General features: G+C 71.1%; 94 protein-coding genes (1 of these 94 running past the window's edge). 44 read left to right on the top strand and 50 right to left on the bottom strand.

Going from position 1 to position 115,343, the window contains the following annotated elements; translation table 11 throughout:
* The 4 genes from K8612_RS28950 to dnaA form a co-directional block, all read left to right on the top strand.
* A protein-coding gene (locus tag K8612_RS28950; protein WP_223764645.1) for a DUF6310 domain-containing protein crosses the window boundary here: on the top strand, window positions 1-779 show its 3' portion. 139 nt of this gene lie to the left of the window's left edge; the window shows 779 of its 918 coding nt (coding positions 140-918); its start codon lies off the left edge, out of view; the stop codon is at window positions 777-779.
* Entirely contained in the window at window positions 776-1,531 is a 756-nt protein-coding gene (locus K8612_RS28945; protein WP_223764644.1) for a DUF5953 family protein, read from the top strand. Before K8612_RS28950 ends, K8612_RS28945 begins: the two co-directional genes overlap by 4 nt.
* 47 nt (window positions 1,532-1,578) lie before the next feature.
* Complete coding sequence (locus K8612_RS28940) at window positions 1,579-2,013, top strand: GNAT family N-acetyltransferase (protein WP_223764643.1); 435 nt, start codon at window positions 1,579-1,581, stop codon at window positions 2,011-2,013.
* A 153-nt stretch (window positions 2,014-2,166) separates the two neighbouring features.
* On the top strand, window positions 2,167-3,522 hold the full coding sequence (gene dnaA / locus K8612_RS28935) for a chromosomal replication initiator protein DnaA (RefSeq protein WP_223764642.1): 1,356 nt from the start codon (window positions 2,167-2,169) through the stop codon (window positions 3,520-3,522).
* 6 nt (window positions 3,523-3,528) lie between these two features.
* Here the strand turns inward: dnaA and K8612_RS28930 are convergent, their stop codons facing one another.
* Window positions 3,529-3,969 (bottom strand): CBS domain-containing protein, encoded by a 441-nt coding sequence (locus tag K8612_RS28930; RefSeq protein ID WP_223744375.1) that lies wholly within the window; start codon window positions 3,967-3,969, stop codon window positions 3,529-3,531.
* A 186-nt stretch (window positions 3,970-4,155) separates the two neighbouring features.
* Here K8612_RS28930 and K8612_RS28925 point away from each other — a divergent pair, with 186 nt between their 5' ends.
* Window positions 4,156-4,968, top strand: coding sequence for a hypothetical protein (locus K8612_RS28925; protein WP_223764641.1), 813 nt, complete (start codon window positions 4,156-4,158; stop codon window positions 4,966-4,968).
* A 9-nt stretch (window positions 4,969-4,977) separates the two neighbouring features.
* Here the strand turns inward: K8612_RS28925 and K8612_RS28920 are convergent, their stop codons facing one another.
* Window positions 4,978-5,799 carry a hypothetical protein gene (locus tag K8612_RS28920; RefSeq protein WP_223764640.1) on the bottom strand — a complete coding sequence of 274 codons (822 nt, stop codon included), beginning with the start codon at window positions 5,797-5,799 and terminating at the stop codon, window positions 4,978-4,980.
* A gap of 132 nt (window positions 5,800-5,931) precedes the next feature.
* Here K8612_RS28920 and K8612_RS28915 point away from each other — a divergent pair, with 132 nt between their 5' ends.
* Together K8612_RS28915 and K8612_RS28910 are read left to right on the top strand one after the other, a co-directional pair.
* The gene (locus K8612_RS28915; RefSeq protein ID WP_223764669.1) at window positions 5,932-7,338 is read left to right on the top strand and encodes a pitrilysin family protein; all 1,407 of its coding nucleotides are present in this window, start codon (window positions 5,932-5,934) and stop codon (window positions 7,336-7,338) included.
* A 2-nt stretch (window positions 7,339-7,340) separates the two neighbouring features.
* Complete coding sequence (locus tag K8612_RS28910; protein WP_223764639.1) at window positions 7,341-8,849, top strand: pitrilysin family protein; 1,509 nt, start codon at window positions 7,341-7,343, stop codon at window positions 8,847-8,849.
* Between the two features lie 66 nt (window positions 8,850-8,915).
* Here K8612_RS28910 and K8612_RS28905 read toward each other — a convergent pair whose 3' ends face one another.
* The gene (locus tag K8612_RS28905; RefSeq protein ID WP_223744379.1) at window positions 8,916-9,200 is read right to left on the bottom strand and encodes a hypothetical protein; all 285 of its coding nucleotides are present in this window, start codon (window positions 9,198-9,200) and stop codon (window positions 8,916-8,918) included.
* A 461-nt stretch (window positions 9,201-9,661) separates the two neighbouring features.
* Between K8612_RS28905 and thrA the strand changes: the two genes are divergently transcribed.
* Genes thrA through K8612_RS28890 form a run of 3 tightly spaced genes read left to right on the top strand, consistent with a single transcriptional unit; the run spans window position 9,662 to window position 13,548 of the window.
* Window positions 9,662-12,118, top strand: a complete 2,457-nt coding sequence (thrA, locus tag K8612_RS28900; protein ID WP_223764638.1) for a bifunctional aspartate kinase/homoserine dehydrogenase I — start codon at window positions 9,662-9,664, stop codon at window positions 12,116-12,118.
* A 24-nt stretch (window positions 12,119-12,142) separates the two neighbouring features.
* Window positions 12,143-12,793 (top strand): TIGR02269 family lipoprotein, encoded by a 651-nt coding sequence (locus K8612_RS28895; RefSeq protein ID WP_223764637.1) that lies wholly within the window; start codon window positions 12,143-12,145, stop codon window positions 12,791-12,793.
* Window positions 12,794-12,822: 29 nt separating this feature from the next.
* Complete coding sequence (locus K8612_RS28890) at window positions 12,823-13,548, top strand: double-CXXCG motif protein (protein ID WP_223764636.1); 726 nt, start codon at window positions 12,823-12,825, stop codon at window positions 13,546-13,548.
* 5 nt (window positions 13,549-13,553) lie between these two features.
* Here the strand turns inward: K8612_RS28890 and K8612_RS28885 are convergent, their stop codons facing one another.
* The 13 genes from K8612_RS28885 to K8612_RS28825 all read right to left on the bottom strand — a co-directional run bounded on the left by K8612_RS28885 (window position 13,554) and on the right by K8612_RS28825 (window position 26,808).
* Window positions 13,554-15,347: an alkaline phosphatase D family protein gene (locus K8612_RS28885; protein ID WP_223764635.1), complete on the bottom strand. Its 1,794-nt coding sequence runs from the start codon at window positions 15,345-15,347 to the stop codon at window positions 13,554-13,556.
* 45 nt (window positions 15,348-15,392) lie between these two features.
* A complete protein-coding gene (locus K8612_RS28880) occupies window positions 15,393-15,809 on the bottom strand; it encodes a VOC family protein (protein ID WP_223744387.1) in 417 nt (138 codons plus the stop codon).
* 65 nt (window positions 15,810-15,874) lie between these two features.
* Entirely contained in the window at window positions 15,875-16,732 is an 858-nt protein-coding gene (locus tag K8612_RS28875) for a helix-turn-helix domain-containing protein (RefSeq protein ID WP_223764634.1), read from the bottom strand.
* 11 nt (window positions 16,733-16,743) lie between these two features.
* Entirely contained in the window at window positions 16,744-17,763 is a 1,020-nt protein-coding gene (locus K8612_RS28870; RefSeq protein ID WP_223764633.1) for an alpha/beta fold hydrolase, read from the bottom strand.
* 69 nt (window positions 17,764-17,832) lie between these two features.
* Complete coding sequence (locus K8612_RS28865) at window positions 17,833-18,270, bottom strand: SRPBCC domain-containing protein (protein WP_223764632.1); 438 nt, start codon at window positions 18,268-18,270, stop codon at window positions 17,833-17,835.
* A gap of 149 nt (window positions 18,271-18,419) precedes the next feature.
* Window positions 18,420-19,694 carry an MFS transporter gene (locus K8612_RS28860; RefSeq protein ID WP_223764631.1) on the bottom strand — a complete coding sequence of 425 codons (1,275 nt, stop codon included), beginning with the start codon at window positions 19,692-19,694 and terminating at the stop codon, window positions 18,420-18,422.
* 192 nt (window positions 19,695-19,886) lie between these two features.
* On the bottom strand, window positions 19,887-21,632 hold the full coding sequence (locus K8612_RS28855; RefSeq protein WP_223764630.1) for a CapA family protein: 1,746 nt from the start codon (window positions 21,630-21,632) through the stop codon (window positions 19,887-19,889).
* 105 nt (window positions 21,633-21,737) lie between these two features.
* Complete coding sequence (locus K8612_RS28850; protein WP_223764629.1) at window positions 21,738-22,244, bottom strand: DoxX family protein; 507 nt, start codon at window positions 22,242-22,244, stop codon at window positions 21,738-21,740.
* Between the two features lie 115 nt (window positions 22,245-22,359).
* Complete coding sequence (locus K8612_RS28845) at window positions 22,360-23,127, bottom strand: tRNA1(Val) (adenine(37)-N6)-methyltransferase (protein ID WP_223764668.1); 768 nt, start codon at window positions 23,125-23,127, stop codon at window positions 22,360-22,362.
* Between the two features lie 20 nt (window positions 23,128-23,147).
* On the bottom strand, window positions 23,148-24,101 hold the full coding sequence (gene gshB / locus K8612_RS28840) for a glutathione synthase (protein ID WP_223764628.1): 954 nt from the start codon (window positions 24,099-24,101) through the stop codon (window positions 23,148-23,150).
* A gap of 80 nt (window positions 24,102-24,181) precedes the next feature.
* Window positions 24,182-25,909 carry a serine/threonine-protein kinase gene (locus K8612_RS28835; protein WP_223764627.1) on the bottom strand — a complete coding sequence of 576 codons (1,728 nt, stop codon included), beginning with the start codon at window positions 25,907-25,909 and terminating at the stop codon, window positions 24,182-24,184.
* Window positions 25,910-26,218: 309 nt separating this feature from the next.
* Window positions 26,219-26,545, bottom strand: coding sequence for a hypothetical protein (locus K8612_RS28830; protein WP_223764626.1), 327 nt, complete (start codon window positions 26,543-26,545; stop codon window positions 26,219-26,221).
* 8 nt (window positions 26,546-26,553) lie between these two features.
* Window positions 26,554-26,808: a hypothetical protein gene (locus K8612_RS28825; RefSeq protein ID WP_223744397.1), complete on the bottom strand. Its 255-nt coding sequence runs from the start codon at window positions 26,806-26,808 to the stop codon at window positions 26,554-26,556.
* Window positions 26,809-27,031: 223 nt separating this feature from the next.
* On the opposite strand from K8612_RS28825, the gene K8612_RS28820 reads away from it, so the two are divergent.
* Together K8612_RS28820 and K8612_RS28815 are read left to right on the top strand one after the other, a co-directional pair.
* Window positions 27,032-29,203, top strand: coding sequence for a tenascin-X (locus K8612_RS28820; protein ID WP_223764625.1), 2,172 nt, complete (start codon window positions 27,032-27,034; stop codon window positions 29,201-29,203).
* A gap of 240 nt (window positions 29,204-29,443) precedes the next feature.
* Entirely contained in the window at window positions 29,444-30,718 is a 1,275-nt protein-coding gene (locus K8612_RS28815; RefSeq protein ID WP_223764624.1) for a hypothetical protein, read from the top strand.
* A gap of 3 nt (window positions 30,719-30,721) precedes the next feature.
* Here K8612_RS28815 and K8612_RS28810 read toward each other — a convergent pair whose 3' ends face one another.
* A complete protein-coding gene (locus K8612_RS28810) occupies window positions 30,722-31,435 on the bottom strand; it encodes a DUF429 domain-containing protein (protein ID WP_223764623.1) in 714 nt (237 codons plus the stop codon).
* Between the two features lie 78 nt (window positions 31,436-31,513).
* Here K8612_RS28810 and K8612_RS28805 point away from each other — a divergent pair, with 78 nt between their 5' ends.
* Window positions 31,514-32,533, top strand: a complete 1,020-nt coding sequence (locus K8612_RS28805; protein ID WP_223764622.1) for an aldo/keto reductase — start codon at window positions 31,514-31,516, stop codon at window positions 32,531-32,533.
* 431 nt (window positions 32,534-32,964) lie between these two features.
* On the opposite strand, the gene K8612_RS28800 is transcribed toward K8612_RS28805, so the two are convergent.
* From K8612_RS28800 to K8612_RS28780, 4 genes are all read right to left on the bottom strand, one after another.
* A complete protein-coding gene (locus K8612_RS28800) occupies window positions 32,965-33,687 on the bottom strand; it encodes a head GIN domain-containing protein (RefSeq protein WP_223764621.1) in 723 nt (240 codons plus the stop codon).
* Window positions 33,688-33,808: 121 nt separating this feature from the next.
* Window positions 33,809-36,952: a protein kinase gene (locus K8612_RS39020; RefSeq protein ID WP_255672329.1), complete on the bottom strand. Its 3,144-nt coding sequence runs from the start codon at window positions 36,950-36,952 to the stop codon at window positions 33,809-33,811.
* Window positions 36,953-37,090: 138 nt separating this feature from the next.
* Window positions 37,091-37,660, bottom strand: coding sequence for a PIN domain-containing protein (locus K8612_RS28785; RefSeq protein ID WP_223764619.1), 570 nt, complete (start codon window positions 37,658-37,660; stop codon window positions 37,091-37,093).
* 23 nt (window positions 37,661-37,683) lie between these two features.
* The gene (locus tag K8612_RS28780; RefSeq protein WP_223764618.1) at window positions 37,684-38,175 is read right to left on the bottom strand and encodes a helix-turn-helix domain-containing protein; all 492 of its coding nucleotides are present in this window, start codon (window positions 38,173-38,175) and stop codon (window positions 37,684-37,686) included.
* A gap of 165 nt (window positions 38,176-38,340) precedes the next feature.
* Here K8612_RS28780 and K8612_RS28775 point away from each other — a divergent pair, with 165 nt between their 5' ends.
* Entirely contained in the window at window positions 38,341-40,239 is a 1,899-nt protein-coding gene (locus tag K8612_RS28775) for a ribonuclease R family protein (RefSeq protein ID WP_223764667.1), read from the top strand.
* Between the two features lie 64 nt (window positions 40,240-40,303).
* On the opposite strand, the gene K8612_RS28770 is transcribed toward K8612_RS28775, so the two are convergent.
* Window positions 40,304-41,041 (bottom strand): hypothetical protein, encoded by a 738-nt coding sequence (locus K8612_RS28770; protein WP_223764617.1) that lies wholly within the window; start codon window positions 41,039-41,041, stop codon window positions 40,304-40,306.
* Between the two features lie 39 nt (window positions 41,042-41,080).
* Window positions 41,081-41,572 carry a YkgJ family cysteine cluster protein gene (locus K8612_RS28765; RefSeq protein WP_223764616.1) on the bottom strand — a complete coding sequence of 164 codons (492 nt, stop codon included), beginning with the start codon at window positions 41,570-41,572 and terminating at the stop codon, window positions 41,081-41,083.
* A gap of 421 nt (window positions 41,573-41,993) precedes the next feature.
* Between K8612_RS28765 and K8612_RS28760 the strand changes: the two genes are divergently transcribed.
* A complete protein-coding gene (locus K8612_RS28760; protein ID WP_223764615.1) occupies window positions 41,994-44,036 on the top strand; it encodes a PilZ domain-containing protein in 2,043 nt (680 codons plus the stop codon).
* Between the two features lie 35 nt (window positions 44,037-44,071).
* Here the strand turns inward: K8612_RS28760 and K8612_RS28755 are convergent, their stop codons facing one another.
* Window positions 44,072-45,070 carry an NYN domain-containing protein gene (locus K8612_RS28755; protein ID WP_223744705.1) on the bottom strand — a complete coding sequence of 333 codons (999 nt, stop codon included), beginning with the start codon at window positions 45,068-45,070 and terminating at the stop codon, window positions 44,072-44,074.
* A 203-nt stretch (window positions 45,071-45,273) separates the two neighbouring features.
* Between K8612_RS28755 and K8612_RS28750 the strand changes: the two genes are divergently transcribed.
* Entirely contained in the window at window positions 45,274-45,705 is a 432-nt protein-coding gene (locus tag K8612_RS28750; RefSeq protein WP_223744706.1) for a hypothetical protein, read from the top strand.
* Here the strand turns inward: K8612_RS28750 and K8612_RS28745 are convergent.
* The 4 genes from K8612_RS28745 to K8612_RS28730 all read right to left on the bottom strand — a co-directional run bounded on the left by K8612_RS28745 (window position 45,702) and on the right by K8612_RS28730 (window position 49,158).
* Window positions 45,702-46,718, bottom strand: a complete 1,017-nt coding sequence (locus K8612_RS28745; RefSeq protein ID WP_223744707.1) for an ABC transporter substrate-binding protein — start codon at window positions 46,716-46,718, stop codon at window positions 45,702-45,704. The genes K8612_RS28750 and K8612_RS28745 overlap by 4 nt on opposite strands.
* A 67-nt stretch (window positions 46,719-46,785) precedes the next feature.
* Window positions 46,786-47,547 (bottom strand): ABC transporter permease, encoded by a 762-nt coding sequence (locus K8612_RS28740; protein WP_223744708.1) that lies wholly within the window; start codon window positions 47,545-47,547, stop codon window positions 46,786-46,788.
* 13 nt (window positions 47,548-47,560) lie between these two features.
* Window positions 47,561-48,478, bottom strand: a complete 918-nt coding sequence (locus K8612_RS28735; RefSeq protein ID WP_223764614.1) for an ABC transporter ATP-binding protein — start codon at window positions 48,476-48,478, stop codon at window positions 47,561-47,563.
* Between the two features lie 134 nt (window positions 48,479-48,612).
* Window positions 48,613-49,158, bottom strand: a complete 546-nt coding sequence (locus K8612_RS28730; RefSeq protein WP_223764613.1) for a hypothetical protein — start codon at window positions 49,156-49,158, stop codon at window positions 48,613-48,615.
* 208 nt (window positions 49,159-49,366) lie between these two features.
* On the opposite strand from K8612_RS28730, the gene K8612_RS28725 reads away from it, so the two are divergent.
* Genes K8612_RS28725 through K8612_RS28715 form a run of 3 tightly spaced genes read left to right on the top strand, consistent with a single transcriptional unit; the run spans window position 49,367 to window position 53,485 of the window.
* Complete coding sequence (locus tag K8612_RS28725; RefSeq protein WP_223764612.1) at window positions 49,367-50,461, top strand: glucose 1-dehydrogenase; 1,095 nt, start codon at window positions 49,367-49,369, stop codon at window positions 50,459-50,461.
* On the top strand, window positions 50,458-52,311 hold the full coding sequence (locus tag K8612_RS28720; protein ID WP_223744712.1) for a glycoside hydrolase family 15 protein: 1,854 nt from the start codon (window positions 50,458-50,460) through the stop codon (window positions 52,309-52,311). The genes K8612_RS28725 and K8612_RS28720 overlap by 4 nt, the downstream gene beginning before the upstream one ends.
* Before the next feature lie 31 nt (window positions 52,312-52,342).
* Window positions 52,343-53,485 carry an App1 family protein gene (locus K8612_RS28715; protein WP_223744713.1) on the top strand — a complete coding sequence of 381 codons (1,143 nt, stop codon included), beginning with the start codon at window positions 52,343-52,345 and terminating at the stop codon, window positions 53,483-53,485.
* Window positions 53,486-53,513: 28 nt separating this feature from the next.
* On the opposite strand, the gene ppk1 is transcribed toward K8612_RS28715, so the two are convergent.
* Window positions 53,514-55,679, bottom strand: coding sequence for a polyphosphate kinase 1 (gene ppk1, locus K8612_RS28710; protein WP_223764611.1), 2,166 nt, complete (start codon window positions 55,677-55,679; stop codon window positions 53,514-53,516).
* Window positions 55,680-55,891: 212 nt separating this feature from the next.
* Between ppk1 and K8612_RS28705 the strand changes: the two genes are divergently transcribed.
* Window positions 55,892-56,392 (top strand): hypothetical protein, encoded by a 501-nt coding sequence (locus K8612_RS28705; protein ID WP_223764610.1) that lies wholly within the window; start codon window positions 55,892-55,894, stop codon window positions 56,390-56,392.
* Between the two features lie 9 nt (window positions 56,393-56,401).
* Here the strand turns inward: K8612_RS28705 and K8612_RS28700 are convergent, their stop codons facing one another.
* The 3 genes from K8612_RS28700 to K8612_RS28690 form a co-directional block, all read right to left on the bottom strand.
* Window positions 56,402-57,610, bottom strand: coding sequence for a peptidylprolyl isomerase (locus tag K8612_RS28700; protein WP_223764609.1), 1,209 nt, complete (start codon window positions 57,608-57,610; stop codon window positions 56,402-56,404).
* 150 nt (window positions 57,611-57,760) lie between these two features.
* Window positions 57,761-58,774 (bottom strand): hypothetical protein, encoded by a 1,014-nt coding sequence (locus K8612_RS28695; protein ID WP_223764608.1) that lies wholly within the window; start codon window positions 58,772-58,774, stop codon window positions 57,761-57,763.
* Window positions 58,775-58,921: 147 nt separating this feature from the next.
* Window positions 58,922-61,156, bottom strand: coding sequence for a tryptophan synthase alpha chain (locus K8612_RS28690; protein ID WP_223764607.1), 2,235 nt, complete (start codon window positions 61,154-61,156; stop codon window positions 58,922-58,924).
* Between the two features lie 268 nt (window positions 61,157-61,424).
* Between K8612_RS28690 and K8612_RS28685 the strand changes: the two genes are divergently transcribed.
* On the top strand, window positions 61,425-63,695 hold the full coding sequence (locus K8612_RS28685; RefSeq protein WP_255672322.1) for an ATP-binding protein: 2,271 nt from the start codon (window positions 61,425-61,427) through the stop codon (window positions 63,693-63,695).
* Between the two features lie 6 nt (window positions 63,696-63,701).
* On the opposite strand, the gene K8612_RS28675 is transcribed toward K8612_RS28685, so the two are convergent.
* The 5 genes from K8612_RS28675 to K8612_RS28655 all read right to left on the bottom strand — a co-directional run bounded on the left by K8612_RS28675 (window position 63,702) and on the right by K8612_RS28655 (window position 69,530).
* The gene (locus tag K8612_RS28675; protein WP_223744719.1) at window positions 63,702-64,601 is read right to left on the bottom strand and encodes an MBL fold metallo-hydrolase; all 900 of its coding nucleotides are present in this window, start codon (window positions 64,599-64,601) and stop codon (window positions 63,702-63,704) included.
* 171 nt (window positions 64,602-64,772) lie between these two features.
* The gene (locus K8612_RS28670) at window positions 64,773-65,207 is read right to left on the bottom strand and encodes a cupin domain-containing protein (protein WP_223764606.1); all 435 of its coding nucleotides are present in this window, start codon (window positions 65,205-65,207) and stop codon (window positions 64,773-64,775) included.
* 346 nt (window positions 65,208-65,553) lie between these two features.
* Window positions 65,554-66,990: a metallophosphoesterase gene (locus K8612_RS28665; RefSeq protein WP_223764605.1), complete on the bottom strand. Its 1,437-nt coding sequence runs from the start codon at window positions 66,988-66,990 to the stop codon at window positions 65,554-65,556.
* A gap of 184 nt (window positions 66,991-67,174) precedes the next feature.
* On the bottom strand, window positions 67,175-68,107 hold the full coding sequence (locus K8612_RS28660) for a TIGR02266 family protein (RefSeq protein ID WP_223764604.1): 933 nt from the start codon (window positions 68,105-68,107) through the stop codon (window positions 67,175-67,177).
* A gap of 64 nt (window positions 68,108-68,171) precedes the next feature.
* Window positions 68,172-69,530, bottom strand: coding sequence for an RtcB family protein (locus K8612_RS28655; protein WP_223744723.1), 1,359 nt, complete (start codon window positions 69,528-69,530; stop codon window positions 68,172-68,174).
* Window positions 69,531-69,765: 235 nt separating this feature from the next.
* Between K8612_RS28655 and K8612_RS28650 the strand changes: the two genes are divergently transcribed.
* Complete coding sequence (locus K8612_RS28650) at window positions 69,766-70,047, top strand: hypothetical protein (RefSeq protein WP_223764603.1); 282 nt, start codon at window positions 69,766-69,768, stop codon at window positions 70,045-70,047.
* Between the two features lie 7 nt (window positions 70,048-70,054).
* Here the strand turns inward: K8612_RS28650 and K8612_RS28645 are convergent, their stop codons facing one another.
* The 3 genes from K8612_RS28645 to K8612_RS28635 form a co-directional block, all read right to left on the bottom strand.
* Window positions 70,055-70,405 (bottom strand): DUF2019 domain-containing protein, encoded by a 351-nt coding sequence (locus K8612_RS28645; RefSeq protein ID WP_223764602.1) that lies wholly within the window; start codon window positions 70,403-70,405, stop codon window positions 70,055-70,057.
* The gene (locus K8612_RS28640) at window positions 70,405-70,944 is read right to left on the bottom strand and encodes a hypothetical protein (RefSeq protein WP_223764601.1); all 540 of its coding nucleotides are present in this window, start codon (window positions 70,942-70,944) and stop codon (window positions 70,405-70,407) included. Before K8612_RS28640 ends, K8612_RS28645 begins: the two co-directional genes overlap by 1 nt.
* Before the next feature lie 103 nt (window positions 70,945-71,047).
* Complete coding sequence (locus K8612_RS28635) at window positions 71,048-72,235, bottom strand: BTAD domain-containing putative transcriptional regulator (RefSeq protein WP_223764600.1); 1,188 nt, start codon at window positions 72,233-72,235, stop codon at window positions 71,048-71,050.
* Between the two features lie 245 nt (window positions 72,236-72,480).
* On the opposite strand from K8612_RS28635, the gene K8612_RS28630 reads away from it, so the two are divergent.
* Window positions 72,481-72,807 (top strand): pilus assembly protein N-terminal domain-containing protein, encoded by a 327-nt coding sequence (locus tag K8612_RS28630; protein ID WP_223744727.1) that lies wholly within the window; start codon window positions 72,481-72,483, stop codon window positions 72,805-72,807.
* Window positions 72,808-72,829: 22 nt separating this feature from the next.
* On the opposite strand, the gene K8612_RS28625 is transcribed toward K8612_RS28630, so the two are convergent.
* The gene (locus K8612_RS28625; RefSeq protein WP_223744728.1) at window positions 72,830-73,282 is read right to left on the bottom strand and encodes a PaaI family thioesterase; all 453 of its coding nucleotides are present in this window, start codon (window positions 73,280-73,282) and stop codon (window positions 72,830-72,832) included.
* Window positions 73,282-73,710 (bottom strand): PaaI family thioesterase, encoded by a 429-nt coding sequence (locus K8612_RS28620; RefSeq protein ID WP_223744729.1) that lies wholly within the window; start codon window positions 73,708-73,710, stop codon window positions 73,282-73,284. The genes K8612_RS28625 and K8612_RS28620 overlap by 1 nt, the downstream gene beginning before the upstream one ends.
* A 181-nt stretch (window positions 73,711-73,891) precedes the next feature.
* Between K8612_RS28620 and K8612_RS28615 the strand changes: the two genes are divergently transcribed.
* A complete protein-coding gene (locus tag K8612_RS28615) occupies window positions 73,892-77,335 on the top strand; it encodes an amidohydrolase family protein (protein WP_223764599.1) in 3,444 nt (1,147 codons plus the stop codon).
* Window positions 77,336-77,999: 664 nt separating this feature from the next.
* Complete coding sequence (locus K8612_RS28610; RefSeq protein ID WP_223764598.1) at window positions 78,000-78,212, top strand: hypothetical protein; 213 nt, start codon at window positions 78,000-78,002, stop codon at window positions 78,210-78,212.
* A gap of 4 nt (window positions 78,213-78,216) precedes the next feature.
* Here the strand turns inward: K8612_RS28610 and K8612_RS28605 are convergent, their stop codons facing one another.
* Window positions 78,217-81,261, bottom strand: coding sequence for a response regulator (locus K8612_RS28605; protein ID WP_223764597.1), 3,045 nt, complete (start codon window positions 81,259-81,261; stop codon window positions 78,217-78,219).
* 627 nt (window positions 81,262-81,888) lie between these two features.
* Here K8612_RS28605 and K8612_RS28600 point away from each other — a divergent pair.
* On the top strand, window positions 81,889-83,400 hold the full coding sequence (locus K8612_RS28600) for a M20/M25/M40 family metallo-hydrolase (RefSeq protein ID WP_223744733.1): 1,512 nt from the start codon (window positions 81,889-81,891) through the stop codon (window positions 83,398-83,400).
* 8 nt (window positions 83,401-83,408) lie between these two features.
* On the opposite strand, the gene K8612_RS28595 is transcribed toward K8612_RS28600, so the two are convergent.
* Complete coding sequence (locus K8612_RS28595) at window positions 83,409-85,169, bottom strand: MDR family MFS transporter (protein ID WP_223764596.1); 1,761 nt, start codon at window positions 85,167-85,169, stop codon at window positions 83,409-83,411.
* A 235-nt stretch (window positions 85,170-85,404) separates the two neighbouring features.
* Between K8612_RS28595 and K8612_RS28590 the strand changes: the two genes are divergently transcribed.
* The 4 genes from K8612_RS28590 to K8612_RS28575 all read left to right on the top strand — a co-directional run bounded on the left by K8612_RS28590 (window position 85,405) and on the right by K8612_RS28575 (window position 92,144).
* Entirely contained in the window at window positions 85,405-87,390 is a 1,986-nt protein-coding gene (locus tag K8612_RS28590; RefSeq protein ID WP_223764595.1) for a lysyl oxidase family protein, read from the top strand.
* 105 nt (window positions 87,391-87,495) lie between these two features.
* Window positions 87,496-89,517, top strand: coding sequence for a lysyl oxidase family protein (locus K8612_RS28585; protein WP_223764594.1), 2,022 nt, complete (start codon window positions 87,496-87,498; stop codon window positions 89,515-89,517).
* Between the two features lie 152 nt (window positions 89,518-89,669).
* A complete protein-coding gene (locus tag K8612_RS28580) occupies window positions 89,670-90,896 on the top strand; it encodes an ABC transporter permease (protein ID WP_223764593.1) in 1,227 nt (408 codons plus the stop codon).
* Between the two features lie 21 nt (window positions 90,897-90,917).
* Window positions 90,918-92,144, top strand: a complete 1,227-nt coding sequence (locus tag K8612_RS28575; protein ID WP_223764592.1) for an ABC transporter permease — start codon at window positions 90,918-90,920, stop codon at window positions 92,142-92,144.
* 89 nt (window positions 92,145-92,233) lie between these two features.
* Here K8612_RS28575 and K8612_RS28570 read toward each other — a convergent pair whose 3' ends face one another.
* Window positions 92,234-92,407, bottom strand: coding sequence for a hypothetical protein (locus K8612_RS28570; protein ID WP_223744738.1), 174 nt, complete (start codon window positions 92,405-92,407; stop codon window positions 92,234-92,236).
* Window positions 92,408-92,574: 167 nt separating this feature from the next.
* Window positions 92,575-93,135, bottom strand: a complete 561-nt coding sequence (locus K8612_RS28565) for a hypothetical protein (protein WP_223764591.1) — start codon at window positions 93,133-93,135, stop codon at window positions 92,575-92,577.
* Window positions 93,136-93,594: 459 nt separating this feature from the next.
* Between K8612_RS28565 and K8612_RS28560 the strand changes: the two genes are divergently transcribed.
* Window positions 93,595-94,839, top strand: coding sequence for a phospholipase D-like domain-containing protein (locus K8612_RS28560; RefSeq protein WP_223764590.1), 1,245 nt, complete (start codon window positions 93,595-93,597; stop codon window positions 94,837-94,839).
* Here the strand turns inward: K8612_RS28560 and K8612_RS28555 are convergent.
* Window positions 94,820-95,356 carry a hypothetical protein gene (locus tag K8612_RS28555; RefSeq protein WP_223764589.1) on the bottom strand — a complete coding sequence of 179 codons (537 nt, stop codon included), beginning with the start codon at window positions 95,354-95,356 and terminating at the stop codon, window positions 94,820-94,822. The genes K8612_RS28560 and K8612_RS28555 overlap by 20 nt on opposite strands.
* A gap of 132 nt (window positions 95,357-95,488) precedes the next feature.
* Between K8612_RS28555 and K8612_RS28550 the strand changes: the two genes are divergently transcribed.
* The 3 genes from K8612_RS28550 to K8612_RS28540 all read left to right on the top strand — a co-directional run bounded on the left by K8612_RS28550 (window position 95,489) and on the right by K8612_RS28540 (window position 99,621).
* On the top strand, window positions 95,489-97,456 hold the full coding sequence (locus K8612_RS28550; protein WP_223764588.1) for a DUF4091 domain-containing protein: 1,968 nt from the start codon (window positions 95,489-95,491) through the stop codon (window positions 97,454-97,456).
* A gap of 234 nt (window positions 97,457-97,690) precedes the next feature.
* A complete protein-coding gene (locus K8612_RS28545; protein ID WP_223745023.1) occupies window positions 97,691-98,215 on the top strand; it encodes a GNAT family N-acetyltransferase in 525 nt (174 codons plus the stop codon).
* A gap of 179 nt (window positions 98,216-98,394) precedes the next feature.
* The gene (locus K8612_RS28540; RefSeq protein WP_223764587.1) at window positions 98,395-99,621 is read left to right on the top strand and encodes an AAA family ATPase; all 1,227 of its coding nucleotides are present in this window, start codon (window positions 98,395-98,397) and stop codon (window positions 99,619-99,621) included.
* Between the two features lie 6 nt (window positions 99,622-99,627).
* Here the strand turns inward: K8612_RS28540 and K8612_RS28535 are convergent, their stop codons facing one another.
* Both K8612_RS28535 and K8612_RS28530 read right to left on the bottom strand, forming a co-directional pair.
* Window positions 99,628-100,374, bottom strand: a complete 747-nt coding sequence (locus K8612_RS28535; protein ID WP_223764586.1) for a hypothetical protein — start codon at window positions 100,372-100,374, stop codon at window positions 99,628-99,630.
* Window positions 100,371-102,110, bottom strand: a complete 1,740-nt coding sequence (locus K8612_RS28530) for a PilZ domain-containing protein (protein ID WP_223764585.1) — start codon at window positions 102,108-102,110, stop codon at window positions 100,371-100,373. The genes K8612_RS28535 and K8612_RS28530 overlap by 4 nt, the downstream gene beginning before the upstream one ends.
* Before the next feature lie 271 nt (window positions 102,111-102,381).
* Between K8612_RS28530 and K8612_RS28525 the strand changes: the two genes are divergently transcribed.
* The 9 genes from K8612_RS28525 (at window position 102,382) to K8612_RS39645 (ending at window position 112,256) form a co-directional block, all read left to right on the top strand.
* Entirely contained in the window at window positions 102,382-102,822 is a 441-nt protein-coding gene (locus tag K8612_RS28525; RefSeq protein WP_223764584.1) for a hypothetical protein, read from the top strand.
* 180 nt (window positions 102,823-103,002) lie between these two features.
* On the top strand, window positions 103,003-104,487 hold the full coding sequence (gene mmsA, locus K8612_RS28520; RefSeq protein ID WP_223764583.1) for a CoA-acylating methylmalonate-semialdehyde dehydrogenase: 1,485 nt from the start codon (window positions 103,003-103,005) through the stop codon (window positions 104,485-104,487).
* A gap of 69 nt (window positions 104,488-104,556) precedes the next feature.
* Window positions 104,557-105,810, top strand: coding sequence for a GTP cyclohydrolase II (locus K8612_RS28515; RefSeq protein WP_223764582.1), 1,254 nt, complete (start codon window positions 104,557-104,559; stop codon window positions 105,808-105,810).
* Window positions 105,803-107,011, top strand: coding sequence for a URC4/urg3 family protein (locus tag K8612_RS28510; RefSeq protein ID WP_223764581.1), 1,209 nt, complete (start codon window positions 105,803-105,805; stop codon window positions 107,009-107,011). Before K8612_RS28515 ends, K8612_RS28510 begins: the two co-directional genes overlap by 8 nt.
* A 27-nt stretch (window positions 107,012-107,038) precedes the next feature.
* Window positions 107,039-107,683 carry a uracil phosphoribosyltransferase gene (upp, locus tag K8612_RS28505; RefSeq protein ID WP_223745032.1) on the top strand — a complete coding sequence of 215 codons (645 nt, stop codon included), beginning with the start codon at window positions 107,039-107,041 and terminating at the stop codon, window positions 107,681-107,683.
* A gap of 170 nt (window positions 107,684-107,853) precedes the next feature.
* The gene (locus K8612_RS28500) at window positions 107,854-109,260 is read left to right on the top strand and encodes a hypothetical protein (RefSeq protein WP_223764580.1); all 1,407 of its coding nucleotides are present in this window, start codon (window positions 107,854-107,856) and stop codon (window positions 109,258-109,260) included.
* A gap of 63 nt (window positions 109,261-109,323) precedes the next feature.
* Window positions 109,324-110,082 (top strand): trans-aconitate 2-methyltransferase, encoded by a 759-nt coding sequence (locus K8612_RS28495; RefSeq protein WP_223764579.1) that lies wholly within the window; start codon window positions 109,324-109,326, stop codon window positions 110,080-110,082.
* Window positions 110,082-111,356 carry a CapA family protein gene (locus K8612_RS28490; RefSeq protein WP_223764578.1) on the top strand — a complete coding sequence of 425 codons (1,275 nt, stop codon included), beginning with the start codon at window positions 110,082-110,084 and terminating at the stop codon, window positions 111,354-111,356. The genes K8612_RS28495 and K8612_RS28490 overlap by 1 nt, the downstream gene beginning before the upstream one ends.
* 363 nt (window positions 111,357-111,719) lie before the next feature.
* Window positions 111,720-112,256: a dickkopf-related protein gene (locus tag K8612_RS39645; protein WP_373692146.1), complete on the top strand. Its 537-nt coding sequence runs from the start codon at window positions 111,720-111,722 to the stop codon at window positions 112,254-112,256.
* A 7-nt stretch (window positions 112,257-112,263) separates the two neighbouring features.
* Here K8612_RS39645 and K8612_RS28480 read toward each other — a convergent pair whose 3' ends face one another.
* On the bottom strand, window positions 112,264-113,550 hold the full coding sequence (locus K8612_RS28480; RefSeq protein ID WP_223764577.1) for a chloride channel protein: 1,287 nt from the start codon (window positions 113,548-113,550) through the stop codon (window positions 112,264-112,266).
* 227 nt (window positions 113,551-113,777) lie between these two features.
* Here K8612_RS28480 and K8612_RS28475 point away from each other — a divergent pair, with 227 nt between their 5' ends.
* Window positions 113,778-114,863, top strand: coding sequence for an SGNH/GDSL hydrolase family protein (locus K8612_RS28475; protein WP_223745037.1), 1,086 nt, complete (start codon window positions 113,778-113,780; stop codon window positions 114,861-114,863).
* Window positions 114,864-115,343: the final 480 nt, after the last annotated feature.

Here is a 115,343-nt window from a genome sequence, read left to right as displayed (position 1 = left end):
GGGGACGGTGCGTTGTCCAGGAGGCTTCCGAGCCCTGGGCAGTGGTGGTGGAGCGCTGCTTCGGGGCGCTGGACCACGACCGGATCCGGTTTCACGATCCGACGGGGCGATGCACGGTCGCCTCCGCTGAAGCGGCCGTCCTGGGACTTGGCGTTTGCGTCCTTGCCGCTCCTGAGATTGTCGCAGGCGCAGTCATCATCACCGGCGTTGTCGTGGTGGCGGTCGCCATCCATGAAGCACTGGAGGCCCACGAGCTACGTCAGCTCTATCCCGAGGAAGCCGGAGCCGTGCACGGCACGAAAGCCGTTCCCCGGGAGGCCGTGGCGAAACGGAAGCCCCAGCTTGAGCCCGATCCTGTTGGGAAGGACTGGCAGCCCCCGATGCCTCCCGAACCCCTTGACCGGACGCGCCATTCCAGGTGCGAACCCATTCCGGTCAAGCACCGCGGAGGAGACGACGCGCACAATCGGTGCGCCGACAGGATTCCACCGAACCGTTACCCCGGCCACGACGTGCTCGTGAACGGCAAGCACTTCGATGCGTTGCAAGTCGGTGTGCGCGTGCTGTGGGAGATCAAGACCGACCAGTTCGACACCTACAGCGACTTCCTTCAGGCGCAGGTGGTCAGGGACCAGGTGGCCGAACTGTTGGAGGAGCGAGACATCGCGGCGGCATGTGGCTGCGCCTTCGTGGTGGGCGTGAGCAGCGAGGCGCATAAAGCCGCGGTGAGGGAGATTGCCGACGAGTTGGATATCGTCGTCACGGGGTGCGAACGATGACGACGCGCGACCGCCTCATCCTGAATGTCCATGCGCCGGCCCTGTCGATGGACGACGGCCGTACGCTCGCTGTCGTTGAAGGCATGGAACGGGCGATGCCCGGCATGCGTCTGGCGTGGGAGATCTCCAAGGAAGGAAAGCCCGTCGCTCTATCTCAGCGAGACGCGTGGCTCGCGGCCTCTGCGGCACGAGGAGAGTTTCCGCTCATATGCAACGGAGATGAGGACCACCCCGTGACGATCTCCGGACTGCGCAGATCCGCCAGTTCGAGTCCGGGCAGTCAGCCTCAACTCCAGGTCCATGCGAAGCTGCCTCAGGACGCAGCCAGCATCGCGGCGGCAGCGGATGTGCTGGAGCACGTCGCGGAGGGTGTCCGCGCATATTGGGGGATCCTGGCGCCCTCATTCGTGATGCAGGTCATCGCGGATCAGACCGGCCCGAAGCGGCATGGGCCCGAAAAGCCCCCCTTGGGCCTGCCCGCCCTCAAGCTGCCAGAGGCGATCTCCGCTCCCGAGCTTCCACGTCACCTGGGATGGCTGAACTACTGGTCTGCCGAGGCCGCGAAGGCCATCGGGTTCCCGGACCCTTCTCGTGATGCCGGGTTGCTGTCACGCGCCCGGCGCACGGCCACTGGGGGATGGGTGGTCCGGCTCACGGATACTCCGCTCGACCTGGGAGACCGTGAGCACCTGGCGGTACTCCTGTGGGCCTACGAGCGCTTTCCGGAAATCGGTGGCCGTTCAGCGCCTTGACCGGGCAGCACCGTCACCCTTCCGGTACTTCGAGTAGCCTCTCCAGGATGATCCTCCGCGACGTCAAGGATGAGGACCTCCCCCTGTTCTTCGAACACCAGCGCGACCCCGAAGCGGCGCGCATGGCCGGATTTCCATCGCGGGAGCGCGATGCGTTCATGACCCACTGGCGCACGAACGTCCTGCGCCCCGGGAACGTCAACCGCACCATCGTGATGGACGGCGGGGTGGTGGGGAACATCGGCAGTTGGGAGCAGGAGGGCCAGCGCCTTGTTGGCTACTGGATTGGCCGCGAGCATTGGGGCCGGGGCCTCGCCACCCGGGCGCTCTCCGAGTTCCTCCGGCTCGTGCCCACCCGGCCGCTGCACGCGTGGGTCGCCGCCCACAACCTCGCGTCGATCCGCGTCCTGGAGAAGTGTGGCTTCCACACCGTTCCCCACGAGGATCCGGGCGAAGTCCTCATGAGGCTGGATCCAACGTAGGAGTGGGGGAGGACTTACGCGCTCCGCCCCCACCCGCCGGGGCGTCGCGCTGATCCGTGCTACAGGCCGGTTCCTTGATCAGCCGGAGAGCGGGTGTTAGCACCGCCGGACGTCCGCGGGTTGCCTCCTTCCGCGCCGTCCCTGAGCCTCCAAGTGAACGCCCTCGCCCAAGCCCCTTCGCCTTCGCTTCCCAGTGCCGGCGTCATCTGGACCCGCACGCTGGAAGCCATCCGTCAGGAGGGCCTGCACTACGCCCTCACCTGGCTGGAGCGGATGCGCCCCATGGAGGTGCGCGAGAACGCCCTGGTCCTGGGCGTGCCGGACCGCTTCTTCCGCGACTGGGTGGATGACCACTACCGCTCCATGCTGGAGACGCACCTGGCCCGGCTGGAGCCGTCCCTGGGCCGCGTCGCCTATGAGGTCGTCGTCGGCCCGCCGCCGACCGCGGACCTGCCGCCCACGCCCACCGTCAAGGTGAACTCGATGCGGCCCGCGCGGCTCAACCCGCGCTTCACCTTCGACACCTACGTCGTCGCGGACAGCAACCAGCTCCCCGCCGCCGCCGCGCAGGCCGTGGCCCACCGGCCGGGCCACAACTACAACCCGCTCTACATCTACGGCGGCACCGGCCTGGGCAAGACGCACCTGCTCCAGGCCGTGGGAAACCACATCTGGGAGAAGGACCCCACCCAGCGCATCGTCTACCTCTCCAGCGAGCAGTTCACGAACGAGTACGTGGAGAGCGTGCGCGAGCACCGCATGACGGACTTCCGCCGGAAGTTCCGCGAGGAGTGCGACGTGCTCCTCATCGACGACATCCAGTTCCTGGGCAAGCGCGAGGAGACGCAGAAGGAGTTCTTCTACACCTTCGAGACGCTCTTCGGCCTCAACAAGGCCATCGTGCTCACCAGCGACATGGTGCCCGCGGAGGTCCCCGGCATGGAGGACCGCCTGCGCAGCCGCTTCGCCATGGGCCTGATGGCGGACATCCGCGAGCCCACCTACGAGACGCGCGTCGCCATCCTCCAGAAGAAGGCCGAGCAGGAGGGCCTCAACCTGCCGGACCCCGTGGCGCACTTCATCGCGAAGCACGTGCAGAAGAACGTGCGCGAGCTGGAAGGCGCGCTCGTGAAGCTGTCCGCGATGCACAGCCTCACCAAGCAGCCGGTGACGGAGGAGTTCGCGTCCCAGGTGCTGCGCGACATCCTGCCCGCGCAGCGCACCGTGGACGTGGAGGCCATCCAGCGGGAGGTGGCCCGCTTCTACAAGGTGACGGTCGAGGCGCTGAAGGAGGACCGGCGCCACAAGGCGCTCGCGCACGCGCGCCAGGTGGCCATGTACCTGAGCCGCAAGCTGACCAAGAGCTCCTTCCCGGAGATCGCCTCGCGCTTCAACAAGGACCACTCCACCGTCATCTCCGCCGTGCGCAAGGTCGAAGGCCTGCGCGAGACGGACGCGGCCGTGCACCGCGACCTGTCGGAGCTGGAGACGAAGCTCGGCGGCATGTAGCCCGCGTCAGGGCGCGGCCGGCTGTGACGGGGCGGAGACCTCCTCCAGCGTCCTGCCGCTCTCCTGGTCGCTGAGCTCCGCGGAGATGTCTCCCAAGGAGAGGATGCCCACCAGCCGCTTCGCCCGGTTCAACACCAGGATGCGGCGGATCTGCGAGGCCCTCATCTTCTGGGCCGCCTGGGTGAGGTCATCGTCGTCGTAGACGAACTCCACGCCCCGGGTCATCGCCTGGGCCACCTGGGTGCGCTCGGCGTCCAGCCCCTGCGCCACGGCGCGGATGACGATGTCCCGGTCCGTGACGATGCCCACCAGCTCGTCGCCGTCACACACGGGGATGGGGCCCACGTTCAGCAGGCGCATCTTCTCCGCGGCCAGCCTCAGGGAGTCAGACGGACGGACGACCTCCACGTCGGATGTCATCACGTCGCTCACTCGTTGCGTTGCCATGGCGTCTCTCCTGTGAGGGGTTCCTCCTTCAGCGTGGGCACCCGCCTGTCCACGGGCATGCGCCGCCACCGCGCGCGTCTATCCATTTCCCCGGGCCTCGGGCATGCTGGGGCTTCGCGGGCCCTCCGGGGTCCTCGCATCGGGACACCCGGCCGGAGGTGCTCCCCCTCGCGTAGTGCTTCCGACATGCCCTCCATCCCCTGGTTGCGTGCTTCCGGCCTTGCTGTCGCCGTGCTGTGTCTGTCTGCCTGTGACAGCGGCTCGGACACCACCGAGCTGCGCTTCGGCATCAACCCCTCGACCTACACGCGGCCGCTGACGGCGGAGTCCTCCTCCCGGCGGACGGCGATGGAGTCTCCGCTACCGCCCCCCTCCTTCCGCTCGGATGACGGCCTCGTGTTCACGGTGGAGTCCGCCAAAGCCACGCTGTTCGACGTGCGTCTGTATCTGCCTCCCGGGCGCGAGTGCTCGGACTACGAGGGCCAGTTGGATCCGTTGATCACCTGCACCGACGCGGTGGACGGCAAGCCCGGGATGCTGAGCGCGCGCGAGCCCCTGGAGGTGGATTGGATGAACGCCACCGTCCTTCCGGACTGGCCGCTCCGCATCCCCCCGGGAATCTATGGCTCCGTCGAGGCCCGCCTGGGCCAGAGCGCGCCCGCGCTCCCCAGCTTCAGCATGAACGCGAGCTTCACCTGGAAGGACCAGCGCCATGTCCTGGAAGTGGCCTTCCCCTCCACCGCGCCCCTGCGCTTCGAGGCACGAGATCCCCTGGACATCCTCAGCGGGGGCGAAAGCGCGCTCGTGGTGGGCAGCCTGGAGTTGACCACGTGGCTCGACTTCATCCCCGTGGAGGCCTGTCTGGCTTCAGGGGACCTGACCCTGGACGGCACCACGCTGCGCCTGGAGACCGGGAAGGGTGCGTGCGCGGACGCCGCCGTGCGAATGCAAGACCAGATCGAAACCAGCGCCAAGGTGCTCCGCGCTTCCCACCGCTGACCGCCGCGGTCAGGAGTGGAGCCGGTCGGACAGCCACGGCAGCACGGCGACCCCCCACAGCAGCGGACCGAGGAGCCCCAGGACCAGGCCCGCGAGGGCCTGCCCCCCGCGGCCGATGGGCGGGGTGGCCGCCGGGTCCACGCGCCGGAGCGCCACCGCGCCGCAGATCACCGCGAAGGGCGCGAGCAGGGGCATGATCAGCGAGCTGTACCCCAACCGCAGGGCCTGACGGGCCATCGGGTTGTTGTAGCGCTGGTCCCACAGCGCCTTCAGCGCCCCGGGCGACACCGGCAGCCGGAAGAAGAGCTGGTTGCGCACGTCCCGGTGGACGTGCAGCCCGGTGAGCACGCCGGGGATGGCGCACAGGAAGTAGAGGAAGCGCCCGTCCGGCACCAGGGCATCCGCCACCACCGCCATCACCAGCGGCGTCACCAGCAGGGCGTGCCGCGCCCAGCGCTGGCCCAGGAAGAAGGCCACGCCCACCGGAACGGGCACCAGCGGCAGGAGCGTGAAGAGCGACCCCCTCGTCGCGCGCAGCCCCCACTGCGCCAGGGCGGCGGCCGTGGCCACGCAGAGCAGCACCGTCACGCCCCCCACCACCCACGCCCACTCATCGCGCCGGCCCAGGTAGCGCTGACGCAGGGCCTCCAGGTAGTTCACGTCCGGGCGCGCCGCGCACGCCTGGCAGTACAGCCGTGCCTCCAGCCCCGCCACGGACGTGGCGCAGTCCGCGCAGATGAAGCTCCCGCAGCGGAAACACGTGCCGCCCGCGGGCAGGTCCGGGTGGACCGCGCAGCGGCCCTGCGGGGACGAGGGCACCTCCAGGCTCATGGCCGCAGTGTCGCACGGCGAGCAACACCCGGCACCCCCGAGCCCACCCCGCCGCCTTCCGGCTTACAGCGCCCGGAGTGCGTGCTAAGCGCGCGACAGACCGTCCTGAACCGTGGAGGAACCTTGTCCCGATTGAAGGCCCTCGCCGCAGCGGCCCTGTTCGTGGGGCTTCCGGCGCTCGCGCAGACCCCCGAGGCGAAGCCGCTGGAGCCCGGCCGCGAAAACCTGGCCATCCCGTATGAGAAGTACACGCTGCCCAACGGCATGGAGGTCATCCTCTCCGTGGACCGCAAGCTGCCCGTGGTGGCCGTCAACGTCTGGTACCACGTGGGCGCCTACGACGAGACACCGGGCCGCACCGGCTTCGCGCACCTCTTCGAGCACATGATGTTCCAGGGCTCCAAGCACGTGCCGGACGACGTGCACATCGGCCTGCTGGAGCAGGCGGGCGCCACGGACCTCAACGGCACCACCAGCTTCGACCGCACCAACTACTACGAGACCGTGCCCAGCAACCTGCTGGAGACGGCGCTGTGGTTGGAGAGCGACCGCATGGGCTTCCTGCTGGACTCGCTCACGGAGAAGAAGCTCCAGACGCAGAAGGAGGTCGTGAAGAACGAGCGCCGCCAGGGCGTGGAGACGGCCCCCTACGGTGAAGCGCAGGAGAAGGCGTGGCAGGCGCTGTTCCCCGCGCCGCACCCGTACTCCGGCAACGTGATCGGGTCCATGAAGGACCTGGACGCGGCCACGGTGGACGACGTGAAGGCGTTCTTCCGCAAGTGGTACGCGCCCTCCAACGCGACGCTCGCCATCGTGGGCGACTTCGACCCCGCGAAGGCCAAGGCGCTGGTGGAGAAGTACTTCGCCACGCTGCCCTCCGGGCCCAAGCCCCAGCGTCCGGACGTGAAGCCCGTGAAGGTCACGCGCGAGACGACCCTCCGCCACGAAGAGAAGGTGGCCACGCTGCCCCTGCTCACCATGTCCTGGCTCACCGCCCCGTACCTGAAGCCCGGGGACGCGACGGCGGACGTGCTCGCCACCGCGCTGGGCACCGGCCGCGCGAGCCGCCTGTACCGCCGGCTGGTGCTGGACAAGCAACTGGCGCAGAGCGTGGAGGCCGTGCAGCAGAGCCAGGGCGCGCAGTCCGTCTTCTCCATCGAGGCGGTGGCCCGGCCCGGCGTCACCACGGACACGCTGAAGAAGGAGATCGACGCGGTGCTGGACGAGGTCCGCGAGGAAGGCGTCACGCAGGAGGAGATCGTCCGCGCGCGCACCCGCTATGACACGCGCCAGCTCGCGGGCCTGCAGGCGGTGGGCGGCAGCGGCAGCAAGTCCGACACGCTCCAGAGCTACAACCAGTTCGTGGGCGAGCCCAGCTACGTCGCGCAGGACCTGGCGCGCTACCAGGAGGTCACCCCCGACGCGGTGAAGCAGTTCGCCAACGACGTGCTGCGCCCCGACGCGCGCGTCGTGCTCCACGCCGTGCCGTCCGCCGGCAGGGCCGCGCCGTCTTCCGCCCCGGGCAAGGAGGCCCGCTAGTCATGCACCGCCGAATCCTCACTGCCCTCCTCACGCTGTCCATCGCCGGCTGCGCCACCACGAAGCCCGCGGAGACGCCGGCTGAAACGGCGCCGGCCGCGCAGCCGCAACCCCAGACACCGGCTCCGGACGCGGAGGCGTTCCGCGACCAGCCGCCCGCGCCCGGCAAGCCGCCGGAGCTGGTGCTGCCCACCTTCGAGCAGGCGAAGCTGGACAACGGCCTCACCGTCATCGTCAGCACGCGCAAGGAATTGCCGCTGGTGTTCGTGGGCATCGCCTTCGCCGCGGGCGTGTCGCAAGAGCCCGCCGCGAAGCTGGGCATCGCGGACCTGTCCTACCGCATGCTGCTGGAGGGCGCGGGCAAGCGCGACACGGTGGCGCTGGACAACGCGTTCGCGGACCTGGGCGTGTCGCCCGCCATGTCGGTGGACCCGGACGGCGCCTTCGTGGGCGCGCGCGTGCTCACCACCAACGTGGACGCGGCGATGAGCCTGCTGTCGGACGTCGTCCTGCGGCCCACCTTCGACGCGAAGGCCTTCGAGCGCCGCAAGAAGCAGCAGTTGGGCGAGCTGGTGCGCCGCATGGGCGACCCGAACTTCCTGGCGCAGCAGGCCTACTACCAGGCGGTGTTCGGCGCGGACCACCCGTATGGCCACACGTCCGGCGGGACGCCGAAGACGGTGGAGGCGCTCACGCTGGCGGACGCGAAGAACTTCTACACGAAGAACACGGGCCCTCGCGCCGCGGCGCTCATCATGGCCGGTGACGTGACGCTCCAGCAGGCGGTGGAGTGGGGGAAGAAGTACTTCGGCGGGTGGAAGGGCGGGGCCGTGGCGCCCAAGCCGCCGCCCGCGCCGCCCGCGCCGCCGCGCCAGCAGGTGCGCGTGGTGCCCAAGCCGGGCCTGGAGCAGACGGTGGTGCTGGTGGGCCGCCCCGGCCTCTCCGCGGGCCACCCGGACGAGTACCCGCTGGAGCTGGCCACCACGGTGTTCGGCGGCTTCTTCGGCAGCCGGCTCAACATGAACATCCGCGAGGACAAGGGCTACAGCTACGGCGCCAACGCGCACCTGGGCACGCGCCTGGGCGTGGGACCGCTCACCGCGTACGCGGCCGTGCGGCAGGACGTGACGGGCCCGGCGCTCCACGAGTTCATCCAGGAGCTGGCCGGCATCAAGTCCAGGCCCATCACGGAGAAGGAGCTGGCCGCCGCGCGCGAAGGCCTCATCCGCGGCTTCCCGGGCGCCTTCGAGACGGTGGAGGGCCTGGGCGGCAGCGCCGCGCAGCTCTACTTCCACCGCCGCCCCATGGACGACTTCAAGCGCGCCGTGGAGGGCCTGGAGAACGCCAGCGCCGCGGAGGTGCAGCGCGTGGCCGAGTCCTACCTGGACCCGGCCAACATGCAGGTGGTGCTCGTGGGCGACCCGCTGGTCATCCAGGAGCAGGTGACGCCGCTCCACCTGGGCAAGCTCACGCTGGTGGAGACGCCGGCGTCAAAGCCTGCCTCCAAGTAGCGGAGCGCCTCACCTCAAGGTGCGGAGGCCGGGGTCCCGACGCGGGTGTCGGGGCCCCGGTTTTTTTCATTCCCGGGTGGGCTCGTTCTCCTCCTGCTGGCGGGCCTCGGCCTTGAGGCGGCCGCGCTCCTCGCGCTCCTCGTCGTCGATGTCGTCCATGACGCTCTGGGGGTTGTTGCGGGGGCCGCCGACGGGGCCGTCGCTGTCGAGGGCGAACTTCTGCTCCTCGGTGGAGTGCTTGGCATCGTCCGCGTACAGGGGCTTGGTGTCGTCCGCCTCCAGCCCGCCCTCCACGCGGTCCTTGGCGAAGCCAGGCTTGTGGGCGGTGTCGCTCTTCTTGCGGGTGGCCATGGGGTGCTCCGGAAGGGGGTGGGACAGCTCACACACTCACAATGTCGGCAGCCCTGGCCGCGAGCACCACGGTGGGGACCGTGGGGCAGGGGATTGGTTGCCCGCCCCCTGACCCTGGCGCGCGGAAAGCGGCTAGGATGGGGACTCCATGGCCGGACGCAGCGGGAACAGCCAGCGGCACGAGGGGACGACGTCCCCCGTGGGCGCGCGCGCGCGGACCGTGCTGACCGAGACTTGCACTCGCACCGGCCTGACTCCTCGCGGAGCGCGGACCGCCTGACTTCCGAAGTGGACCTCCTGGAGGTCCCTCCTTCCGAACCCGGCCCCGCGCTCCTCCCGAGCGCGGGGCTTTTTCGTTGCCCCCACACCCGTCAGCAGCCACCCCCGAGGACCCGTATGACGCCGCTCCCGATGTGCCGCCCCAGCCCCCGAGTCCCGCCGTTCCAGAAGGAGGCCGTGTCATGCGCGTGATGAAATTCGGTGGCACCAGTGTCGGGGATGCGGAACGGATGCGCGGCGTGGTGGCGCTGGTGGAGGAGGCGCGCAAGGCCGAGCGGGTGATGGTGGTGGCGTCCGCGGTGTCGGGCATCACGAACCTCCTGGTGGAGGCGGCGAGGGTGGCGGAGGAGGGCGCGTCCGTGCAGGAGGCCTGCGCCCGGTTCGACGACACGCACTCCGTCATCGCGAAGGCGCTGAGCGTGGACCTGAAGCCCGCGCAGACGCGGCCGCTCGCGGAGGGGTTGGTGGCGTTGGGGGTGGAGCTGCGCGGGCTGTTGCAGGGCGTGGGGTTGCTGCGGGAGTGCTCGCCGTCCGTGCTGGCGCACCTGTCGGGGCTGGGGGAGCGGGCGTCGTGCCTGCTGCTCACGGCGCTGATGGAGGCGCGGGGGCTTGCGCCCGTGAGCGTGGACCCGAGGCAGGTGCTGGTGTGCTCGGGAGATCCGCTGCAGGCGACGCCCCGGCTGGAGGAGATCCGCGCGCGGTTCGCGCCGCTGCGCGAGGACGGGCCGGGGCTGATGTTGATGCCGGGCTTCTTCGGTGGGGATGCGCGCGGCAAGACGATGTCGCTGGGGCGGGGAGGGTCGGACTACTCGGCGGCGCTGGCGGCGGCGGCGCTGGACGCGCGGCTGCTGGAGATCTGGACGGACGTGGACGGCATCTTCAGCGCGGACCCGCGGCTGGTGCCGGAGGCGTTCGCGCTGGAGGAGGTGAGCTTCGAGGAGGCGATGGAGCTGGCCTACTTCGGCGCGAAGGTGCTGCATCCGAAGACGATTGCCCCCGCGAGGGAGCGGGGCATCCCGGTGCGGGTGTGCAACAGCTTCCGGCCGGAGCACCCGGGCACGCGGGTGACGGCCACGGCGCCGGCTTCGCGGCACCCGGTGCGGGGGTTGTCGTTCCTGCCGGACATCGCGCTCATCAACATCGCGGGCGCGGGGTTGAAGGGCGTGCCGGGCACGGCCGCGCGCGTCTTCGAGGCGATGGCGATGGCGTCCATCTCCGTGGTGCTGATCACGCAGGGCTCCAGCGAGTCCTCCATCAGCTTCTGCGTGGGGGAGGCGGAGGCCCGGCGGGCGGTGCTGGCGCTGGAGGACGCGTTCGAGGTGGAGCGCGAGGCGGGGAAGGTGGACCCCATCGAGCACCAGCCGGGGCTCGCGGTGCTGAGCATCGTGGGAGACGGGATGCGGCACCGGGTGGGCGTGGCGGGGACGTTCTTCAGCGCGCTGGCGGACGTGGATTGCAGCATCGCGGCCATCGCGCAGGGGTCGAGCGAGCGGAGCATCTCCGCGGTGATTTCGCGCGAGGACGGGCCGCGTGCGATGGCGCACGTGCACCGCAAGGCCTTTGGCACCACGGAGGTGGTGGAGCTGCTGGTGGCGGGCGTGGGCACGGTGGGCGGGGAGCTGCTGCGGCAGATCCACCAGCAGGCGCCGAAGCTGCGGGCGCACGGGTTGGATTTGCGGGTGTGTGCCATTGCCAACAGCAGACACAGCCTGGTGGCGCCGGAGGGGGTGGCGCTGGAGGGGTGGAAGGCGCGGCTGGAGGCGAGCGAGTCCGGGTTCACGCTGGACACGTTCCAGGCGTGGGCGAAGGCGAGGCGGCCGGGCCGGCCCATCTTCGTGGACTGCACGAGCAGCCAGGACGTGGCGTTGGGCTACCCCGCGTTGATGGCGTCCGGGCTGCATGTGGTGACGGCGAACAAGAAGGCCAATGCGGGGCGGCAGGAGCACTGGAGGGCGCTGCGGGAGACGGCGGCGCGGCACCAGCGGAGGTTCCTCTACGAGACGAACGTGGGGGCGGGGCTGCCGGTCATCGACACGTTGAAGAACATGCTGCGCACGGGAGACACGGTGCACCGGGTGGAGGGCATCCTGTCCGGTTCGCTGTCGTTCATCCTGGGGCTGACGGAAGCCGGGGTGCCGCTGTCGAAGGCGGTGGGCACGGCGATGGAGAAGGGCTTCACGGAGCCGGACCCGCGAGACGACCTGGAGGGCACGGACGTGGCGCGCAAGGTGCTCATCCTGGCGCGAGAGCTGGGGCGGTCGCTGGAGTTGGAGGAGGTGGCGCTGGCGTCGCTGTTGCCGGAGGAGTTCGACGCGAAGGGACCGCTGCCGGAGTTCCTGGCGCGGCTGCCGCAGGCGGATGAGATCTTCCAGAAGCGGGTGGACGCGCACCGGAAGGAAGGCAAGGTGCTGCGCTACGTGGGCAGCGTGGGGCCGGAGGGCGTGCGCGTGGGCCTGGTGCCGGTGCCGCTGGAGCATCCGCTGGCGGCGGTGAAGGGAGGCGAGAACGCGCTGAGCTTCCTGTCGGAGCGGTACAGCCCCACGCCGCTGGTGATTCGAGGCTACGGCGCGGGCGCGGCGGTGACGGCGGCGGGGGTGCTCGCGGATGTGTTGCGATTGGTGGAGGGGCCGTTGCCCTGAGCACGGATGTTAGGCTTTTCCGCCATGGGGAAGAGCCTGACGTTCTGTGCGCTGGTGCTGTGGATGGCGGCGTGCGCGTCCAGCACGCCGCTCCAGCAGCGCTGGGATGAAGCCGAAGCGGAGTGCGGTGACGCAAGCAGCGACGCCTGTGTGACCCTCGTGTGTGGGGACACGGCCTGCGGCTTCTTCCGGTGCGAGGACGTGCCCGGAGAGGTGGTGCTGGCACGGGGCCCGCCGCCCCGTCCGCCACCCGTGGCCGTGGCCCCCGCGCCGGGAAGCGGGCCCCGGCGCAACTGGGGCGGCGCCATGGGGCTGCCAGGTGATGTGGAACCGGTGATGGTGTTCCCCTGGTACGGGAACCCCAAGCCCGTGCCTCCTCAGCGGCAGTTGCCGGCGGGGAAGTTCGAGAAGCACCACATCTTCCCGCAGGCCCGGGACCTGGCTGAGTGGTTCACGAGAAAGGGGATCGACATCCACCAGTACACGATCCCCATTCCCGTACACGTCCACCGGCGCATTCACAGTGGAGGATCCAGCGGTGGCTTGTGGAACAAGGCCTGGCGCGAGTTCAAGAACGAGAACGACCTCGCTCCACCTCAAGAAATCTTCAAGCATGCCGGGGAACTGATCTATCGCTTCCAGCTCCTGGGTGGCCCCATCCAGCAGTACAACTGAGCCTTCATCCATCCGAGGCCTGACGGTCCATGCCCCCCTTCTTCTGGCTCCGCGACGACGAAGCAGCCACATCCCGTTTCAGCGGAGACTTCGATGCCGCACATAGATGGGGACTTCCTGGCCTCAAAGATTGTCCGGGGTGCGGCCTGACGTGGAGCCAATCAGGGCGTCAGTACCCAGTCGTGGACCTTTCACTCATCCCCGAGCATCGGGAATTTGAAGAGCCCCGGCCCGAGCCGTTTCATGAATTCGTCCGTCTCCGCGAGCTGGTGCGCCCGCTGGTGCCACCGAGTGCATCGCTTTCTCCCGGGACAAGCTTCGGTCCGCTCACGGGCACTGCGTCCGGTCAGTTCGGGCCGTTCACCTGGCAGGGGACCTCGCTGATGCTCATCCGCCGCGACGCACTCGACGGTCTCCAGGCCGCGGGCGTTCGTGGGCTGCTGGGTTGCAAGACGGAGCTGCGGTTCCGGCAGAAGACGCCCCCAGACATCCTCGAGATTCAGATCGAACCGCGCGGCCTGCTGCACCGCGACTGCCTTCCTCCCGACCTGGAGCCGCCCTGTCCCACCTGCGGACGACAGGGTTTCCGCCGTCCGGACGACCCCATCCTCGACGGTGCTTCGTTGCCCACGGACAGGGACCTGTTCCGCTTGGACAACTTCAGCACCATGATCATCGGCACGGAGCGCTTCAAGGACGCGGTGGAGCAGGGTGGTTGGACGGGCATCTCCTTCCGGGAGCTCCCGGTCCGCTGACGCTCTCAGCCCACGGTGGGGAAGGGCGGTGGCTCCACCACCACCTCCATGGGCAGGTTCTCCTTCTCCGCGATCCACTTCACCCACAACTTCGGACGCGCGATCGTGTCCCGGTGCTTGGGCCGCTCCAGCCGGATGGACAGCCAGTTGCGGTCCCGCAGGTACAGCTCCTTGCCCACTGGCAACAGCTCCGTCTGCAGGAACCCCGGCAGGTCCTCCCTCGAATCCTGCGACAACGCCAACATCCCCTTGAACGCGAGCCACCCCGGCGGCGGATGCACGATGGGCGAGGACGTCGCCTGTTCGATGAACACCTCGCCCACTGTCCCCAACGCGGGCACCAGGTGGTCCGGGTTGCGTGAACGCACGCGCGCCCTCGCTCCCACGTGCACGTCCCCGGACAACACCGTCACCGCGCAGTAGGACTTCTTCGCCAGCGAGAACAGGTTCATCAACAACCGCGTCCGCTCGCCCCGGTGCACCGAGGACTCCCACTGGTCCAACAGGTCGTCGCGCAGCTCGACCCCGCCTCCGCTCATCCGCTCCATCGCCGGACCGAACCGCAGGTGCACCAGCGGCACCGACGACACCACCAACACGTGCCGCGCCTTCTTGCCGTTCTCCGGCCGCTGGCGGTGCTCCTCGCGCCACGCGTCGAAGGCGTCCCACTGGGACCGGCTCATCACCGTGAACTCGGTCTGCGGATGCGCGTTTCCGGTGTCCAACACCCGGCTGGTCCGGCCGCTCCTCAAGTCCAACAACACCACGTCCAGGTCGCAGTCCGCCGTGGAGAAACAGAACGTCTGGAAATAGTGCCGCGCGGGCTCCACCACGCCCCGGTCGTCCGGCTCGCGCGCCTTCGCCGGCTGCTCCAACCAGCCCCGCTGGAAGGCCTCGAACGCCCGCGCCGCCGCGCTGTAGATGGCGCGATACCAGGGCGCCTGCTGGAGGTCCTCGTGCGAACCCCAGCCGTCGAAGATGTCGTGGTCGTCCCACATGAACAGCCCCGGCACCCGCCGCAGCAACGGCGCGATGCCCTGGCTGCCACCCCACCGCTCCCGGTACAGCCAGACGTACTCCGCGAACAACCGCTCCGAGAACCCGTCCGGCACCTGCAGCTTCAACCGCTCCGACCGGGGCAGCTTCATGAACGCGTTCAACACATCCAGCGTGTTGTGCAGCGAGTCCGCGTAGAGCTGATCCCCACCCCCGAGCAACAACTGGAAGCCCGGCGTCTTCGCCGGGTCCGTGGGCTCCCGCTGGTGCTGCTGCAGCATCCGCTCCCAGAGCGCGAAGGGCTGCGCCAGGTTGCTCCAATCGCTCGCACGGCTGGCGCCGTTGCAGGAGAAGAACGCGATGTTGGGCGACACGCCCTTCGCCGGGACGACCACGTCGGACACCACCAGCGGCTCCGGCGGGATGACCTTCGTGGACCACGGCCGGTCGTCTCGCGGCGGCGGACGCTCGAAGGTCACCGGCACGCCCGGCGTGTCTGGCGATTCGAAGTGATAGGACAACCGCCGGGCCTCGTCCGTGCGCGGAAGGACGACCTCCCAGCGCCACACCACGCCCCGGGTGTCCTTGGGCAGGGCGGTGAGGTCCGCGGCGGCCTTCACCTCGTCGAAGACGGCGACCTGGTGGCCCTTCGCGTCCCGGAAGCACAGCCTCAACGCCGGGGGCTTCTTCGCCGACGTGCTGTCCAGGAACACGTTGACGAAGAAGCTCCACACGTCATGGGACTTCGGGTCCGGCGTGGCCTGCGCCCGGGCGTACAGGAGGGGCCCCAACAAGAGCTTCATGGGGAAAGCCTTGCATGGACGCCCCGCCCCGTCGACGAAGGCGCCTCACCCCTTCGGCGGAGGCACCGCGAGCGGCTGGTACGTGCCGAAGCTCCAGACGTTCCCCTCGGGGTCCAGCGCGCTGAAGTCCCGCGAGCCGTAGTCCGTGTCGTGCAGCTCCATCGCGATGGTCGCGCCCGCCGCCTTCGCCCGCGCGTACAGCGCATCCGGGTCCGTCACCACCACGTAGATGCCCAGGTTCTTCAGGGGCACGTCCTTCGACGCCGCCATCTTCAGCCGGCCGCCCTCCGCGCCGCCGAACATCACCAGCCCATGGCCCAGCGTCAGCTCGACATGGGCGATGGCGCCGTCAGGCTTGCGGTAGACGACCCGCTCCTCGCAGCCGAAGGCCTGCTTCAGGAAGCGCAGGGCGGCTTCGGGGTCGGCGTAGTGGATGAAGGGATACAGGCTGGGCAGGGACATGGTGTGTCTTCCTTTCACCGCGCATCCTGCCCATCCGCCCGCGGACCTTCTTGGACGGATTTTACCTACGCGCCGGATTCGAACCCGCCCGCGTCCGGCAGTGCACGGCGCAGGAGGGCGGACGGTGGCCCGCCGGTGAACTGGCGGAAGTCCCGGTTCAGGTGCGCCTGGTCGAAGTAGCCCAGCTCCAGCGCGAGCTCCGCCCAGCGCACCGGGCCCCCGGACTTGATCCGCTCCACCGCCCGGTCGAAGCGCAGCAGGCGCGCCAGCCTGCGCGGAGGCAGCCCCACCTGCTCGTGGAACTGGTGGATGAGGTGCTTGTGGCTGTGGCCCAGCTCGGTCGCGAGCGTGGCGATGTCCACCTGGCCTCCCGTCCGCTGGATGCGCTCCACCGCCCACGTCACCCCCGCGTCCACCGCCGGCCCCCGCTCCGCGCGCCTCAAGAGGAACGCGTCCGCGAGCGCGAACCGCGCCGCCCAGTCCCGCGCCTCCGCCAAGGCCTCCACCAGCCGCCGCGCCTCGGCGCCCCAGAGGTCCTCCAGGCCCGTCACCCGGTGGGACAGCTCGTGCATGGGCAGGCCGAAGAGGCGCCGGGCCCCCAGCGGCGTGAGGTTCACCTGGAGCCCGTGGGACTCGCCGTTGTGCTCGGTGGTGCTCCAGCGCTCGTCCAGCCCCGCGACGAAGCCGGAGCGGTGCCGCGTCACCGCGCCCGCGTCGTCCAGGTGCTTCAGCAGCGGGCCGAACTCCAGGATGAGCACCACCTGCACCCCGGGCAGCTCCTGCCGGCGCATGGGCTGGGGCATGGCCTCGCGGAAGCCGCAGTAGTCCCGGATGAGCGGCGCCAGCGCCGGGGGCGGCGTGGCCAGCGCCATCTCCCAGCCGCCCCGCTCGGACGCGTGGCGTACCACGCGGATGCGATGCATGCGGCGGGAGACTACTTCGAAACCTTGCTCAGGAAGCCCAGCAGGGCCGCGTGCCACTTCTCCGGCGATTCGAAGTGGGGGATGTGGCCCACGTTGGGGAGCTCCACCAGCGTGGCGCCCGGGATGGCCGCGGCGGTCTTCTTGCCCAGCGCCGGGTACTGCCCCAGCTTCGGCAGCAGCGCGGGCGGCACGCTGCCCTTGCCCACCACCGTGCGGTCCTCCTGGCCAATCACCACCAGCGTGGGGACCTTCACCCGCGGGAACTCGTGCACCACCGGCTGCTCGTAGATCATCGTCTGCGTGGCGGCGGACACCCAGGCCAGGCGCGGGTACTCACCGCTCAGCGTCTGGCGGTAGAGCACCTGGACGTATTCGTCGTACTCGGGCTTCCACTTCACGTAGTAGCCGCGCTGGTACTTGCGCAGCCCCTCCTCCGTGGCCTTGAGGTTCTCCTGGTAGAGGTCCTCGGTGGACTTCCAGGGGACGGACTCGCGGTAGTCCTCCAGGCCGATGGGGTTCTCCAGCACCAACTGCGTCGTCACCTCCGGGTACATCAGCGCGAAGCGCGTCGCGAGCATGCCGCCCATGCTGTGCCCCACCACCGCGGCCTGCTTCACCCCCAGCTCCTCCAGCACCTGCCGCGTCAGCGACGCGAGCGTGTGGAAGCTGTACGCGATGGCCGGCTTGGACGACTTGCCGAAGCCGATCTGATCCGGCACCACGACGCGGTAGCCCGCGCCGGAGAGGACGCGGATCGTGTCCTTCCAGTACGCGCCGAAGAAGTTCTTGCCGTGCAGCAGCACCACCGTGCGCCCGTTGGCGTTGCCCGTGGGCTTCACGTCCATGTACGCCATGCGCAGGTCCTGGCCCTCCAGCTTGACGGACAGGAACTGCACGGGGGCAGGGTAGGCGTAGCCCTCCATGCCCAGGCCCAGCGCCTCCGGGGCGCGTTTCGCTTCCTGCGCGTTCGCGGCGGGCGCGGAGAGCAGCAGGGCGGAGAGCAGCAGGGCGGGGACGCGGACGGACGGCATGGGGCTCCTTCGGCGACGGGACGCGAGGGAACGGCAGTCTGGCCGCGACATTCCCCCGCGTCGCGGTTTTCAGAACGCCCCGCCCTCCCGAAGGTTGATGCCGAACTCCAAGGAGCCCTTGAGGCAGAGCATCATGTGCATCCAGCCGCCCGCGTTGTCGTAGGACGCCTTGATGCCCTGCGCATCCGGCTTCCATCCGGACTCGCTGATCTTCACCAGCGTGTTGCCCGCGTCCAGCGGCACGAAGTTCATCTCCACGCGCGTGTTGTAGCCGCCGTCCGCGGGCCACTCGAAGACGATGCGCTCGTGGGGAGTCACCTCGCGCGTGATGACGTCGAACTCGCCCGGCGCCTCCGCGAAGCTCCACTTCACCGTGGTGCCCGCCGCCAGCGGACCGCTGCTCGTCTTCACGAAGTAGCCGCTCAGCTTCGCGGGGTTCACCACCGCCTCGAACACCTGCGCCACCGGCTTGCGGATCTTCAACTGCACCTGGAACTTCGGCTCCATGGGGCACCCCTTGCCGGGGACACTACCTCAACGCGGCGCCCATCCAGGACATCCACGCGCGGTGGATCAGCTCCTACGCCACGCACGCGGTGAAGCTGCTGACGAAGCTGAAGCGGGACCTGGAGGAGGAGGACTGACGGCGCGCGCGCTCAGTGCGCGCTGTCGGAGAACGGCTGGACGTCCGCCTGGACCAGCGGCTCGTTCTCGAAGCGGGCGGGCTTGAGCAGGCGCGTGGTGAGCACCAGCGCGAGGAAGATGGCGCTGCACGCGATGGTCACGAAGCGCAGGTTCATGCGGTCCGCCAGCGCGCCCTGGAACCAGACGCCCAGCGAATAGCCCGCGCCCAACACCATGCTGTAGAGGCTGCCCATGCGCGCCTGCAATTCACGCGGCACGCGGCCCTGGCAGGACGCGCTCAGGCTGCTCATCAGGACCAGGTAGTTGGCGCCCAGGAAGAAGATGCACACCGCCGCCACCTGGAGCGTGGGCGCCAGCCAGTACACGCCCGCCAGCACCGCGATGGTCGTGGCCGAGTAGCCGCGCAGCTTGCGCTGCCCGAAGAGCTCCGCGAGCGTGCCCACGCACAGCGCCGCCGTCACCGCGCCCGCGCCCTGACACGTCACCAGCAGCGACGTGGCCGCCGCGCCCTGGCCCAGCTCGCGGATGGCGAACACCGGCACCAGGCCGATGAAGGGCGCCACCAGCGCGGCCACGAAGAAGGTGGCCACCAGCACCAGCGAGATGTCCTCGTCGTCCCGCGCCACGGTGATGCCGCGGCGGATGCCGTCCCACAGCGGCTCGCGCTTCGCGGCCTTGTCCCGCGCCGGCGGCACCACGCGCCACAGCGCCACCAGCACCGCGAAGAAGGACAGCGTGTTCGCGAGCAGCGCCCACGCGGGCCCGCCCGCCTGCAACACCACCGCGGCCAGCGTGGGCCCCATGATGCGGCCCAGGTTGAACTGCGCGGAGTTGAGGCTGGTGGACAGGTGCAGGTCCTCCGGCGGCACCAATTCCGCCAGCAGCGCGGAGAAGGCCGGATAGGTGAGCGTGCTCACGCACCCGTTGAGGAACGAGATGACGCCGATGATGGACACCGACAACTGCCCGCGGAACGCCAGCACCGTCAGCACCGCCGCGAGCGCCGCCTGGAGCAGCGCGCCCAGCCCCGCGTACGCGCGCCGGTCGAAGCGGTCCGCCAGCGCGCCGCCCACCGGCGCCAGCACCACCGCGGGCAGGAAGGACAGCGCGACGATGGCGCCCGTCCACTCCGCGCGGCCCGTGGTCTGCGTGACGTACACGCCCATCGCCACCGTCTCCATCCAGGTGCCGATGTTGGAGATGAGCGCGCCCAACCACACGGCGAAGTAGCCGGGGTATTCGAACGGGCGAAGCGAAGTCAGTCTGGGCAGTCGATGAGCAGGCACGTCGGAGCCTGTCTTAGCGCACGCCGCACGCGCATGCCTTGCACGGCGCGGCACGCTTGGAGGCGCAATGAAGCGCACGGCAGCCCAGGCAGCAGCCCGGCTTCAACGAAGCGCGATGCGTGACATACAAAACACCCACGGAGGCCGAGGCGTCCGTGGGTGCGGGTGCGGCGTTGTCGTGAAGGCTCGGCGCTACGGCGCGGCGCTGGAGGCCGTGACAGGCGACTTGCGCGGAGAGACGCGGCCGTCGTCCGCGATGCGGGCGCCCGTGTCGGGGAAGTCCTCCGTGGTGAGCTTGCGCACCAGCGAGACGACGTTGGCGGCCGGGTCCGGCTGGGTGATGCCTTCACCAATCTGTTTGGTGGGGAGGATGCGGCCGTTGGAGAAGCGGCCGTTGGCGTCCAGCTCCACCTCCAGGATCATGCCCAGGCCCTGCGGACCCTTGAGGTTGAAGCGGCCGTAGGTGGCGAAGTTGCCCATGGAGTAGGCGATGAGGCGGCCCTGGTAGAACTCCATGGCGCGCGCGACGTGCGGGCCGTGGCCGAGCACCAGGTGCGCGCCCGCGTCCACCACCGCGTGGGTGAAGGCGCGCAGGTCGCCGCGGTCCTCGCCGAAGAACATCTCCCTGCCGGCCGGGACGTGCAGGGCCTTGCCGCCCTCCGCGCCGCCGTGGAAGGAGACGATGACGATGTCGTGCGTGGCGGCGGTCTGCTTCACCAGCGCCGTGGCGGTGGGCAGGTTGTTCAGGTGGTTGCAGCCCGCGGACGTGTGGAAGGCCACCAGCCCAATCTTCAGGCCGTTGCGCTCCACGGTGGCCACGCTGCCCGGCGGGCCGCTCCAGGCGATGCCCAGCGCGTCCAGGGTGGACTCGGTGGCGCGGCGGCACTCCTCGCCGAAGTCGCCGGAGTGGTTGTTCGCGGTGGAGACCACGTCCACGCCGGCCTCCTTGAGGTAGTCACCGAAGGACGTGGGGGAGCGGAACGCGTAGCAGTTCGCGGGCGAGCGGCACTTGGTGGTTTTACCGGTGTCGCAGAGCGGCCCTTCCAGGTTCACGAAGGTGAGGTCCGCGTCCTCCAGCAGGGGGCGCACGGCCGCGATGACGCTGCCGCCGCCCTCCGGGGGCAGGTAGCCCTCCGGCACGGTGGTGCCGAGCATCAGGTCACCCGCGGCGCGGATGCGCAGCTTCGCGCCCGGCGGCGGGGGAGGGCGGGGCGCGCTGTCCACGGGCTGCGCGAGCTTCGCCTGGAGCGCGGCCTGGTTGCGGGCCTGCGTGAGCGCGCCCTCCAGGTCCGGCTGGCTGGGATTGAGCGCGCGCACCTGCGTCCACTGCGTGAGGGAGTCCGCCCAGCGGCCTTCCACGGAGTACGCCCAGCCGAGCTCCCAGCGGCAGTCCGCGCGGGACGGCGCGGCCTGCACGCACGCGGACAGCTCCGCGATGGCGGTGCGCGAGTCCTTGGACTGGAGGGCGGCGACGCCCCGGGCGTAGTGCTCGTCCGGGTTGCCCACGGTGGCCAGGCCGGACGCGCCGGCCTTGCCGTGCATCGCCATGGCCGCGGCGCGCAGGGCCCCGACGCTGGCCTCCACGGCGATGCGGCCGGCTTCTGAGAGGGATTCTGTCTGGCTTTGCGCGGCGCCCGTGGCCGGCACCGTGGCCGGCTCGCGGGGCGGCGTCGGGATGGACTCGGCGAAGCCCGCGGGCATCCGCACCGCGGCGGGCGTCTCGGAATCACTGGCACGGGTCCGCGTGGCGGCCGTCACGGACGCGAGGCCCGCGACTTCGAGCCGCCCGGCGCTCGTATCCCGGATGACGGAGCGCACGGAGGCCAGGCCCGCTTCCGTGAGGCGCGCGGTGCTGGAGGGCTCGGCTGTGGAGAAGTTGGGGACAGACGCGGCGGGCGCGGCGAGCGCCAGCATCAGCAGGACGGACGGGGGGGCCATGGCCCGCGCATCTTACGGGATGAAGCGGAGGCAGGGGCGCCACCGGCGGGCCCGGTTCGCTGGCAGCCGGGCAGGCGACACCCCCACACCCCTCCAAGGCCCCGGCTACCCCAGCGCGTCGAGCAGCATGGAGCCCCGGCGCTGACGGGGCAGCAGCCGGAAGTGCCTCAGCTCCCGGCGCTTCACCCGCCGCTCCAGCGCGCTGTGCAGGGACAGCCGCCCCGGCCCGCGCATCAGCGTCCCGAGCGCGATGGCGATGAGCGCCACGTTGAACTCGTAGCCGCCCTTGGTGATGTCGAAGCCGTTCTTCCTGTGCACCTTCGCGATGGCCATCGCCTGCGTGACGATGACCGACACCGCCGTGAAGCGCGTCGCGATGCCCAGGATGGAGCTCACCCCGGCCACCAGCTCCGTGATGCCCGTGGCCAGCAGCCACTGCTTGCCGGGCTTGATGCCCAGTTGCTCGAACATGCCCGCCTGCTGCTCGATGCTCTCCTTCTTCAGCTTCTCCAGGCCGTGGTGGATCATCGTCGCGCCCAGGGACAGGCGCGGGGGCAGCAGCGCGGCCGACTTCAGCAGCGACGGTTGTTCGTTGAGCATCGTCACGTTCATGGGGCTCTCCTCTTCGGGACGCGGACGTCCGGTGGGTGAAGTGCCCCTTACGTTGTGATGCATCCCCCCATCCGGCCCCGACGCTCGCAGGGCCCCACGTCCGGCGGCCGGGCGCTCAACCCCCGCTCCGCTCCGCCAGCGGCACGTCCATCAGCGCCGCCACCTCCGCGCCGTACCCACCGGCTCCGTCACCATGCACGATGAGCGGCGGACGCACGGACAGGCCCCGGTCCTGGTCCCGCAGCGCCTGCACCAGGAAGCGCGTGGCGGGCGCGTCCACCCGCGCGTGCACGGCGCGCAGCACCCGGGGGAACAACCGCGCGCCCGCGAGCACCCCCAGCACCTCCGCCAGCCGCGCCGCCGGATACACCAGGCTCACGCCGCCCCCGGGCCGCAGGGCATGCCGCGCCGCCGCGACCACGGACGGCGCGTCACACGCCACCTCCGACTTGGACATGGCCCGCTCCGCGTCCGGGCTCACCACGCCCGCCTCGGCCCGGCGGAACGGCGGGTTGGACACCACCTGCCCGTACGCCCCGGGCGTGAACAGCGACCGCGCCTGCCGCAGGTCCCCGAGCACCGGCCGCACCCGGCCCTCGCACCCGTTGAGCGCCACCGCGCGCGTCAGCCGTTCGTGCACCGCGGGCTGGAGCTCCAGCGCGTCCACCGGGCCCGCGACGCCGAACTGCTTCACCAGGAGCAGCGACACCACGCCGCTGCCCGCGCCCAGCTCCAGCACCGGCCCGGGCAGGTCCTGCCCCTCCGTGGCCGCGAAGTGCGCCAGCAGCACCGCGTCCAACGTGAAGCGGTAGCCCGCGCGGCGCTGGAACACGCGCACGTCCGCGGTGCCAATGGAGTCCAGCGTCTCGCCGTCCTCCGGCATCCTGTCGGGAGCGGCCACGTTCAGCGCGCGCCGTGCATCCGCTCGGCCACGTCCAGCACGCGCGCCTCGCAGGAGACGCCGTCCAGGTGGCTGGCCTCCACCAGGCCCGTGGGGCTGGTGACGTTCACCTCCGTGAGGTAGTCGCCCAGCACGTCGATGCCCACCAGCGTCAGCCCCTTCTCCTGGAGCGACGGCTTGAGGCGCTTGCAGATGTAGAGGTCGCGCTCGGTGATGTCCGCCTTCATGGGCGTGCCGCCCGCGGCCATGTTGCCCCGGTGGTCCGCGTCCGACGGCACGCGCAGCACCGCGCCCACCGGGTCTCCGTCCACCAGGATGATGCGCTTGTCGCCCAGGCGGCTCTCCGGCACGTACGCCTGCGCGAGGATGGGCTCCTTGAAGCCCTGCGTGAGCAGCTCCACCATGGAGCGCGCGTTGCGGTCCCCCGGCGCGAGGAAGAGGATGCCCTTGCCGCCGAAGCCATCAATGGGCTTCAGGATGGTGCCCTGCGCGTTCTTCGCCGCGAACTCCAGCACCACGGACAGCTCGCGCGTCACGCGCGTCTCCGGCATCAGGTCCGGGAAGTTCAGCGTGAAGAGCTTCTCGTTCGCGTCGCGGATGCCGGACGGGTTGTTGATGAAGATGGGCGCGCGGTCCGGACACAGCTCCACCAACTGCGTGGCGTGCAGATAGTCCGCGTCCACCGGCGGGTCCTTGCGCAGGAAGAGCACGTCCAGCTTCGACAGGGGCCGCACGTCCTCGTCCAGCACGTCGAAGTGCTGCCCTGGCTCCCGCCGCACCCGGACCCGGCGCATGCGCGCCTCCGAGCACCGGCCGTTGAAGCGCAGCCAGCCCTGTTCGAAGTAGTAGACGTCGTGCCCCCGCCGCTGGGCTTCCAGCATCAGCGAGAACGTCGTGTCGTGGTCCACCCGCACGCTCTCGAGCGGGTCCATCAGGAAGCCTAGGGAGAGGGCCATGTGGGGGCGGAAGATAGCGGACGCCCTCCGCCCGTGCCGCTCCTTCGCGCAGGTCCGTCCACGCCGGAACGGACAGGGCCCTAGCGGCCCGGCAGCTCCCTCAGCTTGAGGTTGAGGCGCACGGGCTTGCCCGCCTCCACCGGCACGGCGAGCACGCGGCGCTTCTTGTCCTCGCCCACCAGGATCAGCTCCGCCTGCCCCACCGGCAGGGACTTCTTCACCAGCGGCGCCTGCCCCAGGGACTTGTTGTTGAGGAAGACCTCCGCGGGCTCGTCCAGGAAGAGCGTCACCTCGCCCTTGCCCTTGCCCTTGCGGCTGCTCCGGTTGGCGGTGGACTCGTCCCGGTCGTTGTCCCGGTCCTTCGGCGTCCGCTCGCGGTCCTTGTCCTTGTCCGCGACGGCCGCGTCCGCGTCGGGCGCGGGGGCGTCGGGCGGACGGATGGGGACCATCGCGCCCAGGCCCATGGGCGGGGGAGGGGGTGCCGTCTCCTCGGCCTCCAGCAGTTGGGTGAGCCGGAACGCGCCGTAGGCCAGGCCCAGGAACAGCGACAGCGACAGGAGCGCCCACACCGCGCCCAGCTTCGAGCGCTTCACCGGGGGCGCGGTCTCGTCGCTGCCGGGGCTCTCCGCGCGAAGCTTCGCGATCTCCGCCTTCTTGCGCGCCTCCACGACGCTGAGCGCGGTGGCCTTGCGCTCCGGCAGGTAGGGGCCGTCATCCTTCTGGAGCGCGCGCTTCGCCGACGCCAGCACCTGGCTGCTCGTGGTGACGTCCGCGCTCTCCAGCAGGGACCGCGTGGCCGCCATGCGCTCCGCGAACAGGCCCTTCATGAGGGCGGCGCGCTGCTCGGCGTCCATCAGCTTGCCGCCGGCCGCCTTCTCGATGGCGCGCGCCATGTCCCGCCCGGACGGGTAGCGGCGGTCCACGTTGCGCTCCAGCGCGCGCATCACCACGCGGGAGATGTCCTCGGAGATGTGCGGCAGCAGCACGGACGGCCACGGGATGGCGTCCTCGAGGATCTTCACCATCTCGTCGCGCTCGGTCTTGCCCGCGAAGAGCCGCTCGCCGGTGATGAGCTCGTGCATCACCACGCCCACGGAGAACAGGTCGCTCCTGCCGTCCAGCGGATCGCCGCGCACCTGCTCCGGGGACATGTAGCCGGTGGTGCCCTTCACCGTGCCCACGCTGGTGCGCTCCAGGCTGTTCTTCGCCTTGGCGATGCCGAAGTCGAGCAGCTTCACGGTGCCGTCGTACGTCACCATGATGTTCTTCTGCGCCACGTCGCGGTGGATGACGGGGCTCGCCTCGCCGCCGGGGGTCGTGAAGGTGTGCGCGTAGTGCAGCGCCAGGCACACGTCGCGGGCCACGGACAGGGTGAAGGCCAGCGGCACCGGCTGGCGCTTCTTCAGGCACGCGCTCGTGACCTGGTTGAGGTTCTGCCCGCCGATGAACTCCATGGCCAGGTAGAGCCCGTCGTCCTCCTCCCCCAGGTCGAACACCTGCGCGATGTTCGGGTGGTTGAAGGCCGCGGTGATGCGCGCCTCGTCCAGGAACATGCGGACGAACTGATCATTGGAGCGCGCGTCCGGGAGGATGCGCTTGATGACCACGTACTTGCGGAAGCCGCCCGGGCCCGACGTGTAGCCCAGGAACAGCTCCGCCATGCCGCCCACGGTCAACTGCGTGAGCACCTCGTACTTCCCGATGCGCTCGCCCCGATGGAAGTCGATGAGCTCATCCTCCAGCGCCTTGGGAAAATGGCGCCCGCGTCGTGAAGAAAGCAGGGCCGGACCATAACAGGGCTGTTGCATCCGGGGTCCTTCCTTGCCGGTGTCACGCCCCCCTGATCCCTGTGGATCACCTGTGGATGGTGTGGGCGGCCCTGTGGACAACCGGGGGCTCAAGGGCCCGCCTGTGGATGCCCGGGGGAAACCGGCAACTTGCCCACATGTAGCAGATCGCCGATTCGTGAATGAATCCGGAAGCTTGCTGACTTGTCCCCAACTCGGCTTCCCCTACTGCTTCCACCAGTTGATCAACACTCCAATTAGACTGGTGAAAAGAAGCGGGGCCCGTGCACAAGTCGGAGACCGACAGGCATCCGGCCAGGGGACACGCTGCTACAGGAGCGTGGCGCGAAGCCGCTCCAGCAGGCCGGGCAGCTCCTGGAGCAGTTGCCGGTCCAGGTCCTCCAGCGCGGCGCGGTGCATGACCAGGTCCTCCGGCTCCCGGTCCGCGGCCATCATGCGCTGCAGGCCCCGCAGGCGCTGGTTGCGCTGGACCAGGCGGGCCAGGGTGTCGTCCAGCTCCTCCGCGAGCGCCGGGTCCAGGTGCAGCTCCTGGCCCACCAGCTCCCGGAGCTGCTCCACGCGGTAGGTGAGCTCCCAGCTCTCCTCGTAGCCCGCGCGCCGGGGCAGCATCTGCCCATACGTCCACCGCTCGCTCACCCGGGCCTCTAGTGCGGCCGGGGCCGGGTGAGGCCTGTCAGCGACAGCCGGGTGCGCGTCGGGTCCAGCTCCACGTGCATCCGGCAGTCCGCCACGTCCAGGCGCAGGGTGTAGGGAGGACAGGCGGCCTGCCCCGAGTGGGCCTCGCAGGCGCGAGCGCCCATGCGGAACAGCTCGGCCAGCACCGCCCGCCGGACCTCCGCCGACAGCCCGTTCACCGTGGACTGCACGCCCCGGGCGATGAGCACCGTGAATGCCTGCAATCCCGGAGAGTCGTGTGGCGGGCCAGCCAGGGTCATCCCCGCGCCCGTTGCTAGAACCATACCCTGCGACAGGCCTGTCGTTCCGGGGGGTTGGAAGGACCCAGGGCCCTGGGGGCTGAAAAAAACTCAGGCAGGGAAGTGCCCAATCCTGAAGCCCCGGGGGGTGGGGTGCCGTGGGACACGGGGATGGAGAGGGGTGTAAAGGCAGGGGACGGAGGGGTCGATGGCGCGCACGCGGACGGTGGGCAGTGGGGGCCGGACGGCCCTGGCAATGGCCCTGGCGGCCCTGGTGGCCTTCGGAAGCGCCTGCCGGGACGAGCCCCCGCTGACGGGCGCCCGGAGCCTCCTACGGGTCTCCCAGGAGGCCGTGGCGTTCCCGGCCAGCTACCCCGGGGTGGAGCGCGGGGTGGAGCTCCGGGTGGTGAACGCGGGCCGGACGACGCTGGACGTGGAGTGGACGGCGCTGGCCGCCCCCTTCTCGGCGGACGGGCTGCCCACGCGGATGGGGCCGGGGGAGGTCCCGGTCCGGCTGTCCTACCGGCCGGAGGCCACGGGCGTGCTGACGGCCACGCTGGTGGGCCGGGCGCCGGGGGGCGGCGAGGTGCGGGTGGAGCTGCGCGGGGAGGCGAACCCGTACCCGGACTGCCCCACGCCGGTGGCCTGCCACACCTCCACGTTCGACGTGGCGACGGAGCAGTGTGTGGAGACGCAGGAGCCGGACGGCACCGCGTGCGACCCGGGCAACGCGTGCATCCAGGGCGCCACGTGCACGGCCGGGCGGTGCAGGGGGACGGAGCGCGTCTGCGACGACGGCGACGCGTGCACCACGGACGTGTGCAGCCCGCTGGACGGCTGCACGTCGGTGCCGGCGCCGCCGTGTCCGGGGGACGGGAAGTGCCAGGTGGGCGCGTGCGACCCGAAGGTGGGGTGCACGCTGGCGAAGGCGCCGGACGGGACGTTCTGCGGCCCGGAGCGCGGCTGTGACGCGGCGGACGTGTGCCTGGACGGGGCGTGCCAGCGCCGCGACCCGCCGGACAACTTCACCTGCGCGCCGTCCAGCCCCTGCCAGGGGCCGGGGAGGTGCAGGGGCTCCGTCTGCGAGCGCCCCGCCGCCACGGCGCTGGCGCCGGACTGGACCTACGACGCGGCCTCCAACGGGGAGTCGCTGCACGACCTGCTGGTGGGGCCCACGGGGGACGTGACGCTGGTGGGCTTCTTCGTGCCCGCGCTGCTGGACGCGGCGGGCCCGGTGCCGGTGCGCGCGAGCACGTCCGGGCGCCGGTGCATGCTGTGGAACGACCGGCTGTTGTGCATGGACCTGCCGCTGTCCGGGCAGGTGTCGCTGCTGGACCGGGTGACGGGTTCGCCGCGGTGGACGTTCGACCTGGCGACGGCGCGGCCGGACTTCACGCAGGGGCTGACGACGGTGTTCATGGCGCGGCTGGGGGTGATGCAGCCGGACCGGCTGGCGGCCCTCTTCGAGGCGTACCCGGCGGGCACGTCGCGCGACACGCTGTGCCGGCAGTACTTCCTGGTGGTGTTGGATGCCTTTGGCGGCATGGTGTCCGCGCAGGCGCTGCGGGACCCGCTGCTCGCGGAGTGCAACCACCCGCATCCGTATGGCGTCGCGTCCGACGCGGCGGGGGATTTGTACGTGGCGTTCGGCCCCACGCAGAACGTGGGGGCGCCGCTGTACCCGGGAGCGCCGACGTTGTTGATGGCGTTCTCGCAGGACGGGGTGCCGCGCTGGCGCAAGACGGAGGCCTTCGCCGCGGGGGAGCTGGCCATCGTGAACGGGCTGCTGCTCAACGAGCGCTCCACCCAGGCGCTGCGCACGCAGGACGGGCAGGCGGTGGGTTCACGGTCCTTCCCCCAGGGGCTGGGCCGCGCGCTGGCGACGTCCTCGCACGTCATCCCCTCGGCCTCCGAGGACGCCGCGGGCGGGTGGACGCTGGAGGGCTACGCGTTGCCGGAGCTCACGCCGTCCTGGACGCACGGGTTCCAGGGGTGGCCAGGGCCGGTGGCGCCGGAGGCGCGGCTGGCGAGCTGGGAGACCTGGCCGGGCCAGCCGCCGGAGACGGTGGTGCTGGGCACGGGCATGAGCGCGGCGGGGCCGGTGCTGTTCGCGGTGAGCGCGAAGGACGGCGCCGAGGTGTTCCAGTGCCCGGTGTCGAACGCGTCCACGCCCGCGCAGTTCCTGGAGCTGGGGCCGGACAGCGTGGTGATGATGGACGGGGCCACGTCCTGCGGCGATTGCGATCCGCCGTATGCCTACAGCCAGGCGCGCTTCCGGCGCTTTCCGGTCCCCGGCCTGAAGCCCGCGGAGGAACCCTGGCCCGGGACGTTCGGCGGGCCAGGGCATGACCATCACGAGGACCCGGTGCGCGGGCGCTGAAAGGAATTGAATCAGGACAGGTCACGCCCAAAGACTTTCAACACCTGACATTCCCAAAGTCAGAAGGGATCCCGCCCTGGCGTTCCACCGGATGCGTCTCCACCTGCACTTGCAGTGCAGGTGGCCCGAGTGGAACGGAGTGACGGTATGGCGGTGCGCAGGGGGCGGTGGTCCATCCCGGTGGGAATCCTCATCGGTGCGTTGGGTGCGGGTTGCGGAGGGGCGGTTTCCGGAGGCGGTGTGGAAGCGCCCTTCGTGCAGCCGGACGAGGCCGGGGATGGGCCTTCGAACGGAGGAGGCACCGCGACGGAGGACCCGGCGCCGGAGCCCGGGCTGGACGGTGGAAGCGTGGACCCGGGCACGGTCGACGCGGGGAGCCCTGATGCGGGCACGGTCGACGCGGGACCGCTGCCCGAGGCGCCCCCTCCTCTCGACCCGGAGTGCGCCGCGATGCCGCCGGTCATGCCGGAGGCGCCCGCGCAATGGAGGGAGCATTCGAGGTCCGGAGACAAGTACATGCAGTGCGGTCCGTCGGCTTCGGACGGCGTGGGCAGCGTCGTCTTCTCCCACTTCAGCACCGACCAGAGCTACGCCATGAACCTCCACATGTGGTTCTGGGGAGAGGGGTCGCCCGCGTCACTCGAGTCCCGCGGCGTCTTCCTGCCGACCGACCGTTTCCTGGCGTTCGGTCAGCCCCGGGGCTTCCTGAACTTCAACAGCGCCTACCACGACTCGGTCACGTACCTGGACAGCCGCACCGGTGAGGTCACCCACCATCCGCTCGATCAGGACGGCTACTTCGTGAGTGCGGCGGCGGACCCCAACGGCGGCGCGCGAGGCCTCCTGGATGACGGGACCCTCAAGGCCTACGGCCCGACCGGCGAGCTCCTCTGGAGCGCCTCCACCCCGATGAGGGGATACGTGCGGGCGATGGGGGTGGATGCCCGCGGCAACACCCTGATCATCGTGGCGGAGGGCTACGACGTCGGGGGGACGACGCAAGCCCAGGGCCTCTGGGTGGACGCCTCGGGACAGCCGGGCAACCCGTTCCTCGCGCTCGCGCAGGCGCCCATCGGCTGGTTCGCCTTCTATGAGCTCGTTCCGCAGGCGACGGAGGGCCTGTTCCTGGGCACCTCGAACCGGGATACGCCGAAGACGTGGACGGCCTTCGCGCCCCTGGAACCCCAGGGCCGCCCGGGCCCCGCCTGGCTCCAGAGCGATCCAGCGGAGACGGTGACGCTGTCGCGCCTGGAGAGCGGCAAGGGCTACATCCGGTGGCGCCGCACGTCCGCCTGCCAGAACGCGGCGGAGTTCCTCACGCCCTCGGGCAAGTCCTGCGGCACGACGCGCTTCCCCCCGCTGTACCCCGAGGCCCCGAACTTCTGCGGTACCCTGAGCCGGGGCCCCGACGGCACCGTCATCGAGACCTTCCCCGTCGTCAGCGAGCGCCCCCCGGAGTCCGACGTGTCCATCAAGACCTGCGCCTACCGCTGGTGGCCGGCCCTGTTGCCCTGAGCGTCATGGCGCGGTCCGGACACCGCGCTTCACGTCCAGGATTCGCCCCTCGCGCAAGGTTCCATCCGTGTCCTGCGCGAGGGGCAGGCCCACCGCGAAGACGTGCCCGGGCCGCGTGCGCGTGAGCCATCCCAGCCACGCGCAGAGCGCGGCATCCAGCTGGTCGTGCGTGCACGTCCGCGCGTCCTCGAAGCGCAGTCCGGACGCCTCCAGCAGGGCCTGTCTCCGGGCGCGTCCCTCCGGCGTGGACTTTGCCCCCAACTTCTCCACAGCCAGCGCGCGCCAGGTGGCGCCGGGGAAGGCCTCGAACAGGCGCGCGTGTGACAGCGACGGCGTGTCCAGGTCCAGCATCGGCACCCGGGCGTGGGCCCGCAGCGCGGCGAACAGCAGCACGCTGCCGCGCACGAAGCCCGCGAAGGGCGCACCGGGCAGGGGCAGCACGTCCGGGGTGCGGCCCGGGGCGCGCAGCCGCGCTTCCGCGTCCCGCACCTTCGCGCCGGGGTTGGCCAGCGCCTGCGGCCCGTCCACCACCACCACGTCACCGGGCCTGATGGAGAAGGCCTCCGCGAGCGCCTCCGGATCCAGCGTCACGGGCCACACGCGCTGGGAGAAGCTCACGCGGCCGTCACCATCCACGACGGCCTCGTCCACGGGGCGGGGCGAACGGGCGAAGGGGTCCGTCAGGTCCCAGCCCACGAAGCGGCGCGCGTCCGTCACCGCGTGCCTTCCTGCTGCGGGGCCATGCACCGGACGTTAAGAGGGGCCGCCTTCACTTCCACCCAAGGTGACACGCACATGCACTACCGTCCGCTGGGCCGCACCGGCCTGTTTGTCTCTGAACTGTGTTTCGGCGCGATGACCTTCGGCGGCGAGGGCATCTGGAAGAACATCGGGCAGCAGGGCCAGGCGGAGGCGGACGCGCTGGTGGGCCGGTGCCTGGACGCGGGCATCAACTTCTTCGACACCGCGAACGTGTATTCGAACGGGCAGTCGGAGGAGCTGCTCGGCAAGGCGTTGGCGCAGAAGCGCTCGCAGGTGGTGCTGGCCACCAAGGTGCGCGGCCGCATGGGCCCGGGCCAGAACGAGACCGGCCTGTCCCGCTACCACATCTTCGACTCCGTGCACGCGAGCCTCAAGCGCCTGGGCACGGACCACATCGACCTCCTGCAGATCCACGGCTACGACGTGGCCACGCCGCTGGAGGAGACGCTGCGCGCGCTGGACGACCTCGTGCGCCAGGGCAAGGTGCGCTACCTGGGCGCGTCCAACCTGGCCGCGTGGCAGTTGATGAAGGCGCTGGGCATCAGCGACCACCGCGGCCTGTCCCGCTTCGAATCGCTCCAGGCCTACTACTCCATCGCCGGCCGCGACCTGGAGCGCGAGCTGGTGCCGCTGATGAAGGACCAGCAGGTGGGCCTGATGGTGTGGAGCCCGCTCGCGGGCGGCTTCCTCTCCGGCAAATACCGCCGCGGCGCCGGTGGCCCCGAGGGCGCCCGCCGCACCACCTTCGACTTCCCGCCCGTGGACCGCGAGCGCGCGTACAACGCCATCGACGTGATGGATGAGGTCGCGAAGGAGACGGGCACCAGCGTGGCGCGCGTGGCGCTCGCGTGGCTGCTGCACCAGCCGCACGTCACCACCGTCATCCTCGGCGCGAAGACGCAGGCCCAACTGGAGGACAACCTGGCCGCGTCCGAGCTGCGCCTCGGCTCGGAGCAGCTCGCGAAGCTGGACGCCGTCTCCAAGCTGCCCCCCGAGTACCCGGGCTGGATGGTGGAGCGTCAGAACGCGGACCGCCTCCCCCCGGCCCGCTGAACCGGGTGCTCGCGGAGTCCCGCACGTCCGGACTTTTCCATCATCGCTGGATGGACCCGACCTGCCGCGTCTCAACGACGCACCGTGTGAAAGCGGTGCCTTCTTTTTTACAGTCCGTTGGGGACGGCAGGCGCGGTGGGAGGCGGGTTCCCCTGCGAGTCCTGCGGCGAAAGCGACGCTGGGTGTTTGGGATTGGGACGGAGTCCCGATATCTTGGGGACTGCGAAGCGTTCGGTCACTCGAGCGCGTTCCATGGGGCCCACGCGCCTGTCCGGCGGCACTGCGGTGCGACCGGCGGTCACGTGGAAGGTAGGACGGTCGCCCGGATGACCTTGGAGGTCCGGTGTGCGGCGTCCTCTTTTGCTTCGTGGGGGGCCTATCCGGGCCCCGGGAACTCCCCGGGGCCCGGCTAACCTTTCCCGGTCCCGCGGCTAGTTCGAGGCGTCGAGGCGCGAGCCGCCGCTGACGTCCACGTTGGTGTTCTGGGGCCGCTTCGACAGGCGGATGATGCTGCCGCCGGAGGCGTCACCGGAGACGCTGGAGGGGGCATCGGCCTCCACGATGGAGCCGCCGCTGGCCTCCACCTTCAGGTCGGTGACGCCCTGGAGCTTCTGGGCGTGCACCTGCGCGCCGCCGCTGGCCTCGGCCTCCAGTTGGGTCGCGCGGCCGGTCAGGGTGATTTCGGAGCCGCCGCTGGACTCGGCCTCCACCTTCTTGGCGTCCACGCCGCGCACGGTGAGGACGGAGCCGCCGCTGGCCTCGGCGTCGAGCTCGCCGGACGCGGTGACGTCCGCGTTCATGTGGCTGCCGCCGCTGGCCTCCACGTGGTCGATGCGGGGCGAGGACACGATGAGCTTCACCCTGCCGTTGAGGCCGCTCCAGCCCTTGCGCTCCACGCGCGTGGTGAGGATGCCGTCCTCCACCTCCAGCTTGATGCGGGCGAGGTTTTCAGGAGAGCCCTCCAGGCGGACGGACTTGGGGCCCACCTTCACCTCGGCGTGCATGCCGTGCCCCACGGAGACGCCGTGGAAGTCCTCCACCTGGCGCGTCTCACCGGAGCCCTGGGAGGACTTCACCGCGTCCTCCGCGTGGGCGGTGCAGGCGGTGGTGGCGAGGCAGCAGGCGGCGAGCAGGGACAGCGAGGACATCCTCATGGTCGGCTCCGGACGAGGCGCGAGGACGTGGGAGCACGTCCCGGCGGAATGCCTCGGGTACGGAGGACCCCGGCGGTTGATTGCGTGGTGCCGCGCGGACCGGTCCGCGCGCCGGACGGGGTCAGGGATTGGCCAGCATCTCCAGGGGGACCCGGACGGAGGTGATGTCGTCGGGTTTGATCTCCACGAGGAGCTTCAGGGGGCGGCCGGTGCCGTCCATGAGCTTCAGGGTGTGCCTGCCCACCGGGAGTGCGACCTTGGTGAGCGGGGTTTCTCCCAGGGAGCGGCCGGCCAGGGACACGCGGGCGGAGGGTTCGGTGACCAGGGTGAGGAAGCCCTGGGGCGCGGCGGCTTCGGTGGCGCTGTCATCCGGGGCGGGGAGGTCGGCTTCCGAGTCGTCGGCGGGCGTGGCGGTGCGGGGCTTGCCGCGGACCGGGGTGGCCGCCGGCTTGCGGACGGGGGTGCGCGTCTTCGCCTTCGGCGTCTGGGCGTCGTCGGTGGAGGAGTCGTCGCCGGGGGGCGTCGTTTCTTCCGTGGGCGCGGCGGGTTCGGCGGGAGGCGTGACCTGGGCGACCGCGGTGGAGGGTTCCGGCGCGGGGGGTTCGGTGGGGGTGGGCTTCGGGGCCTCGGGCTGGGGAGGAGGCGGTGGAGAAGTTGTGGATGAGTTCGTGTCCGGCTTGCGGGAGGGCGCGGAGCTCCACAGCGCGGAGACGCGGCCGCCGTCGAGTCCCAGGGCGACGGTGGTGCCGAGGCCCGCGATGGCGAGGAACACGATGCCGGCCGCGATGAGTCCGCCCCTGCCGCGGCGGGGAGCGGGGGACTCGGCGAGGAAGTCGTGCGGTTCGGTGGGGCGGTTGGAGGCGCGCGCCGGGGTGGAGCGGGAGGGAGGCGAGGACTGCTTGCGGTGAGAGGACGGCGAGCGGCGGACCGCGGGAGTCTTCTCGGGGACCTCTTCGGCGGGCAGGGACGGCACGCGGGAGATGGCCGTCTCGCTGTCGTTCAGCAGGGCCTGCGGCGGGGTGTGGGGCTGGGTGACGCGGAGGCTGTCCTGCGTGGAGGACCGTGAAGGGCGGGGACGGGAGTCCTCGGCGCTGGTGTTCGATGCGTCGCGAGCCGGGCGGGCACGTGCAGCGTCGGAGCTGTTCGCGCCATCGCGGCCCGACCGGGCACGTGCGTCGTCGGTGGATCCGTTCGAGGCATCGCGGCCCGACCGAACACGTGTGTCGTCGGTGGATGCGTTTGCGCCATCGCGACCCGACCGAGCACGTGTGTCGTCGGTGGATCCATTCACACCATCGCGACCCGACCGAGCACGTGTGTCGTCGGTGGATGCGTTTGCGCCATCGCGACCCGACCGAGCACGTGTGTCGTCGGTGGATCCGTTCACGCCATCACGACCCGACCGGGCGCGTGCATCGTCGGCGGAGCTGTTCGCGCCATCGCGAGGAGGACGGGGACGGGAATCCTCAGCGGACCCATTCGCGGCATCCCTCGCGGAGCGGGACCTCGCATCCTCACCGGATGGACTGAACGCCTCACGCGGCGGTCTGGGTCGAGCCTCCTCGGGTGACGCGTTGATGGCCTCACGCGGCGGACGGGGCCTCGAGTCCTCTGCGGATCCATGGGCCGCATCACGTCCGGCGCGCGAACGCGGATCCTCGGAGCCGTTGGCGGAGCGCTGCCGCGCATCGTCCGAGCCTCCATCCCGGCCGGACCGGGCACGGCCTTCCTCGGACTCCCGTCCACCCCGGGCGCGCGGCTCGTCGGACGGCGGCACGAAGGCCGGAGGCTCCTTCGCATGCCGTGCCTTCGGGTCCTCGGGAGGCTGGGTGCCCACGCGCGACAGCGGCGTGAGGATGGTCTCCCCCTCGGCGTAGCCGGGGGCCGCCGTCACGGGCGCCGTGATGCGCAGCGATGAATCCAGCATCACCGGAGGCAGGGCCGGCTGGGTGCGCACGCCCGGTTCGGAATCCTCGGGCTGCGCGGACAGCTCATTCGTGGGCGGAGGCGACACCCGACGCGAGGGAGACACCGCCGCGGGCTTGCGGACCGCCAGCTCCTCCGTCGTGTTGCGGCGGCCCCCCACTCCGGCGGCGGGAGCCGGCGACGCCTTCGCCGGAGCGGGAGCCTTGGCCGGCGCGGACGCGCGAGGCGGCAGCGCGGAGGAGATCTGCGGCATCGCCCCCGCGGGCGGGAGCGTGGCCGGCTCCGGGACGTCCCCGCCCCGGGCAATCACCTGCGCCACCTGCGTCTCGCTGGAGGTGCCGTCGCCGGTCGACTGCGCGCCCATGAGCAGCAGGCGGGTCTGGTCGCGGCGCTCGGCGAACAGGCGCAGCATCAATTCGCTGCTCTGTTCGGGGTGCCAGATGCGCTGCCCCACGGCGCGCTCGATGGCGCGCGCGAACTCCAGCGTGGTGCCGTAGCGGTCCTCGCGCCGCTTCGCGAGCGCCTTGAGGACGATGGCGTCCAACTCCGGAGGCACTTCCTTGTTCACGCGCGAGGGCGGAGGCACGTCGCCGCTCAGCACGGCGTTCATCATGGCCTCGGCGCTCTTGGCGTAGAAGAGGCGCATGCCGGTGAGGCACTCGTGCAGCACCACGCCCAGGCTGAACAGGTCGCTGCGGGCGTCCAGCGGGTCGCCCATGATCTGTTCCGGGGACATGTAGCCGCTGGTGCCCTTCACCATGCCCACGGCGGTGCGGCCCGCGCGCGCCAGGCTCTTGGCGATGCCGAAGTCGAGCAGCTTGGTGACGCCCTCGTACGTCACCATGATGTTCTTCTCGGCGACGTCGCGGTGGACGACGGGCGAGGGCCGGCCCAGCGGGTCGGTGAAGCTGTGCGCGTAGTTGAGCGCCACGGCCGTGTCGCGCACGGACATCAGGCTGAAGCCGATGGGGATGGGCTCGTGGGCGGAGCGGCACGCGCGGGCCACCTCCACCAGCGTGGCGCCCGGGACGAACTCCATGGCGAGGAACAGCTCACCGTCCGCCACGTCCAGGTCGTACACGTGGGCGATGTGCGGGTGGTTGAACGCGGCCGTGACCTTGGCCTCGTCCAGGAACATCCGGACGAACTCCTCCTCGCCGCGGATGTCGGGGAGGATCTGCTTCAGCACCACCATCTTGCGGAAGCCGGCCAGGCCCTTCTGGGCCGCGAGGAAAATCTCCGCCATCCCGCCTGTCGACAGGCGGCAGAGCACCTCGTACTTGCCCAGCACCCGGCCACGGAACCCGTCCGGGGTGAGCGTCAGCGTCGTCCCAGCCATTGAAGGGGTCCGACTCTACACCGGGGCAGGCACCGGCGCGAAAGGCCCGGACCCCCGTTTCTGACCGGATGCCAGGGTTTACCCGAAGGGCCGCCTCCGGGACCGAGGGACAGCGGAGCACGCCCAGCGATGGGGCAGTCAGATGAGGGAAGGGGGCAGAAGCTCGCGCACCTCGCGGGCGAAACCCGGCACGCTGCGCGCCAATCCGTCCACGAGCCTCATCAGGGAGATGGGGGGATTGCGCAGGGCTTCGGCCTGGGCCCGGAGCATCTCCAGCACGACGTCGGGCGCCTGGCTCAGCAGGTGTTGAAGGAAGGTGTCGGGTGCTTGCGCCTGGAGCGTCGCGGGCAGGTGTTGTTTCTCGAAGTCCCGCAGGTTGCTCGTGACGAGCGTCTGGGCCCCCACGTGGACCGCGGCGGCGAGGACGTGCCGATCCTTCTCCGAGTTGGTCATGGAGGCGATGAGTCCCTCATGGCCCGTCACCATGGCCTCGGGAAAGGCAGCCTTCATGGCGGCGACGCGCCGTGCGGCCTTCTCTTCCGAAAGGCCGATGGCCTTGACCAGGTTGCGGCGCGTCTCCTCGAGGATGAGCTCCGTCCAGTGAATCTGGATGAGCCCTTCATGCGCCGCGCTCAACAACGTGTCACAGACGGTGAGGGGAATCAGGACGTTCGCATCGAGGACGACAGGAAACGGAGCATGAATCACGGGGTAGGGCGTCCTCGCGCTCTTCAGTCGAGTTCGGGATAGCCCCCGGCGTCCTGGCTCTCGCGCATCATCGCGTCGAGCTGGGAGCGGCGGTCGGCCTTCTGCCGTGCGCGGTATTCGAGGACGTCCTTGCTGTAGACGCGACGATGGGTGCCTGTGCGGTGGAAGGGAATCCGGCCCTCGTCGAGGAGCTGCACCAGGTACTGCCGCGAGACATTGAGCAGGTTCGCGGCCTGCTGGGTCGTGAGCTCCTTGTGGACGGGGACCACGGTGACGGCGTCCCCGGACGCGAGGATGGCGAGCAACTGCTGCATCAGCGCGAGCACATCCGTAGGCAACGGTACGGATTCATGGTTCGGGCCGAGCAGCGAGAAGAGCGGGTGTCCGCCGCCTTTGTCGCTCAGTTCCCGGGTGATGAGCTGCGCGAGCTTCCGCACCTGATCCAGCGTCACGTCGCTAGCAGCGACGGGCTCCGACGTCCGGGGCGGAAGACCATCAGCGGTGGGTGAAGTCATGGGTTCCTCCTGGCGCGGATCCTCAAGAATCATGGGCATATCCGACGCAAACGCAAGTCACCCGGACAATCCAGGTCAGGATGTCACCCAGACAGTCGTCGTAGCCGCAACATGCATTCCAACATCTCCCCGCTTACCCGTGAGGTGGGCTACGACGGCACCGACATGGACACCTCCGCCTCCCCGCGCACCGTCACCGGCCGCGTCGACGTGCACCCCCGTGGCTTCGGCTTCCTCACCGTGCAGAAGCCCGGCACCCTGGAGGTGCTGTCCGCCTTCATCCCGCCCCCGGAGCTGAACCCCTTCTTCGCGGGCGACGTCGTCTCCGCCACCGTGACCGCCTCTGGCGAGGACCGGTGGACCGCGTCCGGCCTGTCGCTCGTGGAGCGCACCCGCACCGCCGTCTATGGCGAGGTCGTGTCGCGCAAGGGCGCCTTCTTCCTGCGCATCGACCGCGAGGTCTCCAACACCGACTGGCCCCTGGACCCGGGCACCACCCCCGTCCAGCACAACGACGCCGTCGTCGCCCGCATCGCGGACGGCAAGGTCGTCCTCCTCTACCGTCTGGAGTCCGGCGCCGACCGCTCCCTGGAGCGCGTCATCGCCCGCCACGGCCTCCACCGGGACTTCCCCGCGGAGGTCGTCCAGGAGGCCCTCCGCGCGAAGGAGACCCCCCACGCCCTGGGCGGCGCCCGGCGCGACCTGCGCTCCATCCCCACCGTCACCGTGGACGCGCCGTCCACCCGCGACATCGACGACGCCATCTCCGTGCTGCCCGCCGGCCCTGACGGTGCCCTGCGCCTGCTCGTGTCCATCGCGGACGTGAGCGAGTCCGTGAAGGAAGGCACCCCCCTGGACCTGGAGGCCCGCGCCCGCGCCACCAGCGTCTACCTGGCCGGCCGCGTGCTCCCCATGCTCCCGGAGGAGCTGTCCGCGCACTGGCTCAGCCTGGTGCCCAACGAGGAGCGCCACTGTCTCACCGTCGAATTGCGCATCGACCCCGACGGCCGCGTCACCTCCGCGGATGTCTATGAAAGCCTCATCCGCTCCTGGGCACGGCTGAACTACGACGAGGTCGCGGCCTTCCTCGATGACAACGCCATCTCCCCCGCCATGGAGCCCGTGCGCGACGCCATGCCCTGGTTCCGCCTGGCCTCCGCGCGGCTCGCCGTGTCGCGCGGGGCTCGCGGCGGCATGGCCATGTCCCGCGACGAGGCGCGCTTCACCTTCGACACGGCCACGGGCGCCGTGTCCGGGCTCGCCGGGGAGAAGGACACCTCCGCGCACAACATGATCGAGCGCTTCATGGTCGCGGCCAACGAGGCCATCGCCACCTGGATGATGACCCGTGGCGTGCCCACCGTGTACCGCGTGCATGAGCAGCCGGATCCGCAGCGCGTGGCGGACGTGAACGCGTTCGCGCTGCACTCGGGGTTCGCGGCGGGCTTCGGCGCGCACATCACTCCGCTGGCCCTGGCCGCGTTCGACCGGCAGATCTCCGGAGCGAAGGCGGAGGCCGCGCTGCGCTCGGTGCTGCGCCGCTCGCTGGGCCCGTCCCGCTACACGGTGAAGCCGGGCCCGCACTTCGGGCTCGCGGCGCCGCTGTACCTGCACTTCACGTCCCCCATCCGCCGGTACGCGGACCTGGCCGTGCACCGGCTCATCAAGGCGTACCTCCACGGCCGGCGCGACTTCGTGCACGAGGACCCGGAGATCGAGAAGCTCTCCCAGCACATCAACGTGCGCGCCCGCTCCGCCAACCGCGCGGAGGTGGACCGCCACCACGAGCTGGAGGCGCGCTTCATGTCCACCCGCATCGGGCAGCAGTTCCCCGCGCGCATCGTGCGCGTGAAGCCCTTCGGCCTCGTCACGCAACTGGATGGCATGTGGGTGGAGGGCATGGTCCCGGCGGAAGGGCTCGCGGGCGGCCCCTACCGCCCGGACGCGCGCGAGCTGTCCATGGTGGGCAAGACGCGGACCTTCACCGTGGGCATGCCCATCACCGTGAAGGTCGTCTCCACGGATGAGCAACTGGGCCGGGTGGAGTTCGCCCTGGTCGAGTAGGGCCGTCAGGCCTGGACATCCCAGACACGGATGTCCAAGCCTGAAACACAGACACGAAATCCTCTCACCCCGCCAGCGGCAACCCGTCCGTGGACTCCACCAGGACGTTGCCGGGCACCCAGCCCACCAGCCCGGTGGAGGACCTCACCAGGTACAGGACCTCGCCCTTCGCGGGGACGCTCGCGGCCAGCACCTTCACCTGGGTGCCCTGCGCCGTCGTGGCCACCACCGCGGAGCCCGTGCGGCCCTGCGTCAGCGGGAACGACTTCTTCACCGTGGCCGTGACCTCCTGGCCGGGCGCGTACGTCACCGCGTACAGCTCCTGCGGCACGTGCACCAGCTTCCACGCCTTGCGGTCCAGCGTGTACTTGTCCCGCTTCTGCCAGAAGCCCATCCAGCGATCGACCAGGACGATGCCGTTGCCCTTCGCCTCCGTCAGCGCGTGCATGTCCCCCAGCAGCTTCACCGCCTTGCCGTCGTAGCCGTAGACGAAATAGCGGTGACCGTCGTCCACCTCCCCCAGCGTCTGGACCCGCAGCTCCTTCCACCTGTCGCCCGTGTCCAGGTCCACCACCTGGAAGCCAGACACCTCGTTGCCGGCCGCGTCGCCCTTCGACGTCGCGCCGCCCACCTTCAACGTGAACTTCCCGTCCTCCCCCGCCGTGAGCGACACCGCCTCCGGCTTGCCGTCCCCGTCCAGGTCCACCTGCGCGGACTTCACGAACCCGCTGTCCTGCGCGAACACAGGCGCACCAGCGAACAGCACGGCGGACGGCAACACGGCCAGCAGGGATGTCTTCACGGGAGCAGGACCTCGGTCGGTGAGCAGGACGGCGCCACGCTAGCCCCCCGAGCGGCGGAAGCGCCCCCGGAAGTGCTGGTCCAGGTACACCTCCGCGCGCGCCAGCGATTCCCGCGTCTCGGGAGCCAGGGTCAGCGAGGCCGCGGCCACCCGCGCCTGGCGCATCGCGGGACCCCTTCCGCCCTCAGCGGAACCCACACCGCCCACCACCGCGTCCACCTTCGCGTGCGCGGCATCCACCACGCCCTTCGCCTCCTCCAGGGACACCTCTCCCTCCGCCAGCGCGTTGAACAACTGGCAGCGGTAGCGGCGGCAGGCCTCCGGACGCTCCGCGTAGACCGTGCAGCACAGGCCCTCCAGCGCGGCGCAGCGCTGGGGCAGCACCACCGCGCCGTCCTCCTTCACCGCCAGCGACAGGCCCCGCTGGCGCAGGACCTCCGCCTCGGCGGGCCGGAGCGGCACCTGGGTGAAGAGGGTGCCGTCACAGCACATGCCGCAGTGGAGACAGAGGGTGGAGAGGGCGGAGGACATGGCGCGCCAGGGGATAACGCCTCGCGGGCGGGCGAGTCATCCCCGACGTGTGTCGCGCCGGCCTCCGTCCTCCAAGGCAAGCCATGTGTCACCAGTCGACATGCGACATGCCCTGCGTGTTCCATGTGTCGGAATCACCCTGTGTTTCCGGGGTCCACACGACCCGAGGGGAGGGACGGGGCTGAACCTGTCTTGAAAGGCGATGCTCCTGTCCGTGAAGGAAATCCCCGACTGGTGAGAAACCAATTCGCGACAGTCCAATGCGTGGCCGACGATCCGGCCCGAAGGTCTCAGTGCACAAGGGGTGAAGGATCTCCACTCTGTGGGAATCCGAGTTCCCCGGGTCACGCGTAACTGGGGACAACACAGTTACTTCGGACGTCGTAGAATCATGCCCCGTAGGACATCAGGGAGCCCCCGCATGCACACCGACACTCACGACGCGCCGGCCGGCCGCGAAGCACTCCTCGGATACCGGGTGGGAACGGAGCTCAGCGCGGCGGCCTCGTTTGGCGAGGACTTCTCTCCCGGACGTCTGGTGCAGTTGTCGCTGGAGCACCTGACGCTCCACCTGGAGTCGCGCACGGTGCCCCGCAAGGGACAGGCCGCGTCCGTGGTGGTGGGTGAGGGCGAGCGGTGGGCCACCGCGCTGGACGCGGAGGTGATTGGCGTCAACGCCATGCGCCCGGAGGTGAGCCTGCGCTTCGTCGCGCCGCCGCTGGACGCGGGCCGCCGCATCGTGGGCCTGCTGGAGTCGCTGCGGGACAACGGCCTGTTGCTCACGCCGGAGACGCGGCCCGTGTGGCGCGAGCAAATTGACCACGCGGACCGCGTCGCGCGCATCTGTGAAGCGCTCGCGTCCCGCCAGGCCCGCGGCGTGCTGCGCTCGCGTGACGGCCAGGCCGTGGTGGAGGTCACCTGCGCCTTCTTCGAGCCGCTCCAGGACGCGTTCGGCTGGCAGTTGCACGGGACGTTCCCTCCCGGGCCCCTCACCCTGGAGGCGTTCGGCTACTCCAGCGTGGTGCACTTCCAGGCGGACGCCGCGCGCGTGGAGGGCGGCCTGCTGCTGCTGCCGGCGCCCACGTCGCTGGTGCGCTTCCGCCACCGCTGGCTGCGCCGCACGCAGGCCCACGCGTCCTGCACGGTGGAGTTCGACCACCCGCTCTGGCCCCAGGTGCACGTGCACCGCGGCCTGCTGGATGTCTCCTATGAAGGCCTGTCCTTCCTCACCGAGCCCGGCGAGGACCTGATGTACCCGGGCCTGCGCCTGCCGGTGATGGAGGTGGGGCTGGAGGGCCACGCGCCGGTGCGCCTGCGCGCGGAGGTGCGCAACATCTCCAGCACGCCCCACGGCCGCCGCTGCGGCGTGAGCGTCCGGCCCCTGGACGCCGAAGGGGCCCGCGCGTGGCGCGCGCTGGTGGAGGCCCAGGCCCACCCCACCACCAAGGTGGAGGGCGACTGGAACGACGCCACCTGGAAGCTCTTCGAGCGCTCCGGCTACTTCCGCCTGCCGGGCAAGGAGCCGGAGAAGTTCACCAGCCTGCGCGACCAGTTCTCCCGCACGCAGGACAAGCTCCAGGAGGCGCCGCTGCTGGGCTACCGCGTGGTGCGCCCCGCGGAGGAGGGCATGGAGGCCACGCTGTCCGTGCTCAAGCCGTACGCGGGCAGTTGGATGGCGCACCAACTGGCGCGGCACCAGCCCCCGGGCAGCCGCTCCACCGCCCGCGAGGCCCTGCGCGACATCTACCTGCGCGGCTACGAGCCCACCCAGGCGGACCCGGAGGTGAAGTGGTTCTTCGCCTACTGCGAGGCGAACGTGCGCTGGGTGCGCTACACGAAGTTCGACTTCGCCACCTGGTACGCGCACACCGGCCAGACGTGCCTGGTGCCCTTCCGCCTGATGGAGGGCGAGGTGGACAGCGCCTGGACGCGGCCGGAGACCATCGCCGTGGGCTCGCCCACCCAGGAGGAGCGCGCCAGCTTCTTCGCCCGCGTGGCCCACACGCGCCCGGAGGCCTACCGGGAGGCGCTGGACCTGGTGCCGGAGCGCTTCGACCTGGAGACCACGCGCACCGGCTGGGGTGACGCGGGCCTGTCCCGCGAGCGCGAGCTGGTGGTGGCCCGCCACGAGGGCCGCGCCGTGGCCTTCGCGGTGTTCGAGTCCGCGCAGCCGGGCCTGAACCTCTTCAACGTGCTGGACGGCGTGCGCCTGGTGCCGCTGGAGGACGACGCGCGCCCGGAGGTGCAGGACGCGTTCGTGGCGCTGCTGGGCCGCGCGGCGGAGTGGTACCGCGCGCGCGACCGCAAGGTGTTCGTCCACTACGTGGAGGCCACCTGCGTGGAGTACGCGGAGCGCGTGTCCCTGGCGGACCTGGGCGACGGCAAGCTGTGGGTGATGTCCGCCCGCCTGCTGCCGGAGTTCCTGGAGCACCTCTGCGAGTCCACCACGCCGCGCGCGGCGTAGTGGCGGCTCGCTTCAGGCAGTGACGCGAGGGGCGGCTACAGCCCCTCGTCGTCCGGGTCCGGATAGGACTCCAGCTCCTCTTCCTCCTCCTCCACCGCCACCGGGGCGGGCGCCTTGGCGTGGCGCCCCTTGCCGCCCTTGCTCTCCTGCGCGGGCGCGCCGAAGTCCGAGTCCGGGCCCACGATGTAGCCCTGGCGCCCCTGCTGGATGCGGCGCAGGAGCCCCTCCTGCTCCAGCGCCTCCAGCAGGCGCGCGAAGGTGGAGAAGCCGTGGTCGCGCTCGTCGAAGTCGGGCTCCTTGCGGACGATGGTCTCCTTGATGAGCGACGGGTTGAGCGGGCCGGTCGCCCGGCGCAGCAGGCTCTGCACCACCTCGCGCGCCACGGCGGGCACCTCCGCCTTGGGCTTGCCGCCCTTGGACTCGGCGGCCTCCTTGCCGCCAGCCTTGGCGTCGTGGCCCTTGTCGTGGCCCTTCCCGCCCCGCTTGCCGCCCTTGCCCTCGTCGGACTTGGAGCCCCGGCCGCCGTGGTCGCGGTCCTTCTCCTTGTGGGAGCCGTCGCCCTTGTGCTTGGGCTTCATGTAGATGAACTGGTCGCACGCCCGCACGAACATCTGGGAGCTGGCCTCGCGCACGGCCAGGCCGATGACGGTGCGGCCGTTCTCACGCAGCTTGTACGCCAGGGGGCAGAAGTCGCTGTCGCCGGAGGCGATGACGAAGGTGTCGATCTGCTCGCGCGCGTAGCACAGCTCCAGCGCGTCGATGACCAGGCGCATGTCCGCGCTGTTCTTGCCGGCGCGGGTGGAGGGGGGCACGTCCACCAGCTCCACGCCCACGTCGTGCAGGCGCTGCTTCGCGTCCTCGAAGCGCGACCAGTTGCAGTACGCGCGGCGGAAGACGACCTTGCCCTGCTCCAGGAGCTGGTCCAGGGCGGGCTGCAGGTCGAAGTTGTTGGCGCTGATGCCGGTGTTGGTGACCAGGTTCTCGAAGTCGATGAAGAGGGCGATGCGGTGCTGCTCGTCGGTACGTCCAGCCAAAGGTGCCTCGTATTCGTATGCGAGCGGTCCTTGGCTCGCGTGCGCGCCACCCTACTGTGGGGAAGCTGCCTCACGCACGGCCCGTGTTCCGCCGCTGAACATTCAGTGCCACCCACCCTACGTTGGGACAGACCCCGGGGGCAGCGCCCCCGTGACACGGAGGTGGCACCATGATGCACGGATTCACCCGACGTTGGCGAGCCATGGCGTGGACCGCACCGACGCTCGGCCTCTTGTTGTGCGCGGGGCCCGCGCTGGCGCGTGAGCCCCAGATTGGCAGGGGCTATGACGCGGGCCCGGGCTACGAATCGCCGAACGCCGAGCCCGCGAGCACCAGCCGGTCGAACGTCGTCAGCACCGTGCCCACGCTGACGCCGGACTTCGTCTCCCCGGGCCGGTCCGTGCGGCAGATCACCCTGGACCCGGACAAGATGCGGCAGGTCAGCGGCCCGGTGGTGAAGCGCTCCGGGATGATCCTGTACGTGCACGACGTGACCGGGCCGGTGGTGCCGCTGGACATGAGCAACCTGACCATCACCAAGCAGCCGGAGAAGGGACAGCAGGTCCTGGCCCTCTACCAGGTGGACCAGACGGACAACGTGGCCCTGTCCCTCCAGGGGGAGAAGCTGGACTAGTCCGGCTTCGCGCCGCCGCGCACCTCGTCCAGGACGCTCAGGTCCACGAGCCCCGCGAGGTCATCCCCGGGGATGAAGCCCAGGGCCTTCGCGTGCTCGGCGGACGTCTTCAGCGCGGAGGGCACCGGATCCAGGCTCGGCTCCAGGCGGGAGAACGCGTCCTGGAGCACGGGCGCCTTCAGGGGCTTGCGCGTGAGCTGGCCGAAGGCGGCGTTGACGGACGTGGCGAAGGCCGCCGGGTCCGCGCGCCAGCGCTCGGTGAGCTGGGTGTGGATGCGCAGCAGCGCCGCGATGCGCGGGCGCTGCGTCTCCAGCACCTTCTTCGTCGTCACCACCACCGTGGTGGGGAAGCGCCTGTCCGGCCAGAGGTCACGCTCGTCCACCAGGATGTGACCGCCCCCCTCGGCGAGCATGCGCGCGCCCCAGGGCTCGGGCACCCACGCCCCCTCGATGGCGCCCTGGAGGTACTGGGCCAGGATGTCCGGGTTGCTGATGGGAATCACCTGCACGTCGCCGCCCGCGTCCGTGGCCAGGCTCAAGCCCTGGGCCTTCAGCCAGGTGCGCAGGGCGATGTCCTGGGTGTTGCCAAGCTGGGGGGTCGCCAGCTTCCTGCCCTTGAGTTCCGCGGCCGTCTTCACGTTCTTCACCACCAGCACCGCGCCGCCGTTCACCGCGCCCGCGATGATGCGCAATTCCTTGCCGGCCTTGAGGTACGTGTTGATGGCGGGGCCCGGCCCCACGTAGGCCACGTCCACGGAGCCCGCCACCAGCGCCTCCATGGCCGCGGGGCCCGCGTTGAACTGCCGCACCTCCACGTGGCCCATGCCGGGCTGCGACCCGAAGAGCCCCTCCGCGTTCGCCACCAGCGCCTGCGCGTGCGTGATGTTGGGGAAGAAGGCCACGCGCAGGGGCGCGTTGGCGCCAGAGGGCGTGTCCTTCTTGCAGGACGTGACACCCGTCAGGAGGACGGCGCAGACACCGAGGACCAGGGACAGCGGACGCGCGGAAGACATACGTGTCACGCTAATGGAGGTTCCCCGCCTGTTATCAATGCCCACGAGGGCCGAAGCGTCTTTCGGCTCACACGGACGCCGTCAGGCCCCACCGGCGCCTCAGGCGCGTCTCCACCGTCTGGAAGAGGACGCGGTCCACCGTGATGCCGATGAGGATGATGGCCAGCATCACCGCCATCACCTGGGACACGTCCATCAGCTCGCGGCCCATGGTGAGCAGTTGGCCCAGGCCGCCGGAGACGAAGAGCAGCTCGCCCGCGAGCAGCGCGCGCCACGCGAAGCTCCACCCCAGCTTGAGGCCGGTGACGATGCCGGGCAGCGCGCCGGGCAGCAGCACGCCGAAGTAGAAGCGCGGGCCCCGCACGCCCAGGGTGCTGGCCACGCGGGAGAGCTGCGGGTCCAGGCCGTTGACCGCGTCCTCGGTGGCGATGGCGATGCCCAGCACGCTGCCCATCACCACCACGAAGAGGATGGCGCTGTCGTTGAGGCCGAACCACAAGAGGGCCAGCGGCAGCCAGCAGATGGAGGGTAGGGCCTGCAGGCCCATCACCACCGGCTTCACCGCGTTGCGGAAGAAGGCCAGCCGCGCGATGCACAGCCCCAGCGGGACGCCGATGCCCACGGACAGGACATAGGCGTGCGTCAGCCGGCCCAGCGACCGCAGCGTGGCGCCGCCCAACTGCCCGTCCCGGGCCATGGCGATGAGCGTCTGGATGACCTCCAGCGGCCCGGGGAACAGGTGCTTGTTCCACACGCCCGAGCGCGACAGCCCCTCCCAGAGCGCGAAGAGCAGCGCGATCATCCCCAGCTTCTGCGCCCACTTCAGCATGGTGGTGTCCCCTCTAACGGCCGGTCACGACGCTCTGGCGCGGCAGGCTGGACGGCGTGCGCGTGCGGCGCTGCAGGGGCTCCGCGGGCGGCGCCTCCACGGAGGGCCCCTCCACGGCGCGCAGGCGGTGGCGGATGTCGCGCGCCATGGCGTCCAGGGACGGGTCCTCCAGCGAGCGCGGCATGGGCAGCTCGATCACCAGGTCCTGCACCACGCGGCCCGGCCGGGGCGCCATCAGCACCACGCGGGTGCCCAGCATCAGCGCCTCCTGCACGTCGTGGGTGACGAACACGACGGTCTTGCCGGAGCGCAGCCAGATGGACTGCAAAAGCTCCTGCATGTGCACGCGCGTCTGGGCGTCCAGCGCGCCAAAGGGTTCGTCCATCAGCAGCACGGTGGGGTCCACCGCGAGCGCCCGGGCCAGGCTGGCGCGCATCTTCATGCCGCCGGAGAGCTGGTGGGGCAGCGTGTCCTCGAAGCCCTCCAGGCGCACGCGCTGGATGAAGGCGTTGGCCCGCTCGCGGCGCTCGGCGCGGGGCACGCCCCGGGCGGCCAGCGCGAAGGTGATGTTGCCGCGCACGGTGAGCCACGGGAACAGCGCGGCCTCCTGGAACATCAGCAGCCGGTCCGGCCCCGGCCCGTGGATGGGCTTGCCGTCAATGGCCACGCGGCCCCCGGTGGGCACCACGTGGCCGGCGAGCGCGTAGAGCAGCGTGGACTTGCCGCAGCCGGACGGGCCGAGCAGGCAGACGAACTCACCCGAGCGGACGTTGAGGTTCACGTCCCTCAGCGCCACGACCTTGTTGGCGTAGTGGTGATCCAACTGGGCGATGGAGATCTTCGCCCGGTCCGCGTCCACGTTCGCGGGCCGCAGCAGGTGGGGCGCCGCCTGGCGCAGGCCCCGCATCCGCTCGATGAGGCGTCGAAACATTCGCCACAACCTATTCACCTGCCCCGCGGTCGCACAGGAGGGGCCTGGAAGCGGGCAGGCGCCTTTCACTGTAGGACAGGAAGTGAAGTCGGAGGCGACTGGCCGGCTGCTTTTTCGGCGCGCCCTGTCGCCTGTCAGGCGGCCGCGGCCCGCTCCGCCTTGCGGTGCGCCAGCGTGCGGGAGAGCAGCCACAGGCTCAGGGCGAGCACGCCCAGGCCCACGCCGGTGAAGGCGCCGCCCACGCGCAGCGACGCCTGGCGGTCGTCCTGGAACACCTCCAGCGCGTCCGTGCGGGGACCCGTGAGGTAGCGCCGCACGGTGTCCGCGAAGGCCTGGGCCTCCGGTTCGGACTCCGTCCACTGGTAGGCGAGCGGCTGGACCCCGGCGGCCGTCCGCAACTGGACCCGGAAGATGGGCGCGGCGCCCCTGCGGGTGCTGCGGCTGCGGGCCACCTCCACGCCCTGGATGTCCCCGGGCGCGTAGCGGCCCACCTCCTCCCGGGTCAGCCAACTGGAGCGGCTGAGGACGCACGGGCCCTGGGGCTGGCAGCGCAGGTCCATGCGCGCCTTCTGGCCGAGGAAGAACACCCCCAGCACCAGGAAGGGCAGGGCGAGCATCAGGAAGGCCGTGGCACCGATGGCGGTGGCGCGGCTGCGTCGGGAGGCGGGGGGCGCACGCACGGCCTGTTTCTATAGACCCGCGCGCGCCGGGGCGGCAGCGCTTTCACCGGGCCCGGGAGTGTCGCCCTCCAGGCAGGCGGGCGGTCCGGGCTGTTCAGCGGCGGTCCCCCCTGGCGGGGCGGCGGACGGGCACTTGCGGCATGGGGCCCAAGTCCGCACCCCTTGTCCTGGGACTTTCAGCACTTCGCCCGGAAGGAGCCATCCACCCATGAAGGCCGTGGCCGTCATGTTCCCCTCGCGCGAGGTGCGCGTCCTCGACGTTCCCGAACCGCGGCTGCACTCGCCCACCCAGGTCAAGGTGCGCACGCTGGAGGTGGGCGTGTGCGGCACCGACCAGGACATCCTGAAGGGCCACCACGGCGCGGCGCCGAAGGGGGAGGACCACCTCATCCTGGGCCACGAGTGCCTGGGCGAGGTGATGGAGGTGGGCGCGCACGTGCAGGGCCTGAAGCCGGGGGACCTGGTGGTGCCCCGGGTGCGCAGGCCCTGTCCGCACACGCGCTGCCCCGCGTGCCGCCACGGCCACCCGGACTTCTGCGTGACGGGGGACTACACGGAGCGCGGCATCCAGGGCGCGCACGGCTTCTGCGCGGAGCACTTCGTGGAGGACGCGGCCTACCTGCACAAGGCGGAGGACTCCCTGCGCGGCGTGGCGGTGCTCACCGAGCCGCTCACCATCGCGGAGAAGGGCCTGCGCGAGCTTTCGCACATCCAGTCCCGCCTGCCGTGGAAGCTGAGCCCCGGCAAGGCGCTGGTGCTGGGCGCGGGGCCGGTGGCGCAGTTGGGCGTCATGGCGCTGCTGCGCGCGGGCTTCGACGTGACGGTGTACTCGCGCAGCCCCAAGCCCAACGAGAAGGCCGCCGCGGCCGAGGCGGTGGGCGCGCCGTACTTCTCCTCCAAGGAGGTGACGGTGGAGGCGCTGCGGAAACGGCTGGGCGGCGTGGACGTCATCTACGAGGCGACGGGGGCGTCGAAGGTGGCCTTCGACTCGCTCCAGGTGCTGGAGGAGAACGGCGTGCTCATCTTCACCGGCGTGCCCGGACGCGAGGAGCCGCTGGAGCTGCAGGGTGACCAGGTCCTGGGGCAGCTCGTCCTGGGCAACCGGGTGATGTTCGGCACGGTGAACGCGTCCGACAGCGACTTCCGTGAGGCGCTGGAGGACCTGGCCCGCTTCCGCGCGAAGTGGCCGGGGCGGCTGGAGGCCCTCATCACCCAGCGCCACCCGCCGTCGGAGTTCGCCCAGGTGGTGGAGGCGAAGGGCGGCATCAAGCGCGTCATCTCGTTCCAGGAGCATGCCCGGTGAATCCCCACCACTCGGACCTGAAGGGCGGCATCGCGATTGAAGACCACGGCATCATCGGCGACCTGCGCACGGTGGCGCTGGTGGGCAACGAGGGCACCATCGACTGGCTGTGCTATCCGCACTTCGACAGCCCCAGCATCTTCGCGGCGCTGCTGGACCCGGAGAAGGGCGGGTACTGGCGCGTGTCCCCGGAGCCGGACGGGGTGATGAAGCGGCAGTTCTACTGGCCGGACACCAACGTGCTGGTGACGCGCTTCTACACGCCGGCCGGCGTGGGGGAGCTCATCGACCTGATGCCCCTGGGCAAGGGGGCGCGGGCGGAGGGGCGCGAGGTGCTGCGGCGCATCCGCGTGGTGCGCGGGGAGATGTCCTTCCGCATGGAGTGCTTCCCGGCGTTCAACTACGCCCGGGACGCGCACGAGACGCACGTGGTGAAGGGCGGCGCGGCCTTCCTCTCCAAGGACCTGAGCATGCAGTTGGTGACGGACGTGCCGCTCCAGAAGGACAAGGACGGCGTCGTCGCGCACTTCACGCTGAGGGAGAGCCAGTCCGCGGTCTTCACCCTGCGCGAGGGCGGCAAGGAGGGCTGCCACCACCACCTGCACACGCACGACTCCGCGGAGAAGCTCTTCCGCGACACGGTGGACTACTGGCGCCACTGGCTGTCCAAGTGCAAGTACACGGGGCGGTGGCGGGAGATGGTGCAGCGCTCGGCGCTGGCCCTGAAGCTGATGACCTTCGAGCCGTCCGGGGCCATCATCGCCGCGCCCACGTGCAGCCTGCCGGAGTCCGCGGGCGGCACGCGCAACTGGGACTACCGCTTCTGCTGGCTGAGGGACGCGGCCTTCACCGTCTACGCGTTCATCCGCGTCGGCTTCAACGAGGAGGCCGCCGCGTTCATGCGCTGGGTGGAGAAGCGCTGCGCGGAGAACGGGGACGGGCCGCTGCCCCTGATGTTCCGCCTGGACGGCAGCCCGGTGCCCAAGGAGGAGGAGCTCCAGCACCTGCGCGGCTACGGCGGCGCGCGGCCGGTGCGCATCGGCAACGCGGCGGCGCACCAGCTCCAGTTGGACATCTACGGGGAGCTGATGGACTCCGTGTACCTGTCCAACAAGTACGCCGCGCCCATCTCGTATGACTTCTGGAGGCACCTGCGGCGGCTGGTGGACTGGGTCTGCGACCATTGGCACACCGAGGACGAGGGCATCTGGGAGATCCGCGGCTCGCGCCGGCACTTCGTGTATTCGAAGCTGATGTGCTGGGTGGCGGTGGACCGGGCCATCCGGCTGGCGGACAAGCGCAGCCTGCCGGCGGACCGGGCCAAGTGGCTGAAGACGCGCGACGCCATCTTCGAGGAGATCATGGAGAAGGGCTGGTGCCAGAAGAAGGGCGCCTTCATCCAGGCCTACGGGCACGAGGCGCTGGACGCGGCGAACCTCCTGATGCCGCTGGTGTTCTTCCTGTCCCCGGTGGATCCGCGGATGCTCTCCACGCTGGACGTCATCCGCAAGGCGCCGAAGGAGGGGGGCCTCACGTCGGACGGCCTGGTGTTCCGCTACGAGGCGGACGAGAAGCTGGATGGGATTGAGGGCAGCGAAGGCACCTTCAACCTGTGCAGCTTCTGGCTGGTGGAGGCGATGACGCGCGCGAGCACCGTGCGGCCGGACCTGCTGGACGAGGCGCGGCTCATCTTCGAGCGGATGCAGGGCTACGCGAACCACGTGGGGCTGTACGCGGAGCAGACGGGCATGTCCGGCGAGGCGATGGGCAACTTCCCGCAGGCGCTCACGCACCTGTCGCTCATCAGCGCCGCGTACAACCTGGACCGGACGTTGGGCCGCCACGATTGACGGGGGGACGGTAGACTCGCGCGCACCCGCCATGCCCGACCTGTACCCGCTGCTGTTCCGCTTCGCCGTCAAGGCGGATGCCCACTACGACGTGCTGAGCCGCCGCGTGCGCAAGGGGTTGGGCATCGCCCCGCCGCTGCGCATCCTGCCGTACCGGGGCTACGGAACCCCGGAGCGCGTGGTCATCAAGGCGCGCGTGCTGGAGGAGCGCAAGGTGACGCCCCAGCGCCAGCGCCACACGCTGTGGAGCAGCGCCGTGGCCTCCTACAAGCGCTACATGACGCGCGAAATCTCCAGCGCGCACGTGGCGGTGCGCTGGGGGGACAAGCGCTGGGAGGGCGTGACGGACGAGGAGGGCTTCCTGGAGCTGTGGGTGCCGCCCCCTGAAGGCGTGCGCTCCGGCTGGCACATGGTGGAGCTGGAGCTGCTGTCCCCGGAGGCGGAGGGCGTGCCGCGCGTGTCCGCGCCGGTGCGGGTGGCGGGCACGAGCGCGGAGCTGGGCGTCATCAGCGACATCGACGACACGGTCATCGCCACGGGGGTGACGGATCCGCTCAAGCGCGCGTGGGCGCTGTTCCTCACGGAGCACCGCGTGCGGCTGCCCTTCCCGGGCGTGGACGCGTTCTACGCGGCGCTCCAGGCGGGCGCGAGCGGCGGGGCGGACAACCCCATCTTCTACGTGTCCAGCAGCCCGTGGAACCTCTACGAGCACCTGGACGAGTTCCTCGCCATCCACCGCATCCCCATTGGCCCGCTGCTGTTGCGCGACTGGGGCCTGTCGCGGCACGGCTTCGCGCCGGGCGGGGGACACGGGCACAAGCTGGACAAGATCCGCGGCGTGCTGGAGACGCTGGCGCACCTGCCCTTCGTGCTGATTGGGGACAGCGGCCAGGAGGACGCGGAGCACTACCGCACCATCGTGCGCGAGTACCCGGGCCGCATCCGCTGCGTCTACATCCGCAACGTGCCGGGGCGCTCCAAGCGCGGCGAGGAGATGGCCGCCATCGCGAAGGACATCCAGGACGCGGGCAGTGAGCTGGTCGTCGTGGACGACACCGTGGCCGCCGCGCGGCACGCGGCGCGCGCCGGGTGGATCCGCTGGGAGGAGGTCCCGGAGGTGGAGGCCCACCGCCGCGAGGACGCCGCGCGCAGCGCCCTGGGCGAGCGGGGCTGAAGAGTTCCGGTGGGAGCCTCGGGGGGCCTCAGCCCACGGGGCGCCCGCTCTGCACATGCACCATGCGGATGGCGCGCTCCATGAGCTCCCCCTGGGCGGAGCGCTTGTCCTGGGGCGTGGCGGCGGTGCGCCGCCGCCACGTGCCGTCCGAGCCCAGCTCCCACGCGCCGCTGGTGTCCACCATGCAGCGCTCCACCACGTCCTTCACCTGCGCGGCCAGGGTGGGGTCCTCCACCGGCGCCAGTATCTCCACGCGGTGGTCCAGGTTGCGCGGCATCATGTCCGCGGACCCGATGTAGCACCGCGACGTCGCGCCCCGCTCGAAGGCGTAGATGCGCGGGTGCTCCAGGAAGCGGCCCAGGTTGGACACCACCCGGATGTGCTCCGACACGCCCGGCACGCCCGGCCTCAGGCAGCAGATGCCGCGCACGTTGAGGTCCACGCGCACGCCCGCGCGGGACGCGTCGTAGAGCGCGCGGATGATGCCGGGGTCCACCAGCGCGTTCATCTTCATCAGGATGCGCGCGGGCGTCTCCGGCGTGTGCGCCGCCTGGGTCTTCTTGATCTCCTCCAGCAGCCCCTCGCGCATGGTGAGCGGCGCCACCAGCAGCTTGCGGAACGAGCGCGGCCGGCCGAAGCCGGTGAGGAAGTTGAAGACGTCCGCCACGTCCGCGCCGATGTCCGGGTCCGTGGTGAACAGCCCCAGGTCCGTGTAGAGCCGCGCCGTCTTCGGGTTGTAGTTGCCCGTGCCGATGTGCACGTAGTGCCGCACCCGCTCGCCCTCGCGCCGCACGATGAGGATGGCCTTCGCGTGCGTCTTCAGGCTGGGAATCCCATACACGACGTGCACGCCCGCCTCTTCCAGCGCGTTCGCCCAGCGGATGTTGGTGCGCTCGTCGAATCTCGCCTTCAGCTCCACCATGCACACCGCCTGCTTGCCGTGCTCCGTCGCGCGGATGAGCGCGGGCACCAGCGGGGAGCTGTCCGAGGTGCGGTACACCGTCTGCTTCAGCGCCAGCACGTCCGGGTCCTCCACCGCCTCGCTCACGAAGCGCTCCACGGAGGAGGCGAAGGACTCGTAGGGGTGGTGCACCAAGAGGTCGCCCCGGCGCATGGCGGACATCACCGTGCCCCCGCCGTCCGGGGAGTCGGTGTCCGTGCGCAGCCGCGCCTGCGTCACCGGCGTCCACGGCGGGTCGCGCTGCTCGGAGAAGCCCGGCGTCATCGCCAGCGACATCACGTCCGCCAGGTCCAAGAGGCCGTGCTCCTCGTACACCTGCCGCGGCTCCAGCGTCAGCGCCTCCACCAGCGGCTCCAGCAGCTTCGCGTTCATCCCCGCCTGGATTTCCAGGCGGATGACGTCCCCGAAGCGGCGCTGGCTGAGCTCCGTCTCCACCGCCTTGAGCAGGTCCTCCGCGTCCTCGGACACGGTGTAGTCCGCGTCGCGCGTGACGCGGAACAGGCTCCAGTTGAGGACCTCCATCCCGGGGAACAGGTCCCCCAGGTGCTGCGCGATGATCTCCTCCAGCGGCACGAAGAGCGCGCCCCCCTTGAGCGGCACGAAGCGGGGCAATATCTCCTTGGGCACCTTCACCCGCGCCACGCTCTCCTCCTCCGCCACCGGGTCGCGCAGGAGCACCGCGAGGCTCAGGGACAGGTTGGAGATGTACGGGAAGTGCCGCCCCAGCCCGATGGCCAGCGGCGTGAGCACGGGGAAGATCTGCTCGCGGAAGCGCTGCTCCACCTGCGCGCGCTGGTCCGCGTCCAGCTCCTTCATGGACAGGATGCGCAGGCCCTTCTCCGCCAGCGCGGGGCGCAGGACCTTCTCGAAGCAGTCCGCGTGGCGCCGGCCCTGCTCCAGGATGCCCGTGTGCAGCTTGTCCAGCGTGTCGCCCGGGGACGCGCCGTCCGGCACCAGGCGGCCCACGCGCGCGGCGATCTGCTCGTGCAGCCGCGCCACGCGGATCATGAAGAACTCGTCCAGGTTGCGCGCGTAGATGGAGATGAACTTCAGCCGCTCCATCAGCGGCACCTCCGGCGACTCGGACAACTGCAGCACCCGGTCGTTGAAGGCCAGCCACGACAGCTCCCGGTTGAAGAACAGGTCGCTGTCCGGCACCTCCGTGCCCGGGGGGACGACGTCCCGGTCCACGGCCTTCTGGGGGGTGCCTTTGGCGGCGGCGCGCTTCGCCATGATGTGTGACTCCTCCGAGGTGTTTCTCAGGGTGTGCCCTCTAGCAGCCCCGCACCGCGCGGATTGTGAACTCGCACGTCTGGACCGGAACCGGACATCCGGGCGTATCCCACCCTGGACGACCCCGTCAGTGGCCGGCGAGGCGTGCGGGCTGTGGACTCCCCGGCAGTCCATCGCTTGAATCCGGCGGGCAGTGACGGCATTCAAGAAGGGTGAGCACTCCCAACCCCCCCTTCCCGGTCACCCCGGACGGCGCCCCGGCGGACACGTCCCCGGACGCCCTGTTCACGGCCTTCCGCGAAGGGTCCCAGAAGAAGTCCCACCGCTTCACCTTCACCTGGTTCGTGGCTGCGGCGGTGCCGGTGGTGCTGGCCCTGGGCTTCGTGGGCCTCTGGCGCGCCAACGGGACGTCCTTCTCCGTCGTCACGCCGCACGGCATCAAGGTGCTGCGCGCGGGGATGACGACCCAGGAGGTGGGGGGCCTGCTGGGCCACCCGCTCACGCTCCAGAAGAAGGGCGACCAGGACTGCTACCGCTACGGCCGGCCCAACTTCATCAACGAGGTCTTCGTCGTGTACTCGGTCTGCTACGAGCAGGGGCAGGTGCGCGACGTGCTCACGCACCAGTACTCGGCCTGGCAGGTCGACCCCGCGACCGGGGCCTTCATCGCGCCCGGGCAGCCGCAGCCCGCGCCCAAGAACCCGGCGGGGTAGCCGGGCCCCTCAGGCGAGCGCCGCCTCGGCGCCCTCGAAGGTGACCTTCGCCTGCGTCATCACGTGCTCCACGGCGAGCAGGTGCCACGCGACGTCCATCATCTGCGCGGACGCGGCCGGGTCCAGCATGGACTCGCGCAGTTGGGCCTCGGTGATGCCGAAGGGCTCCGAGGACTCCTTGAGCAGCTCCAGCGCGTACTGCGGCGTGAGCTGGAGCTTGTCCCGCTGCGCGATGGCGCGGAGCACCAGGGCGATCTTGAGGCGGCGCTCCACGTCGTCGCGGATGCCCGGGTGGTGCAGCCAGCCGTCCAGCGCCTCCTGCTGCTCCTCCAGGCTGAAGAACTTCTGGGCCAGCACCTCGCCCTCCGCCTGGTGCCAGCGGCGGCGGATCTCCTCGTCCACCAGCGGCTTGGGCACGGTGACGCCGGCGCGGGCGACGATTTCGTCCAGCGCCCGGTTGCGCGCGTCCACCCAGAGCATGTCGGCCATCTCGCCCTCCAGCTCCTCCACGATGGAGCTCATGACCTCCTCGTGGGTGGAGCCGCGGCCCAACTGCTGGAGGAACGCGTCCGACTCCGTGTCGGGCATGCGCACCTCGCGCGCGGCGCGCACGTCCACCAGGAAGCGCGCCGGCATGCCGCGGAGCTGCTCCGCCGGGTAGTTGTCCGGCAGCACCAGCCCCACCTCCACGCTGTCACCCACGCTGGCCTCCGCGATGACCTCCGCGAAGCCGGGCAGCATCACCTGGGGGGCCAGCTCCATCCAGTAGCCCATGCGGGTGCTCAGCGGGATGAGGCGGCCGTTGGCGTAGCCCAGGATGTCCAGCCGGACGTCGTCGCCCATGGCCAGCGCCTCGCCCTCCGCGCGCTCGCGGACCTGCGCCTTCGCGCGGGCCAGCTCGTGGAAGCGCTCCAGCAGGTCCTCCTCCGTGAGGTCCTCGCCCTGGGGCACGCGGATGTTCAGGTTCTCCAGCGACGGGGCCTTCACCTCCGGCAGGTCCGCCTGGTGGCCCAGGCCGGGCGCCACCGGCAGCCGCTGCACCAACTGGTGCACGGGGGCCTGCGCCGGGGCGGCGGGCGCTTCCGGGGGCTTGGGAGTGGCCGGGGACTGGGATGGGGCGGCGGCGGACTTCGCCGGCTTCGCCGGGGCGGGGGCCGTGCCGGGCGCCTTGGCGGCGGGGGCGGCGGGCTTCGCGGGGGGGGTCTTCTTCGTGGCCACCGGAGGGCCTCCTGGCAGGTAGCGACCGTGGTCCCAGAGGGGATTGAAGCGTGCGCGTCTCACACGGCCACGGTGCCTACCAGAAAAGGACCCCCCGGGGACATCCCCGGGCGTTCTCCGCCCGGGGCCGTTGCGTCACTTCACCGGCTTCTAGCCGAACAGGCCGCCGACGAAGCTGGAGACGGCGGAGACGGCGGCGCCCACCTGGCTGACCACCGGGATGTTGGTGGCGGCGGCGATGGAGCCCACGGCGGTGATGACGCCCGTGACCTTCGCGGTGGTGCTGGCGTTCGGGTCGCGCAGGGTGGAGACCGCGTTCGCCGTGTCGAAGGCGGCGATGGCGATGTTCGCGCCCGGGGCGAAGCGGCCGGCGGCCTTGGCCAGGGTGCCCCCGGCGGCGCGGGCGGCGGCGGTCGCACCGGCCTTGGCGGCGGCCTTGCCACCCTCGGCCAGCGCGGCCTTGGCGGCGGCGCGGGTCGCGGTGCCGGTGACGGCCTTCAGGGCCACGCCGCTCTCGCTGACGGCGGTCTTCAGCGCGGAGCGCACGCCGCTCTTGATGGCGGAGGAAGCGCCACCCTCGAAGGCGGCCTTGGCGGCGGCACCGGCGGCGGCGCGGGCCAGCTTGGGGCCGGCGCCCGGGACCGCGGCCTTGAAGGCGCTGCTGGCGGCCTTGTACGCGCTGCCGAACTTGTTCACGTCGCGGGCAATCTCCAGGCCGCCCTTGACGGTGCTGACCGCGGTCTTGCCCGCGGTGGCGACGGAGCCCAGCGCCTTGTTCCAGTCCTCGCTGCTGCCGGAGCGCACGGCGTTGCGCACGTCGCTGATGGCCGTGCCCGCCTGGCCCACCAGCTTCGCGGCGCTGGTGATGGTGCCGAAGGCCTTGCCCGCGATGCCCAGCTTGCCCTTGAGGTCGAGCTTGGTCTTCGGGTCCATGGCCTTGGAGACCATCTTGTCGACGTTGCCCTTCAGCGTCGCCTTGAAGCCGTCCGTCTTCAGGCTCTTGACGTTGTCGAAGCCGTCCTTCACGGCCGTCTTCACCTTCGTGAAGGTGTCGTAGCCCTTCTTCGCCTGCGTCCCGATGTCCTTCGCCGCCTTGATGGGGTCCTGCTGGACGTGGCGGAGGGTGTTGGTGACGGCACTGCGGGCGCGGTCGATGAAGCTCATGTGGGGCTCCCTCGTCGGAGTTCGAGGAATGAAGGAAAGGGGCTGCGAACGACTTGCCGGGATTATCGCAACGGCCGTCGATCAGTTGCGTAGCACCTCACATGGACTGAGAAGGTGGGTGTGGAGCGCCGGTTGTGGCACGACGCGTCAACGTCCGCCGCAGTCGGGGTCCGCGTCGTCCGCCCGGCCATCCGCGTCGTTGTCCGCGCCGTCGTGGCAGTGGCCGGCCTCGGAGGACACCCACTCGCTGACGTGGAGGGTGTAGCGGATGGGGGTGTCCTGGTCCGGCCGGGCCATGCCGTCCACCACCACCAGCACGGACTGCCCCTGGGCCAGGGTGAGCTTCAGCGCCGGGGCGCCCTTTGTGGTGGGGTGTGGGTGCGCGGAGCAGCCCAGCTCCGTGCCCCGGCAGCCGGTGAGGAGGTACAGGGCGTGGCCGCCCGCGTCCGGGTCGTTGCCGGGCGAGGTGTCGAAGACGAAGGTGCCGGCCCGGGGCGCCGTCCACAGGTGGGCGCGGTCCTGCTGGAGCAGCGCGCCGCAGGTGCCCTGGAAGCCGTCGCCGGAGAGGGCCGTCTCTCCCTGGAAGGTGACGGGCAGGGCGCTGCCCAGGTCGTGGTGGGCGCAGCCCTGGCCCTTGCAGCGGGGCTCGTCGCGGCACTCGGTGTCCGCGCAGTCCACCCAGCGGTCCCCGTCGTTGTCCATGCCGTCGAAGCAGGCGCCGGCCTCGGTGGCGCGCAGCTCGTCGATGTGCAGCTCGAAGGAGCCCTGGGTGAAGGCGTCGCCAGCGACGGCGTCCACCGTCACCAGGACCCGCTGGTCCTGCGTCAGCGTCACCGCCACCCGGGCCCCGCCGCCGTAGCTGATGCCGCCGGTGGCGCACGCCAGCTCCTCGCCGCCGCAGCCGTCCGCGTACACGGCGATGACGGACCGCACCGCGGAGCGGGCCGTGTCGAAGGTGAAGGTGCCGGCCCGGGGCGCCGTCCACAGGTAGCCCCGGTCCGGAGCGCCCGCGCCCCCGCAGGAGGCGGCGTGGTCGTCCCGGGCCTCCACGGTGGAGCCCTTCAGCGACACCGGCAGCGCGCTGCCCAGGTCCCGGTCCACGCAGACGGGCTCCGGAGGCGCGCAGACGTTCGGGACGCCCGTGCCGCCGCAGGTCTCCGGCGCCGCGCACGCGCCGCAGTCGAGCGTGCCGCCGCAGCCGTCCGCCACCGCGCCGCACGTCGCGCCCAGGAAGCCGCAGGTGGCCGGCCGGCACCCCGGGACCGCGCAGACGTTGGGCACGCCGCCCCCGCCGCAGGTGAGCCCCTCGCCGCACGCGCCGCACTCCAGGGTGCCGCCGCAGCCGTCCGCGACCCGGCCGCAGTCCCTGCCCAGCGCCTCGCAGGTGGCCGGCGTGCACGCGGCCTTGCCGCAGACGTGGGGCACGCCCGCGCCGCCGCAGGTCTCGGACGCGAGGCAGCCGCCGCACTCCAGCACCGCGCCGCAGCCGTCCGACACGCGGCCGCAGTTCGCGCCCTGGGCCGCGCAGGTCGTGGGCACGCAGGTGCCGGCGCCGCAGACGTTGGCCTCCCCCGCGCCGCCGCACGTCGCGTCGGCCTGGCAGGCGCCGCACTCCAGGACGCCGCCGCAGCCGTCCAGCACCTCGCCGCAGCTCTTCCCCAGCGCGGCGCAGGTGCCCGGCTGGCACGGCGACGCGGCGCACACGTTGGCCACGCCGCCCGCGCCGCAGGTGCGCCCCTCGCCGCAGGCGCCGCACTCCAGGACGCCGCCGCAGCCGTCGGACACGGCGCCGCAGTCCTTGCCCAGCGCCTCGCAGGTGGTGGGGACGCACGGCGCGCGGCCGCACACGTTGGCGGTGCCGCCTCCGCCGCACGTCTCGTCCGGCCCGCAGGCGCCACAGTCCAGGACGCCGCCGCAGCCGTCCGCCACCTGGCCGCAGTCCTTGCCCAGCGCCTCGCAGGTGGTGGGGACGCACGCCGGAGGCCCGCAGGCGTTGGGCACCCCGGCGCCGCCGCAGACCTCCGGGGTCGCGCAGGTGCCGCAGTCGAGCACGCCGCCGCAGCCATCCGGGAGCGGCCCGCAGGTGGCGCCCCGCGCCGCGCAGGTGCTGGGGACGCAGGGCCGGGGGCCGCAGACGTTGGGCACGCCGCCCCCGCCGCAGGCCTGGTCCTCGGAGCACTCGCCGCAGTGGAGCGTGCCGCCGCACCCGTCGATGGCGTAGCCGCAGTCCAGCCCCTGGGACTCGCACGTCATGGGCACGCAGAGGGGCGGGGGCCGCCAGGCCAGGCGGGAGGGGGTTGTTTCCTCCGGCAGCGTCCGGCCGCACGCCGCCCACAGCCCCAGGAGCCACAGCCACCCCAGCCACCCGCCCGTCCGCCCCATGCCCCGTTCCCGCCGCCCGTGAAGGCCCCACCTGTCCCCGGACCTGGGGGCAAGGGTGGGGAGCGGCCCTCTCCCCGCGAAGCGGCGGCACGCCCTGGTGGGCCTCCCGCGGTCGGAAAGGCGTCACTGTCCCACCCTGTCCGCCGGCGAGGCGCGCACTGGTGGACACCGGACGGGCCGGGGAGGGGGGTGGGCGCGAGGAAGGGAGGGCCCCACCGTGAACGGACGCGGAGGCGCGAATGGAGTGCGTCCAGCGGGGAAGGGACGCATGGCGGCAGGTCCCAGGCGCGCGCGACAGGAGAACGGGTGGGGGCTCGGGGCGAGCCTCCTGGTGGCGCTCGTCCTGCTGGTCCTGGCCGTGGGGACGCTCCTGCTCACGCGCGCCTCCGTGCGGTCGCGGGTGATGGAGCGCTCCCTGGACCTGCAGGAGGTGGGGCTTCTGGGGCGGGCCTTCGGCGACAAGGTGTCCCTGGCCAACAGCGCGCTGCTGGCGGGAGGGCAGTCGCTCTCCCGGGACACGGCCCCGGCGCGGCGGCGCTTCCTGGACACCGCGGACCGGCTGGCCGCGCGGCTGGATACGCCCGAGGACGAGGCGCTGGTGTGGGAGGTGCGCACCGCGGAGCAGGCGCACGAGGCGGCCCTGCGCGCGCTCGTGGCCGCCTCCACGCCCCAGGAGCAGAGGCTGGCGCACGAGCGGCTCGCCCGGGCCCATGGGGAGGTGCGCGAGGCGCAGGCTCACCTGGAGCGCAAGGTGCAGGAGCGGCTGGCCGTGGAGAACCGGTCCGCGGCGCGGGTGGACCGGTGGGAGACGGCGCTGCTGCTGCTGGCCTCCCTGCTGGGGCTGACGGTGGCGGGGGTGCTGGCGTGGGTGCTCCACCGCCGGCTCCACCCGCTGCGGCGCGAGGCGGCGGCCAGCGCGCACCGCTTCCAGGCGCTGGTGGAGGGCGTGCGTGACTACGCCCTGGTGCTGCTGGACACGCGCGGGCGGGTGGCCAGTTGGAACCCGGGCGCCGAGCGCATCAAGGGCTGGGGGGAGATGGAGATCCTGGGCCGGCCCCACTCCGTCTTCTACACGTCCGAGGAGGCGGCGGCGGGCAGGCCGGAGCGGGACCTGTCGCGGGCCCTCCAGGAGGGGCGGCTGCGCACGGAGGGCTGGCGGCAGCGCAAGGACGGCTCGCGCTTCTGGGCGGAGGTGTCCTTCACCGCGCTGCACGGCGAGGACGGCGAGCCCCAGGGCTTCTCCGTGGTGACGCGCGACATCACCGAGCAGCGGCGCCAGGAGCGGGTGCAGGAGCTGCTCGCGGAGGCCGGCCGCGTCTTCCACCAGTCGCTGGACCCGGACCTGACGGCGGCGGAGGTGGCGCGGCTGCTGGTGCCGGAGGTGGCGGACGGCTGCATCCTCTACCTGCTCACGCCCGCGGGCGAGCTGCGGCCCCGGGCGGTGACGCACGTGCAGCCCGAGCGCGAGGCGAGCCTGTGGGAGGCCCTGCGGCGGTTCCCGCCCCGCCCGGGCATGCCGCCGGTCGTCTGGGAGGTGATGCGCACCGGGCGCTCGCGGATGGACGTGGACGTGGAGACGGACGACCTGGCGGCCTCCGCGGAGACGGACGAGCACCGGCTGCTCATCGAGCGCGTCGCCATCGGGTCCTCCATGGTGGTGCCCCTGCGCGCGGGCAGCGACACGCTGGGCGCCTTCGTGCTGCTGACGGCCCGGGGCCACCGCCGCTTCACGCAGGTGGACCAGGTGCTGGTGGAGGAGTTGGCGGGCCGCGCGGCGCTGGCCCTGGAGAACACGCGGCTCCTGCGCGAGGCGCGCGAGGCGGTGGACCTCATCGCCGTCACCGCGCATGACCTGGGCAATCCCTTGCAAGCGCTGCAATTGCTGCTCAGCAAGGTGCAGCGCTCGCAGGCGGCTGGAAACGGCGAGGCGGTGCGTCAGGGGTTGGTGGTGGCGCGCGGGCAGGCGCAGCGGCTGGGCCAACTGCTGCACAACCTGCTGGATTTGTCCCGGCTGTCCTCCGGCAAGCGGCTGCTGGACGCGGCGCCCATGGACCTGGGGGAGCTGGCGCGCGAGGTGGTGGAGCGCTTCGCGGAGGCCGCGGTGGAGGCGGGCTGCGACCTGCGGCTGGAGGTGGAGGAGGGGCAGGTGGGGCAGTGGGACCGCATCCGCCTGGACCGGGTGGTGACCAACCTCCTGTCCAACGCGCTGAAGTTCGGCCGGGGCCACCCGGTGACGGTGACGGTGTCGGCGCTGGACGCGGACCACTCGCGGCTGCGGGTGCGCGACGAGGGCGTGGGCATCCCGCCGGAGGCCCAGCGCCGCGTCTTCGAGCGCTTCGAGCGGGAGCGCGCCGCGCGGACGAAGGCCGGCTACGGGCTGGGGCTCTACATCGCCCGCCAGTTGGTGGAGGCGCACGGCGGCGTCATCCGCCTGGAGAGCGTGCCGGGGCGGGGCGCCACCTTCACGGTGGACCTGCCGCGCGTGCCCCGGCCGGTGGAGGAGGCGCCGGTGGCGCGGTCGCATCCGCTCCCTCGGTGACGCCCGCTACAGGTGCAGCGAAGGCACGGGGGCGACGAGGCCGGGCTGGATGGGGAAGTCCGCGGGCAGCTTCTCGCGCTCCTCCAGCCGCTCGAACTCCAGCGAGTCGTGCGCGCAGAACACCGTCACCTGTTCGCCGTGGCGCTGCACCAGCTCGCGCAGCCGGCGCAGGTTGTACCAGCGCATCCACCCGTCCTTCTGCATCAGCTTCTGGTAGGCGCGCAGGCCGGAGGTGCACCGGTAGCGGTCCAGGTCCATCTCGCCGTGGTAGAAGTACGCGTCGCCCGCGTGCAGCAGCCACCGGTCCCCGGTGTCGATGGCCACGCCCGCGTGTCCCAGCGTGTGGCCCACGAGCGGCACCAGCAGGATTTCCGGCGGCAGCCCGGTGAGCTCGCGCACGCAGTCGAAGCCGAACCAGCCTTCGCCCCGGTTCGGGACGTAGGTCTCCCAGCGCGTCTCCTGGGACCACTGCTGCGGGCGGAAGCGCGCGCGGTCCAGCCAGGTCCGCTGCGCGGTGGCCACGCGGTACTCCTCCGCCAGCACGTGCACGCGCGCGTGGGGGAAGTCATCCAGGCCGCCCGCATGGTCGAAGTCCAGGTGCGTGAGGACGATGTCGCGCACGTCGCTGGCCTGGAAGCCCAGGCGTTCGAGCTGGCGGATGGCGGTGGATTCCTCCGCCAGGGCGGGGCGGCAGAGCACGTCGCGGAACAGGCTGTTGAGCCGCACGCGGGGCGCGTACACGTCATGGAGACCAAAGCCGGTGTCCACCAGCACCAGGCCGCGCGGCGTCTCCAACGCCAGACAGTGGCAGGTGAGCGCCGCCGGGCCGGTGAAGCCGCGCCGTCCATCCATGAGCCGCCGGCCGGGCGGGCACATCGTGGTGCAGTTCAGGTGGTGGATGCGCATGGCGGCTCCTGCTCCTCGTGAAAGGCGGCGGCCGTCCGGCGGCGGTTGGACCGACGCGGGAAGCCTCCTTCCGTTCGTTCAGGGCAAAAGTGCGCCGTGGGCTCGCTGGGAGGAATCACCGCGCCCGGCCAGGACGAGGGCTCGCCCGCCCGGGGGGCGGCGGGACACCCCTCAGGGAGCGGGAGGCCGCCCGTCCGCGTCACCCGCGAGCGGTGGAGCGGACATCAGCACCAGCGCCTCCGCGTCAGCGACGGGGCGGTGCTCGACGCCGCGGGGGACGATGAGCAGCTCGCCTTCCTCCAGGTCCACGGTGCGCTCGCGCAGCTCCACGCGCAGGGTGCCCCGGGTGACGAAGAACAGGGCATCGCCGGTGACGTGCCGGCACCAGGGGCCGGTGCCCGTCAGCCGCACCAGGTGCACGGGCTGGCCGTGGAGCATGCCCACGGGCCGGGCAATGCCAGGCGCCGGCAGGTCGGTGGAGGCGTGGGCCAGGTTGACCTTCTCCACGGGGGGAAGGGCCGCGGAGGCCGCCGGGGCGCGGCGGCGTGAATCCCAGCGAGGGGGACGGCCCCCGGCGAGGGGTGGGGTCCGGAGGATGGTGCTCATGTGACAGGGACTCCTTCAGGGGGGACGCGGTCCCACCCCCTCATGGGTTGTCTTGCTTCCTGCCAGAGACAGGACCCGTGTTTCACCCCCTGCCACGGGGGCCGGTCCGGTATCCGACGGATGGCGCCGGTAAGATAGGGATTGCCCCGCCGGCATGCCGGAAGCCCGGATGTCCACCGCCAGGGACCCCACCCGGGTGACGAATGGCGGCCCCGGGGGGCGGCTGGCCAGCGGGCTCTGACAGGTCCAGGTCCGCGTCTGACGTGTCCCCACGGATGTGGTCAGGTGACGGAGCCCGCTTCTCCGACGGGGAAGCGGGCTCGCGTGTCTCATCCGGGGTGCCTGTTCAGCGCACCCAGTTCACGTTGCTGTACGCCTTCACGCCGTCCGCCCGCTCCGTGTTCGTCAGCGGCGCGTAGACGCGCGTGCTGATGGTGTTGGCGGCGGTGTCCACCTCCACGAGCCGCGTCGGATTGGTGGTGCCGTCGTGGAACGTGTTGAGCATCTGGTAGACGGTGTTGCCGTTCACGCCGGTGTCGGTGCGGTAGGCGGCGTTGCCCACGTGGCCGGAGAAGACGAAGCGCACGTTGGCGTACTGCTTGATGAGGTTGTCGAACACGTACTGGGGGCTGTTGTTGCCGTAGCCGCCGTTGGACTGCTCGATGCCGCCGCTGCTGTTCAGGTGCGAGTGGGTGATGATGATGACGTTGTGCCGGGGGTACTGGGCCAGCACGGTCTTCGCCCAGTTCACGGCGTTCGTGCGGGCCCACAGCTCCAGGTTCAACACCAGCCAGTTCAGGCCGCCCGCGTTGAACGTGTGGTAGGCGTTGTCACACTTGCCGGACTCGAACACGCCGCCCAGGGCCTTGAAGCGGGACAGCGGGAAGTAGGTGTTGAAGGTGGTGGTGTTGCGCAGGTTGGCGTTGACGTCGCCGGGGCACGCGCTGCCGCCCTGGCACACGGCCGCCGTGTCGTGGTTGCCCAGGGCGATGGCGTAGGGAATCTGCGCGGCGTCGAGCACCTGATACGAATCACTGGCGCGCTGGTAGTGGAGGTGGTCGGGCGTGTCCCAGTCCAGCAGGTCTCCGGTGTGCATCACGAAGCGGATGTCCTGGGCCGTCTTGTTGTCGGCGATCCACTGCATGCGCTGGGTGAGCCGGGTGGGGGCGTAGACCGTCTCCTGCTGGGTGTCGGGGATGACGACGAAGGTGAACTTCGTGTCCACCGTGGTGGGCGCGGCGTAGAACTGGATGCCCTCGTTGGTCCAGCCCGCGGCGGTGAGCGCGTCGCGCTCCGCCTGGGTGACGGCGTGGCGGTGTTTCTTCAGGCCCGGGTTGTCGAAGCGGTAGACGGGCACGAGGCACGCGTCCGCCGTCTTGGACGCATAGAAGCCAACGCCCTCGTCGGTGGTGAAGCCGGAGGCGATGAGGTTCGAGCGCTCGGTCGCGTCGATGGTGACGATGTGCTCGAGGCGGCTGGGGCTGTAGAGCCGGTAGACGGGGGACAGGCCGGTGCCGGAGGAGCTCGCGGCCTTGAAGGGCGTGCCCAGGTCGTCGGTGTAGCCGTAGGTGGTGGCCGCGTTGGCGGCCTCGTTCGCGTTGAGGGTGAGGAGGCCGTCGCCCGTGGACGGCCGCACCCGGTGATACACGGGCTTGCTGAGCGCGGCGCAGTCCAGGGCCGCCGTGGTGCTTCCCAGATGCTGGGGTTCAGGCACCTCGCCAGGACCGCAGGCGGACAGCACGCCGGCCAGGGCCAGGGACACGAGGAGGGAAGAAGGCTTCAAGATGTGCTCCCAGTGAAGTCAATTTTTACAAGTTAAAATTGAATTACTGGGATGCGCATAGCATTGGCCGAAGGGCCGGAGAAGGCACCTGTCGACGAGTGTCACGCGTGTTACAGGGGCCGATCGTGTGGGGATTGCTGGTCGTGCTCCTCACGCCCCTGCGCCCCTGGGGCACCCGGGCCCCTCAGTCCGGGTAGAACATCGGGTCGCGCGTCGCCACGAACGACGAGATGGCGTGCGCCACCTCCGGCGGCAGCGTGGTGAACTGCACGCCCACGCCCGGCATCAGGTCCGGGGTGCGGTCGTTGCCGTCGCGCGCCCAGCGCACCACGCCGTTCACCGTCAGCGGCCGGCCCCCCGGCAGCGTGAAGTCCAGCTCCACCGGCGTGCCGCGCGGCACCGCCTCCACCGTGGCGATGAAGATGCCGCCCTCGCTGATGTCCATCGAGAAGCCGGTGAAGAAGTTGGAGTCACTGCGCGTGTCGATGGTCGTGTGCATCCGCACCCGGCCCGCCTTGCGCGCGTCGCTCTTCGCCGGAGTGACGGCCACGGGCGCGCGCGCCGGGAGCCGCTCCGCGCGCGTCGGCGCCTCGGTCGGCAGCTTCTCCTGGGACGGCCGCAGGGCCGCGGGCGGGACGACCTTCTGGGTCTCCGCCTCCGCCGCGCGGCGGGCCTTCGCCTCGGCCTCCGCTCGGGCCTTGGCGGCGTCCTCCACGCGCTTCAGGTCGGACTCGGCGGACGTCAGCGCCTTCTCCACCCGGGCGGCGTCCTCCTGCTGCACGCGCAGCGCGGACTGGAGGTCCAGCCCGGCCTGGCGGCGCGTGTCCAGCGCGGCCTCGCGCGCGTCCAGGGCCTTCTCCCGCAGGCGCGCGAGCTCCGGGGACGGCTCGGGGGACTCGGTGTCCTCCAGGCGCAGGGCCCACTGGGACAGGCGCGAGTCCCCGGCATGCTCCGGCCGGGCCAGGGCCTGGCGCATGCGGACGAGCCGCTCGCTCAACGCGGCGGCTTCAGCGGCGGCGCGGGCCACCTGTTCGGCGAGCTGTGCTTCCAGCCGGGCCATGTCGGCTTCGGCGCGCGCCAGTTCGGCTTCCCGGGAGGGGGTGGGGGACGGGGGCATGGGTGGGGCTCCAGGCTGGCGCCCACTCTAGCGCCGCCCGGCCTCCCCCACGAGTCCTACCCCGTCAGTCCGCGCCCTTGATGCAGGCCACCGGCTTGAGGCGGTGGGCCACCCGGGCGAGTCCGGCCTGCTCCACCGTCTCCAGGACATCATCCAGGTTCTTGTAGCAGGGCCCGGACTCGTCCAGCGGCGTGGTGCGGGTGTTGAGCAGGATGCCGGCCTCCGCCATGCGCCGGTCCGTCTCCTCCTGCTGGAGCTGCCGGCGCGCGGCGGCGCGGGACATCCGCCGGCCGGCGCCGTGGTTCACCGAGTAGATGGACTGCTCCGCCCCCGCTTGCGCGAAGAGGATGGCGCTGCCCGTCTCCATGGAGCCCGGGATGAGGATGGGGTGCCCGGTGGCCTCCCACGTCGTGCCCTTGAGGGCCGGGTGGCCGGCGGGGAAGGCCCGCGTGGCGCCCTTGCGCGCGACGAACCTGCCGCCCTCGCGCTGGATGAGGTTGTGGCTGATCTCGTAGTAGATGTTCGCGGTGCCGCCGAACACGTCCTCGAGCGCCTCGCACACGGCCTCGCCGATGAGCAGCCGGTTGGCCACGGCGAAGTTGGCCGCCATGTTGTGCAGGTTCCAGTAGCTGCGGCCCAGGGCGCTGTCCGCGTCCAGCCAGACGAAGTCCTCGCTGTGGCTCTTGAGGCCCAACTGCGCGGCGCCCGCCACGAAGAAGTGCTTCGCGATGTTCCAGCCGAAGCCCCGGCTGCCGGTGTGGAGCATCACCCAGACGCGGCCCGTCTCATCCACCTGCATCTCGGTGAAGTGGTTGCCGCCGCCCAGGCTGCCCAACTGCCCGCGCTTGTCGAAGGCGCGCTCGGGGATGGACACGCCGGTGTCCTCCACGGGGATGAAGTCGCGCTCGGTGACGGAGCGGCTGCGGCCCAGGGCCTTGGCGCCGTGGCGCAGGACCTCCCTGAGGGTGGGTTCGCTGAGCCGGCGCTGCTTGCGCGCCCGGGTGGCGCCCACGCCCACGGCGATGCGGTCGGTCACCTCGTCGATCCACTGGCGGCGCTTCGCGGGGTCGGCGACGTCCTCCATGGTGAGGGAGGTCTGAAGCTGGACCATGCCGCAGCCGATGTCGTAGCCGGCGGCGGTGGGCAGCAGGGTGCCGTCCGTCTCCACGATGGTGCCGATGGGGACGCCATAGCCCACGTGACAGTCGGGCGTGACGGCGACGCGGGTGACGCCGGGGAAGGTGGCGGCGTTGACGACCTGATCGAAGACGGCGTCTTCCAGCGGGGGGGCTTCCGGGTTGCCTTCCTCCCCCCAGAGGAGCTTGTCGGAGAGGAACAGGTCCGCGTGCACGCGCATGGTCTTGGTGCGCGGCAGGACGTAGTGGGCCTCGGAGACCTTTTCCAGGTGTTGCTTCCAGCTCATGGTGAATCCCCCAGGTGGGTGAACCCGCGGCAGGGACGAAGCCCTCCTGCATCCCTGACGGTGCCGGTTTCCGGACACACGATTGGCTGCCTGCCTGGCGCGCGTCGAGCGCAAACCCCGTGGGGTGGACGCAAGGAACGGCCGGGAGTGCACGGAGTGGCATTCAGACAAGCCTGGGGGTTGCGGCGGCGGATCGGCATTCCCATTTCTGCAGCGTGCATCAAGGGGGTGGGCGATGGGGTTTTTGACGGGGATGGTGCTGGCGGTGGCGTTGCAGGCGGGGCCGGTGGAGATGACGGCGGCTCCGGTGTTCAATCCGTCGCTGTGCGCCAAGAAGCGCGTGGATCCTTGCGGGTGCCATCACGTGTACGGCATCCGCCACTGCCATCAGAACCGGAAGAGCAACCACTGCGAGGCGCAGGTCCGCGCCTCCGAGCCGGACGTGGAGCAGGAGACCGCGGAGGCCACGGATCCGCTCCAGAGCCTCATCGACCCGGCCAAGTCCGTGTCCATGTAGGCCAGGGCTATGCCGGGTCCAGGGACCAGGTGCCTTCCCTCCAGTGCTTGAGGGCCATGATGGCGTCGATAGCGCCGATGCCTCCCTCTTTCGCTGCCATCTCCAGGACGGCGGTGGCTTCCTCCGTCCGGTAGCGGAGCAGTTGGGCCGCTGCCGCGGCACGGACATCCGTGCGCTCGTGCTTGAACAGCACCAGGAGCGCGTCCCGCCCGGCATCGCCATGGGCCATGAGTTGATCGAGCGCGGCCCCGTACTTCCTGGCGTGCTTGTTTCCGGTCCTGGGGTCGCCTCGGTGGATGGCGTCGGTCTGCGCGGCGACGTGCTTCGCGACCTGCTCGACCAGCTCCTGCAACGTCATCACCAGACTCCCTTCCGCACGTTCTCGATGGCGATCAGGCCGAACTCGCGTTGGGCCTCGTAGGACTGCGTGCTCAACCACTGTCGCACGGTTTGTAGATTCGACTGTGTGATCGCACGGCGAATCGAGGAGTAGAGGCCACTGACATCCGTGTGCAGGCGCTTGTCCAGCGGGATGACGTTCTCGGTGTTGTGAAGGGCCTGGGGGCCGAACCGCTGCACGTTGCCCGGGGTCTGCTCGACGATGTGGTGCCAATCCTTGCGGCCGCGCGGGTCATGGAGATACGAACCACTGCGCGGCTCCACCTGCCAGAGACGCCGTGCCGCATCCTGAGGCCGCGGAGCCGGACGCACGGCCTGGGCCAGCACCGCGACGGCTTCCTCGAAGTCCTCCTCGTCCACTTCCACCGGCGTGCCGCCCGAGGAAGGAGTGACCACGATGGGTGCACCCCTGCCTGTTTCCAGACGCACCGCTCGCGTGACGCCGCCACAGCCCGTCAGCAGCACGACCCCCAACGGAATCAACCACCAGCGTTGCATGCGGAAGCCCTCTCCGGAGTCTGGGACGCCCCGTGAGAGTCATTTGAGCATGCAATGTCAGACAAAGGCGGAGGCGCGGGATGGCCGCCCACCCACCCACGCCTCAATGCGCGGCGGCGGGCTCGCCAGGAAGCTCCTCCGAACGGCTCACCTCCAGGTCGCTCTGCGAACGGATGATGACCCAGCGTGCCTGCGGCGACACGCGCAGGGCCACCACGTTCGGCGCCAGGCGGCGCATCTCCGGCTTGTAGGGCATCACCGCGGCCGGAGGCGGCGTCGGCTGGGGCTCGGACGCGCGGTTCAGCAGCGCGATGACCTTCACCGTGGGGCGCTCCGGAGTCAGTGCAGGACTCACCGTGGGCGGCACGCGCGGAGGACTCCGCGGCAGCGCGGGCAGGCCCAGCGGCACGGCCGGCAGGGCCTTCTGGGGCACGTTCCTTTCCACCGCGACCGGCGTGATGCCCGGAGGCGTAGGGCCTGCCGGCCGCGCGGCGCCAGCCGCCGGCGGATCCCCGAACGCGGACATCGACACGATGACCTTCGGCAACGGCTCGGCCTCCGGCGCGCGCGACGCCACCTGCGACATCGAGCGCGACATCGTCTCCGTCGCGGAGTCCCGCGCCGGTGCGACAGGGCGCGGATGGGGCAGCACCGCCTGCCGTCCCGGCCCCGGCATCACTCCCGGCGCTCCACGCACGTTCACCGGCGCGATGGGGGGCGCCACCGGAAGACCTCGCGATGCGTCCGTCTCCTGCGCGGCGTTGAGCACGAAGGGCGGCGGCGGAGGCGGCGGCACGCTGCGCATCCGCGCGGGCGGCGGCGTCGGCGGAGGCAGCCGGTCGAAGCGGTAGAGCTCCTCGTCCTCCATCGCCGTCGGCGTCACCGCGCCCTGTCCCATCCGCACCACCTCCAACTGCAACGTCGGGTCTCGTGGGTCCAACTCCAGCGCGGCCTTCAGCGCGCCCCGCGCGCGGGACTCGCAACCCAGTGACAACAGCACCTGCGCGGCTTCACGGTAGGCGGCGATCGCTTGCGCCTTCTGCCCCGCGCGGCGGCACGCCTCCGCCAGCCGGACGCGCACATTCGCGTCGCGTGGCAGCCGCTTGGCGAGCTGCGCGTACGTTTCCACGCACTGCGCGTACCTCCCCCGCTGGTACAGCGCATGGGCGACTTCCTTCAGCTCCCGCAGCTTCATCGACTCGCGCTCGCTCATGGGGGTCTCCGCGTCGGTCTCGCTCCCGTGAGCTAGCAGGCGACGTGCCGCTCCCCCGTGACGCGCGCTCGCGTTCACTGCCGCGCCCCCACCGCGACCCCGGACGGGAACCCCTGTCCTCCACCCGGCGGACCCCAAGGCAATCCACCGTGTCCCCGTGCACGCTGTCCACTGATGGACCCGTCAGGGACCCTGTAGAAATGGGAACCACGCTGTAACAACGTCTGTGGCCGCAGCGCGGGGGCTCTCAGGAGACGTCGGATGCCCACGCATGGGACAGTGGGACAGCTCCGGCTCCCCGGAGTCGCCCGGAGGTCGCATCCATGGCTTCACGCTTCGTGACCCTGACGTTGGGAACCCTGCTGCTCAGCGCCCTGCCCGCGGGGGCCAGGGAGCCGGCGGCTCGCGCCGCGGACGCGAAGGAGCTTCCTGCCGCGGACGAGACGCTCACCCTGAAGAAGGGCGCGAAGCAGGTGCTCACGGTGCCGGGGATGAGCCGCGTGGCGCTGGGCGACCCGTCCGTCGCGGACGTGAAGACGACCGGGAAGGACGGCGTGGAGGTCTCCGCGCTGGCGAAGGGGACCACCACGCTCATCATCTGGGGCGGCGACGGCAAGCGCCGCACGTACCGCATCGTGGTGGACGGTTAGCGTCCCCCCAGGCCCCGCGGCCTCACGGCTCCGACAGCAGGAACAGCGCGTGCGCGCTGGCGATGGGCCGCGTGCGGTCGTCCTGCCAGGCCTCCATGCGCACGTTGGCCACGCGCCGCCCCTGCCGCGTGATGAACGCCTTCGCGAAGGTGTCCTGCGCCTTGCCCGAGCGCAGGAAGTCCACCGTGGTGGAGATGACCTTGGGCACGCGCTCGGTGTCCGTCTGGAGCAGCAGCTCGAAGATGGCGCTCGACTCCAGGAGCGCCCCCAGCGTGCCGCCGTGCAGCGCGGGCAGGATGCTGTTGCCGATGAGGTGCGGCGCGTAGCGCATGCGGCAGAGCATCTCGCCGGCCAGGTTCTCCACCCCAATGCCCATGAAGCGCGTGTAGGGGATGGCGTCCGTGAGGCGCGGGTACTCGCGCGACTGGCGCACCTGGCGCACCAGGTCCGCGAGGGGAAGCGAAGGCGTGCTCATCAGCCCTCCACCCGCATGAAGGTGCCCTGCGACGAGGCCACCGGCGTCGCCGGGTCGCCCTGGTGCACCCGCGCGCGCACGAAGGCGACCATGCGGGTGACCTTGTAGCACTCGGCCTGCGCGGTCAGCGGCAGGCCCGGGCGCGCGGGGCGCAGGTAGTCGATTCTCAGGTCCAGCGTGACGATGGCCGCGAACGCGTTCAGCGCCGCCATCACCGCCGCGCCGCTCGCCGCGTCGATGAGCGTGGTCACCGCGCCGCCCGCCACCACCCCCGTCTCCGGGTTGCCGACGAGCACGTCCGCGTAGGGCATCACCACCGTCGCGTCCGTGGCCCCCACCGCCTCCAGCCGCAGCCCGAGCGCGTGGTTGTGGGGCACTGCCTCGGTGAACAGCACGGAGAGCGTCTCGCGCCGCCCCTCTGGATCCATGGGAAGACTGAAGTCCGACATGGGCTGGAGGCAGTAGCAGATTCGGACCGCGCTGGGGGAACGCACCGCGGCACGCCGCGCCCAGGAACACGCCTGCCCGGCCGCGAGTTCACGGGCGCCCTGCGAGCCCGCGCATCCTGGCAGGATGCCGCGCCCCGCGTCTTCCCCGAGGACACTTCCGGTGAACCGACCCCTCTCCTCCCTCTGCTTCGCGCTGCTCGTCCCAGGCCTGCTCCTGGCGGCGCAGCCCCTGCCCAAGCCCGCCGGTGCGCCCGTGCCCGCACCCCCAGGGCAGGGCGAAGCGCCCCCGCAGGAACCGCCCAGGCCGCCTGCCCCCAAGGACACCGCGCGCGAGGCCGCCCGGGCGAGCGAGGGCGACGGCGGCACCCTGGCCCCCGTCGCCACCCCGGAGCCGCCGGACGCGAAGAAGGACGCGTGGAAGGTGGACGCGCCCCCGGGCGTGGCCAGCAGCCAGGTGCCCATCGACGTGCGCGAGGGCACGTGGATGAACGTGGACGTGAGCCCGCGCGGGGACGAAATCGTCTTCGACCTGTTGGGCGACCTCTACGCGCTGCCCATCGCGGGCGGCGAGGCGCGCGCGCTGACGTCCGGCGCCGCGTGGGACATGCAGCCGCGCTACAGCCCGGACGGGAGGTCCATCGCGTTCACCAGCGACCGGGGCGGTGGGGACAACGTCTGGGTGATGGACCGCGACGGCGGGAACCCGCGCGCGGTGACGCAGGAGAAGTTCCGCCTGCTCAACAGCCCGGCGTGGAGCCCGGACGGGCAGTTCCTGGTGGCGCGAAAGCACTTCACCGGCCGGCGCTCGCTGGGCGCGGGCGAGGTGTGGATGTACCACCGCGCGGGCGGCGAAGGCGTGAAGCTCACCGAGCGCGCCAACGACCAGAAGGACCTGGGCGAACCCGCGTTCTCCCCGGACGGCCGCTACGTCTACTTCAGCCAGGACGTCACGCCGGGCAAGTCGTTCGAGTACGACAAGGACCCGAACAAGGAGCTCTACGCCATCCAGCGGCTGGACCTGGACACGAAGGAGGTGGAGCCCTTCGTCACCGGCCCGGGCGGCTCCATCCGGCCCACGCCGTCGCGGGACGGCAAGCAGTTGGCGTTCGTGCGGCGCGTGCGCGGCAAGAGCGTGCTGTACGTGGCGGACGTGAAGTCCGGCGCGGAGCGGCCGTTGTATGACGGGCTCGACCGGGACATGCAGGAGACGTGGGCCATCCACGGCGTCTCCCCGGTGATGGCGTGGACGCCGGACAACAAGTCGCTGGTGTTCTGGGCGGGCGGGACGCTGCACCGCATCGACGTGGCGACGAAGAAGGTGACGCCCATCCCCTTCCACGTGAAGGGCGAGCGCACGGTGTTCGCGGCGGTGAAGGGCACGCGGTCCGTGGCGCCGGACCGCTTCGACGTGAAGATGCTGCGCTGGATGCAGGTGTCACCGGATGGCAGGAGGCTGGTGTACCAGGCGCTGGGCAAGCTGTACGTGAAGGACCTGCCGTCCGGGACGCCGCGGCGGCTGACGCGGCAGAACGAGCACCTGGAGTTCTACCCATCGTTCTCCCGGGACGGGCGCTCCATCGTCTACACGACGTGGGACGACGACGCGCTGGGCGCTGTGCGCGTGGTGGCGGCCACGGGCGGCGAGGGCCGCGTGGTGACGGCGCAGCCGGGCTTCTACGTGGAGCCCGCGCTCAGCCCGGATGGCAGGTGGGTGGTGTACCGGACCACGGGCGACGGCTACCTGATGCCGGGCACGTGGAGCCGGGAGACGGGGCTGTTCGTGGTGCCGTCCACCGGCGGGGGCGTGGCGCGCAAGCTGACGCGGGACGGGGAGCAGCCGCACTTCGGCGCGAAGTCGGACCGCGTGTACTTCCTGCATGTGGAGTCCAAGGACGTGGAGGACGTGCGCACGCTGCGCAGCATCGGGCTGGACGGGGGCGAGCCGCGCACGCACCTGACGAGCGGCGGCGCGCTGGAGATGCGCGTGTCGCCGGACGACCGGTGGGTGGCCTTCCGCGAGGACTTCAACGCCTACGTGACGCCCTTCGTGCGTGGCGCGAAGGAGGCGCGGGTGGGGCCGTCCACCAAGGCGATGCCGGTGACGCAGGTGAGCCGTGACGCGGGCGAGTACCTGCACTGGTCCGGTACGGACGCGCGGCTGTCGCTGCACTGGGCGCTGGGGTCCAGGCTCTACACGCGGGCGCTGAAGGACGCGTTCACGTTCATGGACGGCTCTCCAAAGGCGCTGCCGCCGCCGGAGGCGGACGGGGTGGACGTGGCGTTCTCCCAGAAGTCGGACGTGCCGGAGGGGACGCTGGCGCTGGTGGGCGGGCGGCTGGTCACGATGAAGGGCGAGCAGGTGGTGGAGGAGGGCGTGGTGGTGGTGAAGGGCAACCGCATCGTGGCGCTGGGCCCGGTGGGGAAGGTGAACGTGCCCGCGTCCGCGAAGGTGGTGGACGTGAAGGGCAAGACGCTGATGCCGGGCCTGATTGACGTGCACTGGCACGGGCCCATGGGCGTGGACGGGCTGATGCCGGAGCAGAGCTGGGTGCAGGCGGCGTCGCTGGCGTTCGGGGTGACGACGCTGCACGACCCGTCCAACCACTCGGAGACCATCTTCGCCGCCAGCGAGCTGGGCAAGGCGGGGATGCTGACGTCGCCGCGCATCTTCTCCACGGGCACCATCTTGTACGGCGCGGCGAGCGCGGACGCGCACGTGGAGATCGACACGCTGGACGACGCGCGCCGGCACCTGCGGCGGATGAAGGCGTTGGGCGCGTTCAGCGTGAAGAGCTACAACCAGCCCCGGCGCGACCAGCGGCAGAAGGTGCTCCAGGCGGCGCGCGAGCTGGACATGCTGGTGGTGCCCGAGGGCGGCTCGCTGCTCCAGCACAACCTGACCATGGTGGTGGACGGCCACACGGGGCTGGAGCACTCGCTGCCGGTGGCGCGCATCTACGACGACGTGCGCCAGCTCTGGAAGGGCACGCAGGTGGACTACACGCCGACGCTGGGCGTGGCCTACGGCGGGCTCATGGGGGAGAACTACTGGTACCAGAAGACGAACGTCTGGGAGGACACGCGCCTGCTGTCATTCGTGCCCCGGCGCGTGGTGGACGGGCGCTCCCGGCGCCGCGTGATGATTCCGGACGAGGAGTTCAACCACCAGAACGTGGCTCGCGCGGCGAAGGAGCTGAACGACCTGGGGGTGAGCGTGCAGTTGGGCGCGCACGGTCAGCGGGAGGGCCTGGCGGCGCACTGGGAGCTGGCGATGTTCGTGCAGGGCGGCATGACGCCGATGCAGGCCTTGCGCGTGGGCACGCTCAACGGCGCGCGCCACCTGGGCATGGACAAGGACCTGGGCTCGCTGGAGGTGGGGAAGCTGGCGGACCTGGTGGTGCTGGACAGGAACCCGCTGGAGGACATCTCGAACAGCCGCACGGTGCGCTACACGATGGTGAACGGCCGGCTGTACGACGCGAACACGCTGAACGAAGTGGGCACGCGGCAGCGCACGCGCGCGAAGTTCTACTTCGAGAAGGACGGCAACGAGGGCTGGAGCCCCCGCGCCACCACGCACGCCACGGAGCAGGTCTGCGATTAGGCCTCGCGCTGTCGTTGTGCGGAGCGCTCGCGGGCTGCGCAGGCGGCCCGCGACAGCTCCGTCAATCCCTGGGCCCTGGGCCCGGGCCGGGCTGCGTCAGCACGGTGGATTGCCAATGCAAGCGCGGCTCGGCGGCGGCGTGCGAGCAGGTGGAGTTGATGAAGCCGCCCCGGCCCCGGAAGCCGAACCCGCTGCCTCCACCTGGAGCGGGGGAGGAGACGCGGAAGGAGGAATCCGAGCGTGTCAGGAAGTCCTGCACCGACGATTACGTTCGCTGTGCTGATACAGGCGGAGACAGCAAGCCCGGACGCGTGAGGGGAGAAAGCCTTTGTGACTCTTGTCGGTCTTACTGTATGGCCAACGGGTTCTGGCCTGACGCTGTTTACACTTGGGATGGGAAGGCGCTGCCATGCTCACGAAAATGAAGAGAGCGTTCCCGGATCCGTCCTTTCGGGATCCGGCCTGGAGTGCTTTCAGTGAAGATGTATCGGAAGTGAGTGGCCTCGCACCCAGGGACTGGCCCCGGTTCCGCGCGGGCCTCAAGCAGGTAGAGCGACGCCATGAGGGACGGGTGCCTGCGGCCCCTCTTCATCGATACATTGCCAAGACCGCTTTCTTCTGTGGGGCGCATTGGGGGCAAACGCCTCGGGTCGTGCGAGGCGCGTTGCGTGAACTCCTGAGGCATCCCCTGGAGACGATGATGTACTCGTACACGGCCGCGGAGTACTGGCAGTGGGCGCTCAAGGTCTCCCCCAAGGACCTGCCCGCCGCGGAGGCCATGCTCGCGGAGGTCCGCGAGTACCTGCCCACCCTGGACGACCACGAGCGCCGCAACACGGAAGGCCTGCTGGCCTTCCTGGAGCGCCAGCGCCGCTGAGCCCTCAGCGGGCCGTCGCGGCCACCTGGGCCAGGGCCTGTTGTATCTGCGGCAGCGCGTAGGGCTTGGGCAACACCACCACACCCAACCACTGCTGCGGGTCTCCATCCAGCGCCGCGCGGCCGTGACCGGACGCGATGATGATGCGCATGGCGGGCCTGCGCAGCGCCACCTCGCGCGCCAGGTCCACGCCGGACATGCCCGGCAGCGTCACGTCCGTGAAGAGCACGTCGAAGCGCTCCGCCGCCAGCGCCACCCGCGCCTCCTCCGCGCTCGACACCGGCATCACCGCGTGCCCCAGCAGGCCCAGCAGCTCGCTGGCGGAAGCGCGGATGTCCTCGTCGTCCTCCACCAGCAGCACGTGCATCCGCCGCGCGGCCTCCTGCGTCGCCGCGGGCGGCTCCACGGCGCGCTCCGGCCACTGGAGCTTCGGCGTCGCCATCCGCTGCTGCCGCGGGTCCAGCAGCGCCCGCAGCTTGCGCGCCAGGTCCTCGCGCCGGTACGGCTTGGACAACAGGCTCACGCCCGGGTCCAACCGGCCGCCGTGCACGATGGCGTTCTCCGTGTATCCGGACGTGAAGAGCACCTCGATGTCCGGCTGCAGCGCCTTCGCCTGCCGCGCCAGCTCCGGGCTGCGCACCGGCCCCGGCATCACCACGTCCGTGAAGAGCAGGTCCACCGCCACGCCGCTCTTCAGGATGGAGAGCGCGCTCTGCCCGTCCACCGCGCGCAGCACGCGGTAGCCCAGCTCCGTCAGCATCTCCACCACCGTGGCGCGCACCTCCGCGTCGTCCTCCACCGCGAGGATGGTCTCCTTCCCGCCCTCCACCGGCCCCACCACCACCTCCGTCACCGGCGCCTCCGGCTGGAAGGCGCGCGGCAGGTACACCTTCACCGTCGTGCCGTGCCCCAGCTCGCTGTAGAGCTTCACGTGCCCGCCGGACTGCTTCACGAAGCCGTACACCATGCTCAGCCCCAGGCCCGTGCCCCGGCCCTCCGGCTTCGTGGTGAAGAAGGGCTCGAACGCGCGCTCCAGCACCTCCTGCGTCATGCCCCCGCCCGTGTCCGACACCGCCAGCAGCACGTACGCCCCGGCCATCACCTCCGGGTGCGCCTGCGCGTAGTGGTCGTCCAGCGACGCGTTGCTCAGCTCCAGCGTCAGCTTCCCGGCGCCCCGCATCGCGTCGCGCGCGTTGATGGCCAGGTTGAGGATGACGTTCTCCAACTGGTGCGGATCCGCCAGCGTGTTCCACAGCCCGCCGCCGATGACCGTCTCCACCTCCACGTCCTCGCCCAGCGCGCGGCGCAAGAGGTCGTCCATGCCGCGCACCAGCCGGCCCAGGCTCAGGGAGCGCGGCTCCAGCGGCTGCCGCCGCGAGAACGCCAGCAACTGCCCGGACAGCCGGGCCCCGCGCTCCACCGCGCTCAGCGCGGACCGGACCCGGCTCAAGCCCCGCTCGTTGCCCGCCACGTCGCGCTGGAGCAGTTGCAGGTTGCCGCCCACCACCTGGAGCAGGTTGTTGAAGTCGTGCGCCACGCCGCCCGTGAGCTTGCCCACCGCCTCCAGCTTCTGCGCCTGCCGGAGCTGCTCCTCCGTCTGCCGCTGCTCGGTGACGTCGCGCCCGCTGGCGTACAGCACGCCGTCCTCCGGCACCGGCACCGCCGTCCAGGCGATGCGCCGGTAGCCGCCGTGCTTGCACCGGTAGGCGCTCTCGAAGTTCAGCGTGGGCTGGCCTCCCGCCAGGCGGGACACCTCGTCGCGCGTGCGCGCGTAGTCCTCCGGGCGCTCCAGCCACTCCGACGTGCGGCCCAGCAGCTCCTCCTCCGTCCACCCCAGCATGCGCGTCCAGGCCGGGTTGACGCTGAGGAACCTCCCCTCCGACAGGCTCCCCACCACCAGCAGGTCCTGGGACACGTTCCACACGCGGTCCCGCTCCCGCGTGCGCTGCGCCACGCGCTGCTCCAGCGTCTCGTTGGCCTGCTTCAGGTCCGACACCGCCTTGAGCCGGGACAGCGTCGCCCACACGCGGTCGGCCACGTTGCGCGTCAGCTCGAGCTCCTCCGCCGTCCACGTGCGCGGCTGCACGTCGTGCAGGAACAGCACCGCCACGAACCGGCCGTGCTCCAGGAGCGGGATGTTGAACAGCGCCCGGATGCCCACCTGCTCCAGCGTGTCCGCGTGGGGCGCCGTGCGCGGGTCCGTCCGCACGTCCGGGATGGCCACGACCTCGCCCTTCAGCAGGTCCTCCAGGAAGACGCCGTAGTCGTGGAAGCGGTGCACGCCCTCCACGCGCGCCACGTCCGGCGAGGCCACCCAGTTCGGGTGCATCAGCACCCGCGCGTGCGCCGCGTCCACCGTGCCGTAGCCCGCGCGCGCCACGTCCAGCAGCCGCCCCACCACCTCCATGGCGAGCTGCGCGGCGGCGTCCGGGGACGGGGCCTCGCGCAGCCGGTCCGCCATCTCCAGCAGCGCCGTCTGCCGCAGCTCCGCCCGCTTGCGCGCGTCGATGTCCACCAGCACGCCGGGAAACCGCAGCGGCGCGCCCCCAGCGGAGAGGTGGCAGTGGCCGCTGGCCTCCACCCACCGGTACTCGCCGTCGGCGCGGCGCACGCGGTACTCGGCGCGGTACGCACCGCCCGTCTCCAGCACGCGGGCGATGCGGCCCTCCACCCCGGGCCGGTCCTCCGGGTGGATGGCGGCCACGAACTGGGAGAGGGGCAGCCCTTCGCGCGCCCGCGCGGGGTCCAGTGAGAAGGAGTGCGCGAAGCGCTCGTCCGCGACGACGCGGTTGCCGGGCACGTCCCACACCCAGGTGCCAATCATGGCCTCGGCGTTCAGCGCCAACTGCACGCGCTCGTTCGCCTCGCGCAAGGCCTCGTCGGCCTGGTGGCGATCGGGGATGCCCACGAGGCCGGCGTCCCCACCCGAAGACGCCGGAGCGGGGTTCGTGTCAGCACCGTCATCCAGGCCCGCGGCGCGCAGCCGGAGTCGCAGACGTTCGACCTCGGCCCTCAAGGCCTGTTCCGTTTCGGAAGGGGGCGCGCTCATGAGCGGGGGGGGACCGCGGGTCGGGGGGACGACCTCCAGCCGTGGCACTGTCGCCCGGGTCCTCCGGGGCGGGCAACGGAGAATTCCGAAGGAGTCATTCCTCCGGAACCGGAGCATCCTCCCCGGTGTTGGCGTCCGTTCCCGTCCGGTCCCGCAGCAACACCCGAGGGCTCGCCGCCAGTCCGTCGTGCCAGCGCGCGAGCCCCTCCGTCCCGTCGCCTTGACGCAGGGCAGCCAGGGCGCCCGGGGTGCCCAAGGCCTGGGAATACAGCGCCCGGCGGCGTGTCCAGGGGCTCCGGAAACGGGCGGACGTCACGGGTTACCCAGGCACGGTGCGCGCCATGGGACGTCCCGCGTCGCGGAGGATCGTGAACACTCACATCACCCGCGGGTCGCAATGCTCACTTCCCGCCTTGACGCTGCCAGGAATTTCTTTAAAGAATGCACGCACGTCCTCTTCTTCTTGGAAGATGGCGTATGTACCGGGCCTCGCGTTCCCCAACCGCGGAACCGGTGCGTGACGTCCCAGTTGAGCCCCGCGCGCCGCGTTCCCCCTCTCGGCGCGCGGTGGCCCCTGGGACTTCCACCCCGCCTCTCACCACTCATCAGGTCCCTTCGAGGATTCGAGTGTCCACGTCCACCTTCGTCCTGCCCCTCTCGCTGGCCCTGCGGCTGCTCACCTCGGCGTCGCCTTCCCCCCAGAACACGGCGACCGCGCCCTCCCAGGAGCCCGCGCCGAAGTCCCCGGCCACCTCGTCGGTGAAGGCCACGCCCCCGGCCGTGTCCAGGCTGAGCGCCGCGCAGCAGGCCACGGCGGCGAAGCTGGTGGGTCCCGCGCTCGCGGAAGGCCATGCGTACGCGCGGCTGGCGGAGCTGACGGACGGCATCGGGCCGCGCCTGTCCGGCTCCGAGTCCGCGGAGGCCGCGGTGCAGTGGGCCTTGCGCTCGTTCCAGGCGGATGGGGTGAAGGCGTGGAAGGAGCCGGTGAAGGTGCCGCGCTGGGTGCGGGGCGAGGAGCACGGCGAAATCCTCGCCTCCGCGCGCACGCGCGGCCTGCCGCTGACGCTGCTGGCCCTGGGCGGCAGCGCGCCCACGCCGCCGGAGGGCATCACGGCGGAGGTGGTGGAGGTGGGCTCGCTGGAGGAGCTGGCGGCGCTGGGTGACACGGTGAAGGGCCGCATCGTGTTCTTCAACCACACCATGGCGGAGCCCTCCGACTACGGCCGCTTCGCGGGGCTGCGCGGCCGGGGTCCGGCGGCGGCGGCGAAGCAGGGCGCGGTGGCCGCGCTGGTGCGCTCGCTGGCCACGGCGTCGCTGAGCTCGCCGCACACGGGGTCCACGCGCTTCGAGGAAGGCGGCCCGCGCCTGCCCGCGGCGGCGGTGTCGGTGGAGGACGCGCTCACGCTGCACCGGATGCTCCAGGGCGGGGCGGTGAAGGTGCGGCTGGTGCTGGGGTGCTCGGAGCTGCCGGACGCGGACTCGGCCAACGTGGTGGCGGAGGTGCGGGGCCGCGAGAAGCCGGACGAGGTGGTGCTCCTGGGCGCGCACCTGGACTCGTGGGACGTGGGCACGGGCGCGCACGACGACGGCGCGGGCGTGGTGATGGTGATGGAGGCCGCGCGGCTCATCGCGAAGCTGCCCCAGGCCCCCCGGCGCACGGTGCGCGTGGTGCTGTTCATGAACGAGGAGAACGGGCTGCGCGGCGCCCGCGCGTACGCGGAGGCGCACGCGAAGGAGCTGCCCCGGCACGTGGCCGCCATCGAGATGGACGCGGGCGGAGGGCGGCCCCTGGGCGTGAGCCTGCACGCGGGGCCGGGCGGTGAGACATTGCTGGGGCCCTGGCTGGCGCCGCTGGAGGGGCTGGGCGCGGCGAAGTTCCTGGTGGGGCACGCGACGGGCGCGGACCTGAGCCCCATGGAGCCCGCGCACGTGCCCTTCGTGGGCGTGCGGGTGGACAGCAGCCGCTACTTCGACGTGCACCACTCCATGGCGGACACGCTGGACAAGGTGGACCCCCAGGACCTGGCGCGCAGCACCGCCGCGGTGACGTGGATGGCGTACGCGCTGGCGGAGTCGCCCGGCGTGCTCGCGCGCCCCACCGCGCCGGAGTCGGACCTGCCGCCGCCGCCCAAGAAGTAGGCCGCGGCTCAGGCCTCCGCCGGGGCCTTGCGCGGACCGCCCTTGCGCAGCGGCAGCTCCGGCAGGAGCAGCGTGACGAGCAGGGCCGCCAGCGTGACGAAGATGGCGAAGCGGTACACGGCCGTCGTCGCGCGGGTGAAGGACTCCTTCAGCGCGCGCTCCACGCGGTCCACGGTGGACAGCGCGCGGGCCTCGTCCGCGTCCACGCGGGCGCGGGCCTCGGGCCCTTCCGCCAGGGCCTGCCGCCGCTCCTCGGCGAAGCCCTCCCGCAGCTTCGCCTTCACCTGCTCCGGCTGGAACTGCTGCCCCTGCGGCGCGCCCTCTCCTCCGCCCGGGCCCGCGGGCGCGGACGCGTGCAGCTCCCGTCGCACGTCCGGAGGCAGCCCGCGCGTGGCCTGCTGCGTGCGCGCGAGCATCTCCCGGCCCAGCGTGCCCGCGAACACCGTGCCCAGCAGCGCCACGCCCACCGTCATGCCCAACTGCCGGAAGAACGTCGTCGCTGACGTGGCCACGCCGATGCGCTGGGGCGGCACGGAGTTCTGCACGGCCACGGTGTAGAGCGGGATGGACGGGCCCAGGCCCAGGCCCACCAGCACCATCTTCACCGTGACCTCGGCCTGGCTGGAGTCGGGCGTCAGCGTGAAGGCCATCACCGCGAAGCCGCCCATGAGGAACAGGAGCGCGCCCACCATCAGCGCCTTGTAGCGGCCCATCCGGGACACCCACTGCCCGGACAGCACGTTGCCCGCCACCACGCCCAGCGTCAGCGGCGTCAGCGTCAGCCCGGAGTGCGTCGCGGACAGCCCCACCACGTTCACCATGAACAGCGGCAGGAAGGTGACGGACGCCAGGAACACCGCGCCAATGATGAACACCGCCGCGTTGCCCGCGGTGAACGCGCGCACGCGGAACAGCGACGGCTCCAGCAGCGGCTCCTTCGCGCGGCGCTCCCGCCACACGAAGAGCCCCAGCCCCACCGCGGACAGCGCGAACAGTCCAATGATGGGCGCGGAGCCCCACGCGAACCCGCCCGCCCGGGGCGCCGCCGCGCCGTGCCCCAGGCTGAGCGCGAGCAGCAGCGGCACCACGCCCACCGCCAGCGCCACCGCCCCCCACACGTCCAGCTTCCCGCCGTGCACGCCCTCCGGCTTGAGCGGCGGCATGCGCAGGAGGATGAGCGCCAGCGCGAGCGCGCCCACCGGCAGGTTGATGAAGAACACCCAGTGCCAGCCCAGCGCGTCGGTGATGAAGCCGCCGGCCAGCGGGCCAATGACGCTGGACAGGCCGAACACCGCGCCGAACAGGCCCTGGTACTTGCCCCGCTCGCGCGGCGGGAACAGGTCCGCCACCACCGCCAGCGCGCCGGTGAAGAGCGCCGCGCTGCCCAGCCCTTGCACCGCGCGGCACAGGATGAGCGTGAGCGTGGAGCGGGACGCGCCGCACAGGAAGCTGCCGGTGAGGAACACGGCGATGCCCGCCACCAGCACCGCGCGGCGGCCCAGCAGGTCGGACAGCTTGCCCCACACGGGCACCATCATCGTGGACGCCACCAGGTACGCGGTGGTGAGCCACGGGTAGTGCTCCGGCGCGATGTGGAGGTCCGCCTGGATGGTGGGCCCCGCCGTGGCCACGATGGTCTGGTCCAACGCCGCCAGCAGCAGCCCCAGCAGCGCGCCCGCCAGCGTGAAGGCCTTCTGGGAACGGCTGAACCGCTCGGACGCCGGGGCGGCGCGGGGGTCCGGGGCGGTGTCGGCGGCGGTGTCGGCCATGGCTCGGGCACGCGGCGCGTGCGTTCGCGCGAATCTGGGAACGGCGGCGGGGGCTGGCCACGTCCGCCTGCCCGGCTGCTCTCCGTCCGGAAGGCAGCGCGCCGTCGGGCAGCCATCGGATGTACCGTTCATCCGGCAAGGGCCTTTCGGGGAACGGGGCGCGCGGACCTATCCTGCGCGCCCCTTCATGCCGGACGTCGAACGCACCGGGGACGCGTCCTGCCCAGGAGTGAACATGCGGATCCGTGGAGCGCTCGCCTGCGCCGTGATGATGTTCCTGACGGCGGGCTGCAAGGGCGACCCGAAGCCCCAGCCCGACGCGGGGGTCCCGGACGCGGGCCCCCAGGACGACGCGGGCACCTCCGGGCCCACCCTCTCCGAGACGCCACGCTGGGAAGTGGAGGGCGATGGCCTGGACCCGAAGGAGTGCTTCGGCCGGGGCGTGGCGCTGGGCGACCTCAACGGCGATGACCGCCAGGACCTGGTGGTGATTTCACCGCCGTGCACCAGCGGCCCCACCAACCCGGGCCGCGTGATGGTGTACCCCGGAGACGCGCCCTACTTCTCCAAGACGCCCGTCACCTCCAGGCTGTCGTGGGTGCACCCCAGCCCGCGCACGTCCGGCTACCAGATGACGGTGGGCACGGGCGACGTGGACGGGGACGCCTACACGGACGTGGTGGTGAAGAGCTACTACGGCGTCAGCGTCTTCCAGGGCGGGCCGGACCTGTCCCAGGTGTTCGCGCAGCCGGTGTTCCGCGTGCCGGACACCACGACCACGCGCTTCGGCAGCGCGCGGCTGCTGGACATGGATGGGGACGGGCTGGACGACCTCGTCGTCTCCACCTTCAACGGCAGCACCACCCTCTACCGGGCGACACCGGGGGGAGCGGAAGGCCCCTTCACCAACGTGCGCGTGCTGTCCGGCTACGCGCAGCCCGCGGGGGACACGGACGGGGACGGCGCCCAGGACCTGCTCATCACCCTGTTCGACGCGGAGAACAGCCAGGGGCTCTTCCTGGGCTGCAAGGCGGACAGCACGCGCGTCTGTGATGGACCGCTCACCACGCAGCCGGTGTGGAGGGGCACGGCGGAGAGCGTGAGAGGGATTCCGGACCTGAGCGGGGATGGCCGTCCGGAGCTGCTCGCGGCGCTCCGGGGCAGCGTGCGCGTGCACCTGTCCGACGCCTCCGTCCAGGGCTACTCCGCCACGCCCGTGTGGACGCTGATGGACGACCCGGCCTTCCCCAGCGTGGCCGCGCAGAGCCTCGCCGTGGGCGCCATGGCGGAGGGGAGCAGGGGCCAGGACTTCGTGCTCACCTCGCTGGGGCGCGTGTACCTCTTCCGCCCCACGCAGGACGTGTCCGGTCCGCTGGAGCCGGTGTGGTCGTGGCCGCGCGCCAACCGCCTCCTGCCCCAGACGATGCTGGGCTTCACCCTGCCCGGCGTGGCGCGCCCCGGCGACCTGGATGGGGACGGCTATGACGACCTGGTGGTGGGGCTCTCGCAGGAGAACGACGGCACGCGCGCCCCGGGCCGGGTGCGGGTGTACGGCGGCGGCGCGGTGCCGGACTCGCCGGAGCCGGCGCCCGCGCTGATGCCCATGAAGACGTGCGGCCTCCAGGTGGATCCGGTCAACGGCAAGCCGGACCTGACGGTGGACCGGGACGTCATCGCGCGCACGCTCTACATCGAGCGGCGCTCCTTCGCGGCGGACGCGTGCGAGGTGCGTGAGGGCTGCGTGCCCGCGGGCGGGGAGCGGCGCCTCTTGCGCTTCACCACCTCCATCATGAACATGGGCACCGCGCCCGCGGTGGTGCCCTCACCGGAGGAGCGGCCGGACCTCTTCGTCTACGACGAGTGCCACCAGCACCACCACCTGGTGGACTTCGCCGGCTACGACCTGAAGGACGCCTCCGGCACCTCCCTGTCCGTGGGGCGCAAGCAGGGCTTCTACATGGTGGACTTCACGCAGTACTGCGCGGACGGCACGCCGTTCGCCTGGTACGACCCGGGCACGGGCATCTCGCCGGGCTGGTCGGACGTCTACACGGCGGACACCACCTGCCAGTGGCTGGACGTCACGGACACCCCGGACGGCGAATACACCGTGCGCGTGGGCGTGGACGAGAACCACATCCTCGACGAGGCCGACGTGCTCCCCAACGAGGCCACCGTCAGGGTGCGCCTGGAGGGGGACACCGTGACCGTGCTGCCCTGACGTCAAGGGGCGGGCCGCGCGCATCGTTTCTCCGCGAAGGGGCTCCTGGAGACAGGGCCGGTGGAAGGCCCGCCAGCCCATTCCCGGGGGAGCGACACGATGTGGATGCGATTCGCGCGGTCCTGCGCGGTGGTGGGACTCGTGGCCCTGACGGGCTGCAAGGATGACGGCCCGAAGCCCCAGCCGGACGCGGGCCCGGGGGATGACGGCGGCACCTCCGCCGGTCCCACCCTCTCCGAGTCGCCGCGCTGGCAGGTGACCGGCGACGGCCTGAACCCCCGCGAGTGCTTCGGCCGCACCGTGGCGCTGGGCGACGTCAACGGCGACGGGCGCAAGGACCTGCTGGTGACGTCCGCGCCCTGCTCCAGCCTCCAGACGGAGCCCGGCCGCGTGATGGTGTACGCGGGCGAGGCGCGCGACTTCTCGAAGACGCCCGTCACCACGACGCTGACGTGGGTGCACCCCAGCCCCCGCGCCTCCAGCTCCAAGATGACGGTGAGCACGGGCGACATCGACGGGGACGCGTACGCGGACGTGCTCGTCGCCACCGGCTTCGGCGTCAGCGTCTTCCGGGGCGGGCCGGACCTGTCCCAGGTGCTGACGCAGCCGGTGTTCCGCGCGCCGGACTCCGCCACCCTGCGCTTCACCTCCGCGCGGCTGCTGGACCTGGACGGGGACGGCAAGGACGAACTCGCCGTCTCCACGCTCGAAGGAAGCCTCACCGTGTACCGGGCGACGCCGGGAGCACCCGAGGGCGCCTTCACCGCCGTGCGCACGCTGACCGGCGTCCCCAACCCCGCGGGCGACGCCGACGGGGACGGGGTCCAGGACCTGGCCGTGACCCACGACGACTTCACGGTGGAGCTCTTCCTGGGCTGCAAGGCGGGCAGCCCCCATGTCTGTGAAGGGCCGCTCACGGTCCAGCCCGTGTGGACGGGCCAGGCCGAGTTGTTCGCCGCGCTGCCCGACCTGAACGGCGACGGCCGCTCGGAGGCGCTGCTGCTGGTGGACGGCAGCCAGCGCCTGCACCTGTCCGACGCCGCGGGCCCGGGCTACGCGCCGCGGGCCACCTGGCAGCCCATGGACGACGCGGCATTCCCCCTCTTCGGACAGGCCTTCATCACCTTCAGCAAGACCGTCGTCCCCGTGGGCTCCATGGTGGAGGGCGGCACCGGCCGCGACTTCGCCATCGGCGCTGTCGGCCGCGTGTACCTCTTCCGCCCCACCGCGAACGTGTCCGGCCCGCTGGAGCCGGCGTGGGCGTGGCCGCGCGCCAACCGGCTCGACCCCCGCACGTCGCTCGGCACCGACTACCTGGGCATGGCCTCCGCGGGCGACCTGGACGGGGACGGGTACGACGACCTGGTGGTGGGCGTGTCCCGGGCACTCGGCGGCACACCCGCGGGCGCGCCCACGGGAGGAAGCAGCGACTCCACCCTGGGCCGGGTGATGGTGTTCGGCGGTGGCGCGGTGCCGGACTCGCCGGAGCCCGCGCCCGCGCTGGCGCCCACGCGGACGTGCGGCCTCCAGGTGGATCCGGTCAACGGCAAGCCGGACCTGACGGTGGACCGGGACGTCCTCGCGCGCACGCTCTACATCGACCGGCGCTCCTTCACGGCGGACGCGTGCGAGGTGCGCGAGGGCTGCGTGCCCGCGGGCGGCGAGCGGCGCCTGCTGCGCTTCTCCACCTCCATCATGAACATGGGCTCGGGCCCGCTGGTGGTGCCTTCACCGGAGGAGCGGCCGGAGCTCTACGTCTACGACGAGTGCCACCAGCACCACCACCTGACGGACTTCGCCGGCTACGACCTGAAGGACGCGGCGGGCAACGTCACGTCGGTGGGGCGCAAGCAGGGCTTCTTCATGCTCGACTTCACCCAGTACTGCGCGGACGGGGAGCCGTACAGTTGGTACGACCCGCGGCAGGGCATCACGCCCGGCTGGTCGGACGTCTACAGCGCGAACCTGCCCTGCCAGTGGCTGGACGTCACCGACGCCCCGGACGGCGAGTACACCGTACGCGTGGGCGTGGACGAGAACCACATCGTGGACGAGGCCGGCGTGCTCCCCAACGAGGTCACCGTCAAGGTGCGCCTGACGGGGGACTCGGTGACCGTGCTGCCCTGAAACGGGAAAATCCCGCCGCGGGAGGCCGTCCGGTGAAGGCCGCGTGCAATGGGCGGCCCTCCTGGGCGTAGAGTGCCTGACGCGGCCCGTCCGCCGGGGACCCTCCCGGTGTGCGCCAGGCCGCGCGGCTTCCAGCGTGAAGGGGTGGTTTCGTGAACTTCCGGGTCGACGTGTGGGAGGGCGCGCGCATCGCGCTGACCTCGCTGCGCTCCAACCGGCTGCGGACGGTGCTCACCACGGTGGGCATCGGCGTGGGCGTGTGCACCCTGCTGGCCATCGTCGGCATCATCCAGGGGCTGAACAGCTCGTTCGCGGACCAGCTCAGCAAGATTGGCTCCAACACGCTGCAGGTGTCCAAGTTCCCCTGGGTGATGAACGGGGACTGGTGGGCGTACCGCAACCGCAAGAAGCTCTCGCTGGACCTGGTGGAGCCCATGCGCGCCGCCTCCGAGCACGTGATCGCGGTGGCCCCCATGATGTTCGTCAACGCGGAGGTGGCCTTCCAGAACCGGAAGCTCGCCTCCGTGCAGACCATGGGCACCAGCCCCGACTACGCGATGACGTCCTCCGTGGAGATGGGGCAGGGGCGCTTCCTCACGCAGGCGGACGTGGACAACCGCTCCGCCGTCGCGGTGATTGGCGCGGAGGTGGGCAAGGTGCTCTTCCCGGGCATCAACCCGGTGGGCCACCGCATCCTCGTGGACCGCCGCCCCTACCGCGTCGCGGGCGTCATCGTGGAGCGCGGCACGCTGCTGGGGCAGAACGTGGACCTGGTGGTGATGCTGCCGTACACCGCGTTCCAGGGGCACTTCGGCACCCAGCGCGACGTGACCCTGGTGCTCGCGGTGGACCAGCAGGAGAACGTCCCCCGCGTGCAGGACCGGCTCACGGAGACGCTGCGCCGCGAGCGCAACACCAAGCCCGGCACGCCGGACGACTTCGCCATCAACCGGCCGGACCAACTGGCCAACATGTACGCGCAGCTCACCGGCGCGCTCTACGGCGCGGCCACCGGCGTCGGGCTCATCACGCTCTTGGTGGGCGGCATCGGCATCATGAACATCATGCTGGTGTCCGTGCGCGAGCGGACCCGTGAGATTGGCGTGCGGCGGGCGCTGGGCGCGCGCAAGCACACCATCATCCTCCAGTTCCTCATGGAGGCCGCCAGCGTGTCCGCGGTGGGCGGCGCCATGGGCACCGCGGTGGGCATGGGGCTCGCGTGGCTGGTGAACTACCTCACGCCCCTGGCGGCGGCGGTGCAGCCCATGACGGTGGTGCTGGGCGTGGGCTTCTCCGCGGTGGTGGGCCTGCTGTTCGGCATCTGGCCGGCGGCGCGCGCCGCGAACCTGGACCCCGTGGAAGCGCTCCGCCACGACTAGGCGAGCGCGGGAGACCTGACCATGTGGATGGCTTTCTGGGACACGGTGCGGCTGGCGTTCGGCACGTTCCGTTCCAACCCCCTGCGCTCCTTCCTCACGCTCCTGGGCATCGTCATCGGCGTCACCACCGTGGTGTCCATGATGGCCCTCATCGAGGGCCTGAGGAACCAGGTGAACGACCAGATGTCGGAGCTGGGCAGCGACTGCTTCCAGGTGCAGCGGCTGCCCTTCGGCCAGGGCGAGCTGTCCGTCGCGGAGCTCGCGCGCCGGCCGCGCTTCACCTACGCGGACCTGGACGCCATCCGCACGCAGCCCTCCATCTCGCAGGCCGCCGGCGAGGACTCCAAGGGCGGCCAGAAGGCCTCCACCGCCGACCGCGAGTCGCGCCCCAACGTGAACGTCTGGGCGGGCACGGCGGAGTACTTCAACACCAACTCGGTGAGCCTCGCGACGGGGCGGCCCTTCACGGACGCGGAGTTCGTGGACGGCCGGCGCGTGGCGGTGATTGGCCAGGACCTGGCGGACACGCTGTGGCCCGGGCTGGACCCGCTGAACCGCGAGTTCCGCCTCCTGGGCCGCACCTTCCAGGTGGTGGGCACGCTCAAGCGCCGGGGCGGGTTCCTGGGCGGCGGCAGCCAGGACAACCAGGCCATGATTCCGCTGTCCACCTTCGCGTCCATGTTCGGCGTGCGCGACTTCCGCATCAGCATCCAGGCGAAGTCCCCGGAGGTGCTCCAGCGGGCCCAGGACGAGGTGACGCTGCTCATGCGCCGCCGCCACGGGCTCAAGCCGGACGAACCGGACGACTTCTTCCTCTACAACAATGCGTCCGCCACGCAGATGTTCAACAGCCTCTCCGCGGCGGTGTCCGCGGCCAGCTTCGGCGTGTGCATCCTGTCGCTGCTGGTGGGCGGCATCGGCATCCTGAACATCATGCTGGTCGCCGTGACGGAGCGGACGCGGGAGATTGGCATCCGCAAGGCGCTGGGGGCCAAGCGCTACCGCATCCTCGCGCAGTTCGCGCTGGAGGCGGTGGTGCTGTCGCTGGTGGGCGGCGCGGTGGGCGTGGCGCTGGGCGTGGGCCTGGCGCACCTGGCGCGCTGGATGATCAACCTGCCCACGGAGGTCCCCATGTGGTCCGTCGTGGTGTCGCTGGTGATGAGCTGCGGGGTGGGCCTGGGGTTCGGCATCTACCCGGCGGCGCGCGCGGCGAAGCTGGACCCCGTGGAGGCGATGCGCACGGAGTAGCACGCGCGCCGCTTCGCGCATGAAGAAGGCCCCGACCCGGCATGAAGCGGGTGGGGCCTTTTTTCATCACGGTCGTGGCCTGCCTGGGACTACGGGCAGGGGTACGAACAGGTGATCTGCCCGGTGATGGGGTTCTTGAAACACGTGGGCGTGCAGTCCTGCGCATCGGCGGAGGACGGCGTGGCGGCGATGCCCAGGCCCATCACGGTGGCGGCGGCGGCGAGGACGAAGGCGATGCGACGGACGTTCTTGCGAGCCTGCATGGTGTCGTCTCCCTGCTGTGGTGTTGGCGCTGCACGGAGCACTCTAGGGACCGGGGCTGACAACGCCACTGGCGAGATTGCAGTCACGCGTGCACGCGCGGAGGGCGGGGTGCCGAGGCGCCGCACGCGGGAAGAAAATTGAAACTCCGATGCGGCGAAACAACGCGTCAACGCCTGGGAGTAGGGGTGCGACTCCACTGATAGCCCACCGTCGCGCCGCTGCCGATGAGCGAGAACGCGAGGTAGCTGCGCAGGAACTCCAGCCGTTCGCTGGAGCCGGCCAGGTGGCGCAGGCCTTCATGCGCGGCGAGCCCCAGCAGCATTCCCACGGTCGCGCCGCCGAGCGCGCCCAGGTACGCGCGGCCGCGATCCTCGCTGTCACCGAACGCGATTTCACCCATGCCCCAGGAGCCGAGCGCGGCGACGGGCGGAGTGACGACCATGGCGGCGCCGAACGCGCCCACCTCCAGCTCCATCCACCGTCCTTGCGGATAGGAGGGATGCACGAAGAGGAAGCGTCCCGGGAGCGACGCGAGCAGGGTGCCCGCGGCGGCCTCGGCGGCGGTGGCGCCCAGGCGGGTGTCACCGCCCACGCGGGTCGCGGCCCAGACGGAGCCCAGGGGCAGCAGCGTGACCGCGCCATGAGCGGCCCAGGTGCCAGCGGACAAAGGGGCCTCCGTGTAGGGCTCGCCGTGCGGAATGAAGGGCCGCAGCGGGCGCGGCGCCAAGGCAGGAGGCGGAGGATCCGCGTCCAGCAACGGCGCATCCAGGACAGTGGGCCTCAGCGGAGGCGGAGCAGGCTCCGGCGCGGAGGACTCAGGAGGCTCCGAGGGCGAAGCGGAGGACGCGGGCGCGTCCGCGCGAGGCGCGGATGGAACCTCCCCATCGGGAGGAACCTCTCGCGGTCCCATCGGGGTGGCCCCGGCCGATGCCCCCAGCAGGACCCATGACAGGAGCGCCCCGCGCGTTGCCGCCATCCCCCGTCGCCCCATGCCGTGTCCGCGCTCCCGGTGTGTTCGCCGTGAGCCCCAGCAGTGCGCATGCGGCGCATCCAGCACCACCGGCCTTGGGTGTCACGGGGCCCAACCGTCAGCGGGTGGACGGTGTCCATGTCCATCCACACGCTTCCGCCACTCGGAGACACACGGCGGATGCGGAAGGGCGGGGGCTGCCCTAGCTTCCGTGCCGTGCGGCTGGTCTGGCCCATCCTGCTCACCCTGCTCGCCGCGGGGTGCACCTACCCGAACCACCGACAGGACCTGCGCCTGCGCGCGTTGCCGGAGGACCCGGCATCGAGGGAACTCGCCATCGAGCAGACGATGGGCGTCCCGATGGAGCCCGGCAACGGCGTGGAGCTGGTGCAGAACGGCCAGGTCTTCGACGTCATCGAGGAGGAGATCCGCGCCGCGCGCTCCAGCATCCACATCGCCAGCTACATCTGGCGTCCGGGCATCCCGTCGGACCGGCTCCTCATCGCGCTGCGAGAGCGGGCCCCGGGCGTGCAGTGCCGGATCATCGTGGATCCGCTGGGCAGCGTGAACTTCGAGGTCGTGGCCCCGGTGCTCGCGGACGCCGGCTGTGACGTGCGCATCTACCGTCCCTATCAGGGCGCGGTGACGTCCCTGGACGCGGTGCGGATCCGCGCGCGCATGCACCGGAAGATGGTCATCCGCGACGGCGAGGTCGCGCTGACCGGCGGCTTCGGCATCTGGCGCAGTTGGCTGGGCAACGGCGACGCGGCGGAGACCTGGCGCGACACCAACATCCGCGTGCGAGGCCCCGTCGTGCGAGGCATGCAGCTCGCCTTCGCGCAGAACTGGCAGGAGTCCGGCGGCCCCTTCCTGCCCCCGGAGTCCTTCCCGGAGCTCGCGCCCGCGGGCAACGCGAGGGCCCTCTTCGTGGCCAGCACCGGGCACCGCTTCCTGTCGGAAGCCACGAAGATGTGGCTGCTGTCCATCGCGTCCGCGAAGCACCGGCTGTGGATCGCCAACTCGTACTTCATCCCGTCGGAGGCCATCAGCGACATGCTCATCCTCAAGGCGCGCGAGGGCGTGGACGTGCGAGTGCTGGTGCCGGGCCGCTACCACGACGTGAAGCCCGTGCTCAACGCGCAGCGGGCGTCCTACGCGCGGCTCCTGGAGGCCGGCGTGCGCATCTACGAGTATGAAATCTCGATGATGCACTCCAAGACGCTGGTCGCGGACGACACGCTGAGCGTCGTGGGCTCCACCAACCTGGATCCGCTGGCGCTCAGCCACACCGACGAGGCCTCGGTGATGGTGGAGGACCCGGTGCTGGCGGAGGAGCTGGCGAAGTCCTTCGAGGTGGACCTCACGCACTCGGCGGAGGTCCACTGGCAGGGCTGGAAGCGGCGGGGCCTGCTTCAGCGGCTGGGAGAGCAGTTGCCGTGGCTCATCGGCGACTTCCTATGAGCTGACGCGTGCGGCGCGAACGGACCCGCAGCCGGGCGCCCGCGGACATGCGGGGCAGGGGACCCGCTTCCAGGAGCCAAGGCGGCGCCACGTCGCGCAGCGCGGCCAGGTACGCGGGAGAGCGCATGGGCGGGCACACCAGCACCGCCTTCACGAACTCCTCGGGTGGCGCGTAGCCGTGCGCATCCACGGAGTGCACCATCATCGACGGGGCGATGTAGAGCCGGTCATCCGCGGGGACGAAGAGGTTGCTGGTGCCCAGCTTCACGCGAGAGCCCTCTTCCATCTCGAAGGTGCGGGGCCCCTCCGTGAACCGGCACAGGCCGCAGGCGTGCCACCCGAGCGAACGCCGGGGCTGCCACGGGTCCTCCAGCAGCTCCACCAGCCGCATCACGAAGCGCCGTGACACATGGCCGCGCGGATACGGATGCAGGTGGTCGATCCACCCGGCCGCGAGCACGGGCCTACCGCCCTCGCCGGGGTCGGAACACGGGGTGAGGTCTTCGAACCAGGCCATGAAGCCGGAAAGCGTCTCACCGGGCTCAACGTGGGAGCAAGCCAGCGCCCGGCTTCTGCCCGGCTGCCTGACAGGCTGACAGGGGCGCGCGGTGCGGGAAGGCAGGCAGGGCCGGGTCGCGTTGGTCTCTTCATGCCTTCGATTCGACCGTTCCGAGCCGCCGCCCTGTTGTCGCTGACCGTGGCCCTGCCGGTGTACGCGGCCGGGCCCACCGTATGGAGCGAGGGGATGATGGTGAAGGTGCGGCCGGGGACCGCAGCCCGGAGCGCCACCGAGGTGCGACTCACCGCCGCGCGCAACGAGTTCGTCTCCTTCCAGGTCGCGCTGCACGGCGGCGACGCGGGGCTGAAGGGCGTGCGCGCGAAGCTGCCCGCGCTGGAGGGCCCGGGCTCCACGGCGCTGACGGGGCCGGACGTGACGCTGTACCGGCAGGCGCTGGTCACCACGAAGCAGGCGTCGGTGGCGGGAGAGCCGGTGGGGGCGTGGCCGGACGGGCTGGTGCCGGACACGGACGAAATCGCCGGTGAGACGCGAAGGGCCTTCCCCTTCGACGTGCCGGCGAAGGAGGCGCGGGCCCTCTGGGTGGACGTGCACGTGCCGGAGGACGCGCCGCCCGGGGACTACACGGGCACTGTGACGGTGGAAGCGGACGGAGGCTTCCAGCGGCAGGTGACGGCGAGGCTGACGGTGGTGGACGCGGTGTTGCCGAGCACGTCCTCGCTGTCGTCCGCGTTCCTGCTCTGGCCGCCGCACGTGTGCCGCGCGCACACGGGCCGCGAAGACTGCACGCCGGAGGAATTGCAGCCGTTGCTCACGCGCTACCAGCGCATGGCGTTGGAGCACCGCTTCACGCTCTCCAGCCTCTTTCCGCGCAAGCCGTGGCCGCCGGAGTGGAGCAACTTCGACGCGACGTGGGGACCGTACCTGGAGGGCACCGCGCCCAACCGGCTGCAAGGCGCGAGGATGACGAGCCTGGAGTACGTGGGACCGCTCGACGCGGCGAACCTGAAGGACTTCACGGCGCACATGAAGCAGAAGGGCTGGCTGGACCGGGCCTACGTGCAGTTGGGGGACGAGCCGCCCTACGGCACGTCCTTCGAGCAGGTGCACGCGACGGGAGAGTTGGTGCGCAAGGCGGCGCCCGGGCTGCGCACGATGCTGACGACGAACTCGCGCGAGCTGAAGGCCCACGGCTTGGAGGACGCAGTGGACACGGCGGTGCCGCTGGTGAACCACCTGGACGGCACGGACGCGAACTTCCGGGGCGACCAGCGGGGGACGTACACGCACTTCCTGGAGCGTCCGGGAGCAGCGTTGTGGATGTATCAGAGCTGCATGAGCCACGGCTGTGCGTATGGGACCAACGCGCCGGAGAACAAGCCGGGCGCGGGCTGGCCGTCGTACATGCTGGACCGGTCCGCGGCGAAGGCGCGCGCGATGGAGTGGGTGACGTTCCTGCAGGGGGCGACGGGCGAGCTCTACTACCAGACGGTGGGCATGCTCTCCACGGCGTGGAGGGACCAGTACCGCTTCAACGGCAACGGGGACGGGACGCTCTTCTACCCGGGCACGCCGGAGGCCATCGGAGGCAGGACGGACGTGCCGGTGGCATCGCTGAGGCTCAAGCTCATCCGTCAGGGCATGCAGGACTACGAGTGGCTCAAGGCGGTGGCTGACGCGGGAGACCCGGGCTTCGCGCGCAAGGTGGCCCGGGACCTGATCCCAGCCGCGTCGCGAGTAACCGACGACGGAGCCGCCTTCGACGCGGCAAGGCTGAAGCTCATCCAGCGTTACGAGGAGCTGACCGCGACCCAGACGCCGGACGCGGGAACGCAGCAGCCGGACGCAGGCACGCAGCAGCCGACGGACGGAGGCAAGGAGCCCATGCCGGAAGAAGCCGCGGGAGGCCCCTCGAAGGGAACACCTGGCTCCACTTCAGACGTGACGCTGGACGCGCTCGATGACGCCCAGGCAGGAGGCTGCACCACGGGTGGAGGCGGAACGGCGGCGGTCGCGGGAGGCCTGGTGTTCGCGGCCTGGGCGCTCGGCGGGATGCGTCGTCGTCACGCTCGCGTAACCGTGCCCGCCCGCAGGAGGTAGGCGCGGAGAGGGCAGGCGAAGCGCGCCTGCCGCAACGCGCCAGGACCGTGCTCCCCCCGCCGGAGGCACACCGAACAAACCTGTCCGACAGTCGGACAGGTTTTGAAGCGCCGGGTCCCGGACCCCCGGTCCTGGTCGCCCGGTCGGGCCCGTGTCGGACGGGGGAGGTACAACCCTGGATGCCTGCCCGGATGCGCCGCGCGGGCTCCGGGGCGTCATGCTAGAGGGCGGCGCATGAGCACGGACGTGGTGAAGCGAGCCGTCATCCGCGAGGCGCGGCCCGAGGACGACAAGGCGATTGGCGAGCTGTTGGTGGACGCCTACGTCACGCAGTACGCGAAGAAGCTGCCGGAGGTCGTCTACTCCGACGAGCGCAAGGCGTTCCTGCGCGACGTCGCCGCCAGGCGCAAGGTGTGCACCATCCTGGTGGCGGACGTGGACGGAGAGGTCGCGGGCACGGTGGCCCTGTATCCGCCCGGCGCGCCCGGCACCGAGGCCTGGCTGCCCCGCACGGCGGACCTGCGCGCCCTGGCCACCTCGGTGCGCTATCACGGCCAGGGCCTGGCCCAGCCGCTGCTGGCGGAGGCGGAGGTCCTCGCGAAGCGCTGGGGCGTGGACGCCATCTCCCTCCATGTGCGCCGGGGGGCGGTAGGCGTCGCGCGCATGTATCAGCGCCGCGGCTACCAGCGTACGCCCGAAGGCGACATGGACCGCCTCCCGGACGTGTTCCTGGAGGCGTACCTGCTGCCCCTGAAGTGACGCATGTCAGGCGGGAACGCGTTCAACCGTAGTGAGCGCATCCCGTCTGACGCCGGAGGGTCCGCGAACGCTCGCGTGACCCGGGCACCGGAAGGGATCGCGCGCTGGAGTCGTGGCGTGCGCCCTGCCCCGGAAGGGGCGCCGGTCGGTACGCCGACCCCCACCCCGGTGTTCCCACCATGATGATCCCCATCCCCGAGCAGTCGCTCGTGTTGCTCCTGGGCCCCTCCGGCTCCGGCAAGTCCACCCTCGCGAACGCGCACTTCCTCCCAGAGGACGTGCTGCCCGGCACGGGCAACGAAACGAAGCTCCACGACGAGGTGGCGCGAAGGCTCGAGAAGGGCACGCTCACCGTCATCGACGGCGTCCCGCTCAGCGCCGAGTCCCGCCGTCACTACGTGACCCTGGCACGCGAGCACCACGTGGCCCTGGTCGCGGTGGCCATGGACACGCCGGAGGCGCTCTGCCTGGAGCGAAACCGCACGCGCTCCGGGTCGGCCAGTCCCAAGGCCCTGCGCAACCAGGTGCAGCAGCTCCAGAACGCGCTGAAGGGGCTGACGAAGGAAGGCATCCGGCACGTGCACATACTCACGCCGGAGACGGTGGGCGCGGTGGCCTTCGAGCACCGCCCCCTGCCGAGCCACCGCCACGACGAGCACGGCCCCTTCGACATCATCGGAGACATCCACGGCTGCTTCGACGAACTGAAGGCCCTGCTGACGGAGCTGGGCTACACGGTCGCGCCGAGAGCGGACGGAGGCCCCGGCTTCGACGTGGGCACGCCCCACGGGCGCAAGGTCGTGTTCCTGGGCGACCTCATCGACCGGGGGCCGCGCGTGACGGACGTGCTGCGCCTGGTGATGGGGATGGTGGATGCGGGCACCGCGCTGTGCGTGCCCGGCAATCACGAGTTCAAGCTGCTCAAGAAGCTGCGAGGCAAGGACGTGCGCGCGGGACGCGGGCTCGCGATGACGCTGGAGCAACTGGAACGTGAGCCGCCCGGATTCTCCCAGGCGGTCGCCGACTTCATCGAAGCCCGCTCACCGCACTACGTCCTGGACGGCGGCCACCTGGTGGTAGCGCACGCGGGCCTGAAGGAGTCCATGCACGGCCGGGACACCCCGGAGGTGCGCGACTTCGCCCTCTACGGAGAGACCACCGGCGAGGCGGATGCCTACGGCCTGCCGGTGCGGGCCGACTGGGCCCGCGGCTACCAGGGGCAGGCGACGGTCGTGTACGGCCACACCGCCGTGCCGGAATCCGAATGGGTGAACAACACCGTCTGCGTGGACACCGGCTGTGTGTTCGGAGGCAAGCTGACCGCGCTGCGCTATCCGGAGCGTGAACTCCTCTCCGTGCCCGCGCAGCGCGAGTACTGGAAGTCACGGAGCCACGCGGCTCCGTGAGTCCTCTCAGGCCGCCGCAGCCGTGACGCCGCCCAGGCTCCGGCGCGCCGCCTCCATGCAGTCGTCCAGGAAGCGCAGGTAGCAGTCCAGCCCGCGCGAGCCGAACGACGCCAGCCGCCGGCCCTCCTCGGGATGGGTGCTCAAGAGCCCCTCCATCATCCGCTCGTTGAGCGCGGTGTGGCCCACGTCCACCTCCGCGTGCTCGCGCAGGAAGGTGAGGGTGTCCAGCGTCCCCTGTCCCAGCACCTCACGCACGCGCGCCAGGATGCGCGGCACCAGCACGACGGCCAGGTAGCCCACCTCGTACTCGATGGCGGCCTGACCCAGCGGCAGGTCACCGGTGATGGCCTCGTCGTGCACCTGCCGGTACTCGCGCATGGCGGCCGTGGGGGCCTGGGCGACCAGCGCCTCCGCGTCCAATTGCTGCGAGTGGCTCGCGTTCCACTGAGCCGTCAGCACACGCGCGTCCTGGAGGGTCATCAGGTGATGGCCGGCCTCGTGCTTCGCGTGGGTGATGAGCTGCCGGCCCACCTTCTCCTGGCCCAGCGCGGTGCAGCGCTCACCGGCGCCGCGGATCCATCCGTCCACGGGCTCGGTCATGTACGCGCCCCGGGCGGACCACTCGATGAGGAAGCGCGCCATCAGGTCCGGCGCGATGTCCGGCGACAGGAGCGTGCGCACGACGGGGTCCGTCTCCAGCCGGGCGCGGGTGGGCTGGGCGTGCGGCAGGTACTGCGTCTGGATGAGGCTCATGACAGCTCCTTCTGGGGGTGGGAGAGCGGACGGGGAGCCGTCTGCTCGTGGATGTGCTCCAGGAACTCGGGAGCGAGGTCCGCGGGGATGAGCCACAGGAAGGGCTTCGCGTCCGGGGCCGCGTCATGCAGGCCTGCCGCCTCCACGTCGCCAGCCTCCTCGGCCAGGAAGGTGAACCCATCGCGTCCCCGCTCCGCGAACCAGCGGCGAGCCCCCTCCATCAGCGCCGGATAGGCCCGCCGCGCCCGGGCGGACAGCGCGAACACCCGCACGGAGTCCAGCAACCCGAAGGGATTGGTCCCGGGAGCCCCCGACTCCAGGACGGCCACCGCCACCGGCTTCGCGCCCTCGCGAGCGACCAGCAGGTGCCGCTCACGCTCCAGGCCCACCGCCTGCCAGGCCCGCGTCGCGTCCCGCAGGTCCAGCGTCTCCAGGCGCAGGTCCAACGCCTCGGCGTAGCAGGCGGGCCGGGTGAGGGCGATCCGCTCCACCAGCAGCCGCCGCTCCGCCTCCGTCGCGGGCCCCAACTCCAGACCCGGCGTCAGCGGGGCAGGGGAAGGGCCACACCCGACGTCAATCATTCGCATCGGCAGCATCAGCGTCCGGCCCGTCGCGGCCATGCGCTCGGCGAAGCCGACGTGCGAGCGGTACGTGAAGGGCACGGTCGATTCGATGTACGCCGCGAGCCACCGGAACCCGCTGTCCCGCTGCGCGTGCTCCACGCAGTGCACGTACAGCTCGCGCAGCATCTGGCCCTTGAGGCGCTCGAACCGCGTGGCGTCCTGGCGCCGCGCCAACTGGTGCACCATCCACATGGAGCGGTAGGGCTTCATCGCGGAGAGCGTCGCCTCCACGCCGCGCTCGGAAGGCCACACCACCCCGGTGAGGACCGAGCCCATCGAACCGGCCCGGCGGCCCAGCTCGACGAAGCTCCGCCGCCGCGACTCGAAGTCCTCCGCGGCCCTGCCCGCCAGGTTGAAGTAGCCGGAGTCGATGAACAGCCGCCACTGCTCCTCCACCCGCGCCCCATCGGTGCACGTCGTCGGGTGAAGGGCCCGCGCCACCAGCGTCTGCCATTGCTCCGCGTCCCCGGGGGTCAGCGGCGTCACCAGCAGCCCGCACAGAAGCTCCCCATCGGCGCGGTCCGACACATGGCGCACCTCCCCGCGCAGCGACAGGGCGTCACCCGCCGCCGTGCGCAGCTCGATGGGCTGGAGCACCCGGCCCGGCGGAAGGCGTTCCCCGGCGCCCAGCCGCAGCGCCATCCCGTGCGGGGACACCTCCAGCGCGTCGCGCTCCCGGCCCAGCCATCCCGGCAGCGGCAGGCGCACGCGCAGGTCCGGCGGCGCGGGAGCACGCCGATGTGCCCGGCGGCGCACCTGGATCAACTGACGCGGCTGCGGCGTCACCCACGTCCCCGGCTCCGCGGTCTCGCCGGACAGGAGCATCCGGTAGACGCAGCCATGGCCAGACACCTCCACCTCCCACGCGTCAGCGCCCGGATCCACCGTCAGCCCGGACCAGTGGAGCGCTCCGCCTTCCAGCTCCAGCGTCTCCAGCCGCAGCGGCGACGCCGAGCCTCCCCGTCGCAGCAGGGCGGGCGAGCCCAGCGCGGCGGCGGTGGCGAGGATGATGCGGATGCGCTCGGCGTCGGTGATGTCCCACCGGCGCTCCCATTCCAGGGCCGGTGCCTCGGACAACGGACGCGGCTGTGCGCGAGCGAAAGGCGCTCCCACGGTGGACTCTCCAGATGAATGACGTCGGGGGCGCGCGAATCACCCCGGTCTCCCGCGGATCCGCGCTTGAAAGGGATACGCAACCAGACCTCGGGTCGGGTCGTTCAATCCCTCCAGCCGCCTCGAACGACCCGGAGTCCGTCCGCCGGACACTCCTCCTTCCCTCCAAGGCACTGAAAACAAGAAACCTCCTGGGTTTCATGTGACACGAGGGTGCCCTCAGGGTGGGAAACGTGCGGCCGCCCCGGGTCGGGCTTACCCTGCGGAACCCATGTCCCTCCGCAAGGACTTCATCGAGCGCGCCGTCGAGCAGTTCGTCGCCGCCATCGCCAGCATCCTCAAGGCCCGGAAGGAGAAGCGGTACGGTGAAGCACGCGCCCTCATCCACGACACCGCCCTCTCCGTGCTGGGCATGGAGTACGGCGCGCTCACCCTCGCGGACGCGGAGTCCACCTCGCGCCTGCTGGGCACCGCCTCGCGCGTGCGCATGCTCGCGAAGCTGGTGCGCGAGGACGGCGAGCTGATGCGCGAACAGGGCGACCCCCTCACCGCCGACTCGCGCTTCCTGCTGTCGCTGGAGCTGTACCTGGAGGCCATCTCGCTCGGCCTCAACCCGGACACCGAGGACGCCACCGCCATCGCGGAGCTGCGCACCCTCACGGACCCCGCCGCGCTGTCGGAGCGGCACCAGCGGATGCTCTCCCAGGCCTGACGAAGCGCGGCGCGCACGTTCGCGCACCCACGCATCGGTCGGGTTTGCGACACAGCAACATGGGGAGATCCATCGCTTCCGATCAGGCAAGGACACGGTGACGCCCCCCGCCTTGCCCTGGCTTCCGCGTTTGCGTCTATCCTTGCCGCCCATTCGTCACGCAACACCGGGGGGGTGCGCGTGTCCTTTGTTCGGTTACCCGAGAGCGTCGTCTCTTGTCGCAACCTCGTGGGCGGAGAGTGGGTCTCTCCCGCCGGAGCGTCCGCGCAGGAGGTCCGCAGTCCCTATACCGGCGCGCTCATCGGCCGGGTGCCGCTGACGACCGCCTCCGGTGTCGCCCAGGCCGTGGAGGCGGCGAAGGCCGCCGCGCAAGGCTGGCGCGTCACCCCGCTGCGCGAGCGCACCCAATTCCTGCAACGCTTCCGCGCGCTCCTGGAGACGCACCTGGAAAGGCTCGCGCACCTGGCCGCGAGCGAGTCCGGCAAGACGGTGGCGGAGGGCCGCGCGGGCCTGCTCAAGGGGATGGAGGTCTGTGATTTCGCCTTGTCGCTGCAGAACCTGGACAGCGGCGCGCACCTGGAGGTGAGCCGGGGCGTCACCTGCGAATACCGCCGCGAGCCCCTGGGCGTCGTCGCCGGCATCACGCCGTTCAACTTCCCCGCGATGGTGCCCCTGTGGCTGTTCCCCATCGCCGTCACGGTGGGCAACGCCTTCATCCTCAAGCCCTCGGAGAAGGTGCCGCTCACCGCGACCGCCATGGGCGAGTTGATGGTGGAGGCGGGCTATCCCCCGGGCGTCTTCTCCGTGGTGCATGGCGCGAAGCCCGCGGTGGACGCGCTGTTGGAGCACCCGGACGTGAAGGCCCTGGCCTTCGTGGGCTCGTCCCCCGTCGCGAGGCACGTCTACGTGGAGGGCAGCCGCCACGGCAAACGCGTGCTGGCGCTCGGAGGCGCGAAGAACCACCTCATCGTCGTGCCGGACGCGGACCCGGAGCTCACGCCGCAGGCGGTGGTGGACTCGTTCACCGGCTGCGCGGGCCAGCGCTGCATGGCGGCCAGCGTGATGCTCGCGGTGGGGGACGTGCAGCCGCTGGTGGACGACATCCTCCGGCGGGCCTCACGCCTGGAGGTCGGCCCGGGCATGGGCGCGCTCATCGACCGGGGCGCGGTGGACCGGCTGGAGACGGCCATCGCCAGGGCCCAGGCGGACGGGGCGCGGTTGCTCCTGGACGGGCGCGGCAAGCGGCCCGCGGGCGAGGCCTACGCGAACGGCCACTGGCTGGGACCCACGGTGCTGGACCACGTACGCCCGGACATGGAGGCCGCGCGGCGCGAGCTGTTCGGCCCGGTGCTGTCCATCGTGCGGGTGCCCACGCTGTCGGCGGCGCTCGCGGTGGAGAACGCGTCGCCCTATGGCAACGCGGCGTCCATCTTCACCACCAGCGGCGCGGTGGCGCAGACGGTGGTGGAGGGCGCCAGGGCCGGCATGGTGGGCGTGAACGTGGGCGTTCCGGTGCCGCGTGAGCCCTTCTCCTTCGGCGGCACGGGCGAGTCGAAGTTCGGCCACGGGGACGTGACGGGACCGTCGAGCCTCGACTTCTGGAGCCAGCTCAAGAAGGTGACGCGCAAGTGGTCCGCGCGCACCGACGGCTCCTGGATGAGCTGACCCAAGCCGCTTCGCCCCATTCCCAGACATCTGTCTTTTCCCACGCGCCCCGCGAGGAGGGTGCACCCCATGGCTGACAAGAAGCCGGTCAATCACATCCGTCTCACGTCCCATCCCGATGGTCAGGCCCCCGGAGTCCCCCTGCGCTGGGGCGAGTCGGAGCCGCTGCGCCGGGGCCCGGTGGTGGCCACGCTCTCCGACCCCGCGAACCGGAACGTCATCGGCACACACTCGGGCGCGTACTCCATCTACCGCGCGCTGGCGGTGTCCGCGGGCAAGCTGCAGCAGGACCACAAGGCGGACCTGACCAACACCTCGCCCGCGGCGCAGGTGGGGCCCTATCCGGCGTGGGGTGACCCCAAGCGCATCGTGTCGCTGGACCCCTGGGGCGCCGTGGCCTCGCAGGTGTTCCGCGCCTACGCCGAGCAGGGCGTGGACTACCGGCCCACCATCGCCGTCACCCGGGCCCACATCAACATGCCGGAGGTGCGCGAGGCCATCACCGCCGGGCGCCTCAAGGTGGACGGGGACCTGGTCGCGGCCAATGGCGACGTGAAGGTCGTGAAGGCCGCCGTGGAGCCCGTCTGGTACCTGCCCGGCATCGCCGAGCGCTTCGGCCTCACGGAGGGCGCGCTGCGCCGCGGCCTCTTCGAGCACACCGGAGGCATGTACCCGGAGCTCATCACCCGCCCGGACCTGCACGTCTTCCTGCCGCCCATCGGCGGGCTGTCGCTGTATGTGTTTGGCGACATCACCGCGCTCGCGGACCGGGACGTGCCGCTGGCGGCGCGCGTGCATGACGAGTGCAACGGCTCGGACGTCTTCGGCAGCGACATCTGCACCTGCCGGCCCTACCTGGTGCACGGCATTGAAGAATGCGTGCGGATGGCGCAGCAGGGCGGGGTGGGGCTCATCGTCTACCACCGCAAGGAGGGCCGCGCGCTGGGCGAGGTGACCAAGTTCCTGGTCTACAACGCGCGCAAGCGCCAGGAGGGCGGGGACTCCGCCGCCACGTACTTCCACCGCACGGAGTGCGTGGCGGGCGTGCAGGACATGCGCTTCCAGGAGCTGATGCCGGACGTGCTGCACTGGCTGGGCATCACGCGCATCCACCGCTTCATCTCCATGAGCGACATGAAGCACGACGCCATCGTGCGCTCGGGCATTGAAATCCTCGAACGGGTGCCCATCCCGGACGGGCTCATCCCCGCCGACGCGAAGGTGGAGATGGAGGCGAAGAAGGCCGCGGGCTACTTCACGCGCGGGCCGGTGGCGGACGCGGGGGAGCTGGCGCAGGTGAAGGGACGGGACCTCGATGCTTGACGCGAGCCGGGTGCAGGAGGTGTCCCCCACGGTGGCGTGGCTGCGCAGCCCGGCGGCCATCCGCGAGCGCTGTCACCAGGTGCTGGACCTGGGGCTCGCCGGCCGGCTGCAGTACTTCCGGGTGGAGCCGTCCCGGCTGCCCACGGTGGTGGACCGGGTGCTGGCGGTGACGCACGAGGCGTACCCCCGGCTGGACATCCCGGTGCACAGCCGCTGGAGGCACTTCGACGCGGGAGGCGTGCCCCGGCTCGCGCAGTTGGAGGCGAGGCTGGCCCCGCTGCCGCCGGAGGAGCGGGCCCGGGCGAAGGTGGACCTGGGCGTGGTGAGCGTGCTCCTGGACGCGGGCAGCGGCCCCACGTGGCGCTACCAGGAGCCCGGGGGCGCGTCCTACGTGCGCTCGGAGGGGCTGGCGGTGGCGTCGCTGCGCATGTTCATGGCGGGCGGCTTCTCGTCGGACCCGGACCGGCCGCTGCGCGCGGACGCGGAGGCGCTGGGCCGCATGACGCGCGAGCAGTTGGAGCGCGGCTTCCAGGTGTCGGAGTCCAACCCCCTGCTGGGCGTGGAGGGGCGGCTGCACCTGATGCAGGCGCTGTCGCGCGTGCTGCCCAGGCCGGGCACGCTGTTCGACATGCTGGCCGCGCACCGCCGCAGCGTGCGGGCGGCGGAGGTGCTGGGCACGGTGCTGGAGGTGCTGGGCCCCATCTGGCCGGGGCGCACGACGGTGGACGGCGTGAACCTGGGGGACGTGTGGCCGCATCCGGCGCTCGGGCCGCCGGGGAGCGCGGACGCGCTGGTGCCCTTCCACAAGTTGTCCCAGTGGCTGGCGTACTCGCTGGTGGAGCCGCTGGCGGAGGCCGGCGTGACGGTGACGGAGCTGGACGCGCTCACCGGCCTGCCGGAGTACCGCAACGGCGGCCTCTTCGTGGACCTGGGCGTGCTGGTGCCGCAGGACCCGCGCCTGACGGCGGAGGTCTACGGCCCGGGTGACCCGCCCATCGTGGAGTGGCGGGCGCTGACGGTGGCGCTCCTGGACCGCGTGGCCGCGCTGGTGCGAGGGCGTCTGGAATTGAGCGCGGAGGAGCTGCCGCTGGCCAAGGTGCTCCAGGGCGGCACGTGGACGGCGGGGCGCCGGGTGGCGGCGGAGCTGCGCCCCGGGGGCGTGCCGCCCATCCGCATCCGCAGTGACGGCACGGTGTTCTGAAACCCATACAGACAAGGACGGCGACGCATGGACTTCCCGAACTGCACGGTGGTGGACCACCCGCTGGTGAAGCACAAGCTGACGGTGATGCGCCGGACGGACACGAGCACGGCGGCCTTCCGGGCGCTGCTGGAGGAGATCTCCCTCCTGCTCGGGTACGAGGCGCTGCGGGACCTGAAGCTGCGCGAGGAGGAGATTGAGACGCCCATGGCGCGCACCACGGGCTGGGCGCTGGACGGCAAGAAGCTGGTACTGGTGCCCATCCTGAGAGCAGGGCAGGGCATCCTGGACGGCCTGCTCCAGTTGGTGCCCTCCGCGCGGGTGGGCCACATCGGCCTCTACCGCGACCCGGAGTCGCTGGGCGCCGTGGAGTACTACTACCGCGTGCCCGCCAACCTGGAGGACCGCGACGTCATCGTCTGCGACCCGATGCTGGCGACAGGCAACTCCGCGGTGGCGGCGCTCCAGCGGGTGAAGCGAAGCCGCCCGGGCTCATTGCGCTTCGTGTGTCTGCTCGCGTGTCCGGAGGGCCTGACGAACCTGCGCGAGCACCACCCCGACGTGCGCGTCTTCACCGCCGCCATCGACGAGAAGCTGGACGCGCACGGCTACATCCTCCCCGGCCTGGGCGACGCGGGAGACCGCCTCTTCGGCACGAAGTCGGCGGACTGACGGGTCTCGATGGGTCGATGGGCAGGCCCACGACGCGGACCCCTGGCCTTCAACGGGACGTGATGCACCGGGCCACGGCGGTTTCACGCCTTGGCTCTTGAGAACCGGGAAAGACGGATTTAAACGTTGAACGGTCTAAACGTTTTTGTCCATTTCCCGGGAGTCCAGGCATGCGCGCGTCGTGGCGGTCCACCCTGATGGCGGTGATGTTGGGCGCGGTCTTCGCGGAAGGCGTGGCGTCGGCGGAGCCCGGCGCCCAGCGCTGGACGGAGAACCTCTCCACGGGAACGGGCACGTCGGAGCTCGTGGGCACGCGGGACGGGCTGCTCTACGAACCCAACGCCGTGATGCGCCGCCCTGAAGGCCAGAGCCGGCTCACGGGCCTCTTCGAGTTCCCGCCGCGCACGCTCGAGCAGCCCGTGGACACCTTCCGTCCGCGAGTCCAGGCGGCCGTGAGCCTGGGGCAGGGCGTCGAAGTGGACGTGCGCGTGAGAAACCCCGGAGGTGCCTGGAGCGAGTGGCGCACCGCCACGCAAGACGAAGCCGCGCGCCTGCCCCGCGCGGGCACGGAGGTGCAGGTGCGCCTCGCGCTCATCGCGGACGAGCGGGGCCGCGGCCCCGTGGTCCAGGAGGTCGGCCTGGAGGGCTGGCGTGAAGGCACCGGCACGGAGGAAACCCTCCAGACGCTCGCGCCGCTGACCTACCGCGTCTACGCCACCCGTGAAGGCCTGGTGGGCGGCACGACGGCGAACGGCCACGTCATCAAGTCCAACGACCGCTTCGTGGCGCTGCCGTCGCGGCGCGGGCTCGCGTCGAACGGAGGCTCCGAGTACCAGGTGCGCGTCTGTTATTCGAAGACGGGCAAGTGCGCGACGACGTCCGTCTGGGACGTGGGCCCGTGGAACACGAAGGACGACTACTGGAACCCGTCCAGCGTGCGCGAGATGTGGAAGACGCTGCCGCAGGGCAAGCCGGAGGCGCAGGCGGCGTACCAGGACAACTTCAACGGCGGGTTGGACCAGTTCGGCCGCCGGCCGTCGAACCCCGCGGGCATCGACCTCGCGGACGGGACGTTCTGGCTGGACCTGGGCATGTCGAACAACGACTGGGTGGACGTGACGTACCTGTGGACGTCCGGCGGCGGTTCGTCGACGGGGCTCGTCATCGACAGCAACAACGCGAACAACGACCCGTCCAAGGGCTACATCCAGCTCACGGGCACGAGCTGGGCGTCCTCCACGAACGTGGCGGGCTACTACGGCACCAGCTACCTGGTCTCCCCGGGAGCGGCGGTGTCGGAGCCGGCGACGTTCTGGTTCTACCTGTCCGCGGCGGGAACGAAGACGGTGGACGCGTGGTGGACGGCGGCGAGCGACCGCTCCACGGCCGCGCCCTTCATCGTCACCAACGCCTCCGGCACGCAGTTGGCGAACGTGAAGGTGAACCAGACGCTCAACGGCGCCAGGTGGAACACGCTCGGCACGTGGAGCTTCCCGGCGGGGTGGAACAAGGTCCAACTGAGCCGCTGGGTGACGGCGGGGACCTACGTGGTCGCGGACGCCATCCAGGTCCGTTAGGCCTCATGGACGCACGGGTTGTCCGGGCGGTAGAACGGTGCTTCGTCTCCGAGGAAGTCATCCATGGCGTCGCTGCGCACCGTGCTCCCGCCTCCCGTGGAGGAGCCCCAGCTCTACACCGACCTCGCCTCCTGGTGGCCCATGTTCTCGCCACCGGAGGAGTACTGCGAGGAGGCGGAGGACCTGCTCCCCCTGTTGCATCCGGAGGAGGGCCCGGCGCGCACGCTGTTGGAGTTGGGCTCGGGCGGAGGAAGCCTGGCCTTCCACCTGAAGAAGCACTTCACGCTGACGCTGACGGACCGCTCGCCGGAGATGGTGGCGGTGAGCCGCAAGGTGAACCCGGAGTGCGAGCACCGCGTGGGGGACATGCGCTCGCTGCGGCTGGGGCGCACGTTCGACCGGGTGATGGTGCACGACGCCATCATGTACGCGGTGGAGCGCGAGGAAGCGCGCGCCACGGTCCTCACGGCGGCGGCCCACTGCCGTCCGGGAGGCCGGGTGGTGCTGTTGCCGGACTGCGTGCGTGAGACCTTCGAGCCCCTCACCGAGTCCGGAGGCCACGACGGTCCGGACGGGCGCGGGATGCGCTACCTCATGTGGACGTGGGATCCGGATCCGGACGACGAGACCTTCGAGACCGCGTTCGCCTATCTGCTGAGAGAGGCCGACGGAACGGTGAGCATGTCGCAGGAGCGCCACCGCTTCGGACTGTTCCGGCGTGACGACTGGCTCGAATGGATGCGAGAGGCCGGCTGTCCCGCGACGACGCGCAGGGACCCCTGGAACCGGGAAGTCTTCATCGGAGTGCGGGAGCAGGACTGATGCGAGGGTGGGGGGCCCTGCTGGTGTTCATCCCGCTGTGGGGGATGGCCGCGCCCGCGCGGGTGGAACTCGTCTTTGGCGGAGACGTGATTCCGCACGGCGAGGTGAAGTCGGTGGCGAAGGCCCACGCGCGCAGTGGGAACCACGAAGGCTGGGACCACGTCTTCGGTCCGCTGTCGGACGTGCTGCGGACGGCGGACGTGGGCGTGGTGAACCTGGAGACGCCCGTCACGGCCAACACGAAGGCCTTCACGAAGGAGCTGGTCTTCAACGCGCCCCCCGCGATGGCGCAGGCCCTGGTGAACGCCGGAGTGAAGGTGGTGTCCACGGGCAACAACCACGCAAGGGATCAGCGCGTGGAGGGCCTGGTGGAGACGCTGCGAAACCTGGACGCGGCGGGCCTGCGCCACACGGGCACGGGGACGACAAGAGACGCGGCCTGGGAGCCGGTGTTCATGGAGGTGCGAGGCATCAAGCTGGGCTTCCTCTCCTTCACCAGGAGCCTGAACGGCTTCAGCAACCCGAAGGAAGCGGACGCGCCGCACGTGGCGCTGTTGCCCTATCCGGAGCACGCCTCGAGAAGAGGGCTGAAACCGGAGGAGGCCCTGGAGCGGGTGCGCGCGGCGGCGGCGAAGTGCGACGCGCTCTTCGTGATGGGGCACTGGGGGCGCGAGTACACGGACACGCCGCACCCGTTGGACAGGGCCCTGGGGCAGTCCTTCCTGGAAGCGGGAGCCTTCGCGGTCATCGGGCACCATCCGCACGTGCTCCAGCCCCTGGAGGCCTACACGACGAAGTCCGGGCGCCGGGGTTTCATCGCCTACTCCCTGGGCAACCTGGTGGCGAACCAGGCGCGCTTCTACCGGCACGTGAAGGGGCAACTGGGGAAGGACGGAGACAAGAGGGACACGCTGCTCCTGAGAGTCGGAGTGACCCGGGAGGAGCCCGGAGCCCCGGTGTCCCTGTCCGAGGTCTCCGTGTTGCCGGTCTGGATTGAGAACAACGCCCAGGGCCGCAAGGCGAAGGCGAAGCGGAACATCCAGCCCGTGCTCATCGACCGCGAGCTGGAAGAAGTCTCGCGAAGGTTGGCCGCGCTCACCCAGCGCACCGGGACACCCGACAAGGCGACCCGGGCCGAGATGGCCGCCCTGGAGCAGCGCCTGACCAACGCCCGTTACCGCCGCGAACGCATCCTGAGGATGCTGCCCGCGGAGTTCCGTGTGGCCACCCCGGAGCTGAGGCGAAGGGAGCTGACGGCTCAAACCGTGCCCTGAACACACGCTGGGACACCGCGTCTTGCCCGCGGTGTCCGGGCTGAAGCTGCCCCCGCGGAACCGCAAGCGCGCCTGCGACGAGATGACGGACGTGGAGGTCCAGCTCCAGATGGCCCACGCCTTCGACGCGGCCAACGACTGGGTGGAGATCACCCTGTCGCCCGCGGACGCACGGCGCATCATCTCGCAGGGCAGGCTCGCCATGGTCCTCTCCATCGAGACCAGCAAGCTCTTCGGCTGGACAACCGCTTCGGCGGAGCGGCCCTGCACAACGTCATCTTCCAGGCCGCGCAGTTCCTGGAGAACTGCCACATCGACACCGACTTCGGAGCCACCGCCTCCGGCTTCACGCTGGGCTTCGACGTGGACGCCCAGTGCCGCAACGTGAAGGGCCTCACCGTGGACGGCCAGCAGCTCCTCCAGGCGATGATGGACAAGGGCATGCTCATCGTCCGCGAGGTGATGAACGACAAGCTCGCCCAGAACGAGAAGACCACGCCCGCCTGCCAGAACGACATCCCGGGCAACGCCGGCGACAACGACTGCGTGGACCGCAAGACGGACGGCACGTCGTGCGGCCGTGACGGCCAGTGCCTCTCCGGAGCCTGCGGAGGCTGCTTCAACGCGGTGGGCTGGTGCTACACGCCGCGCTCCAAGGCCTACGGGCAGACGTGCAAGTCCGACCGCGAGTGCACCACCGACCGCTGCAGCGCGGACTGCTACCTGAACCCCACGGGAAGCTGCCTCTGCGACAGCGACTCGCCCTGCGGAGCGAACCAGTTCTGCGGCTGGGGGCTCAACTCAGGCAAGTGCGTGAACAAGCGAGCCCGGGGCGCGGCCTGCTCCAGCGATCGCGAGTGCGCCTCCGGCACCTGCCGCTGGTCATTCACCTGCAAGTAGCGCCCGCTCAACGAGGCGCCCCGGGTCCCTTCCGGGGCGCTTCGTGCACGTCGCGCAGCGCGACGACGCGGTCCAGCAGCGGCCCGCCCAGCTTCTTCCGGGCGATGCGCTGCGACGGATAGATGCCCCGGTGGCCCGTGAGCAGGTACGCCACCGTGGCGACGATGACCACGTGAGGCAGCACGGAAGCGCCCACCAGCTCCACCGCCATCAGCGACAGCGCGAGCGGCGTATTGGCCGCCGCCGCGAACAGCGCCGCCATGCCCACCGCCGCGCCCAGGTCCACCGGCAGCCCCAACAGCCGGGCGAGGACATTTCCCAGCGCCGCGCCAATGAAGAACAGCGGAGTCACCTCACCCCCCAGGAACCCCGCGCCCAGCGTCACCACCGTGAACACGAGCTTCCAGGCGAACGCGCCCCAGGGCAGTGACACATCCTCGAACGCGCGAAGGATGCCGGGCACGCCCAGGCCCAGGTAGTCGCTGGTGCCCGCGAGCTTCCAGAGCCCCACCACCCCCAGGCCGCCCAGGGCCATGCGCACGGGGAGCCAGGGCACACGGCGCTCCAGGACCCGCTTCAGTCCATGCGTGCCCTCGATGAAGGCCACCGCCACGCCCGCGATGCCCACCGCGAACACCAGCCACTTGCCCAGCACGGGCAGCGTCAGCGCCAGCGCCTGCGGCACCGGATACACCGTGTGATGGATGCCCAGCCCGCGAGTCACCAGGTCGCCCACCACCGCGGCCGTGAGCGCGGGCAGGAGCGCCTCGTAGCCCAGCCGGCCCACGCACACGACCTCCAGCCCGAACACCGTGCCCGCCAGCGGCGTGCCGAACACCGAACCGAAGCCGCCCGCGATGCCGGCCGCCAGCAGCTCGCGCCGCGTGTCCGGCGATACACGGAAGCGCCACGCAATCTGGTCCGCCAGGCTCGCGCCCATCTGCACCGCGGTGCCCTCCCGTCCCGCGCTCCCGCCGAACAGGTGCGTGAGCACCGTGCCCAGCAGCACCATGGGCGCCATGCGCAGGGGAATCACCGCGTCGCCCTCATGCACCGTGTCCAGCACCAGGTTGTTGCCGCCCCGGATGGATGCGCCCCACCGGCCGTACACCGCCCCCAGGACCAGCCCCGCCACGGGCAGCGCGTACACCAGCGACCCATGCGCCAGCCGGAACTCCGTGGCCTCCTCCAGCAGCGCCAGGAACACCGCGGACGCCACGCCGCACACGCCCCCCACGATGGCGCCCAGAAGCAGCCACTGTCCCAGCGCTCGAGCACCTCCGGAGACGTTCATGGCTGGACTCTAACCGTGAAACATTGCGTCAACAGGAAGCGCCGCGTCAGTGAAGGGCGCGCGAGGGCGCCAATGTGACGCACCGTGGCGGAATTCGTGTTCAACATGGAATACTCATTGCGAAGTTAATTCCGGTCTGAGGAGTGATTCCAGAGTCAAACCGGTGTACCGTGCGCGGCCTCTCCCCATTGCCGGGGCGGGAACCCCCTACCTCTTCAGGAGCCGGTATGTCCGTTCGTCGCAGCGGGCTGTCCCTCGCCGCCGTCCTCGCCGCCACCACCCTCGGTGGCAGCGCGATGGCCAGCACCATCAACCAGAACACGTCGTGGACCATCAACCGCTCGGCGTCGCAGACGTACCGGGTGGTGGCCTACGGTGACTCCATCTTCGCCGGCTACAACGGCGGAATCTCCAGCGTGGCGCGCCGTGCGGCCCCGGTGGTGGAGGGCGAGTACGCGGCGAAGAAGTGGGGCACCAACGTGGAGGTCATCCGCCGCACGAAGTCCGGCGCGAAGGCGGACGACATCTACAACAACAAGATCGTCTCCGAGCGCTCCTACATGCAGGACACCCGCACGCGCGTCGTGATGTTCGAGATGTGCGGCAACGACTACCTGCAGGCCCGCAGCGCGTTCACCGACCAGACGGGGACGTGCAACTACAGCGGCCTGCAGAACGCGCTGTCCGCCTGCACCACGTACATGGAGCGGGCGATGCAGACCATCAACCAGTACGCGACCACCGCCAAGGTGAAGGTCATCTCCAACATCTATTACCCCGGCTATGACGCGGACAACGTGCTGACCTCCTGCACGGACGCGACGACGGGCCAGAAGGTGAACAAGCAGCAGTACTTCCTGCCGCTGCTGGCGCGCAGCAACTGGCGCGCCTGTAACCTGGCGGCGAAGTACGGCTTCAAGTGCGCGGACGCCTTCGCGGAGATGATGGCCTCCGACTACGACCGCAACGGCGACGGCCAGATTGACTCCGAGGCCATCGCGTACCGCGCCGGCGAGACCGAGGACGCCTACGTCCAGCGCATCAGCGTCACCCTGCGCGGCACGCTGCGCGACGCGAACGGCCACCTGGCGAACAGCAGCACCAGCTACGACTACATCCAGTCGGACAACACGCACCCGACGTACACGGGCTCCACCATCAGCGTGAACATCTTCTCCGGCTCCGGCTCCGGCTCTGGGGCGCCGTCCTACACGGACACCCAGGTCGTCAACGGCAAGAACCCGGACTGGAACAAGTTTGGCCACGAGCGCATGGGCTGGAGCATCTCCACGTTCGACCCCGCGACGCCGTGACCTGAGTCGGCATCCGTAGGAAGAAAGGGCCTCCGACCTGTCACCGGGTCGGGGGCCTTGTCGTTTCCGGACAGAGCGCCCGGCCGCCCCGGCAGCGTCCAGGCGTTCAGGCCCCCTTTCGTCGGAGCGCCAATGATCAGCTCCACATCAACGAGGGTTTGACGGCATCGGCCCGAAGCGTTAGAGAGTGGACCCCCCGCGACGAACCCGCTGGCCCCAGGCCCTCGGAAAGTCAGCGCGGGGGGAAGAAAAGGATCGACGAAGGTTGTTGATCCCGAACGCGGCGAAGAGGTAGAAGCCGCGCCCCTCACCACGAAGCCCGCGCACTGGCGCGGAAGGAACTTCGTGGAGAGAGCAGCACCGACAAGAAAATAGGGCAGTCAACGAGCAGGTTGACAGCGAGCGCGGCGAAGAGATAGAAGCCGCGCCCCACCGAAGAAGCAGCGGTCCGGAAGGCAACACGACGGACGCAAAGCGGTG

The organism is Corallococcus sp. AS-1-6, from assembly GCF_020037015.1.
Taxonomy (GTDB): Bacteria; Myxococcota; Myxococcia; order Myxococcales; family Myxococcaceae; genus Corallococcus.
This window is presented reverse-complemented; position numbering and strand designations above follow the sequence as displayed.

Coding starts and splice junctions, on each gene's coding strand:
- K8612_RS28515 (WP_223764582.1), top strand. CDS start 104,557: ATGGCTGACAAGAAGCCGGTCAATCACATCCGTCTCACGTCCCATCCC.
- K8612_RS28645 (WP_223764602.1), bottom strand. CDS start 70,405: ATGACGTTGCAGGAGCTGGTCGAGCAGGTCGCGAAGCACGTCGCCGCG.
- K8612_RS28725 (WP_223764612.1), top strand. CDS start 49,367: ATGAAGGCCGTGGCCGTCATGTTCCCCTCGCGCGAGGTGCGCGTCCTC.
- K8612_RS28510 (WP_223764581.1), top strand. CDS start 105,803: ATGCTTGACGCGAGCCGGGTGCAGGAGGTGTCCCCCACGGTGGCGTGG.
- K8612_RS28690 (WP_223764607.1), bottom strand. CDS start 61,156: ATGGGGCGGACGGGCGGGTGGCTGGGGTGGCTGTGGCTCCTGGGGCTG.
- K8612_RS28855 (WP_223764630.1), bottom strand. CDS start 21,632: ATGGCCCCCCCGTCCGTCCTGCTGATGCTGGCGCTCGCCGCGCCCGCC.
- K8612_RS28585 (WP_223764594.1), top strand. CDS start 87,496: ATGCGATTCGCGCGGTCCTGCGCGGTGGTGGGACTCGTGGCCCTGACG.
- K8612_RS28850 (WP_223764629.1), bottom strand. CDS start 22,244: ATGAACGTGACGATGCTCAACGAACAACCGTCGCTGCTGAAGTCGGCC.
- K8612_RS28750 (WP_223744706.1), top strand. CDS start 45,274: ATGGCGTGGACCGCACCGACGCTCGGCCTCTTGTTGTGCGCGGGGCCC.
- K8612_RS28625 (WP_223744728.1), bottom strand. CDS start 73,282: ATGAGCACGCCTTCGCTTCCCCTCGCGGACCTGGTGCGCCAGGTGCGC.
- K8612_RS28595 (WP_223764596.1), bottom strand. CDS start 85,169: ATGGCCGACACCGCCGCCGACACCGCCCCGGACCCCCGCGCCGCCCCG.
- gshB (WP_223764628.1), bottom strand. CDS start 24,101: ATGGCCCTCTCCCTAGGCTTCCTGATGGACCCGCTCGAGAGCGTGCGG.
- K8612_RS28490 (WP_223764578.1), top strand. CDS start 110,082: ATGCGAGGGTGGGGGGCCCTGCTGGTGTTCATCCCGCTGTGGGGGATG.
- K8612_RS28540 (WP_223764587.1), top strand. CDS start 98,395: ATGATGATCCCCATCCCCGAGCAGTCGCTCGTGTTGCTCCTGGGCCCC.
- K8612_RS28835 (WP_223764627.1), bottom strand. CDS start 25,909: ATGCAACAGCCCTGTTATGGTCCGGCCCTGCTTTCTTCACGACGCGGG.
- K8612_RS28800 (WP_223764621.1), bottom strand. CDS start 33,687: ATGAGGATGTCCTCGCTGTCCCTGCTCGCCGCCTGCTGCCTCGCCACC.
- K8612_RS28675 (WP_223744719.1), bottom strand. CDS start 64,601: ATGCGCATCCACCACCTGAACTGCACCACGATGTGCCCGCCCGGCCGG.
- K8612_RS28655 (WP_223744723.1), bottom strand. CDS start 69,530: ATGAGCTGGAAGCAACACCTGGAAAAGGTCTCCGAGGCCCACTACGTC.
- K8612_RS28685 (WP_255672322.1), top strand. CDS start 61,425: ATGGCGGCAGGTCCCAGGCGCGCGCGACAGGAGAACGGGTGGGGGCTC.
- K8612_RS28930 (WP_223744375.1), bottom strand. CDS start 3,969: ATGGCAACGCAACGAGTGAGCGACGTGATGACATCCGACGTGGAGGTC.
- K8612_RS28630 (WP_223744727.1), top strand. CDS start 72,481: ATGGCTTCACGCTTCGTGACCCTGACGTTGGGAACCCTGCTGCTCAGC.
- K8612_RS28570 (WP_223744738.1), bottom strand. CDS start 92,407: ATGCAGGCTCGCAAGAACGTCCGTCGCATCGCCTTCGTCCTCGCCGCC.
- K8612_RS28945 (WP_223764644.1), top strand. CDS start 776: ATGACGACGCGCGACCGCCTCATCCTGAATGTCCATGCGCCGGCCCTG.
- K8612_RS28775 (WP_223764667.1), top strand. CDS start 38,341: ATGGACACCTCCGCCTCCCCGCGCACCGTCACCGGCCGCGTCGACGTG.
- K8612_RS28620 (WP_223744729.1), bottom strand. CDS start 73,710: ATGGATCCAGAGGGGCGGCGCGAGACGCTCTCCGTGCTGTTCACCGAG.
- K8612_RS28550 (WP_223764588.1), top strand. CDS start 95,489: ATGCCTTCGATTCGACCGTTCCGAGCCGCCGCCCTGTTGTCGCTGACC.
- thrA (WP_223764638.1), top strand. CDS start 9,662: ATGCGCGTGATGAAATTCGGTGGCACCAGTGTCGGGGATGCGGAACGG.
- K8612_RS28605 (WP_223764597.1), bottom strand. CDS start 81,261: ATGAGCGCGCCCCCTTCCGAAACGGAACAGGCCTTGAGGGCCGAGGTC.
- K8612_RS28475 (WP_223745037.1), top strand. CDS start 113,778: ATGTCCGTTCGTCGCAGCGGGCTGTCCCTCGCCGCCGTCCTCGCCGCC.
- K8612_RS28780 (WP_223764618.1), bottom strand. CDS start 38,175: ATGACTTCACCCACCGCTGATGGTCTTCCGCCCCGGACGTCGGAGCCC.
- K8612_RS28845 (WP_223764668.1), bottom strand. CDS start 23,127: ATGCCGGAGGACGGCGAGACGCTGGACTCCATTGGCACCGCGGACGTG.
- K8612_RS28695 (WP_223764608.1), bottom strand. CDS start 58,774: ATGAGCTTCATCGACCGCGCCCGCAGTGCCGTCACCAACACCCTCCGC.
- K8612_RS28910 (WP_223764639.1), top strand. CDS start 7,341: ATGCACCGCCGAATCCTCACTGCCCTCCTCACGCTGTCCATCGCCGGC.
- K8612_RS28535 (WP_223764586.1), bottom strand. CDS start 100,374: ATGAGCCTCATCCAGACGCAGTACCTGCCGCACGCCCAGCCCACCCGC.
- K8612_RS28905 (WP_223744379.1), bottom strand. CDS start 9,200: ATGGCCACCCGCAAGAAGAGCGACACCGCCCACAAGCCTGGCTTCGCC.
- K8612_RS28890 (WP_223764636.1), top strand. CDS start 12,823: ATGCCCCCCTTCTTCTGGCTCCGCGACGACGAAGCAGCCACATCCCGT.
- K8612_RS28480 (WP_223764577.1), bottom strand. CDS start 113,550: ATGAACGTCTCCGGAGGTGCTCGAGCGCTGGGACAGTGGCTGCTTCTG.
- K8612_RS39020 (WP_255672329.1), bottom strand. CDS start 36,952: ATGGCTGGGACGACGCTGACGCTCACCCCGGACGGGTTCCGTGGCCGG.
- K8612_RS28920 (WP_223764640.1), bottom strand. CDS start 5,799: ATGAGCCTGGAGGTGCCCTCGTCCCCGCAGGGCCGCTGCGCGGTCCAC.
- K8612_RS28865 (WP_223764632.1), bottom strand. CDS start 18,270: ATGGAGCCGAAGTTCCAGGTGCAGTTGAAGATCCGCAAGCCGGTGGCG.
- upp (WP_223745032.1), top strand. CDS start 107,039: ATGGACTTCCCGAACTGCACGGTGGTGGACCACCCGCTGGTGAAGCAC.
- K8612_RS28525 (WP_223764584.1), top strand. CDS start 102,382: ATGTCCCTCCGCAAGGACTTCATCGAGCGCGCCGTCGAGCAGTTCGTC.
- K8612_RS28875 (WP_223764634.1), bottom strand. CDS start 16,732: ATGCATCGCATCCGCGTGGTACGCCACGCGTCCGAGCGGGGCGGCTGG.
- K8612_RS28745 (WP_223744707.1), bottom strand. CDS start 46,718: ATGTCTTCCGCGCGTCCGCTGTCCCTGGTCCTCGGTGTCTGCGCCGTC.
- K8612_RS28820 (WP_223764625.1), top strand. CDS start 27,032: ATGGCGCGCACGCGGACGGTGGGCAGTGGGGGCCGGACGGCCCTGGCA.
- K8612_RS28870 (WP_223764633.1), bottom strand. CDS start 17,763: ATGCCGTCCGTCCGCGTCCCCGCCCTGCTGCTCTCCGCCCTGCTGCTC.
- K8612_RS28660 (WP_223764604.1), bottom strand. CDS start 68,107: ATGCCCCCGTCCCCCACCCCCTCCCGGGAAGCCGAACTGGCGCGCGCC.
- K8612_RS28500 (WP_223764580.1), top strand. CDS start 107,854: ATGCGCGCGTCGTGGCGGTCCACCCTGATGGCGGTGATGTTGGGCGCG.
- K8612_RS28740 (WP_223744708.1), bottom strand. CDS start 47,547: ATGCTGAAGTGGGCGCAGAAGCTGGGGATGATCGCGCTGCTCTTCGCG.
- K8612_RS28805 (WP_223764622.1), top strand. CDS start 31,514: ATGCACTACCGTCCGCTGGGCCGCACCGGCCTGTTTGTCTCTGAACTG.
- K8612_RS28575 (WP_223764592.1), top strand. CDS start 90,918: ATGTGGATGGCTTTCTGGGACACGGTGCGGCTGGCGTTCGGCACGTTC.
- K8612_RS28715 (WP_223744713.1), top strand. CDS start 52,343: ATGCCCGACCTGTACCCGCTGCTGTTCCGCTTCGCCGTCAAGGCGGAT.
- K8612_RS28555 (WP_223764589.1), bottom strand. CDS start 95,356: ATGGCCTGGTTCGAAGACCTCACCCCGTGTTCCGACCCCGGCGAGGGC.
- K8612_RS28735 (WP_223764614.1), bottom strand. CDS start 48,478: ATGTTTCGACGCCTCATCGAGCGGATGCGGGGCCTGCGCCAGGCGGCG.
- K8612_RS28885 (WP_223764635.1), bottom strand. CDS start 15,347: ATGAAGCTCTTGTTGGGGCCCCTCCTGTACGCCCGGGCGCAGGCCACG.
- K8612_RS28895 (WP_223764637.1), top strand. CDS start 12,143: ATGGGGAAGAGCCTGACGTTCTGTGCGCTGGTGCTGTGGATGGCGGCG.
- K8612_RS28765 (WP_223764616.1), bottom strand. CDS start 41,572: ATGTCCTCCGCCCTCTCCACCCTCTGTCTCCACTGCGGCATGTGCTGT.
- K8612_RS28650 (WP_223764603.1), top strand. CDS start 69,766: ATGGGGTTTTTGACGGGGATGGTGCTGGCGGTGGCGTTGCAGGCGGGG.
- K8612_RS28590 (WP_223764595.1), top strand. CDS start 85,405: ATGCGGATCCGTGGAGCGCTCGCCTGCGCCGTGATGATGTTCCTGACG.
- ppk1 (WP_223764611.1), bottom strand. CDS start 55,679: ATGGCGAAGCGCGCCGCCGCCAAAGGCACCCCCCAGAAGGCCGTGGAC.
- K8612_RS28670 (WP_223764606.1), bottom strand. CDS start 65,207: ATGAGCACCATCCTCCGGACCCCACCCCTCGCCGGGGGCCGTCCCCCT.
- K8612_RS28880 (WP_223744387.1), bottom strand. CDS start 15,809: ATGTCCCTGCCCAGCCTGTATCCCTTCATCCACTACGCCGACCCCGAA.
- K8612_RS28760 (WP_223764615.1), top strand. CDS start 41,994: ATGCACACCGACACTCACGACGCGCCGGCCGGCCGCGAAGCACTCCTC.
- K8612_RS28940 (WP_223764643.1), top strand. CDS start 1,579: ATGATCCTCCGCGACGTCAAGGATGAGGACCTCCCCCTGTTCTTCGAA.
- K8612_RS28495 (WP_223764579.1), top strand. CDS start 109,324: ATGGCGTCGCTGCGCACCGTGCTCCCGCCTCCCGTGGAGGAGCCCCAG.
- K8612_RS28640 (WP_223764601.1), bottom strand. CDS start 70,944: ATGCAACGCTGGTGGTTGATTCCGTTGGGGGTCGTGCTGCTGACGGGC.
- K8612_RS28925 (WP_223764641.1), top strand. CDS start 4,156: ATGCCCTCCATCCCCTGGTTGCGTGCTTCCGGCCTTGCTGTCGCCGTG.
- K8612_RS28545 (WP_223745023.1), top strand. CDS start 97,691: ATGAGCACGGACGTGGTGAAGCGAGCCGTCATCCGCGAGGCGCGGCCC.